Origin of the sequence: Alkalilimnicola ehrlichii, from assembly GCF_003399765.1 — a bacterium.
Taxonomy (GTDB): domain Bacteria; phylum Pseudomonadota; class Gammaproteobacteria; order Nitrococcales; family AK92; genus AK92.
In genome coordinates this window covers 115,344-228,950 of record NZ_NFZV01000004.1, presented here as the reverse complement: position 1 = coordinate 228,950, position 113,607 = coordinate 115,344, and the positions used below count along the sequence as shown (strand labels likewise).

Sequence of the window (113,607 nt, the reverse complement as noted above, 5' to 3'; positions counted from 1 at the left end):
AACGTCTCCGGCCACCGCATGGGCACCGCCGAGGTGGAAAGCGCTTTGGTGCTGCACGAGAAAGTCGCCGAAGCGGCCGTGGTCGGCTTCCCGCACGATATCAAAGGCCAGGGCATCTATGCGTATGTCACCTTAATGAACGGCACGGAACCGAGCGAGGACTTACGTAAAGAACTGGAAGCCCTAGTGCGTAAGGAAATCGGCCCGATCGCCAAACCCGATGCCATTCAGTGGGCGCCGGGGCTGCCGAAAACCCGCTCGGGCAAGATCATGCGCCGGATTCTGCGCAAGATCGCCTGCAACGAGCTAGACAGCCTAGGCGATACCAGCACCCTGGCCGATCCGACAGTCGTCGATCAGCTGATCGATAATCGGGTAAGCCTGTAATCTTCCGGGGGAAGGCTACGCCTTCCCCCTTTCGGCTTAGCAAGCTTTAAGTGAATTCCAGACTTCCGCCAGCGCATTCTGCCGCTAAATTCGTTATGCTCGCCAGTGGTAGCAACCACTCCCCGCAGAGCGATGAGCGAGCATACTTTTATACCCCACCCCTGGCTAACCAATCCGCATGCGCAAACGATTTATCCAGCATTGTTGCGCCGCCGGCCTCGGCTCGCATTGCGCGAACAACCGCTCGAATTACCTGACGGCGATGTACTTCGTTTAGTGTGGGGGCCAATGACAAACGGCCCATTGGTGATTATTCTGCACGGCCTTGGGGGGCAGGCGTCGTCAAGCTATGTTCTGGGGCTGATGCGAACGCTATACGATGAGCACGGGCTTGGCAGCGTCGTGATGCAATATCGAGGGGCAGGCGGCTGGCGTAATCGGCTGGATCGATTTTACCACGCCGCCGATGTCGACGATCTCGACCAAACGGTACGTGCCATACGTCGCTGGTTTCCGGAACGCCCACTGGCGCTCGCCGGCTATTCGCTGGGTGCGAATATCGTGCTGAATTGGTTGGGAGACATGGGGGCTCAGGCGCCGATTCAAGTGGCCGCGGTCGCCTCCCCGCCGTTTGATCTCCACGCCTGCGCCGAGCATATCGACAAAGGCTTTGCGCGGATTTATCAATGGGATCTGCTACGTAATCTAAAGCGCATGGTGCGGCGGAAGTTCGGCACACACCCCGCACCACCGACCGATCTCCGCCTTTTGCGCCAAATTCGTACACTCTACCAATTCGATGATCTTCTAACGGCGCCGTTGCATGGATTCGGGACGGCTGCCGCTTACTACCGCCAAGCCAGCTGCGGTCAGCGCCTTAGCGGCATCGAACGGCCAACGCTGATTGTGCACGCAGAAGACGACCCCTTTATTCCAGCCACCAGCATTCCCGAACCGGCCAAACTCCGTTCCGCCGTGGCGTTAGAACTCTCTCCCCGCGGTGGCCATGTCGGCTTTGTCGCGCCTGCGAAAGCCGGCGGGCTACGCTGGCTAGAGCGGCGGATGGCCCGTTTCATCGCGTTAGCGCAGCATTGAGCAATTATTGCGCCCTTCTCTTCCCGGCTCGCGCAAAGACCAAGGCAATTATGCCGGGTGTCTCTAACGGTAAAAGATAAGCACCGTGACGAAGAAGAAACCGCCATGCAGTAAAGGCCAGTACAGAAGCTTCGGGATTAAGTTGTCCTTATAGTGGAAAAAACGGCTGTAGTGCGGCCCGGCGAGCATGAAGGCGTTAATAGCAATGGCTACGATTGCAAAATAGGTGATGAAGTAGAAATACTCGATATACATAATCTGTTCCGCCACATAACGGCGCCGTATATCGATGTGAGCTAAGAGAATAATAAAGAAGATGGCAGCAGCCGTACCCAACACACGCGATGTCGTAAACCCATATAACGAAGCCTGCTCCTGACGCCGGGTATCGATCATCAGCATGGCAAACAGCATGATGGCGGCAACGAATAACGGCACTTGATTAGAAATAAAGGCATCGGTTAGATTTCGTCGCACTACGATGTTATACGTCAGCTCTGGAAAATCGCCGTCCTTAGCGATCTCGGAAATCCCAAAGCTCACCCGATAATCGAAAAACCGATAGGCAAAAAAGCTACGGAATACTTGCCAACCGGGCAGAGCAAATCCCGCTTCGAGCCCAGGCAAGGCAGTGGGGTGCAATAAGCTGTAATCACCCAGCGCGGGCACAAGCACGACGCCACGCTCCATATCCGGATGCCACACGCGCAGTTGCAGGTTCCGTACATCGATAGGAAATCGCGTGTAATCCGTCGGCTGGTGCAAAGTGGTCTTAAAAAACCAGCCAATCACCTCGTCATTACCGTCGCGGAAACGAAATAAGGGCCGTAGCACATCTTTATCCGGCACCGCGTCAGGAAAAAACAACGCCCGCTCTAAGTCATCGTGTTCGGGGCTTTCATAACGTTGCCAGATAATTCCGCTCACAACGAAATCGTGCGGAGTTTCGAAACGGATAGCTTCAATGTAAACGCCGGTCGGCACCAGGAGCGGCTCTCCGATGGAATGCTCCTCCAACTGCCGCCGGTAATCCGCTAAGTAGTTTTCCATCGCCGTACTGTCCACCAGCATGACAGAATCCGGAGGGTCTCGTCCGACCTCGACAAACTCCACCGACCAAATTCGCACAATACCGATCAGAAACACCAACGCGATCCCGACACTACTCCCCCAGAGTACACGTTGCGAATATAGCCGGTAGCTGGCCAGCGCCACCAACACTGCACATAGCCCAAGCACCAAGCCAATAGTCACGACAATCTGCGATCGTTTGTGATGAGTGAGATTGAGCGGCACCTCGTCGTAGACCGCCACTACGGCAAGCGACCATTGGGGGACAGGAATAGGGCTGAAGAAAATCCAGGCATCCTGCCCAGTCAGTTCGTTGCTATAAGCAATGGCGCCACTGCGCAGATCCGTCGCCCGTTCGGCTAGCCTACGCAATTGCGGATCGCGCAATTGCGTAGCCAACGCTTGCAGAGTCAGACCCTGGCGGACGTAGGAACGCTGCGGATGCGATACAAACTGTCCGTCCGAGGAGATGACGAACGCATACCCCGTAGGGCCAAGATCCAGCGCCGTGACTAATTCCCGCACATCCTCTAACGAGTAATCCACGCATACGGTTCCATCATGCACTCCATCTACCGCCGGCGCGCTGCCCGGCAGTTGAAACGGCGCGCAATAGCCCGACACCATGGTTTGACTAGCTTCGCCAAAGAACGGATTAATCCATCCCGCGGAACGTATTCCTGCTCGGAACCAGTCAGCATCGGTGTAGTCGTAAAAGTCTTCTATCTGTATCAGCCGATGCCGATCGTCTCGCTTCACCCAGTACGGCGCATATAATTGCCCCGACAGCGGCTCTGCCTCGGGACTGAAGGCGACCACCACCCCGAACAGATAAGGATTTTGCTCCACCACCTCGGCTAAACGGGCTTCAAGCTGATCCAGGGGCACTTCCCCAAGCGATAAATCTAAAGCCAGGTCATCAGCGATGGCCGACAAGCGGACTAAGTCCTCGTCGAGCTGCTCCGCCGCAACGGCGGCTTGAGCCTGAAACCGTTCAAACCAGCTCTCCGTCGCTAAAACACGGGTGCGGTAATCGGCCCAGGCAAAGAGAGCCGCTGCCACGAATGCCGTCAACGCGCAGCATGTCGCTAGTGCAAAGACAAGCCTGGGAAACCCTGAGGGAGGTCGCATGTTCGACGCCGCCGGACAGTAGAACGAGAGTACTCCGCTACTCGAACGGTCAGGTGATCAGCTATTCTGACACTTATTGGTTACGTCAAAGCACGCTTTCAATGGGCGCGACCGGAGGCGCAAGGGGGTGGCGCTCTGGTCTTATAATGCTACGCATTACCCATGAGCAACAAACGCATGATGGTGCGTGCCTCGCCGATGGCTTGTCGGTAGCTTCCAGTAGCTTCGTCAAACATAAGGGATTTATTAATGCGGGTTAAAATCTCCGCGAAGCGCTCCGTTGGCAACGGCAAAGAAAGCTCGCCCTTAACCACCTGCGATTCCAGGTGCTCGCGTGTAATCTCAACCACTCGTTTATGCAAGACGCTGGAAGAGCTACCAAGCAATTTCAGGGCATATTCCGGATCGCGCCGCAGGAAACGCTGCATCGGCTCGGCAGCGAGCACCTCCATCATTGCTCGCTGATGAACTTCAACCACATGCTCCGCCCCTTGCTGCGTACTCTCCGCAATAGCCTTACGAAAAATCGGCTCGTAAAGCGACCAGAGAATCTCCTGAACCAGTAAATCCTTACTCCCCACCCAGCGAAACAAGGTGGCTCGGCCGATGTCCAGATCTTTGGCCAATTCAACCAGATTAAGCTTCTCACCTTTTAGCCAACGCGAACGTGCTAAGCGGAAAGCATCCAGGGGCGTTGCCCGCTCGTTATCCGATTCGGCCAAAGCGCGAGCAAGGCGAGTTTGTTGCGAAGCCATGCGATTCTTCTCCCGTTCGGCACTTAGTCCATTGCATAAAAGCCGCTTCCAGACAAGCACTTGGCAACAACCTAACGGCGCCCCAATTTACAAGAAAGAAGCTTGTTTAAAAGAGCGCTGAACGATGTGTATGTGAACGAAAAACGCCAAAAACTTGACATAAATACTGAATCATACTACCCATCCTTGGGTAAGGATAGGTTGTTCTTAGATTCTTGAATTACGAAAACAATTATATACCGATTGACAGCAGCCCTATAGGTAAACCCGCCACGCCGACCGGTAATACGGTTGGATGCCGCCTTGTTGCGGTAACGAGCGAATGACATCGCGTCATACGCGCAAAGATGGCATAGAGGAGAGAACCTAGAATGGTCAGGAAGACAAACCTTAGGGCATGGCTGCTTGCCTTGGCATGGGCGGTTACCGGCGGTGCCGCCCAAGCAATGAACCCGGGCAACGAAACGTCGGGGACAACAAGCACGGGTTTTCCCAAAAGTAATGACTTTGCCGCAGTCGGCCCGTTTGCGACCACGCTGGTCAGCGAAGGCCCAGACTGCGAAATCTATCGACCGGAGACTTTGGGCAAACAAGGCTTACGACACCCGGTCATCCTATGGGGCAACGGAACCGGCGCGAGCCCATCCACCTACGAAGGGTTGCTCGATCATTTAGCCAGTCACGGGTTTGTGGTCGCTGCCGCCCAAACCTCCAACGCCGGCACCGGCCAGGAAATGATCGCTTGCCTTGATTATCTCGCTCGTCAGAACGAAGCCGACTGGGGGAGTTATACCTACTTGTTAGATATCGAACGTATCGCCACGGTTGGGCATTCGCAAGGCGGAGGCGGTGCCATCATGGCAGGTACCGACGAACGAGTCCTAACGACAATATCGATTCAACCCTATATCCGAGGGCTCAGCCATATTGAGAATGCGCAAACCGCGCAGAACGGCCCCATGCTGCTTTTCTCCGGCAGCAGCGACATCATCGCCAGTCCGACAAAGAATCAACGCCCGCTATACGACAGCGCTAATGTGCCGGTTTTCTGGGCAACCTTGCGCGGTGCCGGCCACTTCGAGCCGACAGGCGATGCAGCGGGTTTTCGTGGCCCGCTAACCGCGTGGCTGCGCTATTATTTAATGGATGACCAGATGGCGCGCCATGTATTCAAAGGCAATAACTGCGGCCTGTGCCAGGAAACTACCTGGGCGGTCGACCGTAGAAATTTTGATTAAGCACATAAGAAAGCACTGACAACAGCCGTGAAAATATCGTCAACCGCTCCCCATTCGCCTTTGGAGCTGTCGCGTTACGAACACGTACGCAACCGGCTCCAAACGCTTTCCGAGGTTACGACAGCGCGGTATGGGTTAGCTATATTAAGCGGCTGCCTAATCTTTCTCCCGTACGCCGAGCCGCGATTATTCGTCACCGGCTGGATCGCTTTCGTGCCGCTGTTGTTAGCGATTCGAAATCGCGGACTTGGCGAAAGTTGGTTACTCGGTTTGGTTGCCGGCGCTGTGGCTTGGCTCGGTGCCACCTCTTGGATGGCCGAGTTTTTGACCATCTTTAAAGCGTACGAAGCCCCTCGAAATTATCTTACCGCATCGCTTTATTGGCTGTATGCCGGCAACAGTTTTGCCTTGGTCGCCTTGGCATTGTGCTGGCTACAACGACATTCGCGACTACCGTTAGTTGTTCTTTTTCCGCTCGTCTTCGTCGCGGTGTTCAACCTCTACCCCATGCTGTTTCACTCGCGGCTAGGAGAAGCGCAAAGCCATTTCCTGATAGCTTTGCAAGCCGTCGAATTGACGGGCGTCTACGGCCTCGACTTTTTCCTTGCCATGACGAGCGCCCTACTTTTTGTGGCGTTGGTGGGTCCCAGCGGAGCTCATGAGAAAGCCTGGAACATTACCGGCGTTGCCTTGCTCGGCCTCTGGTTCGGGTACGGGCTTTATCATGTGCAGGCTTGGGATAACAAAATCGCCGGTTGGGAAGCCCGGCAAGTGGGCATTGTACAGCCTAACGACCGCGTCAGCCTTGACATTCCTAACCCCGCGCCGGGTTATAGCCGCGCATACCCACCGGAGATGGCAGCCACCGAAGCGCTAGCGGCACAAGGCGCCGAGTTGGTTGTATGGCCGGAATCCCGCTACAAGGGTTATTTCGCCCAGCGTAATGTCCGCGCGAACTACGAAGCGCTGGTTGCCGACATGGGAATATCCTTGTTGTTTCACGATCTGGAATGGGAGCGAGATGCCCAAGGCAGGAGAAAAAGCTATAACACGGTGGTACACCTTGGGCCAGACGGCCATTTGGAAGGCACTTATCGTAAGATAAAACGGGTTCCGTTCGGCGAGTACACACCCGTGGTCAGTGAGATTCCGTTCATTCGCCGCTGGGCCGAAAACTATTTCGGCGATTTCCTACGCGAAATTACTCCCGGCACCGACCACGCCACCTTCGATGCCGCGGGTATGCGCGTAGTATCGAGAATCTGTTACGAAACGGCCTATCCGCGCTTTGTTGCCGAAGGTATCGGCGCCGATGCGGCCGGTAAAATCCTCGTTTTCCACTCACTGGACGGCTGGTTCGGCGAAACCAACCAGCCGTTTATGCACCTTTACTCTTCCGTACTTCGGGCGGTGGAAAACCGCGTACCGATGGTTCATGCGATCAACAACGGACCCTCTGCCGTTGTGCTACCCAACGGTCGCATTAGCCATCAGTCGGCAGCGTTTATCGACGATACCTTTGTTGTCGCGCTCCCTTACGCTCCCGACGCTGGCGGCAGCCTTTTCAGCCGGTTTCCGAACGTATTTTTGTACACGGTCTACACTATCTTTTTCGCACTCGCTGCACACGCCCTGTGGCGGAGAAAGCAGGGCCGAAACGGCAAGCAATGAGCGGCAGCGCGTTGGTTTTTCTCGGCATCCTATGAAGGTATCCGCGAGCTAACGCCCATCTCTTCGGCCAACACAGGCAGCCGAGCGGCGAGGAAATCGATAAAGTGTCTAACGGCCGGCACCAGCCCCCGCCGATAAGGGTAGACAGCATGCAGTTGCCCGGTCGGGAGGCTCCAATCCGGTAACACATTCGCCAATCGCTTACCCGCAAGGTATTCGTGACAGACGAAACCAGGCAACGCCGTAATCCCCACCCCTTCCGCAGCGGCATCCCGTAGCACCCACATATCGTCGGTGGTCAATCGCGGCTGGTGAGAAATCGTCAGCGACTCGCCATCCCGCCCCTGTAGCTCCCAAATATGCCGCCCTTCGGTAAAACGTAACGACAGACTGGGAAACATGGACAGGTCAACCGGATGACGGGGCTCTCCGTAACGCACCAATAGCTCGGGACTAGCGACCAAAATAAGCCGGCTGATTCCGAAACGGCGCATTACTAAGGAAGAATCTTCAAGACTTGAGCGGACCCTGATAGCAACGTCGACACCATCGGCAATCAAATCCACCCGCCGACTGCTGGCCTCCAGATCGATCCGTACCTTCGGATAACGAGCGAGGAACTCCGGTACGGCCCTGGCCAGCAAGGTTTGCGACACCGATAAGGGCGCGGTAACCCGCACCAAGCCACTGGGTTCGCCCTGAATACGCTGTACGGCTTCACTCGCCGCCTCCGCAGCCGCTAGCACCTCCTGGCAATGCCGCAGATATTCTCGCCCGATATCGGTTAGGGTCAAACGGCGCGTCGTGCGATGCAGCAAACGCACTCCCAACCCCTCCTCCAAGCGACTGATTCGCCGACTCAGCGTCGACTTCGGCATCCCTACCGCATAAGCCGCCGCGGTGAAACTGCCATGCTCGGCCACTTGGGCAAAGTAGTACATGTCATTGAGGTTTTGCATGCCTTAATCGTTCCATTTTCGGAACAATAAATCCAGCCTTAGCCAACTAGTTAAATACCCAATACAAATATACGCTTTCAACTGTTGCTCAGTTGTCTTAACCAACCCAACCCGGTAGGAACCAACCATGAAAGCGTTACATATCGATTCCAGCATATTGGGCGAGCAATCCGCTTCTCGCCGCCTTTCGGCCGATATTATTGCTCATTTGCGCAAGACCGACCCGTCTCTGGACGTTACCTATCGCGATTTAGCCGCCGAACCGCCCGCTCATCTGGAAATCGCCTACCTCGGTACAGCCGATGCCGCTTCCGGGGAACACACTAAAGAAGCGGCTTTCACCGAGCAGCTATTGCAGGAGTTTTTGCAAGCCGACCTACTCGTCATCGGCGCACCGATGTACAACTTAGGCATACCCAGCGTGCTGAAAGCGTGGTTCGACCGCATTATGCAAGCTGGAAAAACATTCCGTTATACGGAAACCGGCCCGCAGGGTTTGGCTGGCGACAAACGTGTACTGATCGCTTCGACACGCGGCGGCATCTATTCGGTAGGCGCGGCTGCCGAACTCGACTTTCAGGAAGCGTATTTACGAGCCGCCTTCGGTTTTATCGGTATCGACGATGTAACATTCATTCGCGCCGAGGGCCTAGCAATGGGCGAGGAGGCTCACACGGCCGCTATGACGCAAGCGCAGAAGGAACTACAGGGCGTGGTTATTTCCCTTGCCGCTTGACCTGCAAGCCATGGAGGTCACCGTTGCAAGGCAATCAGAATCACTCTGATCGCCTCTTCGCTGACCTCCTCCATATCGGCCCGGTCCAGGTAAATTCCGTCGAGCAGTAACCGACACACGCCGTGTAAGGTTGCCCAACTTGCTTGCGCAACGCGCAGGGGACGCTCAGCAGACACCCCCGCGCGTTGTAGCAACTCTTCAATACGCGCTACATAACGGCGAAAGCTTCGATAAGCCACTGTCCGCAGCGCTTCGTTCGGCTGCCCTTGTTTCCATAGCGTACGACCGAACATCAGTTCATACCGCTCCGGATCGTCGGTAGCAAAGGCTAGATAAGCCCTGACGAATCGACGCAATCCTGCCTCTAACTCAGGCCCGGGAGCCAAACAGGCTCCATCCACCAATTTTTCCAGCTCTAAGAAACCTTCGCTCGCCACGGCACATAGGAGGTCGTGCTTGTCGCGGAAGTGGTGATAAAGCGCGCTACGCGAGACACCTACTTGCTGTGCCAGTCGTCGCAGCGACAGTCCTTCGACACCTTCGGCAGCCAATAGATGGCGCGTCTCGCTAAGCAAGGTCGGGCGCAAATTACCATGGTGATAACGTTGACCGGTCATCAAGATCGACCTCCTAATATTGACGCCGTCAAGATACCGCTCTATCTTGACACTGTCTAGATAAAAAGCTGCTGTGCAGATAGGAGAATTCGTCCATGGCCGAACCCGCCGCCCCAACTTACCCTCACCTTTTGGCCCCGCTCGATTTGGGCTTTACCCGGCTTAATAATCGAGTCGTCATGGGTTCCATGCATACGGGATTGGAAGATCGCCTCTGGCATCGAAAGAAACTTGCGGCTTACTTCGCCGAACGCGCTCGCGGCGGTGTCGGCCTGATCATTACCGGCGGCTTCAATCCTAACGTTAGGGGTTGGCTGTATCCGTTTTCGGGAACCATGCGCCACCATAAAGATGCGTTGAGTCATCGCGTTATCACCCGCGAGGTCCATAAAGCGGGAGGGAAAATCTGCCTACAGCTGTTACATGCCGGACGCTATGCTTATCACCCTTTCTCGCGCTCGGCATCCGCCATCAAAGCGCCCATCAATCCTTTCAAACCTAAGGCGATGACGACCCGAGAGGTGGAGAAAACCGTTCGGGATTTCGCCCGCGCGGCGCGCTTTGCGCAAAAGGCCGGCTACGATGGCGTTGAAATCATGGGTAGCGAAGGCTACCTGATTAATCAATTTACCGCGCCACGAACCAACAAACGTAAAGATCAATACGGCGGCAGCCCCGAGAACCGGCGCCGCTTTCCGGTCGAGATCGTGCAAGCAATGCGGGAAGCCTGTGGCGAGAACTTCCTCATCGTCTACCGTTTATCGATGATCGATCTGGTCCCTGACGGCGCAACCCAGGAAGAGATCGTCGCCCTAGCGCAAGCCTTGGAACGGGCCGGCGTCAACCTCCTCAATACCGGCATCGGCTGGCACGAGGCGCGCGTCCCGACTATCGTCACGTCGGTTCCACGGGCGGCTTTTGTCGATGCGACCGCGCAGGTCAAACGCGCGGTTTCCATTCCTGTAATCGCCTCCAACCGTATCAACACGCCGGAAGTTGCCGAGGATATTCTCGCTAGCGGGAAAGCGGACCTTGTGTCGATGGCTCGCCCCATGCTGGCCGACCCCGAGTTCGTCAAGAAAGCTGCCGAAGGCCGCAGCGACGAAATCAACACCTGCATCGCCTGCAACCAAGCCTGTCTCGATCATACCTTCGAGATGAAGCGCGCCTCCTGCCTGGTTAATCCGCAGGCTTGTCATGAGACGGAACTCGTTTACCTAAAGACGGATAAACCGAAAAAGGTTGCCGTGGTCGGTGCCGGACCGGCGGGCCTGTCAGCAGCAACGGTGGCTGCCGGTCGCGGTCATCGGGTGACGTTGTTCGAAGCATCCGAACGCATTGGCGGCCAGTTCAATATGGCCGCACGCATTCCCGGCAAGGAAGATTTCTTTGAAACCTTGCGCTATTTCCGCCGTCGGCTGGATGTCACCGGAGTAACGCTACGCCTTAACTACCGAGCAACTGCTCAGGATCTGGACGATTTCGACGAGGTGATCATCGCCACCGGCGTTGCGCCCCGGACTCCGGCCATTCCAGGCATTGAGCATCCGATGGTCATCAGCTATCCGGACTTATTACTCGGACGCGCTCAAGCGGGGGCCAGGGTTGCCGTTATCGGCGCCGGCGGTATCGGTTTCGACGTTGCGGAGTATTTAGTGCACGGAGAACCACCGGCGGAACGGGCACCGCAACCGCTCGCACAATGGCTGCAGGAATGGGGCGTCGACCTCGCTAATCAAGCGCCTGGGGGCCTTACCGAACCGGCACCGGAGGCACCGGCACGCCAGGTTTATCTGGTACAACGCAAAACCACTCCCCTTGGTAAAGGGCTCAACAAGACATCGGGCTGGGTCCACCGAGCGACGTTAAAAATGAAAAACGTCGAGATGATCCCCGGCTGCCTGTACGAACGTATCGACGACGACGGTCTGCGCATCAATGTCGGCGGCGAGAGTCGTTTGCTGGAAGTCGATAACGTCATCATCTGCGCAGGCCAAGAGTCCGTCCGGACGCTGTACGATCAACAGGCGCAGCACAAGCACGGCTATCACATTATCGGGGGAGCCGATGTCGCCGCCGAGCTCGACGCCAAGCGGGCGATCCGTCAGGGAGCGGAAATAGCCGCGAAGCTATAACACTACGCGATAGTAACCCGTTTGCGGCCCTGCGACTTGGACAGGTAGAGGGCCGCACCGGCTTTATGAATCAAAGCGGTGTCGTCGGTAAGATCCCCATCGGCCGAGCGCAGTTTGCTAACGATCCTCGGGCATTTTCGCTAGCAAGCGCATAACGATCCCCGCCCCGTCAGGCTCCGTACCAGCTCGTATTCCTTGCGTAAACGCGCCTGAGCATCGGCACCGCCGCGCAAGACTTTAAGAATAACCGGCTGTCCGTCGCTCTCGCGACGCGCTCGGTAAACACGAGCGGTATTGCCTTCGTACATCGCGCCCGCACTTTGGTAACCGGTTAGAAATATATTCCCTTGACCGATCTGCAAGCTGATCGCCATTATGCGGGCCCTTAGCCGCTATAGAGAATCGAAGAACAGAGTCGGTGCCATACCCGCTCCTCACTTTAACGCCGAAGCTTAAGGTCGGCGAGAAGGGAATGCCTCTACTTCCATAAGCATCAGACCTCTCTCATTAAGGTTTCGGCCATCATGCCGATCGCTGAAGCAACGGCGGCAAGACCGACACACATTAAAATTAGACTTTACTAATACTTAGTCGTTATAGTTTGGGCCTTATAACTCTTGCCCATGATTTATAATGATAATGAGCAGCTGACGCATATGCCCCTCAACGCAACCGAAACGACCGACGATTTCTCCCGTATATTCAAAGACCTGATCGCATGGATGGAAAGCGGCCAGCTTGTTCTGCCAGGCGTTCCGGAAGTCGCGCAGAAGGTTCGAGCCGTTGCTTCCGACACCGACGCCGGCCCCAAAGAACTCGCCAACGTTATTAATATCGATCCACCGCTGGCGGCACATATTATTAAGGTCAGCAATAGCGTCTCTTACCGGGGAGGCACGGTAAACAGAAGCATACAAGGTGCCGTAACGCGTTTAGGCTTTCGGCTCACGGCCACTTTGGCGACAAGCTTTTCGATCCTGCAAATTATGGGATCGGCTTCCGGCGACCACGCCAGAATTCGCGATCTGTATGCCCACAGCCTTGCCGTCGCCGAACGCACCTATGCGATTGCCCGTCGGCACAAACACCTTAACGCGGAAGATGCTTTACTCGCCGGGCTGGTGCACGATTTAGGGGTGCTGGTTATTTCGCAGTATTTACGTCATCAAGATCGCTTCAACAACGAGCAACAAAACGAAGCCATTATTCAGGCACTGCATCCGCAGGCAGGCGCCACTTTATTACGTCGTTGGGAATTTCCAGAGCAGCTAATCGAAGCGATAGAAGTACATGAAGACTGGGAGCGTGGGGAGGCATCCACAAAGCCTGATTATACGGATTTGATCATCGTCGCAAACTACGACGTGTACCGAGGAACGCCGAAGCTAGCCGGTATAACCCAACCCCCCTTGGCCTTTACGCGTTTGGGGCTTCAGGCCGGTCGGCCGTTAGTTCAGCAAGATAATTTGGGGGATGACATGGATGCGGCGAGACGACTGCTTAGCGCATGAGATGACAGCAATGCCGGTCAGTGCTTATTGACACCGTCGACCCAAAACTCGTCGACGGACTCCTGATAAAAGCACAATAGATTAGCAATACGCGCAACCTCCAGTTGCGGGCAGGGATAATACCAAACGATATCCTCGTAAACGCGCCCCCGCACTTCTACGTGATAATAATGTGCCTGCCCCTTGTAGGGGCAGTGGGTGACGGTTTCGCTAGGAATTAAACGGTCGGCCCACACATCTAGTCGCGGCAGGTAATAGCGCGGGAGCAGCCCCGTTTCCAGCAACATAAACGGTCTTCGACTCGCTGCTAACTCTTCTCCGGCGATGGCTATACGGATATCCCTGGCACTGGCGAGAATATCGATGCGGGTGTAAGGGTCGCGGGGATGCACATACACCTGCTCTTCTTCTTCAAACCACGTATGCAGCGCCCCCCACTCGAAGGCTAACCAACCTCGCAACACGCCTACCGCCGATGTGGGCTGGGTTAAACTCCACGCTGCACGGGGAACCATCTGCTCGGTAGTCGACAAATTCCAAAGCTCTCCCGCGCCTTTTCTCGGACAGGTAAACTGCTCGCCGCTGCGCTTGAGCAAGTCCATGCGAATATCGTCCTGCGGAAAGTAATAAACAGGGACCTTCCCGACTTCACGCACCAAAACTGCCTGCTGACTATCGACTATAACCTCTCCGGCAAGCAAGCCGCGTATACGCTTAGGCATCGGCACACACTGCGGCATATCCGGCTCGTAAGCCAAACTCAAGGGAGACAAACTGCCATAGCCTTCAACTTTCAACCGTACTCTCTCCAGAGGTTCATGTCGGCAATAGACGCAAGAACCAGTCTCGCGTTCGCTCAGCGACGTTTTCCAGAGCACCCGGCTCGGGGAACAGATGCGTGGCTCCCGGAACAATGATCAATTCGTGCTCGACCCGCAACGAATCGGCAGCTGTCCGATTCAGTTCGATCACAACACCGTCAAGCCCTCCCACAAGCAGCAGACAAGGCGCTCGAACTCGAAACAAATCGTCGCCGGCCAGTTCCGGCCGGCCGCCGCGGGAGACCACCGCTTTCACAACGCCCGGCCTCTGCGCCGCCGCCTTAAGCGCTGCCGCGGCGCCGGTACTTGCGCCGAACAAGCCCACTCCTAGCCCGCCGATGGTAGGGTTTGCTTGCAGCCAGTCGACCGCCGCGGTTAGGCGCTGACCTAATAGGTCGATATCAAAACGTAACTCTGCCGTATAGGCGTCGATACGCTCCTCATCGCCGGTTAGCAAATCAAACAGTAAAGTGCCCAAGCCCGCTGCCTGTAGCGATCGGGCAACGAAGCGGTTACGCTCGCTAAACCGGCTACTGCCACTACCATGGGCAAACACGACTAAGCCCAGGGCGCTATTCGGCACCGTAAGGTCGCCGGCAAGGGATACCTCCCCCGTAGGGATCTGAACAGCCTCTGTCGTCGTTTCAGCTGGCATCGTACACCTCGTCGCCGGCGATGCCGCTTAGCCCGGATGACTTACACTCCGAACGGATAGGTCTCCGGCATGTCGCCTCGCTCCCACTCGGAGGTTCGATCCAAGGGCTCCAGAGCGCGGGTATGGTCAAAATGGAACACCGCGTCAAACTGCTCGCCCAAGCGGCTTTCGAAGTAATGGCTGAGCCGCTCGGTCTCGGGCCGGTAAATGACACCTATAGCTCGTTCCAACAACGGCTCCGTTAGCAACCCATCGGCACTTTGCCCCCGCAGAGGAAGATAGAAGCGTTCCGGCTCCAATTCGTGAAAAATGCGCTCAACGCTACCTTCCAACCCGGGGCGTACCCGACGCCGCCAAGCCGGCCCATCCCAATCGTGTGCTGCGGTAACGGTGCCGCTGTAGGTCGTAAAGCCGACCAACACCGTATCGCCTCCCCGCCGCTGCCGCATCAGCTGCCCTAAGTTGTGCTCGCCGCGCCGCGACATAGCCGTCGCCCGAGCATCGCCTACATGAGAGTTATGCTCCCACACGACAATTCGCGCTTGCTGGCCATGGCGCGACAAATGCTCGGCTAAGGCTTCCAGCGTTTCCGCCATATGTTGATCGCGCAAATTCCAAGTATTATCCCAGCCGGTGAACATTGCCCTGTAATAGGCTTCGGCGTTGCGAACCAAGTGGGCATTCCGCTCGGCTTGAAACTGCTCGTCCTCCGCTTCCATACCGTCGTGCCGAAGATAGATGTGGGCCTTCTGCCGCAACCTTTCCAGTTGCTCGACGGCCTCCTCCCGACAAGAAGGCCTCCGTCCACGGCGGACTTCATGCCCATAGTACTGCGGCTCTCCGGTGGCGCTTTCCAGACAAGCGTAACGAGCTTTTGCCGCCTTCGCCTCTTCCGGATCCATCTTTTCCAAGTAGGCCAATACCCACTCTACCGAGCGGTACAGGCTGTACATATCCAGCCCGTAAAACCCAACGCGATCCCGAGCAGCACGCGAACGATTAACTGCTCTTAACGTTTCGACAAATTCGCGAACCTCCGTGTTACGCCACATCCACAGCGGAAACCGCCCGAAGTCGTCCAAAGCGGCATCGGCGTCGGCGTCGGCATCTTCGCCTCGCACGTAGCGGTTGACGCGATAAGCATCCGGCCAATCCGCTTCTACGGCCACAGCCGTGAAACCTTTCTCGTTAATCAAGCGCTCCGTGATCGCTGCCCGGGCCGCATAGAAATCCCTAGTACCATGAGTCGCTTCGCCCAACAACACGAAACGAGCATCGCCGACCAGCTCCATAAGGCCGTCGTAATCGTTGCGGTGCCCTGTTAGCGGTTGCGCCAATCGCCTGAGCTTAGCTTGCTGCGCGGCACCGTAGCGTAAGGACGCAGAGGGACTATCCATCGCGCATTCCCTCCCGACGATCGTCTACCGAGCCTGGGGGCCTGGGCTGCGGTAAGTCATGCCATGCATGGCTCAATATCGACCGCACTTCTTCGTCGGTCGTTTGAGAAAAGTCCTCATACCACGCTCCCACCCCGTAAAACGGGGCCGGCGACGATAAGCAAACTACATCGTCCGCATCTTCGCGCAGCCTTAAGACCGTATCCGGCGGCGCAACTGGGACTGCAACGGTAATCTTGGCCGGCCAATGCTGACGTAACGCTTTAACCGCGGCACGCATCGTCGCGCCCGTTGCAACACCGTCATCGACCACCAACAGATGGCGCCCGGCTAGGGTCGGCAAAGGTCTCTCGCCGCGATAAGCCTTCTCCCTTCGCTTAAGTTCGCGTTCTTCCGCGAGCAGCGCAGCATCGATATAATCAGCTGTAATCCCCAACCCCTTAATCAAGTCCTCGTTCAGCACCAGCGCACCGCCGGTTGCCACAGCGCCCATCGCCAGCTCTTCCTGCCCAGGCACGCCAAGCTTGCGCACAATCAGCAGGTCCAGCTCCGCGTTTAAGGCATTCGCCACCTCGGCTGCAACCGGCACGCCACCGCGCGGCAAGCCGAGTACCAACAGGCGCTCGTCGCCTTCATACCGGCCTAAGACATCAGCCAACTGGCGACCTGCTTCGACACGATTAGAAAAACGCATGATAAAGCGCTCCTGCAAGCGCAAAGGTTAGAAAACGCGTGAGGTATGAACCTTAGCTGGGAGCAAAGCTGGGGGATTCAAGAGAGGGAGTATTAACGCCGCCGATCATTGGCCGCGTATATATCCTAAAAGATCGTAAACCAAAGCACCGAAAAAAAGGGCCCATCTGGGCCCTTCTTCGCTCAAGCCTTGAAATTAGCTATCGGCTTCTTCCACGGCCTTAATACTTAGACGGATGCGACCTTGCCGGTCAACCTCAAGCACCTTGACCTTAACGATCTCGCCTTCGCTGAGAGCATCGCTAACGTTCTCAACCCGCTGATCGGAAATCTGCGAGATGTGAACCAAGCCGTCGCGACCAGGCAAGATGTTGACGAAAGCACCGAAGTCCATGAGTTTCTGGACTCGGCCTTGATACACCTTGCCAACCTCGACGTCTGCGGTCAGCAGCTCGATACGACGCTTAGCATCTTCGCCGGCCGCTTTATCGACCGAGGCAATAGTCACCACACCGTCGTCGTTAATATCGATACTGGTGCCGGTTTCTTCCGTCAACGCCCGAATGGTTGCCCCGCCTTTACCGATCACGTCACGGATCTTCTCAGGATCGATCCGGATGGTGATCAGGCGCGGTGCGTACTCGGACATTTCGGTACGCGGCGTCTGGATGGCTTCGTTCATCTTCTGCAGAATATGCAGCCGACCAGCCTTCGCCTGTTCCAGCGCTTGCTCCATGATCTCCCGGGTAATACCCTGGATCTTGATATCCATCTGCAGCGCACTGATACCCGTTTCGGTGCCAGCCACTTTGAAGTCCATGTCGCCAAGATGGTCTTCGTCGCCAAGGATATCGGATAAGACAGCGAACTTATCGCCGTCTTTGATCAGACCCATCGCAATACCGGCAACCGGGGCTTTAATCGGCACGCCGGCGTCCATGAGGGACAAGCTCGTGCCGCACACGCTGGCCATCGAGCTAGAGCCGTTGGACTCGGTGATCTCCGAAACCACACGAATCACGTACGGGCACTCTTCCGGGCTCGGCATAACAGCTTGTACGCCGCGTTTGGCTAAGCGACCATGACCGATTTCCCGTCGCTTCGGCGCCAGCATGAAGCTGATTTCACCGACACAGTACGGCGGGAAGTTGTAGTGCAGCATAAAGTTTTCTTTACGCTCGCCTTCGATCGCATCGATGATCTGCGCATCGCGCCCCGTACCCAGCGTGGTAACAACCAAGGCCTGGGTTTCGCCACGGGTGAAAATGGCAGAGCCATGCGTACGCGGCAACGTGCCAACTTCGATATCGATATAGCGAACGGTTTGATTGTCGCGCCCATCGATACGCGGCTCGCCGGCCAAGATCCGGCCACGGACGATCTCTTTCTCCAAGCTCTTGAACGCGTTATTAACGTCCTTCAGGCTCGGGCCTTCCGATTCGTCCTCGCCGACCAGCTTCTCTACCACCGCATCGCGGATCTCGCCGACCTTCTCCTGCCGCGCTTGCTTCTCGGCAATCGAATACGCCTCGCGAAGTGCTGCTTCGGCTTCGGCGGCGACTTGCTGGGCAAGCGTCTCGTCTTTGGCCGGCGCAACCCATTCCCACGCCGGCTTGCCCGCTTCGGCTTTCAGCTCGTCGATCGCGTCGATGGCAGCCTGCATTTGCTCGTGCCCATACAGTACGGCGCCAAGCATGATCTCCTCGGACAGCAGGTTCGCTTCCGACTCCACCATGAGAACCGCATCGCGGGTACCGGCCACGACCAGGTCGAGATCCGAATCGCTAAGCGCACTGAAGCTCGGATTCAGAAGATACTGGCCGTCTTTGTAGCCTACCCGCGCTGCACCGATGGGACCATTGAACGGCAAGCCGGAAACAGCCAGAGCGGCGGACGCACCGATCAACGCCGGAATATCGGGGTCGACTTCCGGGTTCATCGAAATGACGGTGGCAATCACTTGCACTTCGTCGCTGAAGCCCTCGGCGAACAGCGGACGCAAGGGCCGGTCGATGAGACGCGAAGTCAGGGTTTCCTTTTCGGTAGGGCGCCCTTCACGCTTGAAAAAGCCACCGGGAATTTTACCGGCGGCGTAAGTGCGCTCCTGATAATTGACCGTCAACGGCAGGAAATCCTTCGGCTCGGCGGACTTTTTACCGACCGCCGTCACCAGGACTACCGTGTCCGACATATTGACCAGCACCGCGCCCGTCGCCTGACGCGCTACCGCTCCAGTCTCTAGCGTTACGGTGTGCTCACCGTACTGAAATGTTTTTTTGCTTACCGGATTCACAAGCCTTCAACCGTTAGATGCGGACAGAATTAAATATCTAGGCGTTACTTCCGCAGACCAAGACGCTCGATCAGCGTCTGATAACGCTCACGGTCTTTGCGTTTGAGGTAATCAAGCAACTTGCGGCGCTGGCTAACCAAACGCAGCAGACCACGACGAGAGTGATGGTCCTGCTTGTGGGTACCGAAATGGCCGGTCAAATGCTCAATGCGTGCGGTCAGCAGCGCTACCTGAACCTCCGGGGAGCCGGTATCGCCTTCGGCGCGCTGATAATTCTTAACAATCTCACCTTTCTGTTCGGCGGACAGAGACATCGAAAACTCCTACAAAAACCGTGAACTTAGAAGCCTGTTGGGCTTACATATCCTGCAAGTCCAACAGGCTCCCGACTCGAAAGACGCATATTGTAGCCCCGGGCTGTTGCCCAAACAAGCTAAGTTAATATGCGAACAACAAATTTACGCCTGGGCTAAAAGCCGTTTCGGCGCCACCCGGCCATCGTCAAGGATAGCACCCATACCGACAAATACATCTTGAGGGCCGTAAATTCGTACCGATCCCTCGCCGGGGGCCTTCGGCACCCATACCGGCTGCCCTTGTCGCAGATAATAAGCAGAATCTGAGTCCAATTGGACGGCAGGCCAATGGGCTAACCCTGCATCGATGGGCAACAAGGCATTATCCAAGGCGTCAAGCCCTTGTTCGGCAAGCGCTTCTAACGCATCCAGCGTTATCATCGGCTGCCCGGCAAATGGCCCCAACGCAGTGCGGCGCAGCTGGCTAACGTGAGCTCCACAGCCGAGTGCTGCACCCAAATCTTCGCATAAGCTGCGAACATAAGTGCCTTTTGAACAGTGGACGTCAAGCTCTAGCTCGCTATTGCCAAGGCGCACCAGCACTAACTCGTGGATCAGGACGCGACGCGCCTTCCGCTCCACTTCTACACCCTGGCGGGCCAAGCGGTAAAGCCGCTCGCCTTGGTGTTTCAAAGCGGAATACATAGGCGGAATCTGTTCGATTTCGCCACGGAAACGCGCTAAAGCGGTCTCCACCACCGTCTCGGTCAACTCCGGCACCGGCAGGCGCTCTAATACATCGCCTTCCTGATCGCCAGTGGTTGTGGTTTCCCCGAGCTTGCAGGTAAAGCGATAGCGCTTATCCGCATCCAGCAAAAAACCTGAGATTTTGGTTGCTTCGCCAAAGCATAACGGTAGAAGTCCTGTGGCAAGCGGGTCCAAACTACCCGTATGCCCGGCCTTCTGCGCTTTGAATAAGCGTTTAACTTTCTGCAATGCTCGATTGGAGGTCAAACCCTCAGGTTTATCGAGCAAAAGAATTCCATTGACCGGCCGTTTTGACGAAGCCGCCATATACTTAAAACCTATCGCACTACGAGGTAGGCCGGGGCCCGCCCTCATTTATCCTGGTTAGACTCGTCCTCGCCCGCAGCGTCGCTACTGCGTTCGCCAACAGCCTGATCGATCAGCGCCGACAGCCGTGCGCCGCGCTCGAATGACTCGTCGTATACGAACTTCAGCGCCGGTACGGTACGCAACCGTAGGCGCTGACCGAGCAGCTTGCGCAAAAAACTGCTCGCATGATTCAACGCTTCCGCAAGCTCGACGCCTTCCTCGCGATTGCCGCCAAGGGGCGTGACATAGACTTTTGCATGCGCCAGATCGCGTGTTACGTCTACGCCCGAAACGGTCACCATGCCGACCCTCGGGTCGCGCACTTCGTCGCGAATCAACTCGGCGAGTTCGCGCTGTATCTGGTCTCCCACCCGCCGCGTTCTGGGAAAATCCTTAGGCATAGTCTCAATCTCCTCGATTCCCACATTAATAGCGTGGGTTGCCTATCTCGCAACCCACGCCGGCGGCCAGCTTGATCTCGCCTTACAGTTCGCGCCGGATCTCGACTCGCTCGTAACATTCGATCTGGTCGCCGACCCGAACGTCGTTGTAGTTCTTCACGCCGATACCGCATTCGGTACCGGACTGAACCTCATTGACATCGTCCTTGAAGCGCCGCAAAGATTCCAACTCGCCTTCATAGATAACGACGTTATCGCGCAGTACGCGAATCGGGTTACTACGTTTAACGACGCCTTCGACAATCAGGCAGCCGGCAACAGCGCCGAGCTTGGACGATTTAAAGACATCGCGAACTTGGGCCAGACCGATAATCTCTTCCCGAATCTCCGGCTCCAACATGCCGCTAATGGCATTCTTGAGCTGGTCAATCGCATCGTAAATAACACTGTAATAATGCAAGTCGACGCCGGACTCCTGAACCGCTCGCCGCGCTGCGCCATCGGCACGTACGTTAAAGCCGATCAGCAACGCGTTGGAGGCTAGCGCCAGGTTCACGTCCGACTCGTTGATAGCACCGACACCGCCAGCCACGATGTTAACGCGCACTTCGTCGCTAGAGAGATCGACCAGCGCCTGCTGTAGCGCCTCCGCGCTACCTTGTACGTCCGCTTTCACCACCAAGTTAACGGTATTAACCTGATCTTCCTGCATCTGCGAGAAGAGGTTTTCCATCTTCGCCGCTTTCTGCTGCGCCAGACGGGTATCGCGGTGTTTGCTCGAACGGTACTCCGCGACCTCGCGGGCTTTACGCTCGTCCTTGACGACCATCACGTCCTCGCCCGCGTTCGGCAACCCAGACAAACCAAGTACCACAACCGGAATCGAGGGGCCGGCTTTATCCACACGTTTGCCGTTCTCGTCGATTAATGCGCGAACACGGCCGTACTCCTTACCGGAGAGGACGACATCGCCGCGTTTCAAGATGCCGTTCTGCACCAGTACGGTGGCGACCGGGCCACGTCCCTTATCGAGGCTGGACTCAAGCACCACGCCGGTTGCCTGACAATCTTCCACCGCCGTCAGTTCCATCAGCTCGGCCTGCAAGCTGATCGCCTCTAACAGTTCTTCGATGCCCATACCCGTTTTCGCCGATACCGGCACAAACTGGACATCGCCGCCCCAATCCTCGGAAATAACCTCGTGCTGGGATAGCTCCTGTTTAACGCGATCAGGATCGGCATCCGGCTTATCCATCTTATTGATGGCGACAACGATCGGCACTTCCGCCGCACGAGCATGCTTAATCGCTTCGGCCGTTTGCGGCATCACGCCATCGTCGGCACTGACGACCAGCACCACGATATCGGTAAGCTTCGCACCGCGGGCGCGCATGGCTGTAAAGGCTTCGTGGCCCGGGGTATCCAAGAAGGTAATCACCCCGCCGTCGGTTTCGACATGATAGGCGCCGATATGCTGAGTAATACCGCCAGCCTCGCCGGAGGCGACTTTGGTGCGGCGAATGTAGTCCAGCAACGACGTTTTACCATGATCAACGTGCCCCATGATCGTTACCACAGGCGCACGCGCAACGCGCTCGCCATCCGGCGTATCGACCGAGCTGAGCACTTCCTCTTCGACCGCGCTTTCGCTGAGCAATTTCGGCTTGTGGCCTAATTCTTCGACCAACAGCGCCGCCGTCTCCTGGTCCAAGCTTTGGTTGATCGTTGCCATAACGCCTTGCTTCATCATTTCCTTGATCAGCAATGCAGCTTTAATGCTCATTTTCTGAGCCAACTCGCCGACGGTGATGGTCTCGGGAATCGGAACTTCTCGCACCATGGGCGCCGTCGGGCGCTCGAATCCATGCTGGATTTGCCGGCCGGCGTCGCTTCCGGCAGCAACGCGTTTACCGCCGCGACGACCGCTCTTGCCGGGAGCAACGCTCAGCGACTGCCTACCCTTCTTACCCTTAGCAGTTTTGCGAGCCACGCGCGCTTCAGCCTCGCGCTCTCGCTTGGCCTCTTGCTCTGCCCGCTTACGCTCTTTCTCTTCCTCGCGACGGCGCGCTTCGCGCACCTCCGGCGAAGGCCCTGCATCTTTCACCGGCGTTTCCTCGACCTCTTCCGCCGCACTGACCTTTGCCTCTTGCTCCGCCTTCGGAGCAATTTCGGCGGCGGCAGCCCGAGTCTGCTCTTCTTCCTTCCGCCTCGCTTCTTCCTCTGCCCGCTGACGCGCTTCTTCTGCCTCACGCTTCGCTTCAGCCTCAGCTTCCTGCCGAGCCCGCTCTTCTTCCTCTGCCTTGCGGCGAGCCTCTTCTTCCGCCGCTTTACGCGCAGCTTCTTCCGCCAGTGCTTGGATCAAGAGTTCAGCCTCACGTTTTGTTTCTTCGGCTTCCACAACCGTCCGTTTAACATAGGTACGTTTTTTGCGCACCTCGACGTTCACGGTCCGGGTTTGACGCGGCCCACGGGTGCCGGTACCGCCAGAAGGCAATTTAAGCTGGCTATGGCTCTTGCGTTTAAGCGTAATCTTCTTGGGGCCCGGGACTTCCTCGCCCTCGGCGTTCCCGTGTGCGTCACGCAAATGGGCCAGCAAGGCCGCCTTGTCCTCGTCGGACACAGCCGCATCGGCCTCCCGACTAGCCAAGCCCGCCTCACCCATTTGATGCAGCAGACGATCCACCGGGATTCCGACCGCAGTTGCGAGTTCTCGTACAGTAATATCCGCCATATTCTCTCTCCCCGGGCCCCTGTGCAAACCGGTTATCTACCTCTTCAGACAACCATCGTGCGGGCTCCGTCAATCTCTATTGGGCATGCAGCAGCGAGTGTGTCAGGCGCCATCACGCCTGTCCTTCCTGATCGCTAAACCAGGGCTCTCGCGCTTTCATAATCAAGGCCGCGGCGCGCTCCTCGTCCATGTCGTCAAACTCCATGAGCTCATCGACAGACTGCTCCGCCAAGTCCTCCATGGTACGAATGCCGCGCTTCGCCATCGCTTTCGCCAAGGCCTCGTCCATGCCTTCCATTTCGAGCAAATCCTGAGCAGGCCCCTGCCCTTCTTGCCCTTCGCCCCGAGCTTCGGCGCGCGACACCAAAATCGCACGCGCGCGAGAACGAAGCTCCTCGACCATATCCTCGTCGAACTCCTCGACTTCAAGCAGTTCCGAGGTCGGCACATAGGCCACTTCTTCCAAGCTGGAAAAGCCTTCTTGGACGAGAATGGCCGAAACCTCCTCGTCGACGTCCAGCTCCCGCATAAACATTTGCTGCAACTCGCCTGCTTCCGCCTCACTTTTAGCTTCGGCTTCCGCAGCCGTCATGACGTTCAGCTCCCATCCCGTCAATTCGCTCGCTAACCTGACGTTCTGCCCGCCACGACCGATCGCTTGGGACAGTTGCTCTTCGGCGACCGCGATATCCATGCTGTTGTTATCTTCGTCAACAACAATGGATTCCACCTCTGCCGGTGCCATCGCATTAATCACGAACTGAGCGGGGTTATCGTTCCAAAGGATAATATCGATCCGCTCTCCCGAAAGTTCGTTGGACACAGCCTGAACCCGCGAGCCGCGCATCCCGACGCAAGCGCCGACCGGATCGATCCGCGGGTCGTTCGCCCGCACCGATATCTTAGCGCGAGCCCCTGGGTCGCGGGCACTGCCCAAGATATCGATAAGCTCCTGGCCGACTTCCGGAACTTCCAGCTTGAACAATTCAATCAAAAACTCCGGTGCCGTACGGCTCACAAATAGCTGGGGGCCTCGCGGCTCGGAGCGAACCTCTTTCAAATACCCTCGCAGACGATCCCCCGCCCGCACCGCTTCGCGGGGAATCATTTCTTCCCGCGGAATGAATGCTTCGGCATTATCGCCTAAATCCAGAAACACATTACCTCGTCGACCCGTTTAACGACGCCGGTAATCAAGGTGCCGACTTGGTCCGCAAAAGCATCGACAACTTTGCGCCGTTCCGCTTCGCGTACTTTTTGCACGATGACCTGTTTTGCGGTCTGTGCGGCGATACGACCGAAACCGATGGACTCCATCGGCTCTTCGATAATGCCGCCGACTTCGACCGAAGCATCGCGTTCGCGTGCCTGCTCAAGGGTTAACTGTTGCTCCGGCGCCTCGATCTCGTCCTCGTCGGCAACCACATGCCAACGGCGAAAAGTGGATGACTCACCGGTTTTCCGGTCTACGGCCACGCGTACATCCAGCTCGCCTCCGTGACGCTTCTTAGTCGCGGAAGCTAGAGCCGCTTCGATGGCTTCGAAGATTACGTCCCTGGCGACGCCCTTTTCATTGGAAATCGCCTCTACAACCAGCAGGATTTCTTTGCTCATATTCCCGGCTCCAGTCGAGCAGCCTTACACCTCAAGCTCCAGATTCGCTTTGTCGATCTGGCTCAAGGGCAGGCTGATCTCCACCCCATTTTCTTCGACAACCACGCAATCCCCGTTCAGGCCGCGCAGCACCCCCGCGAACCTGCGCCGACCTTCTAGCGACCCATGCACGCGGATTTTCACTTTCTCGCCGGCAAACCGATCGTAATCGCTTGCCTTGAATATCGGTCGGTCCAACCCTGGCGAAGACACCTCCAGCGTATACTGGCCACTGATCGGGTCTTCCACATCAAGTACGCCGCTGACCTGCCGACTTACTTTTTCGCAGTCATCCAGCGTGACCCCGTTTGGGCTGTCCAAATAAATACGAACCAGTGCGTTCTTGGGGTTGGCCTGGTATTCGATACCGACCAATTCATACCCCATACCGCTTACCACTGGCTCCAACAATTCGGTTAACTCTGAACTACGCGACATACCAAGCTACACAAACAAAAAATGGGCCAGAGGCCCATCCACACAAAAGAACAGACAGCCGCTTACGGTGAAAGTTTCCTCGCGGCTACAAAAAAAGGCCGCTAACGGCCTTTTCTCAAAGTAGCTGGTAGCGGGGGCAGGATTTGAACCTGCGACCTTCGGGTTATGAGCCCGACGAGCTGCCAGACTGCTCCACCCCGCAACTGATGCGACGCATTCTACGTATTTTAGTGCTTACATGCAAGGCCGGCGCCCAATCTGGAACTCAAGGATTAGGGGGTCACCGGCGCTTTCTCAAGTGTCTACGCAAATCGTGGCGATAAATAAAACCGGGTAGTGCGAACACGACGAACAGGCAAAGTGTCGTGACGTAGAACTCCCAATCTTGCGGTTGTATCTGACCGGTCAATTGATACTCCAAACCACGGCCAATCAACCCTACAAGAACATAGAGCACAGCCCATTCCAACAGTCGTATCCACTCCCGCTTGCCGTGCGCCGGCGGACGGAGCACGAAGAAAACGCGCTCCGTCAACCATGGGAGGTTGGCCGCCACAAAGGCGACCAGAAACAGCAATAGGATTCCGGCACCAACACTCATAGCCCGAACGCGGCCCTCGATACAGCAATCAAGGTTCCAGGGAAAATACCCAGCGCGAGTATCGCCAGACCGTTTGCGGCCAATACCGCTTTGAAACCAGCCGAAGCTTCAATCTCAGGGCTTTGCTCCGCCGGTTTCTCAAAGTAGGCCAATTTGACGATGCGCAAGTAATAGAAGGCACCGACTACCGCTGCAATCACCGCTAAGATAGCCAACCAGATCAGGCCAGCATCGACGACGGATTGCACCACTACCCACTTGGCATAGAAGCCGACGGTTCCCGGAATACCGGTCAGGGAAATCATCAGCAGCAACAGTACAAAGGCAAACAACCCGCTACGCTCGTTCAGACCTTTGATGTCGTCCAACGTATCCGCTTCAAAGCCTTTGCGGCTAAGCAGCATGATGATGCCGAAGGTAGCCGCAACGGTTAACGCATACGTGATCGCATAGAAACTCGCAGCCGCCATGCCTGCATCGGAACCGGTGTAAGCCGCGCCGATGAAACCCAAGAAAATAAAACCGATATGGTTAAATGCCGAGTAACCGAACAGACGCTTAATGTTGGTCTGCACCAGCGCCAAGATATTACCGGCCGCGAACGACAGCACGGCAAGAATAATCAACATTCCCCGCCAATGCTCGGATAGCGGCCCTAAGCCTTCGTAAATGAGGCGGATAAACAAGCCAACCGCGGCAACCTTCGAGGCCGTTGCAATGTACTGGCTGATAACCGTCGGCGCGCCTGATAGACGTCCGGCACCCACATGTGAAACGGCACCGCACCAAACTTGAACGCGACTCCAACCAGCACGAATACCAGACCGAACACGAACAACACACTATCGGGATTCGCATCCGCAGCCGCAGCGATTTCCGCGATGTCTAGGCTGCCCGATGCGCCATAGAGCATAGACATGCCGTACAACAGCACACCGGAGGCCAACGCACCGAGCACGAAGTACTTCATGGCCGCCTCGCTAGAGCGCAACGACTCCCGGTTCATAGCCACCAGTGCGTACATGCACAGCGACATCAGCTCCAATCCCACATAAAGCGAGATCAGGTTGTGTGCCGAGATCATTACCATCATCCCGAGCACACCTAACAACCCTAAGACATAAAACTCGCCCTTCAGGATATCTCGCTCATGCAGATACTGGCGGGAATAGGCGAAGGCCAGAAACACCAAGCCCAAGACGCCGACTTTCAGTAAGACGCCAATAGAATCGGCGACGTAAGAACCATTAAAGGTAAGCTCTCGAATGCCCCACTGCGTCCCGATTGTCAGGGCAATTGCCCCAAATCGCGATCTGCGTTAACCAAAACGTTGGCCGACGCTGCGGATCACGAGTGAAAAGATCGACGACGAGGATTATGCACGCCGCACTCAACACCCATATTTCCGGCAGGGCAAGGCTCAGATCTGGCATCTCGAAAGGCACCGGCGAAGCTGGGCTCAGATCTGGCATCTCTAAGGTCATAGGAGTTCCTCGAACTTCATTCCCATCGTCACGACCCGTTACGCAAAGTACGGATCGTACGTCAGTTAACGTGCAACCATCACCTGCTCAAGCAGGTTCGCCAAGGTCGGTTCCATCACCTCAATCAACGGCGCTGGCCACAGACCAAGCGCCAGCACGGCTATGGCTAGAATTCCCAGTATCAACTTCTCGCGGATAGTGACGTCCTCTAAGGCCGCCACTTTGTCGTTAGCAACTTCGCCGTAAACCACCCGCTTGATCAACCAGAGGCTATAGGCAGCCCCAAGGACCAAGGTCATTCCGGCCAAGAACGCGTACCAGAAGTTGGCTTGGAAAGCCGCCAAGATCACCATGAATTCGCCGACGAATCCCGACGTGCCCGGCAAACCAGCGTTGGCCATCGCGAACAGAACAAAAAACGCAGCAAAAACAGGCATCTTATTCGCAACCCCGCCGTAGTCGCTTATACGGCGAGAATGCATGCGGTCGTAAAGAACGCCTACGCAGAGGAACATCGCGGCGGAAATGAAACCGTGCGAGATCATCTGCACCATCCCGCCTTCCAACGCCAGCAACGCAGCACCATTGGAGCCGCCCGTTTGCGCAGCGATGGGGAAGATAAGGAAGAAACCGAGCGTTACAAAGCCCATATGCGCAATCGACGAATACGCGATGAGCTTTTTCATATCCTCTTGCACCATGGCCACCAGGCCGATGTAAACCACAGCAACCAGCGACAGCGCGATAACCAACCAGGCCAGGCTCATGCTAGCTTCAGGCGTAATCGGTAGGGCAAAGCGCAAGAAGCCGTATCCGCCGATCTTGAGCATAATGGCAGCAAGAATGACCGAACCGCCCGTAGGCGCCTCGACGTGCGCATCCGGCAACCAGGTATGAACGGGCCACATCGGCACTTTGACGGCAAACGCCAGCAAGAAGGCCAAGAACACCCAGATTTGCGCCGCAAACGGCAAGGCGAGCTGGTGCATTTCTAGAATGTCGAAGCTTTCGGCCTGGAACTGGAGGTAAATCAACGCTACCAACATCAGTACCGAGCCGAGGAAGGTATATAGGAAGAACTTAACCGTAGCATAGATACGGTTCGGCCCGCCCCAGATGCCGATAACCAAGAACATCGGCACCAGCATGGCTTCCCAGAAGACATAGAACAGGATAGCGTCCAGCGCACTGAAAACGCCGATCATGATCCCTTCCATGATGAGGAAAGCGGCTAGATACTGCGCCGGCTTGTACTGAATAACCCGCCAACTCGCCAGCACGACCAAGATCGTGCTGAACGCGGTGAGGATAATCAACGGCATGCTGATGCCGTCAACACCGAGGTAATACTCGACGCCGAGTGCCGGTACCCAGTCTACCCGCTCGACGAACTGCATCGCAGCAGTTTCAGTGCTAAAGCCCGCAAAGAGCGGCAAGCTCAGCAAGAACACTAACACTGACACAAGCAGTGCCAAGTAGCGCGCACGCTCCGGCTGCTTACCACCGACGGCGAGAACCAGCACACCACCGGCTATCGGCAGCCAAATCAGCAGGCTCAACAAGGGCCAGGCATCAAACATCCGTCAATTCCTTACCAGCGAAACAAGTTAGCACCAGGCAGCACGCGGCCGCCGGCCTCAATGAAACAAAAACGCTTACGAGACAACTCTCATCACGAACCAAGTCAGTAGCCCCAGCAGGCCGATGATCATGACGAAAGCATAGTGGTACAGGTAACCGGTTTGACCGTGCCGTAACACGCTCGCCAGACGACCGATGGTACGTGCAGTGCCGTTCACCAGTATGCCGTCGATCAACTTGACGTCACCGACTTTCCAGAAAAAACGTCCCAAAGCACGGCCGCCGGCAGCGAAAACGTTGAGATACAGCTCGTCAAAGCCATACTTTTTCACCAAGATCCGGTAACCGAGATTCAAACGCTGCTTGAATACAGCCGGCAGGTCAGGACGTTTTATGTACAGGAACCACGCGGCCAAGGTGCCCAGCGCCGCGACGTACACCGCCGGATAGGTGAAGGCGTTGACGACGAAGCCTAACGGCCCGGTAAATCCTTCGCCGATGTAAGCCAGCACATCATGCTGTTCCGCAACCGTAATCGCCGGCCCAAACCCTTCGCCGAACAGCAGCGGCCCGATAGTCAGATAGCCAATGACTACGGAAGGAATCGCTAGCAAAATCAGCGGTATCGTCACCACCTTCGGGCTTTCGTGCAGATGCGAGCGCGTATGCTCGTCCATCCGTTCTTTGCCGTGGAAAACCAAGAAGAACAGACGGAAACTATACAAAGCGGTGACGAACACACCGAGGAGCACAGCCAGATACGCATACCCCGAGCCGAAGCGGTCGGAATAGTAGGCTGCTTCGATAATGGCGTCCTTCGAGAAGAAGCCGGAGAAGAACGGCGCGCCGATCAACGCCAACGTACCCAATAGCATGGTCCAGTAGGTAACCGGCATGTATTTCTTCAAACCGCCCATCTTGCGCATATCCTGCTCGTGGTGCATGGCGATGATGACCGAGCCGGCACCCAGAAACAGCAGCGCTTTAAAGAAGGCGTGCGTCATGAGATGGAATACGCCCGCTGCATAAGCGGACACACCCAAAGCGACGAACATGTAACCCAACTGCGACAACGTCGAGTAGGCAACCACGCGTTTAATATCGTTCTGTACCAAGCCCACCAAGCCCAGGAACAAGGCGCCTGTGGCGCCGATGATCAGCACGAAGCTCAAGGCAGTGGTCGTCAGTTCGTACATCGGCGACATGCGAGCGACCATAAAGATGCCAGCGGTCACCATGGTGGCAGCGTGAATAAGCGCAGAAATCGGCGTCGGGCCTTCCATCGAGTCGGGCAGCCAAACATGTAACGGAACCTGCGCCGATTTACCCATTGCACCGATAAACAACAAGATGCAAGTAACGGTCATTACCGACCAAGCGACGCCTGGGAAGATTTCCATCGTCTGGTCGGGATTAGCTTCTGCCGCGGCAAAGACTTCAAGGTAATCGACACTGCCAAAGTAAAATAGGACCGCGCCGATACCGAGCAAGAATCCGAAATCGCCGACGCGGTTGACCAGGAAGGCCTTGAAGTTCGCAAAATCGCCGTTGGACGTTTGAACCAGAAGCCGATGAGGAGGTAGGACACAAGCCCGACCAACTCCCAGCCGACGAACAACTGCATAAAGTTGTTCGCCATCACCAATAACAACATGGAGAAGGTGAACAGCGAGATGTAGCTGAAAAACCGCTGGTAGCCGGGATCGTCTTTCATATAGCCGATGGCGTACACGTGCACCATCAACGATACGCTGGTCACCACCACCAACATAATGGCGGTCAGACGGTCAATGAGGAAACCGACCTCAAAGTTGATGCCGCCGGCCAGCATCCAGGTATAAACGGTAGCGTTATAGACCTCTCCGCCGTCGAAGAACTGATCTTTAACCACCCAAAGCGAAAGCGCTAGCGAAACCGCGACACCTAAAATGGTCACGCTATGAGCGCCGGCACGCCCGATCAACTTTCCGAAAAGCCGGCTAGAATGGCGCCGACGAGTGGCGCAAGCAATAGTATGAGATAGACGTTTTCCATGCTGCTCAGCCCTTCATGCTACTCACGTCGGCGACGTCGATGCTGCCTCGGTTACGGAACAACACCACAAGGATGGCCAAACCAATCGCCGATTCGGCCGCGGCAACCGTAAGAATGAAGAACACGAACACCTGCCCGGCAATGTCGTTCAGGTAATACGAAAAGCCGATAAAGTTGATATTGACCGAAAGCAGAATCAGCTCGATCGACATCAGCAGCACGATGGCATTCTTCCGGTTAAGGAAGATACCGGCCACTCCCAAGCTGAACAGGAGCGCCCCCAGGTACAAATAATCGGACAGTTCAATCATTTAAAAGTCCCGCTTGGAAAGTCTGGCGTTGGTTTACCGCTCGCGCTTTTCAGCCGGCATCGAGATCACTTTCAGACGCTCGTCCTTACGAACCCGAACCTGCTTACCGACATCCTGTCGTTTCGTACCGGGCCGTTTGTGCAGCGTCAACATGATTGCAGCGATGATCGCGACCAAAAGCACGACCGCCGCCAATTCGAACGGATAGACATAGACGGTGTACAACACCTGCCCAATCATCTTGATGTTGTTAACGTCCGGGTCGGCCACTACCGCACCGGCCTCAGGCGTTATCTGTGCAGCACCGATAACGAGCAACATCTGCACAACCATAACCACGCCGATCGCAGCGCCCAGAGGCAAATAACGGGCGAAGCCCTGCCGCATAATGTCCGTGTTGATATCGAGCATCATCAACACGAACAGGAACAACACCATGACTGCCCCGACATATACGAGCACTAGCGCGATTCCGAGGAATTCGGCGCCGCCCAACAACCAGATGGCGGCGGCGCTGAAGAACGAGAGCACGAGGAACATAGCCGCGTGCACTGGGTTCTTAACGCTGATGACCATGACGGCGGAAAATAGCAAGATCGCCGCGAAGACATAAAAGATAATCTGTAGCATGGCTCGTATAGCCCCTCTCGCCTGACCGGGTCCTTGCCCCGAGATCTGCGCTTATCGGTACGGTGCGTCGGCTGCGCGATCGGCCGCCAGCTGCTGTTCGTATTTCTCGCCCATCGCGAGCAATTGATCCTTATGAATCACATTCTCGCCCCGGCGCTCCATGTGGTATTCGAAAACGCGCGTCTCGACAATAGAGTCGACCGGGCAGGATTCTTCGCAGAAACCGCAATAAATGCACTTAAACAGATCGATGTCGTAACGCGTGGTCCGGCGCGTGCCGTCCTCACGTTCATGCGACTCGATCGTGATCGCCAAAGCCGGACAAACGGCCTCGCACAGTTTACACGCGATGCACCGTTCTTCCCCGTTGGGATACCGGCGCAGAGCGTGTAATCCCCGAAAACGCGGCGATTGCGGCGCCGTCTCCTCGGGATAACGAACGGTCACTTTCCGACGAAACATATGCCGGCCGGTGAGCGACAACCCTTTGAGCAGTTCGACCAGCAGGAAGCTATTTACGAAATCACGTACTGCACGCATGACCACACCTCGGTCAGTACCAGGGGCCGAACCCGGTAATATGGAACACGGCGACCACGACCAGCCATACCACGGTCACAGGAATAAGAACCTTCCAACCCAGCCGCATGATCTGGTCGTAGCGATAACGCGGGAACGTGCCGCGGAACCAGACGTAGCAGAAAAGGAAGAATGCCGTCTTGAGCAGGAACCAAACGATGCCTGGCACCCAATCGAACATCGGCCCGAGAACCGGAATACCGGTAAACGGCGAATACCAACCGCCGAAGAACATGATGGTCGCCAGCGCGGAGATCAGAATCATGTTCATGTATTCGGCTAAGAAGAACAACGCGAACGCTGAACCCGAGTACTCGACGTGGAAACCGGCCACAATTTCCGATTCGCCCTCGGCGACGTCGAACGGCGCCCGGTTGGTCTCCGCAACACCAGAGATCCAGTAAACGACGAACAACGGTAGCAACGGCAGCCAGTACCAGTTCCAGAACGCGCCGGCTTGGGCATTGACGATGTCGCTAAGATTCAAGCTACCCGCGGTCATTAGCACCCCGACGAGCGCAAACCCCATGGCGATTTCGTAAGAGATCACCTGGGCCCCGCTACGCATGGTGCTCAACAAGGCGTACTTTGAGTTCGAGGCCCACCCGGCGAGGATAATGCCGTACACGCCCAGTGAGGTCATCGCCAAGATGTACAACAAGCCGGCGTTAATGTCCGCCAAGACCCAACCGTCGGCGAACGGAATCACCGCCCATGCCGCGAGCGCCGGCATCAAGGCCAGCATCGGCGCAACCACGAACAAGAATTTGTTCGCGCTCGCCGGCACCGTCACTTCTTTAAGCAACAACTTAAAGACGTCGGCAAACGGCTGCAGCAAACCGAACGGGCCAACCGTGTTGCACCCGTGTCGGTCTTGAATCCAACCTAATATCCGACGCTCGGCGTAGGTCATGTATGCCACCGCGATGATCAGCGGCCCGATAATGGCCCCAATCTTCGCGACGATCCAGAGAAGTTCAGTCAGTTCCGCCATTTACATTCTGCTTCCCGTTAGGATGAACGCCGGCCTTATCAGGCAGCCTCAACCGTCACTTCCCCCTGCATGGGGCCCAGGACGCCGGTTTCTTCTAATGCTGCCGGAATCCAGACACAATCAGCCGGAATCGAGTCGTCGATAACGGCTGGTAACTCAAGGCTGGCACCGTCTTGCCGGACCCGCACTTGCTGCCCTTCCCGAACGCCGACCGCCGCCGCCGTCGCCGCGGCGAGATATACGGCAGCCGCCGGTGTATGCACTGTCGCCTGTAAAGCGGACGCACGCCGCACCAGCATATCGGTGCGGTATATCGGCACGTCGCCTAAACGCACTAAACCCTGTGCCTGGAACGCGTTGACAACCGGCTCCCAAGCGGGCGCTGCCGGCACTGCCGCCTCGCCGACCGCCGAGCGGATTTCGTCAAGCACCTGGTCGGCACCTTGATAGTCGAACCCATCCAGGTCGAAGAGATTTCCGAGAACGCGCAGAACACGCCAGCCAGGCCGTGCTTCGCCGACCGGTGCCGCAACCCCGCCGGCACTTTGCCAACGCCCTTCGAGGTTGACGTAGGTACCCGCCGTTTCGCTGAAGGCGGATATCGGTAGAATCACGTCTGCGTAATCGGCCATATCCGGCGTTGCATACGGACTCATAACCGCTACAAATTCGGCTTCAGCCAGAGCTTTACGCGCCGCAGAAGGATTCCAAGCGTCGAACTCCGGCTCTACGTTAAACAGCAAATATCCCTTACGCGGCTCCTCGAACATCCGCCGGGCATCGAGCCCGACCTGGTCCGATTTGCGCGCTCCCACGCCACGATGCGGCTGAGCGCCGGCCAGGCAGGCACCGACACTGTTTGCCGCCTGCGGAAGTTGACCGAAACGGGCATTGCTAAGCCGCGCGATCAGCCCCGCCAAGGCACGTAATGCGGCACCGGCGGGATGGCTTTCGACGAGTGCGCCGGTAAGCACAACCGCTTGCTCCTGCTCTTGCAGTTTGGTGGCGATGTCCTGATGAACCCGACCCGGTTTGACATCGCCCAACAGCTCGGCAAAACCGGCGGGCGCCGGTTCGCCTTTCGCATCGAGCAGCGCTTGGGCAACCGCAGCCAACTCGCGCACCATCGCCTGCGGCGCTACCACGTGGTCGACCGCCAATTCATAGTTGGCTTTGAAGCGACGCGGGTTAACCGTCATCACCGCAGCACCCGCAAGGCTTGCTTTGCGCAGCCGCAGATTAATAATCGGCAACTCCGAGCGCACGTTGCTGCCAATAACCAAAACCGCGCGCTGCGCTTCCAGCTCCTCTACCGACAGCCCCAAATGAGGAAAAGCCGGCGCCTTGGCCTGGTCGCTGAAATCGGCCTGCCGTAGCCGGTGATCGATATTAGCGCTGCCCAAACCGCGCACCAAACGGCTTAGCAGGTAGAGTTCTTCCAGCGTCGACGTCGGGCTAATCAAAGCGCCGAGCTGCCCGCCGCCGTGGGCTTCCACGACTTGCCGCAGACCCTTCGCCGTGACTTCAAGCGCGGTTTCCCATTCGACCTCTTCCCACTCGCCGTTTCGTTTAACGAGCGGCCGCGGCAGGCGGTCTTCGCTGTAGATGCCCTGATAACTGAATCGATCGCGGTCGGAAATCCAGGTTTCGTTAAGCGATTCATTCTCTCTCGGCGCAACCCGCTTAACTTTCCCCCGCACATGATGCAGATTGATGTTAGAACCAACCGAATCGTGGGGTGCGATCGCCGCATGGCTGAGCATTTCCCAAGCACGCGCGGAGAACCGATACGGCTTTGAAGTCAGTGCGCCAACCGGGCAGAGATCGATCACGTTTCCGGATAGCTCCGACCGCACACCTGCTTCCACGTAGGTGGAAATCACCGTGTGCTCGCCGCGCCCGATACCGCCAAGCTCGCGTTGCCCTGCTACTTCGTCGAGAAAACGCACGCAGCGGGTGCAATGGATGCAACGGGTCATCTCGGTCGCCACTAAGGGCCCGAGATTCTCGTCCTCGACCACCCGCTTCCGCTCGGTGAAACGCGATACACCGCGGCCATAGCCTAAAGCCACGTCCTGCAGCTCGCATTCGCCGCCTTGATCGCAAATTGGGCAATCTAACGGGTGGTTAATTAGCAGGAATTCCATCACGCCCTTCTGCGCTGCTAGAGCACGTTCGGACTTAGTAAATACCCGCATACCGTCGGCAACCGGGGTTGCGCATGCCGGCAAAGGCTTCGGCGCCCGCTCCACCTCTACCAGACACATCCGGCAGTTAGCCGCTACCGAAAGCTTCTTGTGGTAGCAAAAACGCGGTACGTGAACATTGGCGGCGTCGGTGGCTTCGATCAGCATGGCGCCCTTGCGCACTTCCATGCTGACTCCGTCGACCTCGATGGTGACGAGGTCGGGGTTTTTCTGCTCTTGATCTACCTTTGCGTTCATGCGGCAGCCCCCTGGGCATCACCCACCATGGAGCGCTTATGCTCCACGTAATACTTGAATTCGTGGAAGTAATGCTTGAGAAAACTTTGCACTGGCCAGGCGGCAGCTTCGCCAAAGGCACAGATAGTATGCCCGGCGATCTGCCCTGCCGCAGACTCCAGCAATTCGAGGTCTTCCGGACGGCCTTGGCCATCGACCAAGCGGCGCAGTACGCGGTACATCCAGCCGGTGCCCTCGCGACAAGGCGTACACTGACCGCAGGACTCCGCATAGTAGAAGCGCGAAATCCGCATCAAAGCCTTCACCATGTCGGTCGTCTCATCCATTACGATCACCCCACCGGAACCTAACGCGGAACCTGCCTGGGCAAGGCTGTCGTAATCCATGGTGAGATCCATCATGACCTCGGCGGGCACGACCGGCATGGACGAGCCGCCCGGAATCACAGCTTTTAGTTTCCGGCCGTGCCATACGCCGCCGGCCATCTCCAGCAAGTCTTTAAAAGGGGTTCCGAGCGAAATCTCAAAGTTTCCTGGTTTGCTGACATGGCCAGAGACGCAGAAAAGCTTCACTCCCCCGTTATTCGGCTTCCCAAGCTCAAGGAACCAATCGGCGCCTTTACGCAGAATCGTCGGCACCGACGATAACGACTCGGTGTTGTTAATCGTCGTCGGGCGACCGTAGAGGCCGAATTGGGCCGGAAACGGCGGCTTGTACCGCGGCTGGCCTTTCTTGCCTTCTAACGATTCCAGCAAGGCGCTTTCTTCGCCGCAGATATAGGCGCCGGCGCCAATATGGCTATAAATGTCCATATCGACCCCGGAACCGAGGATATTCTTGCCCAGCAAACCGGCCTCGTAGGCTTCGCGCAACGCCTGCTCGAAACGCTCGAAAGGTTCGTGGTGAAACTCGCCGCGCATATAGTTGTAGCCGACGGTTGCGCCTATGGTATAGCCGGCAATAGCCATGCCTTCGACTAAGGCATGCGGGTTAAAGCGCAGGATATCGCGATCCTTGCAGGTTCCCGGTTCCGATTCGTCGGAGTTACAGACGATGTATTTCTGGCCCGGTGCGGTTCGTGGCATGAAGCTCCACTTCATACCGGTGGAGAAGCCGGCACCACCGCGCCCCCGCAGCGCCGCCCTTTTCAAGGTATCGAGGATGTCCTCCGGCGGCGTTTTTTCGTTCAGCACCTTACGCCAAGACTCGTATCCTCCGGTTTTGAGGTAGTTCTCAAGCGTCCAGGGCTCATCGAATTGCAGGGTCTGGAAGCAGACCTCGTTCGCCATGGCTTACTCCAAATTATCCAGGATCTCATCCACCTTTTCCGGCGTGAGATCGGTGTAGTAATGACCATCGACCACCATCATCGGTGCGCCGGTGCAGGCTGCAAGGCATTCCTCTTCGATCTTGAGAGTTATGCGCTGGTCCGGGGTGGTCTCGCCGAGCTTAATTCCCAGTTTTTGCTCGCAGTGCTTAACGATTTCATCCGCGCCGCGCAGCATACAGGAAATGTTGGTGCACAAATTGACCTTGTGACGACCAACCGGTTTCAGGTCGAACATCGAGTAGAAGTTCGCAACCTCGTATACCGAAACTTGCGGCAGCTCTAGGTACTCGGCGACGGCATTCATCAACGCTTCCGTTAGGTAACCGCCGTTAGCATCTTGAACCGCATGCAGGGCTGGAATTACCGCCGAGCGCTTACGGTCGGCCGGATACTTGGTCAACCAGTGGTCTATCTCGGCCCGTACTTCAGGCGTGAGGTATTTTTCCGACAGGCGTTCCGGGTTCAACGGTCAATCTCTCCGAATACGATGTCCTGAGTACCGATGATCGTGACGACGTCGGCCAGCATGTGGCCACGCGCCATCTCGTCCATCGCTGCAAGGTGGGCAAACCCCGGCGCACGGAGTTTTAGCCGGTAAGGCTTATTCGCGCCATCGGAGATAATGTAGGCGCCGAACTCTCCTTTCGGAGCCTCTACGGCGGCGTACGCTTCGCCCTCAGGCACGGAGTAACCTTCCGTGAAAAGCTTAAAGTGGTGGATCAAGGACTCCATATCGTCCTTCATCTCTTCCCGGCTAGGCGGCACAATCTTGTGGTCGTCAATCATGACCGGGCCCGGTTGGCACGTAGCCAATCCACGCATTGCTTAATAATCCGGGTCGATTGGCGCATCTCTTCCACGCGCACCAGGTAACGGTCGTAACAATCGCCGTTGGTCCCTACCGGGATATCGAATTCGACCTGGTCGTAAACTTCGTACGGCTGTTTTTTCCGTAAGTCCCACTGGATACCCGACCCGCGCAGCATCGGTCCGCTAAAACCAAGTTGCAGGGCTCGTTCCGGGCTTACGATCGCCACGTCCACCAAACGCTGCTTCCAAATACGATTATCGGTCAGCAACGTCTCAAACTCGTCCACCACCCCGGGGAAACGCTCGGTAAACGCTTCGATGTAATCCAACAAGGACCCCTGACGGTCGGCGTTAAGCCGCTCAAGGTCTTTCTCCTTGCGGTATTTCGAGGGCTGGAACTGCGGCATCCGTTCCGGCAAATCCCGGTACACGCCGCCAGGGCGATAATAGGTCGCGTGCATACGAGCACCGGACACTGCCTCGTAACAGTCCATCAGCGTTTCACGCTCACGGAAGCAGTAGAGCAGCATACTCAAGGCACGACGTCGAGACCATGAGCACCCAGCCACATTAGGTGGTTAAGCAGGCGGGTGATTTCGTCGAACATCACCCGAATATACTGAGCGCGTACCGGCGGCTCGATACCAAGCAGCTTTTCGATCGCATTCACATAAGCATGCTCGTTACACATCATCGACACGTAATCGAGCCGATCCATGTAACCGATGCTTTGATTGAACGGCTTGGTTTCCGCCAACTTCTCGGTGGCGCGGTGCAACAGGCCTACGTGCGGGTCGGCACGAACGACGGTTTCGCCTTCCATTTCCAAAACCAAGCGTAAAACGCCGTGCGCCGCCGGGTGCTGCGGCCCGAAGTTAATGGTATAGCTGCGAAACTCAGCCATCGGTGCGCTCCTCGTTGACGCGGCTAGCGTAGCGATTATCGGCACGAACGACGCGCGGCACGAGCACCCGCGGCTCGATAGTGACCGGTTGATATACGACTCGGCCTTTCTCTTCGTCGTAGCGCACTTCGACGTTGCCGATCAGCGGGAAATCTTTGCGGAACGGGTGCCCGACAAAGCCGTAGTCAGTGAGAATTCGGCGTAAGTCCGGATGCCCTTCATAGAGGATTCCGAACAAATCGAACGACTCGCGCTCAAACCAATTGGCTGCGGCCCAAATATCGGTCACGGAGGCGACGACCGGGAAATTATCGTCTTCCGCATAAACCCGAACCCGAAGCCGCTCGTTATGCGCGATAGACAACAAATGGTACACCGAAGCGAAGCGACGCCCCGTGTTCGACTTAACCTCGTGCAGGCCATAAACGCCCGTTAAACCCAAGCGGCCAGTCGAGTAGCCGTCGACACCGCGGCTAAACCCAGAGCCCGAAGCCTGTTCGGTGACCCACTCATCTTGACCATAGGCGGCGTAATCGACGCCTGCCACATCGATCAACTGCTCGAAACGCAGGCTCTCGTGATCCCGCAGGGTCAGCATCGCCTCGTACAAATCGGCGGCTTTCAGCTCCAGCGTCAGCTCGCCGCCTGGCCCGGCACGCAAAGCAACCACTCGGTCGCCCAAGGCCGACGAAAGACGCTCGCTGAGATTGCTTGTGCTTTCTCCCATAACCCCTCTCCGTCAGCGGGCGATCGTATTGGTACGCCGAATTTTGTTCTGTAGCTGGATAATGCCGTATATCAGCGCTTCCGCCGTGGGCGGACAGCCCGGAACATAAATATCGACCGGCACAATCCGATCACAGCCTCGTACGACCGAATAAGAATAGTGGTAGTAGCCGCCACCGTTAGCGCAGGAGCCCATGGAGATAACCCATTTCGGATCGGTCATCTGCTCATATACGCGACGAAGCGCTGGCGCCATTTTATTAACCAAGGTTCCGGCGACAATCATCACGTCCGATTGTCGCGGGCTGGGACGATAGATAATGCCCAGCCGATCCGTATCGTATCGTGGCGCGGCGGAGTGCATCATCTCGACTGCACAACAAGCCAACCCGAAGGTGACCGGCCACAGCGAACCCGTCCGCGCCCAGTTGATCAGCTTATCGGCGCTGGTCGTAACGATACCTTCTTTCAGGACACCTTCTATTCCCATTCCAGCGCTCCCTTTTTCCACTCATAAAGGAAACCTAGGAGAAGAATCGCCAAGAATATTCCCATGGCGGCAAAACCGAACAGGCCAATATCGTCAAGAACAATGGCCCATGGGAACAAAAAAGCGATTTCCAGGTCGAAGATGATGAAGAGGATGGCGACCAGGTAGTACCGCACATCAAACTTCATGCGCGAGTCTTCAAAGGCCTCAAAACCGCACTCGTAAGCGGCAAGCTTACCTTCGGACGGCTTTCGAGGACCGAGCACGTAACCAACCGCAAGTAAAGCGGTACCGATTACCAACCCGATAACGATGAAGACAAGAATCGGTAGATAATTCTCGAGCATCCGGCGTTAGCCTCGTAGCTTGTCAGCCCGTGGACTGGTGAAGAACCGCCCGGCAGCGGTCGGGGCGCAGTGTAGGCTAACAGCAACGAAGCTGTCAACTAGGCGTGAAGGGGAAAAATCAAGGAAAACAATTAGATAGAAACGAGAGAACCTCGCCTCCAGACCCCCACCTTAAAGTGGTGCCGATGGCCGGACTCGAACCGGCACGGCTTTCGCCACCGCCCCCTCAAGACGGCGTGTCTACCAGTTCCACCACATCGGCATGTCGTAGCATGGTAGGGGTCTTTGTCTCTTTGCGACAGGGCGACATTCTATCAATGTTGCAGCCCCGCAGCAAATATTATGACTTAATTTTCTTCCGGTGGCGGCGCCGGCATATCGGCCGGCAAATCCTCTTCCGGCATCGCTGGGGCAGCCGGCATTTCAACCGCGTCCTGCCGCTGCGGATCTTCGCCGACAACAATGCCACCGGGCCCCGCCAACTGACCGCCCGCAAGAATCGCCAGGATCATGCTGGTAACGAAAAAGCCCGCGCCTAAATAGGCTGTCACGCGACCGAGAAAGGAGCCGGAACCGGCGGAACCGAAAACCGTACCGGAAGCACCGCTACCAAACGCCGCCCCCATGTCGGCCCCCTTCCCATGCTGCAGCAACACCAACACAACTAACGCCGCTGCAATAATAATATGAACAACCAAAAACGCGTTAAACATCGATTCCTCTCTACGCCGGCATTCCTTTCGTCAACCAGCTTTCACTTCACTCGCCTGCCGGCAAATACTTAAAAACTCTTCTGCTTTAAGCGAAGCACCACCAATCAAACCGCCATCGATATCCGCCTTGGCCAAAAGCCCGGCTGCATTAGCGGCTTTCATGCTGCCGCCGTACAGAATCCGCAATTGCTCGGCCACCTCGGAATCACGCTCTGCCACAACATGGCGGATAAAAGCGTGTACCGCTTGCGCCTGCTCGGGCGTCGCAGTCTTACCGGTGCCAATGGCCCAGACCGGTTCGTACGCAACGACCGCCTTCTGAAAGGCGGCAACCCCAACGTGCGCAAGCACGACCTCAAGCTGCTCTCGGATAACCGACTCGGTCTCTTCCCGCTCCCGTTGCTGCAAGGTCTCGCCTACGCATAAGATGGGGGTTAACCCATGTCGCTGGGCGGCAGCAAACTTGGCGGCGATCTGACGGTCTGTTTCCGCGTAGTACTCGCGCCGCTCGGAATGACCAACTATGGCATATCGGCAGCCGAAATCCAGCAACATGGCACCGGATACTTCACCCGTATAAGCCCCTTCATCGTGCTCACTGAGTGTCTGCGAACCGACCTGCAACGTCGACCCGCCGACAAGCTCGGCGACAAGCGGCAATAGTACAAAACTCGGGCATAGCACCGCTTCGACACGGTCGAGCGCGCTAACGCCTTCGCGCAGCGCGGTAACCAACTCCCCGGCAAACGCCCGGGAGCCGTTCATTTTCCAATTTCCAGCGACCAGAGGTTGACGCATAACTACAAACCAGGTCTCAAAAATCCGGCGGGAAGCTTAACGTCGCTAGTGACATAAATCAATTCACCTCGACGGCTTGAGAGGAGGATGCTTTCGTTACCGCATCCGCCAACTGTTCGGCGAGCGCAACGACCTGCTCGCTATCCGCACCTTCCACCATGACACGCACAACCGGCTCGGTCCCGGACGGGCGTAAAAGAACTCGGCCGGCGTCACCCAAAGTGGTCTCCACATCCGCAACCGCTTCCTGAATCATGGGCGAGGCGTGCACATCGGAGCCGCGCGCTATCGGCACATTGACCATATGCTGCGGTAACTTCGTCATGCCTTGCTTCAACTCGTGCAACGGGCGCCCCGTCTCGGCCATCACTTCTAAAACCTGCAATGCGGAAACAACGCCATCGCCCGTGGTCGTGCGATCAAGGCAGATAATGTGCCCGGAGGACTCACCACCAATGAGCCCCCCACTATCGCGCAGCATTTCCATGACGTACCGATCGCCGACTTTCGCACGCTTAAACCCGACGCCCATCCCGGCTAACGCTTGCTCTAAGCCCAGATTGCTCATCAAAGTGCCAACCACCGGCCCTGCCAGCAAACCGCGCTCATGGCGACTACGGGCGATAATATAGAGAATTTCGTCGCCGTCCAGCACTTCGCCGCGCTCATCGACCATCAGCACGCGATCGCCGTCGCCATCCAGGGCAATTCCGACGTGTGCATTAGTCTCCCGTACACGCTGTTGCAGATTCGCCGTATGCATCGAACCGCAGTCCACATTGATGTTAACACCGTCGGGCTCGGCCCCAGTGCGCACGACATCTGCACCCAACTCATCGAATACCGCCGGCGCCACCTGATAGGCTGCACCGTTAGCGCAGTCGACAACAATCTTTAGCCCATTCAGCTCGACGCTGAGGTCGACGGCCCGTTTACAGAACTCGATATAACGGCCAGGCGCATCGACAAGCCGGGAAACGCGACCAAGCTCCGCGGACTCCACGGTCTGCAATGGCTTATCAAGCTCACGCTCTATGGCGAGCTCCGTTTCGTCGTCGAGCTTTTCGCCTTGGCCGGAGAAAAACTTAATCCCGTTATCGTAGTGCGGATTGTGGGAAGCGCTAATGACAATACCCGCGCAGGCGTGAAGCGTCCGGGTCAAATAGGCGATAGCCGGCGTCGGCATCGGGCCAAGCAGTACAATATCGACACCGGCGGCGGACAGCCCCGCTTCAAGGGCCGATTCGAACATATAACCGGATACCCGCGTATCCTTACCGATCAAAACCTTGTGACCGCCCTGCCCCGCAAAAACGCGGCCCGCAGCCCAACCCAATTTAAGTATACAATCGGCGGTAATCGGGTACTCCCCAACTTTTCCGCGAATACCATCAGTACCGAACAAGCGCTTTTCCATCACTTATCCCAATGTCTTGGTGAATGGCCAGCAGGCTGCTAAGTCGAGAAAGGCATTGTCGCGTACGACAAATCGCCTTTGTTTATTGTTATGTATGCGACACAACCGCAACAAGACGATAGAAACTAATAAAACTACCCTAAAGTAGCGAAGGCATCCGTCACAGTAATGGCCTCTACCGTTGCTTGTACGTCGTGCGCTCTAATGATTCGAGCACCCTGCCACGCGGCTATTACAGCGGCGGCCAGACTTCCAGGTAACCGCCGATCAACCGGCTGATTGAGAAGCCGTCCAAAAATCGACTTCCGCGACATACCTACCAATACCGGCAAGCCTGTATCGATAATCCGGTTTAGCTCACGTAGCAGGCGGCAATTGTGCTCGACAGTCTTACCAAAACCGAAACCCGGGTCCAAAACGATTTGCTCGCGAGCAATCCCCGCCGCTAAACAAGCATCGACCCGATCTAGTAAAAACCGGCGAACCTCGGTTACGACGTCGCCGTAGCGAGGCGCTTGCTGCATCGTCCTTGGAGTCCCGATCATGTGCATCAAGCATACCGGCACACCCAGCCCCGCAACTGTCTCCAGCGCGCCAGGCGCGCGCAAGGCCATGACATCGTTGACCATACCCGCACCAGCGGCGATCGCCGCCTGCATAACTTCAGGCTTACTGGTATCTACAGAGATGGGAACCGGCAAAGCAGGAGCCAAGGCCTCCACTACCGGTACGACACGGCGCAATTCTTCTTCTACAGATACCGGCGGCGCTCCTGGACGAGTCGACTCCCCACCGATATCGATGATGGCAGCCCCCGCCTCTACCAACGCATAGGCCTGGGCAAGCGCTGCCTCGGGATTAAAGAAGTCACCCCCGTCCGAGAAGGAGTCGGGGGTGACATTCAAAATACCCATGACACGCGGTGCCGAGAGATCAAGCCGCTTACCGTCGCCGCAACGGAGCACAGGCCCCGCTGCGGCCTCTGGAATAGCGCATTCCATGCCAGCGAGCTTAATGGTCGCTGGCAGGATCGCCGATTTTTCCGCCGGCTTGGCCACCCTTGTCGGACTCTACGTTACCGACTGGGCCTTGACCCTGCGGCGAGTTTGGCCCCGTCCAATCGCGGGGCGGCCGCGGCGGCTTACCGGCCATGATGTCGTCGATTTGCTCATGATCGATGGTTTCGTACTTGATCAGAGCGTCCGCCATCGCATGCAGTTTATCCATGTGCTCGGTGAGTATCTCTTTTGCACGGTTGTAATTGGTATCGATGATAGCCCGCACCTCTTGATCGATCAGATGCGCGGTTTCATCCGAAACCTGCTTGTGCTGAGTGACCGAGTGGCCGAGGAACACTTCTCCTTCGTCCTCACCGTAAGCTAGAGGCCCAAGCCGCTCAGATAAACCCCACTTGGTGGCCATGTTGCGCGCAATTTCGGTAGCCCGCTGGATATCGTTAGACGCACCCGTGGTTACCCGCTCCGAGCCGAAGATCATTTCTTCAGCCAAGCGACCACCGAAGAGGCTGGCGATTGAGCTGTTCAGCCGTTGCTTGGTGTAGCTGTAACGATCTTCCTCAGGTAGAAACATCGTGACACCCAAGGCTCGGCCACGCGGAATAATCGTGACTTTATGCACCGGGTCATGGTCAGGCGAGCATAAACCGACAATAGCATGCCCAGCCTCGTGATAGGCCGTCAGCTTTTTCTCGTCCTCGCTCATGACCATGGAGCGGCGTTCCGCCCCCATCATGATTTTGTCTTTCGCGCGTTCGAAATCGTCTTGATCGACCAAGCGCTTGTTGGCTCTAGCCGCGAACAACGCAGCCTCGTTCACCAAGTTGGCGAGGTCGGCACCGGAGAAGCCTGGGCAACCGCGAGCAATGACCCGCGCGTCGACATGATCGGCCAGCGGAACTTTGCGCATGTGCACTTTCAAAATCTGCTCCCGGCCACGCACATCGGGCAAGGGGACAACGACCTGACGGTCGAAGCGTCCAGGCCGCAACAGCGCCGGGTCCAAGACATCCGGACGGTTAGTCGCGGCAATAACGATAACGCCTTCGCTACCTTCGAAGCCGTCCATCTCGACCAGCAGCTGGTTGAGCGTCTGCTCGCGCTCGTCATGGCCACCGCCCAAACCGGCGCCGCGCTGACGTCCGACCGCGTCGATCTCGTCAATAAAAATAATGCATGGCGCGTGTTTTTTGGCCTGCTGGAACATATCGCGCACTCGCGACGCACCGACACCGACAAACATTTCAACGAAGTCCGAACCGGAAATGCTGAAGAAGGGCACTTTCGCTTCGCCGGCAATAGCCTTAGCGAGTAGCGTTTTACCGGTACCCGGCGACCCGACCATCAACACACCGCGGGGAATTTTACCGCCAAGCCGTTGGAACTTAGATGGATCGCGCAGGAACTCTACCAGCTCGACCACATCCTCCTTGGCTTCCTCGACGCCTGCCACATCGGCAAAGGTCACCCGCACCTGATCATCGGACATCATGCGGGCGCGGCTCTTACCGAAGGACATTGCGCCGCGGCCACCGCCGCCCTGCATCTGCCGCATGAAGAATATCCATACCGCGATCAACAGGAGGAACGGCGTCCAGGAAATAAGAATATGCAGGAATAAGCTCCGCCCCGGCGGCTCCTCGGCCTCAATCCGCACATTGTTATCGAGCAGGGTTCCGATCAACGCTTGATTGTCGGTCTCCGGGCTAAACGTACGGAAGCGTTCGCCACCGGCGGTGGTCCCAGTGATTACTTGACCCTGCATGGTTACATCGCGCACCTGCCCCTGCTGCACTTCATGCAGAAAATCAGAGTAAGCCACATCTCCGGCAGCTACAGTCCGATCCTGGAAGTTGCTGAACACGGACATGAGAACGATGGCGATGATGACCCACAGGATCAGATTCTTGGCCATGTCGTTCAAGGATGGACACCTCGATCAGTTGTCTTCGCGCCCTGCGGCATAACGAAGGTGAACGGTTCTACCAAAACAGTACTACAGCTTCCGCCGACGGGCCAATAGGTAAACCTCGCGGCTACGAGGCCGAGAAGCCTTCGGCTTACGGGAGACGACTTGCTGAAACTCCCGCCGGAGGGTCCGCAGGTAGGCGTCGAAGCCCTCGCCCTGAAAAACTTTTACCAGGAAATCTCCACCTGGCTTTAACACTTGACATGCAAAGTCCAGCGCAAGTTCCGCGAGATACATAGCCCGGGGTTGATCGATAGCGGCCTGCCCAGTGATATTGGGCGCCATATCCGACAGCACAAGATCGACCTCTGCCCCCGCCAGCGCTTCGTTTAAAGCGGTCAACGCCGCCTCTTCGGTGAAGTCGGCTTGCAAGCAAACGACTCCCGACAACGGCTCCATCGGCAGTATATCCAGCGCGACAACACGGCCTTTTTTACCGACCATCTGTTGCGCGAGTTGCGACCAACCACCCGGCGCCGCTCCCAAATCGACAACATTCATGCCCGGTCGGATAAGCCGGTCGCGCGCCTGAATTTCCTCTAACTTAAACACAGCCCGAGAGCGGTAGCCAGCCTCCTGCGCCTTTTTGACGTAAATATCGTCAAAATGTTCACGCAGCCAGCGATGACTGCTCTTACTTCGGGCCATGGGACGACTCCTCGCCATGCTCGGCGCGTTCGCGCTCAACACGCATGACCCGATGGGCCCGCCAGACAATTCGTAGGGTGCCAACGCTCGCTACGACAGCTAAAATCGCCGTATCCAGGCTACGCGAGGTATCTAAACCCGCCAGTAACAGGAAGGCGCCGATACAGACGACAAGCCAAAAACCGAACTCCAGTTTAACGGGGTTCAAAGGACTTGGCGCTATTTTTAAGGTAATGGCGCGTGCTACACTGCGCCGCTTTGACATATCGCTCATTTTCCAGGGCCAAAATGCTGAAACTCACCGAGCAACAGAAACGCCATTTGCGCCGCCTTGGGCATCAACTGAAACCGGTGGTTCGCACCGGCAATGCCGGGCTAAGTGAAGCCGTCATGAACGAAATCGAGGCGGCACTCGAACATCACGAATTGATCAAAGTAAAGCTGGTCGCCGACGACCGGGAGCAACGCAAGCAGTTCAGCGAACGAATCTGCCAAACTACTCAAGCCGTTATCGTACAGGCAATCGGCCAAATTGTCCTACTGTACCGACCCAATCCCGAACGGAAAGGCAAACAAATCGCTTTGCCGTAACGGGACCGCCGCACACAGACAGGGCGGGCGGCACCTTAAGTCGCCGCTCGCCCCCATCCGCTAGCGGGGCGCGACCCAAAGGCTACCAACGCCAGGCCAAGCATGCTCACAGCCAGATAAATCAACTGTGCAATGCCGTGCAAGCGCATAAACGCCTCGCCGCTCTCCTCGGCCATTAGCTGCCGTATGCCGAACTCTCCCGCCGCGATACCGACCAACATTGCGGCAACAACCCATGCTCGCCAATTACCAAGGCGCGGCTCACGCAACAACTGAAGCAGCAGAAGAACGGCACCGCAAAACAGGCTAAGATAAGCCACTGCGGTGAACATCTCGCCTGCAAGCGCCCCCGCCTGCGCCGTTTCGAGATTGGCAAACAGCACAGGCGCGACCACATAGCCGACGCACCACAGCGCACCGACCCACAGAGTCAGCAGGATGCGCTCACCGACAGCGGTCGACTTATCGAGCATGCTCACAGCCTACCGATAGCGGACTCCGACGATTTCGTACTCGCGGATCCCGCCAGGGGCCTGCACTTGTGCGATATCGCCCTCTTCCTTCCCAATTAAAGCGCGAGCAATCGGGGAGCTTACGGAGATCAAGCCCTGCTTAATATCCGCCTCGTCGTCGCCGACAATCTGGTAGGTCACCTCTTTGCCCGTCTCCTCGTCGATCAAGTCGACCGTCGCACCGAATACGACTTTGCCCTCCGTGGACAACGTCGTCGGGTCGATAATCTGGGCATTGGAGAGCTTTCCTTCGATCTCAGCAATGCGCCCTTCGATAAAGCTCTGTTGCTCGCGGGCGGCATGATATTCGGCATTTTCCTTAAGGTCGCCGTGCGCGCGGGCTTCCGCGATCGCCTCGATGACCCGAGGCCGCTCCACCGTCTTCAAGCGAGCTAATTCTTCCTTGAGTTTCTCTGCACCTTTAACGGTCAGCGGTACCTTACTCATGCAATCACCTCTTTATGCAAGTCCTGCAGCCGGCTCACCTCGTTAGCCTCTAAGAAATCAAGCGCCAGGCAAGTCGCTCTAGCGGCGGCTATGGTTGTGGTATAGCTTACCTTATGGTGCAAAGCCTCACGGCGGATCGAGAACGAATCGGAAATCGCCTGTTTGCCTTCCGTCGTATTGATAATCATATCGATCTCGTCGTTCTTAATCGCATCGACGATATGCGGTCGCCCTTCGGTGACCTTATTGATCACAGAGCAATCTACGCCCGCAGCCTGTAAGGCAGAAGCGGTACCACGAGTAGCTATAATGCTGAACCCACGGTTAACCAACGATTTGGCTAGCTCCAAGACAGCGTCTTTGTCGGCGTCTCGAACACTAATGAACACCCGGCCGGTGCGCGGTAGCTCTACGCCCGCTCCTTGCTGAGCTTTGAGATAGGCCTCGGCAAAGCTTCGGCCAATACCCATAACTTCGCCTGTAGACTTCATCTCCGGCCCCAAAATGGGGTCGACGCCGGGGAACTTGATAAACGGGAATACAGCTTCTTTCACGGAATAGTATTTGGGAATGACTTCTCCCTTAACCCCTTGCTCGGCGAGGCTCTGCCCGACCATGCAGCGGGCCGCGATTTTCGCCAACGGCAAGCCGACCGCTTTCGATACGAACGGTACGGTACGCGATGCACGCGGGTTAACCTCCAGGAGGAAAACCTGCTGTCCCTTAATGGCATATTGGATATTCATCAAGCCGACCACACCCAACGCTTTCGCTAGCTGGCGAGTCTGCTCACGCAACCGATCCTGAATATCCGGTGCGAGCGTGTACGGCGGTAAAGAACAAGCCGAGTCACCGGAGTGTACGCCAGCCTGCTCGATATGCTCCATAATGCCGCCGATCAGGACATCGCGACCGTCGCAGATCGCATCGACATCGACTTCAACCGCGTCGTCCAAGAAGCGATCCAACAGCACAGGCGATTCGTTAGACACCCGCACCGCTTCTCGCATATACCGCAGCAGGTCCTCTTCCTGATAGACGATTTCCATCGCCCGCCCGCCCAAAACGTAAGACGGCCGCACCACCAGCGGGTAGCCAATCTCTGCCGCCAACTCCAAGGCCTGATCGACAGCTCGCGCCGTTCGGTTCGGCGGCTGTTGCAGCCCGAGGCTTTCGATTAAGCCCTGGAAGCGCTCGCGATCCTCGGCCAGATCGATAGAATCCGGCGTTGTACCGACAATAGGCGCACCCGCCGCTTCGAGATCGCGCGCAAGCTTCAGCGGCGTTTGCCCGCCATATTGCACGATCACGCCTTTCGGCTTCTCCAGGTCGATGATTTCCAGCACATCTTCCTGAGTCAAAGGCTCAAAGTAGAGGCGATCGGAGGTGTCGTAGTCGGTCGAGACTGTTTCCGGGTTACAGTTGATCATGATGGTTTCATAACCATCCTCGCGCATTGCAAGCGCCGCATGGACACAGCAATAGTCGAACTCGATACCTTGCCCGATACGGTTAGGCCCACCGCCTAAGACAATAATTTTGTCCCGCGAACTCGGCTCGGATTCGCACTCCTCCTCGTAGGTGGAGTACATATAGGCCGTGGTAGCCGCAAATTCGGCGGCACAGGAGTCAACCCGCTTATAGACCGGGCGCACGCCAAGCCGGTGCCGCAGCGAACGCACCTCGGCTTCGGTTCGATCGGTCAGCTTCGCCAAACGGGCATCGGAGAAACCTTTTCGCTTCAGCTCGAACAGCGCATCTTTATCCTCTAAAGATAGCTCGCCACTCTGCAAGGCTTTCTCGTACTGAACCAGCTCTTCGAGCTGTGCGAGGAACCATGGGTCGATTGCGGTAAGCTCATAGACCGCATCGACGCTCAAGCCGGCGCGAAACGCATCGGCAACATACAAGACGCGCTCCGGCTTAGGCGTCCGCAGCTCTTGTTGAAACGCTTCTTTCAGATCATCGCGCGCCAGGTCGATCCGCTCATCTAAGCCATCCAGACCGTTTTCAAGCCCGCGCAATGCCTTTTGGAACGATTCCTGGAAAGTTCGACCGATGGCCATAACCTCGCCAACCGACTTCATCTGCGTCGTGAGCGTTGCCTGGGCCTGAGGGAACTTTTCGAAGGTAAAGCGCGGAATCTTGGTGACCACATAGTCGATGGTCGGCTCGAACGAAGCCGGCGTAGCACCGTCGGTAATCTCGTTCTTGAGCTCGTCCAGGGTATAGCCGACCGCCAACTTCGCAGCGACCTTGGCAATCGGGAAGCCCGTTGCTTTGGACGCCAACGCCGACGAACGGGAAACACGGGGGTTCATTTCAATCACGATCATGCGCCCGTTCTCGGGATTGATCGCAAATTGAACGTTCGAGCCACCGGTTTCGACACCGATCTCGCGCAGCACCGCCAGCGAAGCGTCCCGCATCAGCTGGTATTCTTTATCCGTCAGCGTCTGCGCCGGCGCGACGGTAATGGAGTCGCCGGTGTGCACTCCCATGGGGTCCAGGTTCTCGATAGAGCAGACGATGATGCAGTTGTCGTTCTTATCCCGAACAACCTCCATCTCGTACTCTTTCCAGCCCAGCACCGACTCTTCCAGCAACAGTTCGTTGGTTGGCGAGAGATCCAAGCCACGCTCGACGATTTCGACGAACTCTTCCCGGTTGTAGGCAATCCCGCCACCGCTGCCGCCCATGGTGAAGGAAGGCCGAATGATCGTCGGGAAACCGATACGTTTCTGAGCTTCTAACGCCTCTTCCATAGAATGGGCGATTTCCGCGCTAGGCGTATCCAAACCGATTTTGGTCATCGCTTGTTTGAAGCGTTCCCGATCTTCGGCTTTGTCGATAGCGTCTTGCGTGGCGCCGATCATCTCGACGTCGAACTCTTTTAAAACACCATGCCGATCTAAGTCCAGGGCGCAGTTCAACGCGGTCTGCCCACCCATGGTAGGCAGCACGGCATTCGGGCGTTCCTTCTCGATGATTTTGGCGACTGCCTTCCAATTGATCGGCTCGATATATACAACATCGGCCGTCTCAGGGTCGGTCATGATGGTAGCCGGGTTCGAGTTCACCAGGATAACCCGGTAGCCTTCTTCGCGCAGGGCTTTGCAAGCCTGAGCGCCAGAATAGTCGAACTCGGCCGCCTGCCCGATCACGATCGGGCCGGCGCCAATAATCAAAATGCTCTTGATGTCGGTTCTCTTGGGCATCGTCTCTATCGTCAACCGGAAGCGTGAATGAGGTGCGTCTACCTTACTGACGGTGCTTTGCCATCATCTCGATAAAGCGCGTGAACAACGGCGCCACGTCGTTGGGCCCGGGACTTGCCTCGGGATGCCCCTGAAAACTGAAGGCCGGCTTATCCGTCCGTTCAATACCTTGCAGCGAACCGTCGAACAAGGAACGATGCGTCGCCCGAACATTTTTCGGGAGCGATTCCTCGTCGATGGCGAAGCCGTGGTTTTGGCTGGAAATAATCACCTTGCGGGTATCAAGATCCAATACCGGGTGATTAGCCCCGTGATGGCCAAATTTCATCTTGGTGCTCTTCGCCCCGCTGGCCAACCCTAACAATTGGTGTCCTAGGCAAATACCGAACAGCGGCACCCCCTGCTCCACCAACTCTTGAATCGCCGCGATCGCATAGTCGCAGGGCTCAGGATCGCCCGGCCCGTTCGAGACCAGCACGCCGTCAGGTTTAAGCGCTAATACATCCGCCGCCGGCAATTTCGCCGGCACTACGGTCACTTGGCAGTTGTGGTCGCACAAGCGGCGCAGGATATCTCGCTTAACGCCATAGTCATATACCACCACGTGGTAGGGAGAGCCTTGATAGGCTTTATCCGGCGCCGGCTCAAAACCATGGTCGAGCTTCCAACTGGGAGTCCGCCACACGTACGTGTCGGCACAGGTAACCGTTTGCGCCAGATCCATTCCCTTCAAGCCCGGAAATTCGCGAGCCGCAGCCAACGCCTTTTGCTCGTCGATGCCCCCGGCCATGATGCAGCCGTTCTGCGCACCTTTCTCACGCAGCAACCGCGTCAGCTTACGCGTATCGATGCCGGCAATCGCCACAACCGCATTTTCCCGTAAATAATCGGGTAGCGATTGCGCAGCACGCCAGCTGCTCATACGCGGCGGCACGTCGCGCACCACAAGGCCACTGAGCATAACTCTTTTCGACTCGGCATCGACGGGGTTAACGCCAACATTGCCGATATGGGGATACGTCAGCGTTACCAGCTGACCACTGTAGGAAGGATCGGTGCAGATTTCCTGATAACCGGTCATCGCTGTATTAAAACAAACCTCACCGGTCGTCATGCCTTCCACGCCGATGGACTCTCCACGAAACAGAGTGCCATCCTCAAGCGCAAGAATAGCGGGCGTTTTCAAGAGACCCTCCTGCTACTGCGCGCGCAAAAACGGGAGGGATCAATCGATACCCTCCCGTTTTGCGCGCAGGTGTTCTTAAAGTGAAATCATTTGCTGGCGTAATTTTAATTGTTCCCGGTATTGCTGTCCATCCTTATGCCGGATTCGCCTTGCATCGGTGGCACCATCGGTCAGGCTCGACTACAATGAGCACCCTCGTCGGTATGGCCCGCAAGCCCTACTCATCCGCATTATCCGCCAACGCGCCCACGACGGCGTTGCGCACCTTGAGGCGTGGACCCCGCCTTGCCGTAGATGTGCATAAGCTTGCCGGCCCCGTGCGTTTAGGCGCGATCAAGTACTCGCATCTGCCAGGAGACAACAACCGGCACACCATGAAGGCACTCTCACTCAAACGACTCACCAAGCACTACGGCGACAAGGTACAAGCCCTGAACGGCATCGATCTTGAGGTGGAAGAAGGAGAGTTTTTCGGCCTTCTCGGCCCGAACGGCGCCGGCAAATCAACCGCGATCGGCATTATCAGCTCGTTGGTAACCAAAACCAGCGGCACTGCCCAGGTGTTTGGCTACGACATCGATCAAGAGCCTTGGCAAGCGAAATCGCTGCTTGGTTTGGTACCGCAGGAATTCAATTTCAATAATTTCGAGACGGTCGAACAAATCGTCCTCAATCAAGCAGGCTATTACGGCATCCCGCGCAAGGAAGCCAGACAAAGGGCGGAGCGACACCTTAAAGCCTTAGATCTGTGGAACAAGCGCCACGCTATCTCGCGTACGCTATCTGGCGGCATGAAACGACGGCTGATGATCGCCCGCGCGTTAATCCACGACCCCAAACTGCTCATTCTCGACGAACCCACGGCCGGCGTCGATATAGAGCTACGACGCTCTCTGTGGCAGTTCTTGCGAACGATCAACGAGCAAGGCACGACGATCATTCTGACAACCCACTATCTTGAAGAAGCAGAAACGCTCTGCAAAAACATTGCCATCATCGACCAAGGTCGCATTATCGAGCACACCGACGTCAAAACCCTGCTCAAAAAGCTCAACACGCAAAGCTTCATTTTAGACGTTAACGGCGAGTTAGAACATTTGCGCATACCAAAAGGGTATAAGGTGCAGCGATTAGACGCCGGCACGCTTGAGGCGGAGATTACCGCCCAGCAGAATCTTACCGCTTTATTTGCCGAACTGGCCGATCAGGGTATCGAAGTTATTAGCATGAAGAATAAAGCGAACCGTCTTGAGGAACTCTTCTTGCACATGCTTCATAAGGCCAACCAGGAAACGCCTGCTCCCGGGCACAACCAAGCGAGCCTCAAATGATCCCTTCGCGCGCGCAACAACATTTGATCGCACTCGGCACGATCGCTTACAAGGAAACCCACCGCTACCTGCGCATCTGGCCACAGACCCTATTGCCTCCAGCGGTCACCATGACCCTTTACTTCATCATATTCGGCAACCTAATCGGTCCCCGCATCGGAACGATGGACGGATACGCTTATATCGACTTCATCGTTCCCGGCATCATCATGATGTCCGTGATAACCAATTCCTACACCAACGTCGCTTCGTCATTTTTAGCGCAAAATTTCAGCGTCACATTGAAGAAATGCTGGTTTCTCCGACGCCGAATTACATCATTCTGCTGGGCTACCTGATCGGAGGCATTGGTCGCGGGCTACTGGTCGGCCTTGTCGTCACGCTGATCTCCGTTGCCTTCACCCGCCTCCCCATCCACAACATTGCCATCACCGTGTCCGTAGTTTTCTTAACCGCCACCCTCTGCGCTATGGGCGGCTTCATCAACGCAATCTATGGCCGGAAGTTCGACGACATAGCGATTGTGCCAACATTTGTCTTAACCCCACTGACCTATCTCGGCGGCGTATTTTACTCCATCGCCTTACTCCCGCCCGTCTGGCAACACGTTTCGCAACTTAACCCCATTCTGTATACGGTTAATGCGTTTCGCTATGGCATTTTGGGAGCTTCGGATATCAACATTGCTACCGCCTACATCATCCTACTACTGTTTATTGCAATGCTAGGCTGGGTGTGCCTACATCTATTGAGCAAAGGGACCGGCCTTCGGCAATAAAAAACCGCGCTAAGCGCGTTTTTATTGCAACGAGAATCACTCAAATTAATCGACGCGCAGATCTTCCAAGGAGCGTCCAGAGGCTTCCCACTCTTTTACCCAAGACGGCTTCCGCCCGCGACCAGACCATGTTTTATCCGCATCTTCCGGGTGCCGATAACGAACAGCCCCTTTAATCGCCCCCGGCTTTACGCCCGGCGAAGCAGACAACAACTCATTCAGGCTGAACCCGTAACGCTCAGCGACGTGCTTCAGCTCTTTTTGCGCCTCTTTAACTTCCTGCTTACGGCGCTTCTTCAATTCGCGGTCGATCTCCTTCCGAAGCTCGCGCAACTCCTGAGAGTTGTAGTTAGCAAGGTTCATCAGCGCTCCTTATCATTTGTTACGGCTAGGCTCAGCATAAAAAAAACGCCCTACTACCGAGACATCTTCTAATGGCAAAAAGTTCATTTCTCAAGACCTCGGAGTAGCCGGAGAGTTCCATTTCGCCGATCATCCTGATAGCGTGGCTTCATGCAAAGAGAACTCCTCATCCCTATCGGGATCGCTCCCGCTGGAGAATTCTATTTTCTATTATGGCCTTATTGCAAGGCAAACAATTATTGCTTTCCCGACCTAAGCCTTCTGCTTTACGGGAAAGAAACCGGTTGAAGCAGTCATTAATTTCCTTACTCAGCTGAGGTCAAAAGAGCATCTTCGGTTAAGACCTGCATAACTGGCAGAAAGAAGAAGGCACGCTTGGAGAGAAAATACGAAACCGACCTTTGGGTGAACCTAGGGCGTTAGCGCCATTGCCGACCGCCTATTCGCACACCGCGTAGGGCCGATCTCGGGCGTTTTTGTGGCGAATAGTTCTGCGCCGACGGGCAGACCCGGTATAGTGTCCGACCTCGGCTAACGGCGGCGGCAATCGGCCCAAAGCCGATTCACAGCCGATTGTCGAAAGCCAAAAGCTACCCAAGGTAAAGCACCGTTCGTACTCTCTCAGCAAGGAGCGATTCATGGACTCGCTACAGCCCAATCTTTCCGCCACCCCCGCCGTACTTACGGTTGAATTGGATATGCGCGCGGTTGCTGCAGGCGCTCGCCCACCCGCGCCTCTCTCGCCGAATAAAGCGGAAAAGATGGCACATGCTATTGCCGCAGACCTGGAAAAATCCTGGGCTCGGAACTCCGCCAACACGGCATGATTATGCCGGGCGCCTTGTACGATTTAACCGAACTGTTGCAGCCTGGGCTCCCCTTTATCGAAACCTTACTCGAACTGTATCGCGGCAGTCTGCCGCAAACAGGCTTTGTGCCACAGATCGTCGCCATCGGCAGCGAGACGGAACAGTTTCCGGTGCAAGCTCTCGCCCCCCTACGCCGGCCCGGCTCCGGTCCATTGCTTGCCATCCCGCTGTTGTTTGTCGGCCAGGCATCGGCCATCGACAAACTGCAGGAGCAGTTGGAGTCAGTGCTGCTAGAGAAAGGCCAAGCACAGTTGGAAACGGAGAACTGTCTGCGTCAGGACTGGGGCCTACAGCCGGTCAACCTCTCCTATGTAACGGTCAACGACCTTTGTGCACTGCTGAAAATACAACTGGAGAACGCCGAACTGGGGAAACTTTGGCAGCTCCTCGAATCGGCTCTTTACCGACCAAATGAGCGAACGCGCGTTGAACTGGATACTGGGAATATTTTCTTTCTGGAAGGCAATCAGGCTTACTCCCCCTATTACACATTCGACGAATGGCAGGCCCTACATCCCAACCTAAGCGACCCCACCGCCGGCTATAGCGAATGGACGAAACAGCAAAGAACATACTTTGCCGGTCTTGGCGCACATGGTATCGAGGTGCACCCGGTGGCGGGCACGCCGTCGCTTGCGGGGTTATGCGAGAATAAAGGCTTGGATAAGGCGAAAAGGCAGGCACTCAGCAATCCGGGCTTGTTACGCGAACCCGACCACGACCCGGACAATTTAGAAGACGCCAGCATCATATTATTGACCGAACACGCTTTAAACGAGCTGGGGCCGGTGGCTTATACCGCTCTGGTACAAGCCGCCGATGGCACCGTTTTACATCTTGGCAATGAATATCCTCTTCAACCGTCAGGTATCGCCATGATTCGAGATTATTGGGGGGCCAAGCGGAGCGCCTAGGCGTGGAGTTGCATCTTGCTCGACCCGGCAAACTCACCGTCTCGGAAGACAAAGCGCACTTAGTGCCGGACTTAGATACCGTTGGCGGCCCGCATTAACCTGGGCCGAAATAGAATGAAACGCAAGCTGCCTCGCGGAACTGTGCCGCGGGGCAACTTCCGATAATGGCGTAAGAGTCACCTTTTATTACGGGTAAACCAACTGTTTAACCCACTCGCCATCGATAATTTGATACCGTATCCGGTCATGTAAGCGCCCAGGGCGTGCACTCCAGAATTCAAACAAGGTCGGTACGATTCGGTAACCGGACCAATGCGGCGGCCGCGGCACCGATTCGCCGCTGAACTTCTCTTCGTAGCCCGCCACCCGCTGCTCGAGTTCGTCCCGGCTCAGTAACGGTTCCGACTGTTTAGATGCCCACGCTCCCAGCTGACTCAGGCGTGGCCGGGTGACCCAGTAGGCATCGGCCTCCGCCGGCTCCAGATCGTCCACGGCCCCTTCGACCAATACCTGCTCCCACAACGGCTGCCAAAAAAGCACAGTGCAGCCTTTGGGTTTTCCGCCAACTGCTGGCCTTTTCGGCTTAATCGATTGGTATAAAATACGAAGCCGCCTTGGTTGACCTCTTTTAACAACACCGTGCGCGCACTTGGTTGACCGTTATTACCGCAGGTCGCCAGGGTTACGGCGGTAGGCTCGCGAAGATCGGAGTTACACGCCAATTCGTAAAGATTCCTAAAACGGTTTAAGGCCTCTTCATAAAGCGCCATAAGTTAGCCTGCACTCCTTTCCAGTCTTACCGCCAGTCGATGAAAAAGGCACTTTAGCAGAAAAAGCGATCTCATTGCGGTTGCGTGAAGCAACGAGCCTAGCACGCTCTTGCAAGGCTTTTTCTATCGCTTGCCAGAGGCTATCGAGAATAACTCAGACGACGCCAAATTTATCGCTTTTTTGACGAAGCAAACGGTCATTCTTGCCGCTCCCCTTCCACCGGCGTTACTTTCAGGCGCAAACCTTCCCGCTCTAATACGCGTACGCGCTGCCCTTTTTGCACTGCTCTGTCGCTGCTCGCGTTCCAGGTTTCGCCTCGAATTACCACGCGACCGCGGCCGTCGAAATCCTCAGCGGCTGTGCCTTCCAGTCCTCGGATACCTTCGCCGCCGGAAACCACAGGCCGACCAAAAGCACGTATCACCATGGTAGCTATGCCGAGAAAGACGATTAAACTGACGATCGAGAACCCGGCCACCAAGGCCATCGATAACTCGAAACCTTCCACATCGCTATCGAAAAGAATGACAGAACCGACCGCAAAGGAGATTAAACCGCCAATACCAAGCGCGCCGAAACTCGGAACGAACGCCTCTGCCAACATCAGCGCCACTCCAAGCAACATCAATGCCAAACCGGCGTAGTTAATAGGCAGGACATGGAAAGCAAACAACGCTAATACCAGCGAAATCGCGCCGATAATACCCGGAATCAGCGAACCAGGGTTCGCCAACTCGAAGATTAGCCCGTAGATACCGATGAGCATCAGCACGTAGGCAACATTTGGATCGGTAATAATGGACAGGAAGGTAGAGCGCCAATCGTGCTCGAAGAGCTCGACCTCGGCTCCCTCGGTCGCGAGCGTAACCGTTCCCGTGGCGACCTTGACCTCGATGCCGTCCATATCTTGCAGCAAAGCCTCAAGGCTCTCCGGCATAAAGTCGATCACATTGTTCTCAAGAGCGCTGCTTGCCGATAGGCTACGCCCCTCTCGCACGGCTAACTCTGCCCACTCCGCATTTCGGCCCCGCAACTCAGCGAGAGACTGCAGATATGCCACCGCGTCCTCGACCATTTTGCGCTCCATCGCCGAACCGCTGGCAGGCTCTCCATCCTCCTCTTCCAAGGCATCGTCCGGCGCACCGGGCATACCGCCCACTTGCACCGGCGTTGCAGCGCCTAGATTAGTGCCCGGCGCCATGGCGGCTACATGCGAGGCATAAAGAATATAAGTACCGGCACTCGCTGCCCGGGAACCGCTAGGCGCAACATAAGTCACCACCGGCACGTCCGACTCCAGTATCGCTCGGATAAACCCCCGCATCGAGGTATCGAGCCCTCCTGGCGTGTCCATCTGCAAAATGACAGCGGCCGCCCCCTCGGCTTCGGCCTTGGCCATTCCTCGTTCGAAATAATCCAGTAGCGCGGGGCCGATCACACCGTCTATCTCCAACACCACAACCTTGTTAGGCTGCGACTGCGCTACGCCGGAAGCACACAGCAAGAGCATCAAGACGAGAAATAGGCGTTGCATAAAACACCCCGCATTATCTAGTCATAGGAGGAGTACCGCGCCGGGACTGGGCCAAGCATATCTTCACTAGGGCTGTTGAGCTTGGTTTCGCGCCCAGACGACTCGCCGCGACAAACCGAGACCAACTAACCCTAAAAACTAGCATATAAGAAAAACGGGGCCTCTAATACTCCGCCTCGTGCGCGAAGCGAGGCGGAGTATTAGAGGCCCCGTTCTATTAAATAGGTATCAGACTCAGCCTCGCAAGGCCACGACGACTTTCTCTTTAATGTCGTCGACGCTGCCCACACCTTCGATCGTCGAGTAACAAGGTGCCGCTTCGCCGCCCTGAGCGGCCCAGGAGGAGTAATACTCGACCAGCGGCTTGGTTTGCTCATGATAGACTTGTAGACGTTTACGGACCGTCTCTTCCTGATCGTCATCGCGCTGGACTAAAGGCTCGCCGGTCACATCGTCTAGGCCGTCCTGTTTCGGCGGGTTGTAAACGACATGGTAAACGCGGCCTGAATCCGGATGAACGCGACGCCCGCTCATACGCTTAACGATTTCTTCGTCATCGACCTGCAACTCCACCACATGGTCGATACGGATACCTTCGCTCTTCAAGGCGTCAGCTTGAGCGATAGTGCGCGGAAAGCCGTCAAACAGGAAGCCGTTGGCGCAGTCGGGTTGGGCAATACGTTCCTTCACCAACCCGATAATGATATCGTCGGAGACCAAACCGCCGGCATCCATGACCTTCTTTGCTGCCACGCCCAAAGGAGTACCTTGCTTGACCGCTGCCCGCAGCATATCGCCGGTCGAGATTTGCGGGATCGAGAACGTCTCGCAGATGAATGCGGCTTGAGTGCCTTTGCCCGCGCCGGGCGGCCCTAATAGAATGACTCGCATGGATCAAACCTCTGCTGTTTTATTTTAAAATGGGTACTAAATCTTTTCTCAGCCGCACCAATAGGCGGCTTCTCAACCGGCAGACGAATCGTGAAAGACCATCGCATAAAGCTCGACAGTTTCAACAAAATAGCGGACACGCCCCTTAATCGGTCGACCGCGCTACGCTCTGCAACGCTCTTTAGCCGACAGGATTCATCGTGTCTTGGAAGCACAGGCGTGAGGACGCGCTTTATCGCCCTCGTGCTCGGGGTTTTGTTCGCGCTGAGCGTACCACCGGCCCTGGCCAACTGCAACGCAGCGCCTCAACCCGGCATTAATTGGTTAGGGTGCGATAAGCAGGAAGCGGACTTACAAAACGCGAACTTAGAACGCGCTTTACTTAACCGCACGAGCTTTCAAGGCGCCAACCTCCGCGGCGCCAACCTCCAGCGTGCAGACTTTGGCAATGCTCGCCTCAACGGCGCAACGCTAGACGAAACCAACCTTCAGGGTACCCGTTTCGTAGCGGCAAACCTCAGCGAGGTTTCTATACAAGAAGCGGACGCAAGAGGGATCCGGCTGGACCGGGCCACCTTGACTAACGCCAACTTAAGTAACAGCCGGCTGGACGAGGCGCGCTTTTACGCTAGCAACGCTCTGAATGCGAAATTGCGAAATAGTACGCTTGCCGAAGCCGTCTTCACCCAAGCCGATTTCCGCGACAGCGACTTTAGCAAAGCAACCTTGCGACGAATCGACGCGCGGCGCGCCCAAATGGAGGGAGCGAACTTCGCCGGTGCCGACTTGAGCGATGCGGATCTACAGAATGCCCGTTTAACCAATGCCGACTTCTCGGGTGCAAATTTACGGGGGGCCGACCTCCGCTCTGCCGACATCAGCGGCGCTGATTTTACGGACGCCGAACTCAGCAATGCTATATGGACCGATCGCCGCCGGTGCCGACGCGGCTCGGTAGGAAGCTGCGACTAATCCAGGCCACACCAGGAATCCGAAGAGCAGGGCCGTAGAGGAAGCCGTTAGCCAGCGCCGAGACGAAAAGAGAAGGTTTGTGTCTCAGCCGGGCTGCCATCCGGGTGATAGCTTCGCTCGCTAAATTGCAGTTCGCCATCGGCGCGCAGGAGAATAACCGTCGAGCAACGCGTGCCGTAGGTCTGATCGACGATAAACATCGGCGCCAGTAAACGCTCCCACTCTAATGCGATGCCCGTGTTGGGCAACGCCTCATCCGGAGGTATATGACGATCGGCCAACAGCTCGAATAGCTTCTCGGCATTAAGGTCCACGGCCTGGGCAATATACGCCTCTAACAAGGCCTTGCCACGCGCCACCTTCGGCCATGGCGTCTCTAACAAGTGGTTGCTTAAGCCGTATAGACCGTAACCTAAAGCATGGTCGACATGATCGTGATTATTATAGGAATGAAGGCCGTCGTTGACATGGCCGAAGACCAAGTTGAAGCCGTTATAACGGGCCTCGGCAGCGCGCAAGCTTGCGGCAAAGTCCACCGCGGCGCCTGTATCTAGCAACGCCTCAACAACGAGCTGGCCCCGCGAGGCGCGCTGCGGGTCGTTATTTTGCGGGTCGCGGAAATTGGTCAGCGCGGCAAAACGCCCGGTACGGCTAACGCCAAGCCACGTACCGCCGGCTTTTAAGTCTCGCCCCGCCAAAATACCTTCCGGCCACCAAGCCGCCGGCGCTGTCGGCCTGGCGTGAAATTCATCCCGATTAGCCGCTACGACGAGCGGGTAATCGGGATGCACACCCTGCGCAAACAAAAGCAGGCACACTAAGATTCAATCCTCTGCCAATCGATAAACACCCAAATTGCCGCCGCTGGTTAAGACGTAAATTCGACCATTAACGACCAGAGGCGCTTCGGCAATAGCTTGACGTCCAACCCGAACCCGGTCCTGCAGAGAGCCATCACGCACCGACAACCAATTAAGGTAACCGGCACTATCCCCCACCAGCAAATAGTCGCCATAAACCGTCGGGGGCGACAGATTTACCTGGCTTAGGTCTTCCTGCCGCCAGATCGCACCGCCGCTGAAACGATCGAACGCCCAAATCCTACTTCTATCGTCCACGGAAAAAACCCGCTCAGGGTCGGCAGCCGCACCCAAATAAGTAGAAAACTCACGCGTCCAGCCAACTCGCCCGGTATACAAACCCACGGAGGCAATACGCCCTTGATAGGCACCAACGTAAACATCGCCTCGATAAACCACCGGATCGCCTTTTATATCGACCATCCGCTCAAGTTCCGTGCGGCCTCGGGGTGCGGCAATTTCTGCCTCCCAAGCCACGCTACCGTCATTCAGCTGCAAAGCCACCAGGCTACCGCCATCCTGGCCGACCAGCACAAGATCCCGCGCGATTATCGGGCTGCTGGTACCCCGTAACGTCAATACCGGCGGCGTACGATCATGCATCCAAAGGCGCGACCGTTGCGTGCATCAAGCCCATAAACCCGGCCGTCGACGCTACGCACAACGACAACCGAATCCGCTACGGCCGGAACGGCGAGCACCTCGCTCCCGACACGGGAGCGCCACAACTCGGTGCCGTCGCGCCGATCAAGCGCGTATACCCGACCGTCGCGAGTTCCGACAACCAGTAAACGAGCCCCTACACCCGGTCCGGCACTGACATGGCTACTGACCTCGGCTCTCCACAAGCGTTCGCCGTCTTCGTTGGCAAACGCCAACACGCGACCACGCCCATCGACGGCATAGACAACATCGTCGCGGACGGCCGGGACCAAACGGTAATTATCCGCCGCGTCGATACCTCGCATGCGGGCGGTCCACACCGTCTCTATCGGTAACTGTTCGGCAAACGCGGTGGACGATGGCGGATCGCCGCGCCCCGGGGTTGCGCAACCGACGATCAAACCCGTTAATAACAAGACCAGAAATAGTCTCATCACGAGAGAGGCTCCGAGGGTTCGACACCCATATCGACCAATTTCAACTCGATCAAACTACGCCGCTGACCGTCAATATCGGCCGCGCTTAAGGCCGACCGGTAGGCACGCTCTGCGGCTGCGCTTTCGCCTTGGGCGAGATAAATATCGCCTCGCAGCTCCTGGTACTGAGACCGGAACCCGCCTTCGCTTCCCGTCCGCAGAGCATCGAGAGCGGCTTGATATTCGCCAGCCCCTAGCAATAGCCGTCCTAAGCGTAAGCGAGCGATGTGCCTGAGATTATCGCTATCGCCGTGCTGCACGACCCAACGCAAATGCTGCTCTGCCGCCTCGTAGTCGCCCCGTTCGGCAAGAAACTGAGCCAACCAGAACGACGTTAGCGTCGCATAGGTAGTATTCCCGTACTGATCAACAATAGCCTCGCCCCGAGCAACAACGGTTTGCGAGTCGGCATCGGCCTGGACTTGCTCTAGAAATACCAAATATTCATTGGAGGCTTCCCGCGCCACATTCTCTCGGTGGGTATCCCAGAACTGCCAACCGACGACCCCGCCGACAGCAAGAATAACGCCAGCGACCACCGCCTTCCCGTTCTCTCGCCACCAGCGCTTTATCGCCTCGATTTGTTCCTCGTCAGAACCGTAACTCACCGCTCTTCCCTCTTAATCCGTTATGAATACGAACCGCCACCGAAAACCCGCTCTTTTAGAAGAGTGGACAACTCGGCTTGCGGCAAGGTCCGCTGCTCGCCGGTACCGCGTAAATCCTTTACCGTCACGGTGCCTTCGGCGACCTCGGCCTCGGCTAACACTAACGCAAACTGCGCGCCGCTGCGATCAGCCCGCTTGAATTGGCTTTTGATACTACCGCCGCCGCTGTTAACCACCAAGCGCAATTCGGGAATTGCATCGCGCAAACGTTCGGCAAGACGATGGGCGGCAACCGTCTGCCCCAACTCGACCAGATAGGCATGCGGTGCCTCGGCGACGCTAGTTAGGTCGCGTTCTTCCAGCAACGCGACCAGACGCTCTAAACCCATGGCGAAACCGATGGCTGGCGTGTCTCGACCGCCGACTTGCTCGACTAAACTATCGTAGCGTCCGCCGGCAAGCACAGTACCCTGCGCTCCGAGGCGATCGCTCACCCATTCGAAAACGGTCCGAGAATAATAGTCCAAGCCCCGAACCAAACGCGAGTTAACGGTATAGGACATACCCGCGGCATCCAAGATCTCCCGTACGCCGTCTAAATGCGCCTTCGATGCCTCGTCCAAATGCTCTAATAGCTTTGGCGCACCCTCGATCAGGGCCTGCATGTCTGGATTTTTACTGTCCAGAATGCGCAACGGGTTCGTTTCCAAGCGTCGGCGACTGTCTTCGTCCAACGTGTCGTAGTGCTCGCGAAAATAGGCCACCAACAGGTCGCGATACGCCTTCCGACATTCGTTACTGCCAAGGGAGTTGAGTTGCAGCTCGACATCGTCCAAACCGAGACGCCGCAACAAGCGAGCCGTCATCAAAATCATCTCGGCATCGATATCAGGCCCCGCTTGTCCATAGGCCTCCGCCCCGATTTGGTGAAATTGCCGTAAGCGCCCCTTCTGCGGCCGCTCGTAGCGGAACATCGGCCCCATATACCAAATTCGAGGCTGCTGGTTGTGCAACAAACCATGCTGAATACCGGCACGAACACAGCCGGCGGTACCTTCCGGGCGCAACGTCACGCTCTCACCGTTTCGATCCTCGAAGGTATACATCTCCTTCTCGACGATGTCGGTCACTTCGCCGATTGAGCGGGCGAACAACTCCGTGCGCTCCAGGATTGGCAAACGGATTTCCTGATACCCGTAGCCGGCAAGCACTGCCCGCACGGTCTCTTCGAGATGGCGCCATATCGGCGTTTGTTGGGGCAGGACATCGGCAAACCCCCGGATACTCTGTATCGCCTTGGCCAAAGTACCTCCGGCTAAAACTTTTGCTGTTATTGGCGACCACCGCGAGCAACCCGCCCCTGTTGCAAGGGCCCGGATTGCTCGCGATGCGAAACTATGACTTTAGTCGACGTCGAGCGTCAAACGAGCGACGCGGCCGCGCCGATGCGGTGTCAAATCCACCGGCTCGCCGTCGAGTTCGACGGCCACGACATCGGCATTACCGATGACCATAGAAAACGGCGGTTCGGCTTCGAATTCCCTTGTCGTCGGGCCTTGTACCACACCCAACACTAACGGGTTATTCTCGCCATCGCGCACATCTACCCACGACTCGCCCGCAAAGCGTAGCGTTAACCGTGCTTCCGTCGTCTCCGGCACCGGTTCTGGCTCGGGAGTCGGAGCCGGCAGTTCCACTTCCGGCACTACCGGCGGCTCAAGCTGAGGCGGCTCTTCAGCCGGCTCCGGCTCGGGGTCGCTTACCTCAGGCGGCTCCCGCTCCTGCACCGGTTCGCCCTCGGGGCCTGCCTCCTCGATAATGGGAGGCGGGCTTTCTTCCGGCTGACCGCCAAGTCGTATGTCATCCCAATCGCGCACGGCCCATAGCGCGACGGCCACCGCACCTACCAGTACGGCTATCCACAACAACCCCCGCCGAGAACTGCCCTCGCCCTTAGGTGTGCGGGGGGCGTTGGCTTAGCTTGCTGCGGCTTACGTTTCTTTTGCACAGCGTCGAATTCAGGTTCTGGCGCATGTATGCGCTCGAACGCGGCAAGCACATCCGCTTCCGGCACCTCTACCAGCTTCGCATAGGCCTTGAGGTAGCCTTTAGAAAAGGTCGCCGGCGGCAACTCATCGTAACGGTCGCCTTCCAACGCCTGCACGACCGCCACCCGAAGATGTAACGCATCGGCTACCGCATGCAAACTAAGCTGCTTGCCTTCGCGGGCCTCGCGCAATAAGCGGCCTGGGCCTTCGGCGCCCGACTCAGGCGGCAGCGGGGTTTCGTCAGTCATGACGCTCCATCTCCAACAGCTTACGTGCCTCTGTGCTGTCGGGGAACCTGGATCGCAGCGATAACGAATAGCTTGCGACCGCATCCTCGTCCCCGAGGGCTCGTTCGATGTTAATGCCCAACCAGAGCGTTTCCGCCGTCTGCGGCGCTACATCCAGGTAACGTTGATAGAACCCTCTGGCGGACATGGCGTGTCCGCCTTCCAAACGCAGCTCGGCCACTCGCAATAAAGCGGGGGCAAAGCGCGGGTTAGCCTCCAGGGCCTTAAGAAAAGACGCTTCGGCCTCCTCCGGCCTGTCGTCGCGTATCAAGCAAAGACCGAGGTTGGTATACGGCACTTCCGGCGTGCGGTACAAGGGGTTTTCCACCGCCCGCAGAAAATGCCGTTCGGCCTGAGAAATATTGCCTTGGGCACACAGAAAGCGCCCGTAATTGTTCAGGATACTGGAATCCTCCGGCGCCAATTGCACCGCGCGACGGTAATGGCGACGAGCATCGTTGTGCTCGTTTAAGCGATCGTAGAGCAAAGCCAGCGTCGCATGTGCATCGGCATAGCGGGCATCCTGCGCGACGGCGCGCTGGAGCTTTTCCTTCGCCTGCTCCAGCTCGCCTTGCCGCATGTACTCGACACCCAATTGCGTATTGATTCGGGAGGCCCGTTGGTCGGCGCTTTGCGGTCGATCGGTACCGCTCGTTGCACAGCCGGAGACGAGAAGCGCAAACGCTAAAGGCATTACAACCGCAAGAATGCGCGTCATGTTCGCTCTGCCTGTACCTGTTGTTCCGTTCGCAGGCGGCGCTTAGCCCGTTCCTGCACCTTACCAACCAACTGTCCGCACGCCCCGTCGATATCGTCGCCGCGCGTACGACGAGTGGTAGTCGTGTAACCGGCTGCCTGCAAAATCCGCGCAAAGCGTAATATCCGCTCGTCGCTGGAGCGTTTAAAACCCGCGCCAGGAAAAGGATTAAACGGGATCAAGTTAATTTTGGAAGGAATGCCTTCCAATAACTTAGCCAATTCCTTGGCATGCTCGTCGCGGTCATTAACCCCGTCGAGCATCACGTACTCCCAGGTAATCTTGCGATGCGGCTTACCGGCGATATAGTTGCGGCACGCAGGCAGCAACTCCGCGATCGGAAACTTCCGATTAAGCGGCACGATCCTCTCGCGCAACTCGTCGTTTGGCGCATGCAACGACACCGCGAGGCTGATATCCGTCGCCTCAGCCAAACGATACAGGGCCGGGACTACGCCGGACGTGCTCAAGGTCACACGCCGCTTGGACAAACCGTAAGCTTCGTCGTCGACCATCAAATTGGCCGCAGCAACAACGTTGTTGAAGTTCAACAACGGCTCGCCCATACCCATAAAGACGACATTGGTTACCGGCCGATCCCGCTCTTCGTCCGCTAAGGCCTGCACCGCAAACCAAACTTGGCCGATAATTTCGGCTACCGACAAATTGCGGTTAAAACCTTGCTGAGCCGTCGAACAAAACTTGCAGTCGAGCGCGCAGCCGACTTGGGAAGAAATGCACAAGGTGCCTCGGTTCGGCTCGGGAATGTACACCGTCTCAATGGCGTTGCCACCGTCGAGCGACAGCAGCCACTTGCGCGTGCCGTCAACCGATTGCTGATCGAAGACGGCTTTGGGCAAACGTATCTCCGCCACCTCGGCAAGTTTGGCTCGTAGCACCTTGCTAAGGTCGGTCATTGCGCAAATCGGTGACGCGGCGCTGATGAATCCACTTCAGCACCTGAGACACACGAAAGGGTTTTTCGCCGAGTTCGGCGAAAAACCCTGCCATGGCATGACGGTCAAAGTCGAGCAGATTGACCTTCTTCATCGTCGGCCGTTGCTCGACAGCCCCGTTGGACTTAGCTTCTGGAACAGATGTCATCAGCTTTAAAGAAGTATTCGATTTCCTGTTTAGCCGTTTCCGGCGCATCGGAGCCGTGTACGGCATTAGCGTCAATGCTTTCGGCATAGTCGTGACGCAACGTGCCGGCGGCCGCTTCTTTCGGGTTGGTAGCGCCCATAATTTCGCGATTCTTACGAATAGCGTCTTCGCCTTCGAGGACCTGCACCATAACCGGGCCGGAAATCATAAAGCCGACCAGATCGTTGAAGAACGGGCGTTCCTTGTGAACAGCATAAAAGCCTTCGGCATCTTCGCGGCTCAATTGAGCCATCCGAGCGGCGACGATCTTCAGGCCGGCCTTCTCGAAACGGCTGTAGATTTCCCCGATGACATCCTTGGCCACAGCATCCGGTTTAATGATGGAAAGCGTACGTTCAACAGCCATTCCGAAACTCCTGATTTGTCGATATTAAGGGGTGATTCATCTTCTACGGAAACCCGCATCGTGAAGCGGGCGGATAAGGCGCGCTAGTGTACTCTTTGTCACCGATATGGGCAATTTACCGCTGGCGCATCGGCAAAGGGCTGTGCTGCCGTTGGTAAAGCCGCCTTACCAAGGCGCCGACCTTCGGCAGCGCCCGCCTTGCCGACAAGGCCCGGAAATAACCTAGCGCTTCCTTAAACCGAGAAGCTCTCCCCGCAACCACAGGAGGCCGTCACGTTCGGATTACGAAACTCAAAGCGCTGGTTTAAGCCTTCACGGATGTAATCGATTTCCATCCCTTCGAGAAACGGCAGACTTTTTTTGTCGACCACCAGTTTCACGCCGTGCTGTTCGTAAACGTTATCTTCGGGATCTACCGCATCGGCGTAATCCACGGTATAGGCAAAGCCCGAGCAACCGCTGGTTTTCACGCCCAAACGCAAACCGATAGCGTTTTCTTTTTTCGCCATGGTCTTGCGAATATGGTTCGCTGCCGCATCCGTGATCTGTATCGCCATCTCACACCTCCCAAAAGCAGCCGTTCAATCGTTCTGCCAAGCTTGTAGCGCCGCTTTCAAAGCGTCTTCAGCCACTAAAGCAACACCGGTTTTAAGCGGCGGCAAAGCCAATTGCCGAGCCACCTCCAAACCAGTCAGCGCGGCGGCCTCGGCCAATTCTCGCCCCGGCAACCACGCCGCCAACCAAGAGCCGCACGCAACCGTCGCCGGACAACCGAAAGCCTCAAAGGACGCCGCTTCGATCGTCGAGCCTTGGATCTGCAACCGTAGCTCTAGCACCGCACCGGTCGCCAGCCGGCCGGCGCGCCCGGATACGACATTATCGCCCGTCAGCACGGCGTCCGCGCCACACGGATTGCGATAATGCTGCTCTACTTGCGGACTAATAAGGCTCATCGCATTCTCCCCTATTAGCCGGCTCTGTCATACAGTGTAGCGAGGGCTTCGCCATTACGATAGGCCCGCCAGATCGGAGAGAAGCGACGTAGCCGCTCGACACCGGCCCGAACGATTTCGACCGCGTCGTCGACGTCTTGTTCCGTACTAAAACGGCCAAAACTAAAGCGCAAGCTGCTGTGAGCCAATTGATCGGGCACTCCCATAGCGCGCAATACATGGGACGGCGCGGCACTTGCCGAGGTGCAGGCCGAACCGGAGGCCACCGCCAAGCCTTGCAGCTCCGCCGCTAAAGCCTCGCCGTGCACGCCGGCAAAAGCAAGATTAATGATATGAGGAGCACAGGCATCCTCGGCACCGTTGCGAAAAACGCCGTCCAACTCGACAAGCCTGTGCCATAAGCGCTGCTTCAGCGCCGCAGTACGGCGGTTATCGGCTTCGGCTTCCTCTGCCGCCAAACGATAGGCCTCCCCCATCCCCACCACTTGATGCGTTGGGACAGTGCCTGGACGAAGCCGCCCTTCCTGATCGCCCCCATGCAGCAGCGCCTGCAACCGTACGCGCGGGCGCGCTCTGACATACAGAGCACCAACCCCCTTAGGTCCATAGAGTTTATGGGCCGACAGCGAGAGCAGATCGACCGGCCATTGCTGCATGTCTAGGGTCAGACGCCCCGCGCTTTGCACGGCATCCACATGCAACAAGCTGCCGTTAGCTTTCACGATAGGCGCTAGGCGCTCGATATCCTGAACGACGCCGGTTTCGTTATTCGCATGCATGATAGAAACCAGAACGGTGTCTTCGCGTAATGTTTTTGCAACTGCTCGACGGTGACGCGACCTTCGGCACCGGTTTCCAGAAACTCGATGTCGAAACCTTCCGCCTCCAAAGCGATACAGGCCTCCAAGACCGACTTATGCTCGGTGCGCACAGTGACGATATGCCGCCCGCGGCGCTGCTTGTAGAACCGGGCTGCGCCTTTAATCGCCAAATTATTGGATTCGGTAGCGCAGGAAGTCCAAACGATCTCGGCGGGGTCGGCCTTGATCAGGGCGGCCACATGCGCGCGCGCGCGCTCCACCAGCGCTGCTGCTTGCAGCCCCGGCTCATGCTGACTCGCAGGATTGGCAAACGCACCGGAGCGTTGCAGGCACATTGCCATTGCCTCGGCTACCCGTGGGTCAAGCGGGGTCGTCGCCGCATAGTCCAGATACACTGTATCCGACGCCATGTCCTACCCCCTGTCCGCGCCTTTCCGGGAGCCGTCACCGTTTTTCGTACCCGGCTCGATTTCGCAGCCTTCTATATCGGGCAAATCCAACTCGCTGAGATCAACGCCTAAACCTTTCATTGCCCGACACATCTCCTCCATCCGTCGATCGGTAACATGAATATGATCAAGAATGGCGTTAATGGCTTTTGCGATTGGGTCCGACATTTGCTGGGTTGCCCCATAAGCGTCGAAACCAATCCGCCGCGCAACGGCCTCGCGTTGCTCGTTTCGCTCCGCATGCCTCACGCCCGCAACTCGGGCCGGGATACCGACCATCGTCGCCGCCGGCGGCACATCTTTGACAACGACGGCATTTGAACCAATACGGCTGCCGCTACCTATATTCAGCGGACCGAGAATTTTTGCCCCGGCACCGACGACCACGTCATTGCCTAAGGTCGGATGTCGTTTACCGGCTTCCCAGGTTGTTCCCCCTAAGGTGACCCCGTGGTAGAGCGTGCAATCGTCGCCGATCTCCGCCGTCTCGCCGATAACGACCCCCATCCCGTGATCGATGAAAAAGCGCCGCCCGATCGTCGCGCCAGGATGGATTTCGATACCGGTAAACCAACGGGTCAGCAATGACAGAAAGCGCGCTAGCCACCGTAGGCGACGACGCCATAACCAATGATTCGCCCGATGCATCAATAACGCATGCAACCCCGGATAGCACGTCAGCACTTCGAAGGCGTTTCGGGCTGCCGGATCCCGCTCCATGACACAGCGGATGTCTTCTCGCAAACCTTTAAACATGAACGTCCTCAACCGTCGCGAAGAAAAGCTCGGGGTTACCGCTGAAAAGGCAACCGCTAAGCGGAGCCGATTGCGTCCGCAAAACCGGACAGGGTACCCAAGAGCTTGGGTCGAATATTTATAAGGGGGATTCAACATTCGACACAGGAGCCGTCCTCGACGCACGAGCCTTACGCACAGCGTTCTGGCGCGTCAGCCCGAAGACGGCTCCTATCTACAGAGCAGACGGTGGCGAGCAATGGCGGTTGTATAGGTCATCATGCCCTTATAATAGCCTTTTGGCGAACCTATGAGTACACCTTACTTCCAGCCCCGCTCTATATAGCTTAAAAAGCCCCGGAGGATATTAATCTCTTTCGTATCCGGCCGCGCTCGGTTGAACAAACGCCGCAGGCGCCGCATTAGAAATTCTTCGTTACGCACATCGGCAAACCCGATGTCGCGAGAAACCCGCTCCAAATGCTGATACAGACCTTCTAAGTGTTCCGCAGGCGCCGGAGCGCCCACGCCCTGCCGCAGGTTGCCACTCTCGCCAAGAGCGGCCATACGCAGCTCATAAGCCACGACCTGCACCGCTGCGGCAACGTTGAGCGAGCTGTAATCGGGGTTTGCCGGGATATGGACAAGATAATGGCAGCGATCCAACTCGTCGTTGGTAAGGCCTGAGTGTTCGCGGCCGAATAATAAAGCCACCCGATGCTGCCCTGCTTCCGCCACTGCTTTTTCGCCGCACTCTCGCATACCTAGCACCGGCGACGACAAACGCCGCGGCCGCGCGCTCAACCCTACCACCAAGCCGATATCCGCCAACGCGGCATCCAGATCCGGGTACACCTGCGCATCCGCCAACACATCGCCGGCATTCGCCGCGTTAGCCTGCGCTTGGGGGCTCGGAAACTGCTGGGGGTCGACCAGACGCAAGCGCGTCAGCCCCATGGTTTTCATCGCCCGCGCTGCGGAGCCGATATTCCCCGGGTGGGTTGTACCGACCATAACCATGCATATATTGTCTAAACTCATGTACTCGCGTATCCACTATCTCGCTTATGCATTTATGACCCGTCACGCTTTGCCGCTCGGCGGCACATGCCCGCGCGCCGCTCCGTCTTCTCAAGCCGAAGCCTACAGACGCCGCGAACGTCTTAAAATAAGGTGTGACGGGGCACCAATTTTATTGGTATCCTTGCGCCCGTCCACCAACCTGTTAAGTTGAATCCCACGCATGCATCCGATGGTAAATATCGCCGTGCGCGCCGCACGCAGCGCCGGCAACATCATGGTCCGCTATCTCGACCGGCTCGATAATATTAATATCGAGTCGAAAGGACGTAACGATTTCGTCAGCGATGTCGATCGCATGGCGGAACAGGAAATCATTCAAACGCTTCGTAAGGCCTATCCTAACCACGCCATCATCGGCGAGGAAACGGGCAGCCATGCCGGGCAGGACGACTATGAGTGGATCATCGACCCACTCGATGGCACGACCAATTACCTGCACGGCTTCCCCCAGTTTGCGATTTCGATTGCGTTGCGACACCGTAACCGCCTAGAAGCGGGCGTTATCTACGATCCGCTCCGGCAGGAACTGTTCACCGCTCACCGTGGTGGCGGCGCGCAGCTGGACGGAAGGCGAATCCGGGTGAGCGCTCGACGCGATCTTCACGGCGCCTTGATCGGCACCGGCTTCCCTTTCAAGGCGCAGCGTCATTTCGACGCCTACCTGGACATGTTCCGGGCCGTCAGCCAGCAAGCGGCCGACCTACGTCGTGCCGGCGCCGCCGCGCTCGATCTGGCCTATGTCGCAGCCGGGCGTCTGGACGGATTCTGGGAAATCGGCTTACAGCCCTGGGACATGGCTGCCGGCGCACTCCTTATCAAAGAAGCCGGCGGCATCGTCGGCGACTTTAAAGGCGGGGAAGATTACTTGCGTAGCGGCAATATTGTCTGTGGCAGCCCGAAAGTATTCAAAGGGCTATTGCAGGCAGTCAATGCCAACGCAACTCCAGAACTGCTTAAGTAAGTCCAGACGAAAACCGAGGCCGCTAGCAATCGGCCTCGGTTTTTGGGCTCGCCGCGTTTCAGCCTCAGGTTTCGACAAACTCCCCCCATTGGGGTGTAATATCTGCCCGGTCATATACGAACCATCCGCAGAAGCCAGAAAAACATAGGCCGGAGCACATTCGGCCGGTTGTCCCGCCCGTCCCATCGGGGTATTGCCGCCGAACTGTTCGACTTTGTCTTTGGGAAAGGTCGCCGGAATCAGCGGCGTCCAAATCGGCCCCGGCGCCACACCGTTAACGCGAATCCCCTTGTCTGCAACCGCTTTCGCTAACGAGCGCGTAAAAGCCACAATCGCGCCCTTCGTGGCCGAGTAGTCAATCAAGTGGCTGCTACCCCGATAGGCTGTGATCGATGTCGTGTTCACAATCGCACCTCCCCCCCCGAGATGGGGCAATGCTGCCTTGGCGAGGGCAAAATAGGCGAAAAAATTGGTTTTAAAGGTGCGTTCGACCTGCTCGAACGAGATATCGGTAAACTCGGTTTGCTCATGCTGTTCAGCCGCATTATTCACTAATACATCTAAACGACCATAATGCTTAACCGCCTGCGCAACCGCTTCGGCGCAGAATTCGGGGTCGCCGACATCTCCGGCAAGCAGTTCGCACCGACGCCCTTCGGACAACACTAACCGTTGGGTCTCCCGAGCATCCTCATGTTCGCCTAAATAAACTAATAACGAGTCGGCACCTTCGCGCGCAAAATGCAGTGCGACAGCGCGCCCGATACCGCTATCGCCGCCGGTTATCAATGCCACTTTATCTTTGAGTTTATCGCTGCCGATGTAGTCTTCCCGGATAAAGATGGGCTCGGGCCACATGTCGTGCTCTCGCCCAGGCTGCTGAGGTTGGTGCTGCGGCGGACGACGCCGTTGTTGCTCCTGATAATGCTGCATCTCACACCTCCCGTCGAAGGAGACGACCTTGCATCTCCCCTTATGCTCACTCTCTGAATCCAAGGTTGGGCCGTTGGGAGAGAAAAGCGAATCGAAACGGTAGATAGGGAAAAGCAGACAACTCAAATAATCGTACACAAGAAAGATTGGAAGATGACGATATACTGTAGAGGTAAGCGGAAAACCGACAGCTTCTTTTTCGAAAAGCGGGCTAAGCCATAGAGCACTAGCCAATTAGCGCACTCCGCAATACTGATCAACCCTGTCTAGGGGCTAGGCATGTGCAACTGTCGCCACCATATCAAGAGCCGGTGGTCAAATAACAAGTACCGATAGACGATGGTTTTGGGGGAACAATGTCTTCATTCGACCTAAGCGTCCTATTACCGCAAACCCTAGGGGCGGCGGCGGTTAGCATCGCTTTGGCTTTGGCGGCGCTATACGCTGCCCGGCATCCGGTCCATAACGCCATACTAAGCATTTGCCAGCTCCTACACCGCACGCTTCGGCTGGCGGCTAAGGCCATCGTACTTAGCGAACAACGGCTAAGCGTACGCAACCGGCAGGTTATCGTACGCAAGGCGAAAGAGCTGCGGGAGCGGAGCATCGAACGCGAGTTCTCGCGGGTGAATCGAGCGATTAGCCGCGACCTCAGCGCCTACCCAACCCTCCATCGCCGGTTATCCGAACAGATTCAACGTGTCGACGACGATTATCAACGTTCGGCCGAAGTGCCCCCAATGCCGCCGGCCTGGCTAGACGCCATTTCCGCCGTTGCACAAATCCCGGCCAACAACGATCCGGCAGTGGCGCGTATTCTTGAAGATATCCACGGCACGCTGGAAAGCACCAGCCAAGACGCACTGAACGAATACCGCGCAGCGAGCTACCGGCGCCACCGAGGGTTACGTCGCATGCTGCCATATTGGCGACGTTTGTCAAAAACCCTCGATAACGTAGAGCACACCGTCAAGTCCCTGGAGCAGCGGGCCGAAAACATCGACGCCCAGATGGATGCCTACGACAAGCTGCGTTCGGAGAACCTCGAAACCAGCCGAGCACTCACAGCGTCGGCCTTTAGCCAGTTCTTCACAACCGGCGCTATTCTCGCTATCGCCGCTCTCGCGGGTTTGGTCAACTACCACCTGCTCGCGCCTGGCATGAGCCTGCTGATGGACGGTAGCGTCGGCAACACCCCGATGGCTAATCTCACCGCCGGCTTCCTCACGCTGTTACAGGTAGGAATGGGACTGGTCATGCTGGAGAGTTTGCGGGTAACCCGCATGCTACCGCTGATCGGTGGCTTGGACGATCTGCCGCGCCATCGGCTCGTCACCGCAGCCGCAGCCATGCTGCTCGCCCTTATCGTGTGGGAGGCCAGCCTGGTGTTCAGTCAGGCCGGGCTAGTCGACGGCGAAGGACATTGGGCGGTGTCTATGGGAATGTTGGTACTAGGCACCATTTTGCCGCTGGTACTCGCCTTTGTCGCCATACCGTTAGAAGGATTTATCAACTCCGGGCGCACGGTACTCGGCGCGTTAGCGGCCACTTTGCTGCGACTGCTAGCAGCGAGTCTGCGCATCGTAGGAAACCTGATTACCGGCCTCGGCCAAGTCTTAATCCGGGTTTACGACCTGATCATCTTCCTCCCTTTGTGGCTGGAGTCGGCATTACGTCGCAACGAAAAGTCATCGGCAAGCAAACGCTCAGACGACGATTTGGCTCTAGCTGATGATGAGACGGCGCCCGCCGCAGACGAAAAGGAGCAAACAAACAGCGGCTAAAAGCAATATTGCCGCCGTAGGCGGGCTTTCCAGCCCGCCTATTGGCGGCTAACCGCTCGATTGCTGAAACAACAAAGGCTCCAGACCCGCTAGCATGTCGACAAAGTCCATAAAACTATTGGGCTTGACGATGTAGCCAATCGAGCCTAACTCAGCCGCTCGCTGTCGGTCCCGGTAGTAGTCGGAGGTACTGACCACAACGACCGGAACATCGGCTAATCGCGGTTGCCGTTTACACCATGCTAGTAAATCGTGCCCCGAGGCATCGGTTAAGTTGAGATCGAGCAGGATAAGGTCGTAGCGCCTGCGCTGCGTCTGAGCGCGGGTCAGGATCGACCTCGCCTCGGCCGCCGTTCGCGCTACCGTCAAGCGCACCCGTAAACCGCTTTCTTCAAACGCAATCCTAGTCAGCTGGACATCCCCAGGGTTGTCCTCAACCAGAAAAACGTCTGCCGTGTCTTCCTTACTCATTTCATTCCGCTAGCATAGCGCCGCCACACTGCTCACTCGGGAAACATACGACCTTGCTCATCGGCGCCGTATCGCCACGATAACCAACGCAGAACGTCTTCCCGGCGTAAGAAGCCTATTAACCGTCCGTGTTCGATAACCGGCAATTGATTAACGGCACGGCTACTCAGTAATGTCAAAGCCTCCGCTGCATCCGTATCCGGCCCCACCCCAGTCAGCCTCTCTAGCGGGGTCATAACGTCGGTGACCGATAACCGTGGCCAATCCGCACGCGATGTCCGACGAATGTCGTCCAAACACACTAAACCGCGCAAACGCCCCTTGTCGGTAATCGGAAACGCTCGCTGATCCGTATGCATGAGGTGCTCATCGATTAGGCGCTGCAAATTCGTTTCCACCGGAACTGTATGCACCTCCGTCTGCATGATCCGCGAGACTGGAACCCCCGCTAACGATTCCCGCACCACCATCTGCCGATAACTCGTCAACGCCGCGTTATTCAGAAACCATCCGATAAGGGTCAACCATAAGCCACCGACTAAACCAGTACCGAAAATAGGTACTTGTATACCTAAAATCATGGCGATACCTGCCGCAATCAGCAGCCAGGCAAACATTTGGCCAACCATCGAGGCGGCGCGAGTCGCCTGATGCAAACTTCCTGTCGCCCCCCACAACAACGCTCGGAGCACCCGGCCGCCGTCCAAGGGAAAACCCGGCACCAGGTTGAAAATGGCAAGGATGATATTGATCGGGCCTAGCCAGAGAAGAAGCGTCGCAAGAGGGCCCAGTTGAGCCAGTCCTGCTTGCGGCTGGTTGGGGTCGATCGCCGTCGCACCAAGCAGGGCTGCGGCAAATAAACAGACAAAGCCGATCGCAAAGCTCATCAGCGGACCCGCAATCGCCATCCAAAACTCGGCCCTCCAGGTTCGGGGCTCGTCCTCCATGTGCGCCATGCCACCGAATATGAACAAGGTGATACGCTTTATACTCATGCCGTATTGCCTTCCGACCAGCGCATGAGACAACTCATGTAGGAGTACAGAGCCAAGAAACAGCACTGCCGCAGCCAGTGCCGTCGCCCATGACACCAACGGCCCCCAATCCGGATGCCAAACAGGAAACAAAGCAACCGCCAAGCTAAAACTGATCAGTAAAAATATAATCAGTAAGCTCCAATCGAGCATCACCTCGATACCGGCAATACGTCCTAACCTGATTCCTCGACCCATATTTACTCCCACACCGCGCCATACCGCCCGAGGCCCCAAGCTGTTTCTATACGGATAGCAACCTTGCCCCAGGCGATGCCGCGCCAGCCTAACACCCCACCCGCTGCCAAGTCATACACCCGCGCTCCCTACGGTTCGTAAGCACCGCCACGGTGTTATGCAAGGCGTACTCGCCTTTCCGAATGCGCAGTTGTCAACCCGACCACAACGAACTACCTTTCCTGTAAGACATATCTGAAAACAAGTTCGGAGAACAGCCCTAGGCACGCTCGGCTCAGGGGTGGTCAAATAGACCCCGCCAAAACATACAGGGAGGAATTTGTATGGCGAGTAATGGACAGACAAGCGACGACAACAGCAGGGAGGGCTCCCGGGTTAAAGCGCCACTGCCAAGCCACGCAGAGGCTCTCTTATCCTATACCAACCAACTCATCGACCTATTGAGTGGAGATAACGATCAATCGAATTCTTCGCCCCCAAAAGACCGGGTAGCCCCGCCACCCCGGATAAATAATTGTCGCGCCTATCGTTAACAAACGCGCAAAAGAACGGAGTCATTGTTATACACGCTCTCGAAGGCCTCTGCTTTTCCTAAGCGCACTCCGAATACTTTGCTGTCAGAGACAACATTTCGCCGAATCATCTACCCGATGAGGCTGAAGACTGCATTGCCGCCAGAAGAGGCCTACCAAGCGGCATCCAAGCCGCTTGGCTGCAAACGTTAATCTCTTATGCCGCCGACTCCAGGCTCAGCACGCTTTGACTTTCTCTGGGGTCGGCAACCTCATGCAGATACAACGGCCGTTGCCGCAACCCCGGCACGCCGAAATCGTAACGGCGAATAGTACCTGCGTGCAAAAATGCCGCACCATCGGCGAAGCGGTTAGCCGGTTCATTCAGGGCATGAATGTGGGTCAGAATCTGACGCAACCCCAAACGCCGCGCTTGTTCATACATGGCAAACTCAAAATTAACCGCTACGCTACGCCGCTTCGCAGGACTTGTGAACTTGAACAAGTTTTCGACTCTCCCGGTTCCTGGCTCCAACGGCGGGTACATGCCTGACCAATTAGGCAAGCGAGCGATTAAGGCATTATCCTCAGGGAGTAAAAGCCATTGGATGCATACCGGCTCCCCGTTATCCAGCCAAATATAAGCTCGCCGCAACCCATGTCGCCAGAAGCGAATTCCGGAAATAAGCTGGTTATGGGCGCTATCCGGATGATTTTCAAGTTGTTCGATAATGTCGTCGGTCACCGGCGTCAATGTGACGTGGGCAGGAGCCGGGGGCACTTTATCCAGATCCGCAACGTAACGATTCCACATTTCGTACCGAACCCGCCCCGACTTCGTTGAGGCCAGGGAATCCAGACTACTCCCCAACACCCGCGCCAACCCGACACGCCAACGATAATGCCCTCGATTAGTGCACACCCAATACGATGGTTTCGGCCTCATATACGCTCCACGCCCTGGGGTTAACAAAATGGCAGACGAGGGCTGTCGCCTATAAGGCGTATAGAATCGGGTCAATCGCCGCGCCGTGCCCTTAGTCTGCGCCGAGAGCCTTATAGAGTAACGACTCACTTAAAGCTGCTGATGTCTAATAGGGGTGGGGCTGACAGATATTACGTTCAAGTAAAATAGTAATGCCGGCAGCGGCAAAGCACTGCCGGCATTAGGACGGTGGACCGGAATTACTGAGCCAGGAATTCCAATAGTTGCTCATCTTCGAGCAAACGCGTCAACACCTGGTTCAAAGCGCCATTGATAACACGCTCGCTAACCGCTGCCGAGTCTAACGGCCGCCGCTCGCCTTGACGCGCGCGATACTGGCTACGATAACGGCTGCCAGGCTTAGCCGCCTCGTTAACGGCGACGACCTCCAGCGCTGCCTCCGCCAACATATGGCGATCTTCCATGCGGCGTTCCAACGTCAGAAGCCTCACCTCAACGCCGAGGCGACCTAATTCGTTCCGTGCTTGAGGTTGAAACCCTTTTGCTTGAAAGCCTTGATCGAGCCCCGCTAATAGCGCCTGGGCCACGTCATCCTCGGTAAAGATAATAGCGTCACTGTCGTCAGCCTCCCGCGGAGTTCCGAAATCGGCACGCTCGCGCATGTCCCGGACCACAAGCCCGACGCTTCGCCCCTGGCCCACGCTACTTGCAGAGACCTCCGGCTCGGGCTGAATTGAGATTTGATGCGATTGGGTAGCACAAGCGCCCAACAGGCTGGCAACGCAAAGAACAGCAAACAAACGCAAAGCAATAGGCATACATAAGCTCCATCACGGTGGGCTGCCACGCCAGCAGCATTTTAGCTCGCCGGCGGCAGCCGTTTATGGGACAACACCGTGATGGTATACCAGAAGAAGCGCCTAAAGCGCGTCGTTTCAACCGCCCATGTCGCTACTGCCACTGCCCCCGCAGCAGGGGCTTGACCGGATGGCGAGATTTAACCATACGCAAATCTCTAACAATATCCGCCGTCTGCAATTGCTCGGACGCGGTCTCCAAATCCGCTTCCTGCTCGGCACGGGCACCAATATGAGCGCCTATCAGAACGATCTCCGCACCTTCATAATTCAACATTTCCGGAACCGCTGCGGCAAACCGCCGGCCTGCGAACTGCGCCTTAACCACTTTGGGAAAATCAGCCTCCTTGTCACGCCCTCGACCGCTACGGCTACGCTCAGGATTCTTAACGGAGATAACAAAGCTGGCATCCGGCGCTAAGTTAAATGCCTGCTGAGGCTCCCCGGGCTTTTCCGGCAGTTCTAAGGCATACACAAATCGCGTCTCGCGATCGCTGCCTACCAAGGCATAAACGCCCTCCGCCGCCGGCCGCGCGGCTGGCTGCTGACGCCTGCCGCGGGTTTTCGTCTGGTAATGGCTTTCTCGCAAAGCTTGCTCGATGGCTACCGGCGAGTCGGATACCTGCTCCACAAATCCCCAGTTACGTTCATGTTGACCGACATCCGGTAAGCGCTTACGGCCGATTGTCAACAAGCGATATAGGCGGCGCCCTTGGGGTTTCATGACCACATGAAAGCGCTCGACATCGTCAAGGCCGTGTACTTCGTCGTGCTCGACTTTCGGTTGATACAAGAAATACACGTTCCCTTGCTCTAGCACCTCCGTACCGCGGTTTTTCCGTGCCATAGCGGACCTCCATGTCAGCCTTCATCAGGCAACTTATGCTACCGTCTCCAACCAATGAAAAATCTCCGGCCATAGCGTGCGATGCGCATTTGGCCCCACCAGCACACCGACATGCTGTAAGAGCACGCCACGATCGCCAGTATATTTCAGCATTTTCTTACTATGGCTAGAGATGGCCTCCTGCAACGGGCGAACCGCCTGTTCGGGAACAACCCGGCTGCGTGGATCCACTACCGTCAACAGCGGTGCGGTAATCGTCTGCGGAGAAGCAAGCTTGCCATCCAAATAAAGCTTACCGGTCATGAAAGCATTATCGCGGTATAAACGCTCGACGGTTTCTTCAAACAGCCGACGTGTCAGCGGCGTTTCGTCAAGCGTCCAGCGCTGCACTCGGCGATAACGACGCAAAGCCTCGGCATCGCCCGCACATTGCAAACGGTCATACCATCGCTCGAAAACAAAGGCCCCAGGCGCCGAAGCGATGCTCGCGATATTCAGCAACGAGCCCGGTACAGTCGCGATATCTCCTGCCCAGTCGCCGACATGGGGCGCACGGGCCAGAGCCTGGCTGAACGCCCCGCCGGCAAAATTCACTGGCGCCTCCAACAACGCCAAGGCATCCAGCGCCTGCGGTTGCACACTCGCGAATAAGGCCGCCAATGTTCCTCCCAGAGAGTGACCGGCAAGAAATACCCGCTTTGGCGCGCAATCTTTATCGATAGCGGCTCGACAAGCCATCAAGAGACGGTCGCCGTAGACGGCTAAACCGTCATCGCGAGCAGCTGAACCTGGGGCCTGCCAATCGATTAAATAGGTGCGAAACCCCGCGGCTAATGCATGCTGAACAACGCTCACCTCCGGTTCCAAATCCCAGATATAGGACTTCTTAATCGGGGCCGGAATGAGTAACAGCGCCTTATCGTTAGTCTCCGCCGGAGGCGGATCGTAAGCGTGTAATCGCAACAACGGCTCCTCATACACAATTCGCGCCGTACTCCGCTGCGGACCCAGCCCGGCCAGCTCATACCATTCGCCCCACCAGCGTCGCTGTCGGTCCACCCGCTCAAGTAAACCGAGATTCATCAATGGCTTTCCTCGCGCCGTTGTCTAGGAATACGGTTGGTTTCCGCTCGGCGTAAAGCCTCTAGCTCGTCAAGCAGTTCGAGCGCCAATGCAACGCCTGGCAAGTTCACACCTAAGTCTTCCCCCAACCGAACCGCGACTTGTACGCGGCGCAAATGCTCGCCATGAAAATGCCACTCCTCCGGCCCCGCGCCTTCGGGAGCGACAACACCTTCATCGACCAAGGAAACAACGTACTCAGCGCTCACATCGCAGCACTGACACACTTCGCCTAAACTAAAGTGCACCGTCTCATTCAAGACGACACCCGAGAGCGTTAATTGTCGCGATGCCATGTTACACCCCCAAATTAGAACGCGGGTTCATAGGCAGCTCGTCGGCCATACGCTCATACAACGCTTTCGCCGCCGGCGAATCCGCCTGCGGTGTCACCATGCGCAATTCGATAAATTGGTCGCCTGACGGCTGCCCCGGTAAGCCCCTCCCCTTCAGACGCAGTTTCCGCCCTGTTTGGGAGTTCGGTGGAATACGAAGATCGACTTTTCCGCCCAGGGTTGGCACGGTCACCGTTGCTCCCAACGCTGCCTCCCAGGGCGTTACCGGTAAATCCAGATAAACGTCGCGGCCATCGACGCGGAAATACGGATGGGGCCGAAACGCGACTTCCAGATATAGATCGCCCGCAGGCGCACCTCCGATACCCGGGCTGCCTTGTCCGGCCAAACGAATACGCTGCCCCGCTTTAATGCCGGCCGGGATGCGAACGTTCAAGGTGCGCGGTCTGACAACAGGTTGCCCGCTAGCATCCAGCTCGGTGGATTTCAAGGTGATACTGCGACTTGCGCCGTTGAAAGCATCCTCTAAATCGACGCTGATCCGCACCACCTGATCTTCGCCCTTCATTGCAAACCCACCGCCACGCCGCCGGCGATGCCCACCGCCAAACAACGTTTCGAAGAAATCGCTAAAGTCGCCGGTTTGCGTATAGTCGCCTCCGGCAAAGTCGAAATCCTGCTCCCAGTTGGGTGGCGGGCGGAAATCCTGACCGGCTTTCCAATCACTCCCAAACCGATCGTAAGCCTTGCGCTTTTCCGGATCCTTAAGCACCTCGTAAGCCTCGCCAAGCGCCTTAAAGCGCTGCTCGGCATCCGGCTCCTTGCTGACGTCAGGGTGGTATTTCCGGGCCAAACGACGGTAGGCCCGTTTGATCTCGTCCTGGGAGGCGTCCCGCGGCACCCCAAGCGTCTGGTAATAATCCTTGAACTCCATGCTCGACACCTGCTCAGCATCTACTGCGTGATCCGCTGTCAACCGGTTGCGGTAGCTAAAATGCGGGCTCCTGCAAGCGAGCCGAAAAGCGCTGGAAAAGGCGTGGCTACGGCGCGCAAAACGCCTTTGTAGAAATGGCGCCGGCTTACCGGATCGGCAAGCCGGCCGGGGCAAATCAAACCCTGCGCCCCCTTCTGGCGGGCCTCAGATCCCACAGAACTCCCGCAATAAATCAGTGTTTTCTTAAGGCTCGCTGGCAAGCCCGACGAACAGGCAAACCTAAGCCCGAAAAAGTACTAGTTGGCGGTCCGGGTCACGAAAGGAAAAACTTCGGTGTAGCCCATGATATCGGTGATAAGTAACACTAAGAAGACGATCAGCGCCGCACCGATAATACCGTTACCGCCCGCCGGCAACGCTTCTAACTGCGCCACCAGCAGGTCAACTTCCTCAGCGGTTAGCGCCTGCACCCGTTCCGCAGCAAATGCCGGATCAACGCCCATTTTCTCCAACTGTTCGCGAACGTCTTCCCGCGCCAACAAGTCTTCCAGCTTCGCCCTCTGTTCGACTTGCCGCTCGGCAGCCAACACCTCGCCGGTACCGATCAAGGAGGCCTGCGCGCCGGATACTAAAATTGTGGCCGCCAGCAAAAACGCTACCATCAGTACGGTCGAATTCTTCAGATACACGGTAAGCCTCCTAATCGACGAAACTCCTAAGCAACGTAAGTTACTCATAAAAACGGATACAAGCATAGTCGGCCAATACGCGCCGCACAGCGGCAGGCATGATGCGGTCGTCGCCTATAGCTCAACGGGCTTTAATTCGTATCCGGCCTGCCGGAGCAGCGCAATCAGGCCGGATTCGCCAGGCAGATGCCCTGCTCCGACGACGACGAACAGGCTGTCGTTTGCTTCCAACAACTGCTCGATTCTCTGTGTCATTCGCTTATTGCGCTCGGTGATTAGGCGTTGTTCCAGGTCGGCGAATTCCGGCGGAAAGCTATCGTTGAGCAAGGTCTGCAATCCTTCCAGATCGCCCTCGCGCCATGTGCGGCCTAGCTCCGCCACAAACTCCTCGCCGTTTTCTTCCAACTGATCAAGCGTTTGCTGCAAAAAGACCTGTTCCGTCTCCGAATCCAGCTCCGCCAAGATACCTAGCTGCTCTTCCACCGTTTCCAGCTCAATAACCGGCTTCGTATCGCGTGCAGCCATTAAAAAGTGGTAATCGATCCCGTGGTCCATCGTAAAGCCGACCTGCTCAAAGAAAGCGGTACTTAAGGTCAGGCTCGCAAGCCAAGGCCGGTATCGGTTCATCACCGACAGTGGTAGGCCAAGCTCTTCCGATACGGCAACTACTCGGCGCCATGTATCTTGGTCGAGGCTCTCCTCAAGGCTTTCCCCGGGCGGGAACATCCCCCACTGCTGCAATAGGGTGAACATCTCGGCAGGATCGACCTGGCTGATATCGACCTCAACGACCAAGGCATTAGCGCCCTGAAACGCTTGCGTAATCTCGCCTGGCAACGGATGGAACCCGGCAGGGGCGACATGGATAGAGCCCAGTAAATAGGAATCCTGACCGCCAGGACCGACGATCCGCCAAAACACCCCGTCTTCGGCCAAAACGCGACAGGGCAGACTGAGCAGCAATAGAAGAAACAACAACCACAAGCCGCTGCCGCGAATACCTCGAGTTTGCATACCTATTTCCCTCGCGTTCGAGCATTATAAAATTTTTGCCGCAGAAGATGGATAAACGCTTTCCTACAGGTCGCTAAGAACTTAAGGCCAGAATAAGAGCGTGCAGCGGGGAAAGGCCATATTTTCCTTCATCGTATGGTTTTGCCTTCGTACTCAAGCTTCGTAACACCGCTGTCATACGCCGGTGTTTCCGCCATTCGATCTTATCGCACTCACCAAAGCGCTCTATGATTCGCTTTTTTGTTCTTCTCAAAAACACTGTAGGCTTATGTTGCTCTCGCAGACTGCCCCCATCTCGAAACAGGAAGCTTGCACACAACAGATAAGACGCTGTTTAGCGGCTATCGAGAACGCAAAAGGAATACGCTATGACCTTACTCATCTCTTGGTTGATTTTGTCTTTCGCGGTCTGGCTGACGGCCGCGATACTGCCGGGTTTTCACGTCCGCGGTTTCGGGAGCGCGATCCTGGTCGCGGCTCTGTTCGGCATTCTCAATTTCTTACTCGGGTGGTTACTGTTCGCGCTTTTCACGGTCGCCACACTCGGCTTGGCTTGGCTGCTGGCCTTCATAACCCGCTGGATCATTAACGCCATACTACTCATGCTCACTGCCAGCTTGACCGATCATTTAAAGATAGACAGCTTTGGTTGGGCGCTTGGCGGTGCACTGATGATGTCGGCCATCGGTACCTTCGGTCAGTGGCTACTAATAGGAGGAAGCTAATCGCTTCGGACCCGTGGAGGCTCGAGGGTGGCCCCTGGCGGCGTTACTTTGTCAGCTTCTACTGGGGGAGAAGCCGCAGTAAACCAAGTCCGGCCTATGCGGTCTAATATACAGTAAGCAGCCACAGGCGAGCGCGGGGGAGAGCTGGATCAAGGAGACAAAAATGAACAACGCATACGCCCGGCAACTCCTATTCGTACTCCTTTTGGCGACCGTGGGAACGGCTCAGGCATCAAGTTTCCGCTGCGACGGTAGAATCGTCTCCACGGGCGACCGAAAGTACGATGTCACCGCCGCCTGCGGCGAACCCGATCATGTGGAGCGGCTTCGCACGACCTATGTCTACGGCACCATTCCGGTAGAGGAAGAAGAAGTCTGGTATTACAACTTCGGGCCTCGCCAGTTCGTGCGGGTATTGCGGTTTCGAGGCAGCCGTCTTGAGTCGATTCGCAATGCAGGCTACGGCTTTCGTCCGGAACAAGTCGACGGAGAATGCCGCCCACAAGATCTGCAGCGGGGGATGAGCAAACTAGAGCTGCTCGCCCGGTGCGGTCGCCCGGATGCGGAGGAAACACGCCACCACATACACCATAGGCAACGACAGGAAGACATTCCGCCTACCGTCCGGGTAGAACCCATCGAAGAATGGATTTACGGCTTCGGCCCCGGGCAATTCGACCGCGAAGTCACAATTAGAGGTGGAGAAATCGTTCGGGTCGAACGGGGACGACGAGGACGCTAAAGAAGGTACCTATCCCACACCCTATCGGTAAAGCGCCTCTCGCCAAGAGCCGGGAGAAAAAGCATGGAGTACTAGTCGGTCCGCTGGTAACCGCCTAAGGTTTCGATCTGACGACGCACGTCGTCCATTAAGCGTTTTATCTCCGTAGTAGCGTATTCGGCACTATCGATAGGCTTGCCGATAGCGATATCGACCCGTTCGCCGAATGAGAAACGGGTCGTTTTCGGTGGCAAGACCCGATCTGCACCTCGAATACCAATGGGCAAAATCACAGCGCCGGTATCGAGTGCAACCCGAAACGGGCCTTTCTTAAACGGTAGCAGCGCGCCTTCCCGCGACCGAGTGCCTTCGGGGGCTGCCCATAAGATAATGCCGGAGGCCATCTTCGCCTTGGCAGCTTCCAGGTCTTTCACCGCTTGTTCGAAGTTCACTCGGTCGATAGAAATAAACTCGCCGGCCCGCATCCCCTGCCCCCAGATCGGGACCTTAAAAAGCTCCTTTTTCGCGAGCATGCGAATGCTACCCGGCAAGGCCACAAAAGTGATTGGGATATCGTACAGGCTGCGGTGGTTACACATGACCACGTAACGCTTCCCCGGTTCGAACGCGAAACCATGCGGGTTCGCTACGCGACAATCGACCCCGACATATTTCAGCAGACGCGACGACCACCAACGCAGGCGCCGATCCCCTACCTCGCGCCGAAACCGCCCCGTATAAACCTCGAACAGCGTCCGTACCGAAATCCACAAGGTAATACCCAGGCTCTTTGCAATCACCCAGAATGAGGCAAGACGGGACAGCTTTTTCATCGACTAACCTAATATTCTGTTACGGCAGGTTCTGTTAGCTGAGCCGAATAATACATGAAGGACTGCAACAACAAGTTGCCGTACCGCAAGCTTCGTATCTTGGCCTAAACGATGGCCCGCAGCCGCCGTGCAGGCCAAACGCTATTACGGACGTTGAGGCAAGCGTCCTAACGGGTCGGCCTTGTAGAGCTCGTTACCGTCGATCACGATCGTCCAAACGCCATCGTTTTCCTGTGGGCCACGATCAATAGCGAACTCGGAACCGAAGAAAAGGAAACCGGCCTCGATGCTCGTCTCGGTGAAGGTTTTAATCGGCGCGGACAAGGAGCGTTGCACGGAGCCGCGTTTGCTTTCGTATTCTAAGCGACCGCCTTCGGTAATCAGAATCGATGTATCGTGATTTCTCCACAAACCGACGTATTCCATTTTCTCCGGCGGCAAATCGTTACTACACCCAACGAGTAGCACGGCGGCCGCGACCAGAACAGCACCCATCACCCATATTTTCATAACAACCCCCATAACTTACTTGATCGGGGCTGCCCAATTTGGGCGGCGCCGATCGGAACATCTATCTACTTATTAGAAATTCGGAAACTAGAGCACCGACGCGGTGCATCGTAACCCTATATCAGAGACAGCGGATTTTCAAAGCGAAGTTTTTGCGCAAAGCAGCAGCCAGAAAGCGCGGGAGCTTGTATCGGCTCACACTTCCTGGCCGTGTCGTGTTTTATCGATAATCTGAGAATTTACCGTGGCCAGCACGGTAGGCACGAGTTACCCGGCCGTTTGGACGGTCCTTGCGTTAGCAACCGGCTCATTACCTCGCTACTTCATTGAGTGCAAGCCGATTTTGTTGCCTTCCGTATCCGTTATTAATGCCGCAAAGCCGTAAGGACCTAGCGGATACTTATCTTTGTCGATGCGCCCACCGTTGGAGGGCACCCGGGCCAGCTCGATAGCGCAATCGGCGGACATGAAGTAGACCACCGCGCCGCCGCTCCCCGGCACGAGCAAGGGCGTTTTGACCAGCGCTCCGGAAGCGCCGTTGCCTTTATCCATCTGGCCCGGAAAGACACACATCGACTCATCTGGGTCCGGGCTATTCAAGGCTTCCAAACGTATATCGAACACACGCTCGTAAAATGCTTTGGCGCGCTCCATATCGCGAACGGGAATCTCAAACCATCCAACAGGCTTAACGGCCATCGTTTTCTCCTTTGCTAAGGGTGCCACCTGCCTAATAGTCGATACCGATCGCTCCCCGTCGACAACGATAGGCGTCAACGCGCACCGTTGGCGCAAGCAGTTGCAAAAGTGCGGGAGAGAGTGGTGAGAAGACGGGGAAGGAAGGCCTTTCCAAAGCACCAGGAAAGGCCCTATCAGCTTACTTTTGAATGATACTTTGACCGGCTTTGACCACATCGTCCGCTTTCTCGGGCCGGGCCGGTATTGCGATACCCCGTTGCGCAGCCGGACGCTCGCCGATACGTTCCACCCACGCTTGCAAGTGCGGCAGGTCGTCAATCTCAACACCGGACCAGCTATGGGTACGCACCCAAGCCCAATTCGCCATATCGGCAATACTGTAATCTTCAACCAGATACGCTCGATCGGCCAGGTGATCGTTCAACACCGTGAACAGCCGTTTGACCTCGTTTTGATAGCGATCGATAGCCGGCTGAATCTTCTCCGGAAAGTAGCGGTAAAAAACGTTTGCCTGCCCCATCATCGGGCCGATGCCGCCCATCTGAAACATGACCCACTGGATCACCTGCGAGCGCCGTTTAGCATCCTGAGGTAAAAACTGGCCGGTTTTTCGGCCAGATACAAAAGAATCGCTCCCGACTCGAAGACGGCGAAGTCGTCGGCATCGTGATCGACGATGGCCGGTATCCGGCCATTGGGGCAAATTTTAAGAAACTCGGGTTTTTCTGGTCGCCCGCCATTAGATTCAGGGCTACCACATCGTAATCGAGCCCCATCTCCTCCAATGCGATACTGGCCTTATGGCCGTTCGGGGTCGGGGCACTGTATAGCGTGATCATTCAGTCACCTCTTAGCTGTAACGTGAACGGCATCAACCTGCGGAGTCACGCTTTCGCGCTCGGACGACTATTCACCGCCTCGTACCAGCGGGCAAGATGCTCCTGCTCCGGTTGAATCCGCACGTTATTGACTTTACTGAAGTCTAACGCGCAAAGTGCCGTAATATCGGCTACCGTAAACTTTTCGCCCGCAACATACGTATTCTCGGCGAAGTGTCGATTGAGGTAGTGGAAAAACTTTTCCACGTCTTCCCGATTCCGCTCCCCCCATTCCGGAAAAGTCTTGCGAATGGCGGAGAAGTAACCGCTCGTGTGCTGGAAGCACATCCCGGTCGGCAGCATGAAGTAAAACTCCATCTGTCGCTGCCACATCTCGATTTGAGCTTTCTCCAGCGGCGTTTCCCCCATCAGCGGCGGATCGGGCTGCAACTCTTCGAAGTAGCGACAAATAGCCATGGTCTCGGAGATACATGTGCCGTCATCCAACTCCAGCACCGGCACTTTGCGCATCGGATTTTTGGCCTTGAACGCCTCGCTCATATGCTCGCCCTTCGCGAGATCGACTTCTACCGTTTCCACGGCGATGCCCTTCTCCGCCAGAAAGATACGTACCCGGCGCGGGTTCGGGGCGATTTTCATTTCATAGAGTTTCATGAGGGTTCCTCGTTTTTATCTTGAGGTGTAATGCGAGCATTTACCTAACCGATCATTCTGGAATATAATTTTTTCTAACTAATCGGTCAACAAAGGAAATATACGAGGCTACCATGGGACGCAAGCTGGAGTTCGACCCCGACGAAAAGCTGAAGGCCGCCATGCGCCTGTTCTGGGCAAAAGGCTACGCCGGCACCAGCCTGCAAGACTTGGTCGAGCAATTGGAGATCAACCGCTTTAGCCTCTACAACACGTTCGGCGATAAACGGCAATTATTTGTCACGGCCCTGGAGCGCTATAGCGATCAGATTATCGGCCGTTTGATAGAACCCCTGCTGGAACCGAATGCCGGGCTGGATGCGTTGGATCGTTATCTGGAACAGTTGCAGCGTGGTTTGAACAGCTCGGCAGGCGATTTTGGCTGTTTAGTTCAAACGATCGGCCTTGAAGCGGCCAACGGCCACGCCGAACTCAAGGAATTGGCCGTCCAGCGTCTACAGCAGCTGGGCGAGCTGTTGCGGCAAACACTGCTACGCGCTCGCGAACAGGGCCTGCTGGCCGAGCATATAGACCCCACCGCGGCAGCGGACATGTTGCTAGCCCAGGTACAAGGGGCTATTTTTCTGCGCCGCGCCACGGGCAATAGCGATCAATCCGACCGCAGCCTGGGAATGCTCCGCCAACAATTGAGAACCTGGCGAACGGATATCGACCAGGTTTAGCGCGCCTCGACAACGGCAATGTAAATGGCCACCTGCTCAGGCCCGAGATAGCACTCGAAATCGCTGCTATAGCGACGCTTATAGGGCGCGTCGCCATCGAAGTACGCCCACACGCGGCTCCAGGTATCGATAATTGCCTCAGGCAGCTTGCCTTTTCCTGCAAACACCAGGTAAAGCCCCGATTCGACCTCTGCTGTCTGGTAATCATCGGAATGACGATTGGGCACCGCGACGCCAGCGGTTACCGTATAAGCGCCGTGCAGATCCGACTCGTACTGGGAATAAACGCCATAAACCGGCGAGTCGGGCTTTCGGTCGGGGATCTTCTCCACCACGTTACCCGCATAGAAGCGCTCCCACAAACCGGGTAAACGTGCCGTCTCCGGTTGGCTTTCGTCGGCATTGGTCGTGCGGACGGAAATGCCCGCAACCTGGAAAGCGGACACTTCTTTCAATGTCGGTGGCATAGAATCTTCCCATTCCTTAGTTTGGCTTCTCGGCGTAGAAGCGTAAACGAACATGATCGGCAACCCAACACCCTTGGCCATCCAACCCGCGCGCCTGGGCAGCAGCAATCCGCTCCGGCCTGCTATCCGATGGCCGTGACGTTACACCCCAACGTCACGATCTTCGCGGTTAAAACGCCATCGCCACCACCTAAAGCCAGCGCTCCAGGGAGCGCACTCTGGGCCCGTACCAGGTCGGCGCTGAAAGATTACTTCAAGCCTTTTAGCGGAGGACACCGACATCGTTACCTAAAGGCAGACTCCAAATAACGGGTTGGGGCGACACGATGCTTCGTATACGGGTTGGCGGCGGGCGGAAAAGTCGCAATAAACTTTTTACGCAAACAACGATTGGCTCACCGATATCAATGAGCGCTATCGGTGCGAGCAGGATGCAACAAAGGGGGGAAACAAACCGGCTTGAAGACGCTGCGCCGGCATTCAGGCCACGATAGAGGAAACCTGTGCGGTGTTGGGAGTACGTCGATGAAAGTCGCGGTTTATAGCACTAAGCCTTACGACCAAGCGTTTTTGCAGCGGGCCAATAAAACCCACAGGCACGCGCTTAGTTATTTCGACGTTCGCTTAATCAGCGCTACCGCCCCACTCGCTCGGGGGCACCAAGCCGTATGCGCTTTTGTGAATGACGACCTCGGTCGCGACACGCTGGAGGTGCTGAGCGATGAGGGAGTTCGAATAGTGGCCCTACGGGCTGCCGGCTTCAACAACGTGGATTTAGCGGCAGCGGCCGAGCAAGATATGACCGTCGCACGAGTACCGTCGTATTCGCCCCATGCAGTCGCCGAACACGCCTTGGCATTGATACTAACCCTAAACCGCAAGTTGTACCGAGCCTATAACCGCGTTCGAGAAGGCAATTTCTCGCTGGACGGTTTGCTTGGTTTCGATCTCTGCGGCAAAACGGTAGGCGTGATCGGTACGGGGAAAATCGGTACGGTGTTTGCCCGCATCATGGCGGGACTAGGTTGCCGCGTCTTAGCTTACGATCCAGCGCCCAACCCGGACGTCGATAAGCTGGCGAGCTATGTTCCGCTGGAGGAGCTATTCCTTGCTTCCGACATCGTCTCGCTCCACTGCCCGTTAACGCCCGACACCTACCACGTGATTAATGACGATGCTCTCGCTCGGATGAAACGCGGCGTCATGCTAATTAACACCAGTCGAGGACGAGTTGTCGATACGCAAGCCATCATACGAGGCTTAAAGCAGGGAAAAATCGGGTATCTCGGACTCGACGTTTACGAAGAAGAAGCCGATTTATTCTTTGAGGATTTATCCTGCCGGATGATTCAAGACGATGTTTTCTCCCGGCTGTTGACCTTCCCCAACGTCGTCATCACCGGGCATCAGGGTTTTTTCACCAAAGAGGCACTAAGCGCGATCGCCGAGGTTACACTTAGCAACATCACCGAGTTCGAAGCCGGTCGCGGGCCTTTGCATGAGGTTACTCAAAATCAAGCCAACCCCACCGCTACTTGCGCTCCCAGTGCTCTACCGGGCCTTCTACCCGATAGAATAAGGGGTGACATTCCGGCACCTTAACATCTATCCAACGAGCGTAAGCGGTGGAGCTACGAACGTTCAACTTCCGTCTCAGATGGCTCCATTCGTACTCGATCTGCCCCGTCGTTGCCGCGATTAGAGCAACCTGCTGCCGGCAAACGATCTTGTCCTCTCGAAAGGCATAGCCACGCGATAACGCTTCCGTATGAACCCCCGTTAAATACGTGCCGATCGCAGCCAGCGGTGTCGCGTGCTCGCGAAAGCGCCATAGCTGCGGGTGATTGCGATACCCCTTCGTCAACTCTTGCAACACCGCTTGCGCGAGCAGCGCTTCCCGCCACAACGCGACTAACCCCTTAGCGTCCAGATAACGAGGGTGAAGCGTCCACAATCGCACCGATTGCTCCTAACTAAAACGCCCGGAAGGTAATCATAACCTCCCGGGCGGGAACTTAGTTGTTTAAACGATGTGCAAAGGGTATCACCCAAACATCCAGCTTTCAGGATCTGCAATCGGCTGCCGCTGATTTAACAAGGACAGTCCTTTCGCGCAACGGACGATCGTCCATATCAACCAGAACAGGTAAACCAGAACGCCGATCAAAATGAACGACAGGATAAAACCCAACACCAGCAAACCTAAGCCGATCCAAAACGTACGAATTTGGAACGTGTAGTGCGTCTGCAACCAAGCCGATGCCTCGGAACGATTAACATACGCCAGAATCAAACCGATCAACGCTGTGATGCCGGTAAGAAAGCCGACCAAATACAGCACATAGACGACCATCGGCATGGTCGTGTTTTCGGCCGGAGTCTGCGGAGCAGTAGTATCTTCAGACATAAACCCCCCCGGGGTGTAACACTATCAGTAACGCATTTGCCATAGACTGCCCACAGGAGACAGCACAACAGCCGTTGACGAACGGCTCACCAATATTAGGCCGTGCTAATGTTGATGGTCAAATACTCACCATTAAGGTCAACGAACCCTCATCCTATAAACTTGGCCTTCGCTCCTGATACTGCCGCTCAAAAAGCTCCTGCGCCTCAATCGTCCGCTTAGCGGCTGGATTCACCCGTAACCGCTCATAAGGGATCGGGTCGCCGGTATCGACACAATAGCCGTAACTTCCGGTCCGCATACGCATCAAGGCCTCTTCGATGCCGTTCAGCTCTCGAACATGCCGATCTAACGAGGCATAGTTCAAGTCCACCAATAAATCGGCGACCGACTCCTCTTCGGCATCGTGAACCTGCCCAGCCAAGTCCGCATACAGTTCGCCATCCTGCTTCAACAACTCTGTGCGGATTTCTTCCCGTAGCTCCTGATAGCGCTCTTCCAGCGCGTCCCACAGAATCGCCAACTGCTGCTGATTCAGATGCGAAGCCATAACACCTCCGCTGCGTCGTCGATAAGAACGCTATGCCGCTCCCGACAGCAAAACGGCACCTCCTAATTTAATAATCAGGACACTTAGCTCTATTCACAAACTTCGCCCACCAAAGTCGTCCATGGCAAAAAACAAAACCCGGGGGCCGTTCCCGCAAACAGTGCGGCAACTATCACGCCATCCAAGCCGGTAGCTAGGTAAGATGCGCCTTTATCCGTGGACTCGATAAGGTAGGGAAGACCGTGATTCGAACGTTTGACGATGTACTCGCGACGAGCTTACGCACCCGTAAGCCGCAACGGCTCTTGCTGCTTTTCGTCAAAGCCGCACCCAGCGCTCCGCTCGCCCAGTACGACCTCGCCGGAGCGCAGCTAGAGCCTGTCCTAGCTCTGAACAAAGTTGTCAGTGGAAGCTTGCGATTTCCAGACCTGGTCGAAGAAGCGGATCGGCAACGACGCGATTGGGACTTCGTCCTCATCGCCGCCGTCTCTAAGCGAGACGGCGGCCTGCCGAGTTCGCAAGAGGCGCACCAGCATCTGCAAGAGCGCGCAGAACAGGCTTTGGCTAGCGGCGACTTTTCCCGCTTTCTGGTATTTGATCGCCAGGAGCAGCCGTTGTGGCCCGCACCCGAGCGCCAACTGCATTAGAGTAGGCGCAATCAGTCGCGCAGACGCAGTTGTGGAAAGTTACGTCTCCGGCTCTAACACCTCGGCTAAGGCGTCGTCGATTGTTTCCAACCAAACAAAACGTAGGTGCTCTCTAGCGGCCGCCGGAATATCTTCCCAGTCCCGCTTATTGCGGGCCGGCAACATGACGGTGCGTACGCCGGCGCGGGCGGCGGCAACCACTTTTTCCTTAATACCGCCCACCGGCAGCACCAACCCGCGAAGGCTGATTTCTCCGGTCATCGCGGTATCGGAACGCACTTTCCGTTCGGTAAACAATGAGCTAAGGGCCGTGAACATCGCGACACCGGCGCTTGGACCGTCCTTAGGTATAGCGCCCGCCGGGACGTGAATGTGGATATCGCTGTCTTTTAAGACATCGTGACTCATCCCTAACGTATCCGCACGAGCCTTGATCAAGCTCAGCGCCGCTTGTGCACTTTCTTTCATTACGTCGCCGAGCTGGCCGGTCAAAATAAGCCGACCATTACCCGGTGCCCGGCTGGCCTCGATGAACAGAATATCGCCACCCACCGGAGTCCAAGCTAACCCCGTCGCCACCCCAGGTACGCTGGTGCGCATCGCCACTTCATTCTCATAGCGGGGCGCACCCAGGATCTCGCGCACATCCGCCGGGGCAATGTCGGCCGACGCGATCGCTCCTTCTGCGATTCGCACCGCCACATTGCGGCAAACAGCACCGATTTCCCGCTCAAGGTTTCGTGCCCCGGCCTCGCGCGTATAATCGCGGACGATGCTGTGCAGCGCTTCATCGCTAAACCGGCACTGTTCAGGCTGTAAGCCATTGGCCTCTAACTGCCGCTGCACCAAGTACCGGCGAGCGATCTGTACTTTTTCGTCTTCGGTATAGCCCGTTAACTCGATAACTTCCATTCGATCCCGTAGCGGCCCTGGGATGGCATCCAATACGTTCGCCGTCGCAATAAAAACCACTCGACTAAGGTCGAAAGGAACGCCTAAGTAGTTGTCCCGGAAGCTGTTGTTCTGCTCCGGGTCGAGCACCTCCAGCAGCGCCGCCGACGGATCCCCTTGAATTCCGGCACCGAGCTTATCCATTTCGTCGAGCATAAACACAGGGTTGCGCGTCCCGACCTTACGCAACCCCTGGACGATGTTACCTGGCAAGGCCCCGATGTAGGTGCGACGATGGCCCCGTATTTCGGCCTCATCATGGACACCGCCTAGGCTCGCCCGCACAAACTCCAATCCCATAGCACGGGCAATGCTCCGCCCCAGGGAGGTTTTACCGACACCGGGCGGCCCAACGAAGCAGAGGATAGGGCTACGCCCTTGCGGATTAAGCTTACGGACAGCCAAATACTCAACGATACGACGTTTGATCTTATCTAAACCGTAATGATCCTCGTCGAGAACCTCGCGTGCCCGGGCAATATCGATGCTTTCTTCGCTCAGACGCGCCCAAGGTAACGCCAGCAACCAATCCAGGTAGTTCCGGCTCATGGAGTACTCGCTGGACGCCTCTGGCATGCGTTCCAAACGCTTCAGCTCCTTGCGCGCCTCATCCTCGACCTCGCGTGGCATCTCCAGCTTGGCAATCGCTTGGCTCAATTCTTCTATCTCAACCTGCTTCCCGTCCGCTTCGCCAAGCTCTTGTTGGATCGTGCGCAGCTGCTCGCGCAGCAGGTATTCTCGTTGCCGCTCGTCAACGCTTTCTTGCGTACGCTCGGAGATTTCCTTCGATAGCCGCATCACCTCCAGACGCTGGCTCAGCAGCTCTAGCACTCGGTCGAGTCGATCTTGCAGGTTGAGCGTCGCCAGCACTTCCTGTTTCTGCTCGGGACTGATATCCATAAAGCCGGCAACCAGATCCGCTAGTTGTGCCGCCGAACGGATATTCTCAATTGCTCCCACCAGCTCCGGCGGAGCTTGCGGGAGCAGCTGCAAAGATTCATGAGCCCGTTGCTTAAGATGATGCAGACGTGCCTGGATTCCGCTGGACTCTTCGGATGCTTCCTCCGGCAGCGATTCGATCCGGGCCACCATAAAGGGGTAGCCATCAAGAAACTCCCGCACTCGGAAACGCTGCTCGCCCTGGCAAATCAAATGGTGGGTACCATCCGGCGCAGTCACGTAACGCAGGATGGCCGCGGAACAGCCCACCTCGTGCATATGCTCCGCACCCGGAGCCTCCATCTCGGCCTCGCGTTGCATCAAAACGCCGATAGGCCGCTCGTTGCGGGCAGCCTCTTGCGCTGCGGCAATCGAAGGGCCGCGCCCTAAAGCAAGCGGTAGAATGAGGCCGGGAAAAAGAACGGTACCGCGCACCGGGACGATAATGAGCGCATCTTCCGGCAGCGCCGCTACAGTAGCGTGGATATCGTTGGCTTCAGGGTGTCCCTTGTCATTCGCCATGAAGGGTAAAACTCCTACGGCAAAACTAATAATTCCCGTGGTGTTGCTATACCTTGCGTAGACTCAACACCAGGCAACCGTCGGCAAGCTGCTGATCCTCTAAAACATAGCGGCCGCGCGGAAGCTCGATTCGGCGCTCGAAACGACCAAAGGGGATCTCTAAGCGATGAATAGCGGCATGCCGCAAGCTCTTCGGCAAGGAGCGGGCACCGACCACCACCAACGTTCCCGCATCAATAACGATTTCGATGTGCTCTGCAGCCACCCCAGGCAGGGCCATAACGATGACGACTTGGGCATCCGTCTCGTAAACATCGACAGGAGGCTCCCATGCCGCCGACGGCGCGGGGCCGAGCTGAAACAAGCTGCGCTGCATACGCTCTGCCCGCTCAAGGATCTCGCAGGCTTCCGTCCACATCCAAATTCGCGGATCACGTGAGGACATAACTTCCTTCGCACTCAGTCAGAAGAAAACACTGAATAACACTTCGCGCAACCGGCTGCCACCGGCATGTCGGCCTCGGTTGCCAAGGAGTTATGCAGTGTTTCCTTGCTGGGCAGCGAAAAAGCTAAAGCGGCATTACGCGTACCGCTCGGCTCGGCAGCCGTTGCGGGAACACGACGCCTGCCTAATAAAAGTATCGCCAAAACCCATGAGGGACAAGATATCGCCCGGCGCGCTGACAGTGATGAATGACGGATTGATCGGACAGCACTCGGCACCCATCACGGCAATGAGTCTAACAGGCTGTTGGAAAATCGTTCTCAACGGCCTGTGAGGCAGACAAGACAGGGAGTGACAGACATGGCAATCAGGCTTTTAGAGCGGCCGCAACGGCAAGCTTATTTTGAGCGGGTTTCCCGGCATCTCGGTGCCACCCGAGTCGGGGTCGAGATCGATGGGCTCGACATAGGTGCCCAACGGGAGTTCGACGACCTAAATTTAACGGGACTAACCTATGACCCGAGGTCCGATGAAGTAGAGATATTCACTGACGACATCGACCATCACATTGCCCACCCGCGCGAGGTTTACGTTGATGACGGTGCCGATGGCCTACACAGTGTGGAAATCGTCGACGGCGAAGGTCACAAACAAATCATCCGCCTGAAATCGCCGCTCGCGCTCCCGCGCGACGCCAGCCCAGGGCCGATTTAGCACGTCACGTTTCGACTCTCGGCCGGATCGAGAAGGCACACCGCCCGCCCCCGCGCCGTGAACGCGCGGGGCGCCTAGCAAGCGCGACATAAAGCCTTCCGATTAAAGGGTTAGGCAAAAACCAGGCTCATCGCGTTTTAGCCGGAAGGTGCTTATGAGGTTTTTACCTAGTCGCCGTTGCCGGCAGTGATGCATAGCGCCCTGTTTCGCCCCCGCCTTCCAAATAATCCGCGCGAAGCGCACTACCGCTAACCACCCACAACAGAAAAACCAAAAATGGGCAGAAAGCCGGTTTCAGCTCGCGACACCGCATAACGCTTCCTCATTAGTGCCGTCATTCTGGTAGGGTATATTCCTCACGGTTTTGGCGCCCAACAGGAAACTCTGGGGTAGCTGGCGCTTCCTCTTGGGCATGGGTATTCATGGGAGGTTTAACATGAGCCGACATTTCGAAAACGCGCCCGGACTCTGCGAAGAAGCGGACCCGTCCACCCAGGACTTCGTATTCAACCAAACCATGCTGCGCATCAAAGACCCCCAACGCTCGCTGGATTTCTATACGCGAGTATTAGGCATGCGTCTGATTCGGAAGCTGGACTTTCCAGAGATGGAGTTCAGCCTCTACTTTCTCGGGATGGTGGACGAGAAAGCGGCCGCCGACGTGCCAAGCAACGATCCGCAACGGACCACCTGGGTGTTCCGACAACAAGCCATGTTGGAACTAACCCATAATTGGGGAACGGAAAAAGACCCGGATTTTGCCTATCACAACGGCAACGATCAGCCCCAAGGATTTGGCCACATCGGTTTCTCGGTACCGGACGTGTACGCGGCCTGCGCACGCTTTGAGAGCCTAGGCGTCGAATTCGTCAAGCGCCCCGACGACGGCAAAATGAAAGGCTTAGCGTTCATCAAAGATCCGGACGGATACTGGATCGAAATTCTCCAAGCCAACATGATGGAAAGCCAGGGCCAAGGTTAAACCGATGCGGGCGCGCAGCCGACGCCGACGCGCGCCCTCTTCCTGCGGACCGTTAGGCATCGCTTGCGACGCCACCGCTCAATCCGTTGGACTATCGGTTCCGTTTATTAGATTAAGGAGTTTGCTATGGGCATGCTCGTCGACGGTGTTTGGCATGACAAATGGTACGACACCAAAAGCACTGGCGGCCGCTTCGTCAGACCCGATACGGCTTTCCATAACGAAATCAGCCCCGACCCCAACGCCGAATTTCCCGCCGAGCCGGACCGGTATCATCTCTATGTCTCGCTAGCGTGCCCTTGGGCCCACCGGACATTAATCATGCGCCGCCTAAAGGGACTGGAGGATATTATCGACGTTTCCGTCGTGCATCCCTATATGGGCCATCAGGGCTGGAGTTTCGACGATAACTATCCCGGTGCCACGGGCGACCTCATCAACCATTGCATGCACATGCACGAGTTGTACACGAAGGCCCGGCCCGACTATACCGGGCGGGTAACGGTACCGGTGCTATGGGACAAGCGGCAAAGCACTATCGTTAACAACGAATCGGCGGAAATCGTCCGCATACTCAATAGCGGGTTTGACCGATACGCAAAGAACAATGCCGATTTCTACCCGAGCGCCTTGCGAAACGATATCGACGAGATCAACGCATTCGTCTACGACCGTATTAATAACGGTGTCTACAAAGCCGGTTTCGCGACAGCCCAGGAGGCGTATGAAAATGCGGTTAACGCGCTCTTCGAAGGTCTGGACGAGATCGAATCTCGGCTGGCGCGACAGCGCTACCTTGTAGGCAATCGGCTGACGGAAGCCGACTGGCGGCTATTCACTACCTTGGTCCGCTTCGACGCCGTCTACGTTGGCCATTTTAAGTGCAATCTCAAGCGGATTTGCGACTATCCGAACATCTGGGGCTATACGAAAGAGCTGTATCAGATGCCGGGAATCGCGGAGACGGTCGCCTTAGATCATATCAAGCATCATTACTATGCCAGCCACCCGATGATCAACCCGACCGGGATTATACCCGCCGGCCCTAGGATAGACTTTACAGCACCTCATGGAAGGGGAGCGTAGCGAACGCACTTTGGCGAGCGAATTCAAATGCACCGACGGATTTGCTCGCCACGCTTTACTTTTTTCGCCACACCGTTATCGCCTAGCGTGCGGCGCCGGCCTACCTTGCCGAGTTGCCGCTTGCGGCGTCTGCGATAATCGCAATGCATCAAGCATTTGCTGAGGGTCGAAAGCACGATGCTGCCGTAACCGCTCGCTTCCGTCGACATCAAGCAATATCGCGGTAAACTCCTCTCGATGTGCACCGAAATCGCGGCGAAAAGCGGCGGCATCCGCCCGCTCGGCCCGCTCCCCCTCTAGCTGCACCGCCCCCGAGGAGAAAACCGTCACCAGCCGGATATCCCATTCATCCAATTCGTTACGAGCGCGCCGCAACCATTCTCGCGCCTCCACGTAGGCAGGGTGAGTATTCGCCGGTGCGAAAATTAACAACAGGCGGTTCAAGCCTTGATACTGTTCTACCTCAGCTGGCCGTTTGCTCATAAACCCTCTCCCTGACCGCATTTGCAATGCACGTATAACGAACACGCCCTGGTCGGCAACAGTTCCGCTTCCGCAAACGGTAGTCGGCGGCCGCCACCTATCCGCTTTCCACCGAAAACCCCGTTATAAACACATTAGTCTTAGCCGAATGGCAAAAAACAATCCCTTCTTATTCGGATAGGGCGAGGTAGCGATTGCCTCACACCTTGTACCGAACGGAACGACGCCCAATAAATGGAGAAGCCACAGCCGAGAGAAACGCCGACAACACGGCGCTCGACTGTGACTACAGCTAGGTTCATCTATGACAGCGGCAGGACGCGGTTGGGCACCTTAGCAAAGGCCACCTCAACTACCGATTGCCCCCTTCCCCTCCGCAGCCACCACCCTACCCCCACCCCCAATTGTTGCGGAGGGGCTTTTATCTATTCGTAATGGCGGGCCGGCAAACCGCTAGGCTTGCCCCATCGCCCCTCCATCCCAACATCGAATGTGCAATGCCTTAAACCTGCAAGTGCAGAGGTGCGTCATGACAACACACCTAGAGCCGGAAAAAGGTCGCTGGTATCACGACCTCAACGCTAAACGCGACTTTCAAGTGGTATGGCTCGACGACGAGGGAACCTTAGTCGAAGCCCAGTTTACCGACGGGCATAAGGAACAGTTTCCCTTAGCTGCGTGGCTCGATCTCAATCTAGAGCCAACGGAATCGCCGGAAGAGAGCGGCCTTAAAGGCGATACTTACCGAGTCGGCAGCGACTGGGGAGACAGGCTACCGCCGGACGCCCAAAACTACTAAGCCTGCGACGTAGGCTTGGAAAAGCTAGGGGTGGCAAAGCAAGAAGGCTCTTTCCAGCGAGGCTTTGGCAGGCGTTTTGTTCAAGTAAAGGCTTAGCGAGTTCTTAGCGATACACGGTTCGCCACCAGCGCTTGCTGCCCCGAAGCGCATTGCGCCACTTCATCGCGTAGCCAACTTAAAAACGCGGTAATCTTCGGTACCGTCTCTGCCCCTGGCGGGTAAACGACGTAATAATCGCCACCACTGTCCAGAACGGTATCGAACAGTCGCACTAAACGACCCGACTGCAAATCTTCGCCGGTAAGCGCGATATGCCCCAGGGCGACGCCGCGAGCCGCGATCGTCTCCTGCATAACCAGATGGTAGTCGCTGAAGTGAATGCCACGGTGGCCTTCCATACCCTCAACGCCCGCAGCTTCGAACCAATCCTGCCAACTGCTGTGAAAGCCCGCCAAAACGGCCGTTTCATTATGCAGCAACGTATGGTGCTTAAGATCTTCCGGTGACTTTAAGGGCTGCGGACCTTCCAACAGACGAGGCGAACAGACAGGCGTCATACCATCCTGTAGCAGCAACTCGGAGGTAAAACCCTTATACCGCCCCCGACCGTAGCGAATAGCCAAATCCAGGTTACCCGCGGAGAAGTCGGGCGGGCGCGCGGATGTTGCGATGCGTACGTCTAAGTCCTGATGCTGACTAGCAAAACTCCATACCCTAGGGGCCAACCACATGGATGCAAACCCGGGGGTCGCGCTCACGTTCAAGATACCGCTCTCATCGGCCCCCTTTACCTCCTCCGTCGCAGTCTCCAACCGATCCAGCACTTCTGTAAGCCTTGGCATATAAGCGCGCCCCGCAGCCGTGAGCACTAAGCCGCGCGGTAAACGCTGAAACAGCTTCAGCCCCAGCCATTCTTCAAGCCCCTTAACTTGTTGGCTGACCGCTGCCGGCGTCACATGCAGCTCTTCGCCGGCCCGGCTAAAGCTCTGATGTCGAGCAGCCGCTTCAAACGCGCGGATGCCATTTAAAGGAGGTAATGTACGCATACACCCAAGAGTAAAATTTTCTATCCCTTAGCGCAAGAATTTACCGTTTGTCGATATAAGACCAAAAGCGTAGAGTACGTCTGCAAGCAAGGGTAAAGCGCTCTCCAGCCTCACAAACAAGTCTGGAGAGACAAAGTTCAGCTTTACGCTGGGCCGTTCAATCCTCTGCGCATGTGGAATTTTCTTCAGGTACTTACCTGACTCTCCCCGGCAGTTTATATTGTTTCGGGCGACCTCTTACGAGGTCGCCCTTTTTGTTTGTACTCTCCGCTATAGAGGCTTTGCTAGCCGAGAGATCCGACCGCTGTCGATCAGCTCCCATAACGCCTCGCCCAAACGCTCGCTTACTTTGGCCACTGCACGCCAGTAACGGATACGCTCGTCGTCGGTAAAGCGGTAAAAATCCTTACGGTCGGGAATCTTGCCATAGGGTAACTGCTGCACGAACTCCGCGGAAGGCGCGATCAGAACCATCGAGCGCAGGTTGCTCCCCACCGCCCGCCGCCAGCGAAGCGACTTATCGAACCACCCCGGCACCAAGTAAGGGTAGAAATGCGGATACAGCACCAAACCACCTGCGGTGGGAAAATCGATATCGAAGTGATAGTCGATAATCCCGCCGTCGCGATAGGTGCCCAGCGCGCCCCCGGCAATATCTCGAACCCCGGCCAAGACTAACGGGATCGAACCGGAAGCCAACAGCGCAGGCCGCAGATTCTCTTCGGTTAATGCAACATGCTGGGTTGGCAGATCGCTTAAGGCGGAGAACGGCGAACCCTCGCCAGCCGAGTGAAATACGACCCGTTGCAAACCCCAGCACAAAGCTTTACGCGATATCACATTACCCAGCGCGCGCAACCCAAACCCCAGCATCTGCGACCACATAGGGTCGCGCGCCATTAACCCGGAACAGTGGGTAGTCACGATGTGCGTGCGAATCCAAGGGTGAGCGAGGATATCGGACACCCCGGATGGATCCAGCACATGGTCAAGAATCGAGGTCGCCTCGGCTGTTACTGCCGTCGGCGGGGGCTTTTTCGCATACCGTTGCTCGATATAAGCATGCTCTAGCCGCTCGATGGCGGCCAGAGGGTCCGTCTGTGCCGGACATGCGAAGCGCCAACTCCCAGCGGACGAACCAATCAGATGCAGCGGCTTTTGGCGACCGTGGAAGAACTGGCCCCAGAGCATCTGATCGATACCCCGGAGGATAAGCCATTTGGGGCCGCCGGAGGCTCCCGGCATCACCTCGACACGATCGCGCTGCAAACCTTCGTCACGCAGAATAGCTAAAGCGTCGACACCGGCTCGAACGGTTAGGATAGGCTCTGCCGACATAAAACTCTTTCACCGTATACTAATAAAGCGACGGCAAGCCTAGCAGAGTGCCCGGAACAGCGCGAGAAAGATGCAGCGGTGGGCGGGGCGCCGATAACCAAAAAGCCCGCCAGGCGTTCCTAACGGGCTTTGCAATCAGAAAAGAAAGCGTAATTTAACGGCGCGGGAATGCCGCCCGCAGCTCATCAACCGGTAATCGACGCCCTTCGCACTGTAGCGCAGCGGCCGTAAACTTGAGCCGGTCGAACGCTTCGTTGAACTTCGCAACCCGTTCGGCCGTTGGCTCACCGATGGTCGGCTCAAGCGTTGAATCCAAGGCCAACATCATGCCTTCCGTCAAACAGCACCAAGCAGTCCGCGAACCACTCGGCCCATGATCGGCAAACTCAAAGGGGAAATGCGCGCGGTAACCGATACTGCTACAGTCGATCAATCCGGCCTCGCATGGCGCGATGTCTAACCGGGTTTTGCAACGTTCCCAAGCGGCATCTCGCGACCAACAGTTCGGCTGACTGTCGTCGACTAATACCGTCCCCGGCGCGATGCGATCAATATCGATGATATTCCAGGAACTAATCGCGCTGATCAGGTAATCGCAGTTGTAGCAAGCGCTATCAGGCTTGATTTCACCGTCCTTAGTGCTTGTCTCGATGCTAATGTCGATATCGGCAATGTTGCGAAACTCCGCGGCTAATTTTTCCAAATGCGCCACGCGATTAGGACGGTCCACCAGGACTATCGATTTCGGCACCTCTTTCTGCTGCAAGACGAGCCGCACAAAACCGGAGCCGACGCTGCCCAGACCCAGCACCACCATGCGCCCCCGATTCGGCTCCAACTCAAGCTCCTGACAAGCACGAGCATACGTCCGGTAGACCGATACGGTCGTCGAGGAATGCCCAGTGGTAATCGTCAAGCCAAGCTCGTCGGCAACGCCTTGTAAGCGACGACCGTAGCCGGTGAGAGAAGCCGTCAGGCCGCCGAGACACACATAACGTGCGCCTGTTCGCCGCAAAGCCGGTAAGGCTTCCATAGCCAACATCTCCCGGCACCAGCGCCGAGTATCCGGGTTGATCATGTCCTCTGCTAAACAGGTGGCGAACAAAAGGCCTACGTTGAGTCGTGGCGTTTCGATCACCTCGCCCATCATTGGACGCAGATGGCGCAACAACGCACGCCGATAATCGGTCGTAAAATGACCGCTCCAGGGGAATAAACGAACGAGATCGGTATCGTCTCGTGGGTGGGTTAGCAACACCACGTCCAGCCCGTGGGTATCGCGATCGCGATTCCATTCCTCTAGACAGGTAATCCCTGTCCATGCCTGCTTCACCGCTGTATCCATTGTTATATCCTTGCTGTTCCGTCCAGCAAGGCGAGCCGGTACCGGCTCATTCTCCATGAACGGCACCATCCGTGGCCCGCCTTACTCCAATCATGTCCCGACCAGAGTCGGCCCCTCTTACTTCCTATAGAACGGCTGAAGAACCCTCCGGATTGTCCGGCCCCCCACTCTGCCCCAATACAGGAAGCATGACCCTAAGCCATACAAAAATACTAATCTGAAAAGCTTGCTGATTAAAAGCTTAATGAGCGAAAAAATTTGACTTATTGAAATTAATCTTTTAAGACAATGATTTAGAACTATCTAATGCATTATATTAGCAAATTAGCTATTACTTATTATATAGGTAGAAAAAAGGCACGGCCTCTCAAAACGAGAGGCTTCGGCGAGCATATACGCTTTAAGCCCTTGCACAGCGCCGGCAACACAACAGAGGGACGGCAACTAAGCCATGCCTCTGACGGTTCACCGACTAAGGTAGCGGATACCCTCGTCCATGCCTTCAAGCGTCAGCGGGTACATACGGTCCGCCATCAGCTCGCGGGTAATTTTGATCGAGGGCGTGTGCGACCAATACCGTTCAGGCTCGGGATTAAGCCAAATGGCCTTCGGATAGGTATCCAAAATCCTCTGCAACCAAGTGGCGCCCGCCTCTTCGTTATGATGCTCGACGCTTGCGCCCGGATACAGAATCTCATACGGGCTCATCGTCGCATCGCCGACGACGATAACTTTGTAGTCGCTACCGTAGGTATTTAAGACGTCAAGGGTGGGGGTGACCTCATCGTAACGCCGGCGAGCATCCTTCCAGACACCTTCATAAATGAAATTATGAAAGTAGAAATACTCCATATGCTTAAACTCGGCGCGGGCTGCCGAAAACAACTCTTCGCAGACCCGGATATGATCGTCCATAGAGCCGCCGACGTCGAAGAACAGCAGCACCTTCACCGCATTATGCCGCTCCGGCACCATCTTCAAATCGAGATGACCGGCATTCCGGGCCGTCGAGCGGATGGTGTCGTCCATATCCAACACCTCTTGCGCGCCCTCTCGCGCAAAACGCCGCAAACGCCGTAACGCCACTTTGATATTCCGGGTTCCTAGCTCTCGGGTGCTGTCTAGGTTACGAAACTCACGCTTATCCCATACCTTAACCGCGCGTCGGTGGCGCGATCCTTCCTGCCCGATACGAATGCCTTCCGGATTGTAACCGTACGCACCAAACGGCGAGGTACCCGCAGTGCCGATCCATTTATTGCCGCCCTGATGGCGTTCCTTTTGCTCTTCAAGTCGCTTACGGAGCGTCTCCATAAGCTTGTCCCAGCCGCCCAGGGATTCGATTTTCGCTTTTTCTTCCTCGGACAGTAAGCGCTCTGCTTGCCGCCGCAACCATTCTTCGGGGATGGTCGCAGAAATGCCTTCCTTCGGATTGCCGCCGAAGACGGTCTCGATACCACTGAAATAGTCGCCGAATATCTGATCGAAACGGTCGAACAACGTCTCGTCCTTGACCAGAATACCGCGAGCAAGGTAGTAGAAGTCATCCACGCTACAAACAGCCAAGCGCTTCTGCAGCGCCTCCATCAGCGTGAGGAACTCCGTTAAGCTAACCTTTAATCCGCCCTTACGCAGCGCGAAGAAAAACTCTATCAGCATGCGCTATCCAACTCTTAGGATCCGCTTTTGCGGCGGGCCATGAACATCACACGCTCAAACAAGGTGACATCCTGCTCGTTCTTCAACAACGCACCGTAAAGCGGCGGCAACATTTTCCGTTGCGTGCTCTCACGCAGCGTTTCGGCCGTAACGTCTTCCGCCATCAACAGTTTTAACCAGTCGAGCAGTTCGGAAGTCGACGGTTTCTTCTTCAACCCTGGCACCTCGCGCAGATCGAAGAACAACTCCAAGGCTTCTGCCAGCAACTCTTTCTTCAAGCCCGGATAATGGACGTCGACGATCTGCGCCATGGTGTCCTTTTCCGGGAAACGGATGTAATGGAAGAAACAGCGACGCAAGAAAGCATCAGGCAACTCCTTCTCATTGTTGCTAGTGATGATAATCACCGGCTTGTGCTTCGCCTGCACGACTTGCTGCGTCTCATAGACATAGAATTCCATGCGATCGATTTCGCGCAACAAATCGTTAGGGAACTCGATATCGGCCTTGTCGATCTCGTCGATCAGCAGCACCGGCCGCTCTTCCGCTTCGAAACAACGCCACAGCGGACCGCGGACAATATAGTTAGCGATATCGTAAACCCGCTCGTCGCCTAACTGCGAATCGCGCAAACGCGAGACGGCATCGTACTCGTACAAGCCCTGTTGCGCTTTCGTGGTCGACTTCACATGCCACTCAAAAAGGGCATTCCCAGCCCTTTCGCCACTTCCTCGGCCAGCATGGTCTTACCCGTACCGGGTTCGCCTTTAATCAACAAAGGCCGATTCAACGTCGCAGCCGCATTTACCGCTGTGGTCAAGTCGTCAGTGGCGACATAGGTGGAACTACCCTGGAATCGCATGGTTTCTTCCTGCTCGTCACTCGTTTGGAGAGATATAAAAGAAAACGGGATGTGACGGCGGCGGCGCTCTTTATGCAGCGCCGTAAGCCATTATTGGCCCGAGGTTTTTAATACCGGGCATACGGCTTTGCCGTTCATCGACTGCCAGCACGATACCATACTTAGTAGACGGACCAGTAGTCAATGACACATCTGTCATAATTCCAGATACGCCCGCTCCGCTCGCGTCAAGCAGTCGCGTGAACCCTAGGGCCGACAGCGATACCCTCGGTCGCGGCTGATCGCTGCTCCTGCGTATCGCCGCCGCCCCTCTGCCGCCGAGGATCGGCAAACAGCTCGCAAGCAAGCTGAGCGCGTCGTTCGGCACACTCGGGGATGACGGCCAAGGACTCGACCCGCTCTAGTCGGGGCCTTAATCCGAAACCATTTGCAAGCTGAATGCTCAGGCCGGGGCGCGCATTCAACTCCAGAATAAGCGGGCCGTGATGACGATCCAGCACGATATCCACGCCCAAATACCCAAGCCCCGCCAGGTCATAACAGCGAGCCGCCAAGGTCAGCAACTCATCCCAATGGGGAATTTCCAGGCCGGCCACCGGGTGACCGGTATCAGGATGCTCGGCAACGACTTCCTCCATCCAGACACCGCGAATCGTCTGGCCGCTGGCAATATCGACGCCAACCCCTACCGCACCTTGGTGGAGGTTAGCCTTGCCGTCGGATTGCAAGGTCGGCAAACGCACCATTGCCATCACCGGAACACCTTGAAAAACAACCGTACGGATGTCAGGCACCCCCCGATAGGTCAAAGGCTCGAACAAGGGATCAAACACGACCCGTTGCTCGATAATCGCTTGATCCGGTTGGCCGCCCAGACTGTGCATGCCGCTGAGAATATTGGAAATATGGTGAGCCAGGTCGTCCAACTGGACCAAGGCGCCGTTAGCACGCCGGTAGCGGCCGTTGGTTCGCCCCGTAATGACCACAATGCCGTTACCGCCGCTACCATGCGCCGGCTTTATGACAAACTCCTGATGCGGCTCTAACAACTTGGCCAAGCGACCAATCTGATGTTCGATCTCAATCACGCCGTACAGCTCCGGAACGGCTATACCGGCATCCGTAGCGAGTTTTTTGGTCCGCAGTTTATCGTCAACTAACGGATAGCAACGGCGCGAGTTGTACCTAGCTATGTAATCGCCGTTGCGGGCGTTCATACCGACCACGCCCATTTCACGCAAACGTCGCAATACCTTAAGCATCAGTCCGCACTCCTTAGCATGGCACGGAAACGCCAAAGCTCGGTTAAGCGGTAACCCGAGTAACGTCCCAGCAGCAAGGTCATCGCCAACAACACCAAGATCAACTCAGGGAAGACGAACACCAAGTAAGCGACCTGCTCGTTGGTCATGACCAAATAGCCGGCGATAGCGACCAGCAAGCTGCCGACCCCCTGCTGCAACGCCTCTTTGGCTCCCTGCTCCTCCCAGACCAGCGACATTCTCTCGATGGTCATCGCAAGAATCACCATCGGGAACAAGGCAATTGACACACCGTGCACCAAACCTAGCTTATGGCTAACCAGGCTAGTACCCGCCATTAGCAGGATGACGACGATCAACACCGCCGACAGCCTGGGCACAAGAAGCAGCTTTAGCGTCTCTAAGTAAAACCGAATCGCCAACCCCAAACCGACCAGCAGAATGAAGTAGAACACGCCCCATAGCAGTGCCGTCTCCCGAAACGCCAACGCGATCAGGATCGGCATAAAGGTACCGAAGGTCTTAATGCCGACGATGTTCCGCAGCAAGACGACGAGAAACGCCCCAATCGGTACCAATAACAGGACGCGGTACATGTTCTGGGTACTGACAGGCAGGCTAAAGAGCGAAAACTCCAGCACCCGAGAGTCCAATAAGCGGGCTCGCTCCTCCGCAACGCCCAGGACTTCTCGAATGCTTTTCATCGTCGAAAAGCTAATTTCCGCCTGGCTACCGCCAACGACTTCAGCCAGCGGATCGTCGCCGACCCGCCAAACCAACGCGTTCGGCGGATAACCTGGGCGACCGGTCTGAGGATCGAAAGGCAGCCACTCCCGCTCGTTATGCACTTCCAGCCACGGCTCCAACGTACCTTGTCGCATCCCGTCTTGTAGGCGCAGAATATAAACGGTACGACTGGGAATACGGGCACCGGCGAGGATGCGCTGTATCCGGCGTACCCGGTGCACATCGTCGCGAATACCCTCGCGCAGGACTCTAATATCCTTATCCGGATTAGCTGCGTTAAACCGTACGAGGAATTGGCGCGTAAAGGTAGAGATGTCCGCAGACTGGGCACGGACGCCATCGAGTACCGACATAACGGCGGACCGATACGGTTCGGAATAATTCGGCACCTGCGGATAGGCCGGTATTGGCTCACTCCTCGGCAGCGACATACTGGTCGCCTCCGCCAACTGAATCCGGTAATACAACACCTGGCGCCCATTGGCACGGCGCACCGACCAACGCGCCTCGCGATTATCGCCGGCGAAGTCCGTCGCCAAGCCGTAGCTTCCTGAAACAAAATTCTCGCCTAGAACGGTGAACCCCGGCGGTTGATTAGGCAGATAGAATTGAACTTGCGCCGGACCGCCGTCGGCATGAAAGCCAATCCGCGCTTCAACCGTCCAAACCTCTGCCTCGGTAATCGGCTGTAACGGCAAACCAAGTGCCGTCACCTTGTAATAACACAAGCCAAGCCCGGCAGCAGCCAGAACAAATGCCAATAAGCGCAGGTGCAAATCTTTCACGCGCTACGATCTCAAATAGAAAAAAGGGAACCGAGGATCGGCGGGTTATGCATCCTCGGGCTCAGATTCCGTTCTGGAGTCGCCTTCGGGTTCTTCTTCGTATTCCTCCTGATCCTGGCAGGAACCTGTCGTGAGATGCCTATCACGCGAGTCGATAAGCGCCACATCGCCTAGAAAGCGACGACCGAGCAAAACCGGATAGATGAAGTTACTGCGATCGGTGAGCGAAAACTGCGCCTCGTGAGACTGGCCGGCAAGACAGAATGCCAAGCGCACCACCGGCCGGCGCTGGCTGTCGGCTCCGTGCCGTTTAATCAACACATCCCGATACAGAGGCTTCTCAAGCAATTTCGAGCGGGAGCCGTCGCCGTTATGAACGGTAAACCGCACCCACTCCTCACCATCCTTCTTAAATCGTTCGATATTCGTCGCATGCAACGACGAGGTCAGCGCACCGCTATCAAGTTTAGCCTCCATGTTGAAGCCTGGCGGCTCGATCACGACATCCTCGACCCAGCCCATCACCTTTCGCTCACTCTCCGCCAGAGCGGACGAAAACGGCAACAGTAAAAGTACGAGAAGCATATTACGGCGCACTAAAGACATAGGTGTTTAACCCCTCCATCACCCACAACCCAATCGCCACGGATTAGCCGCCCATTGTAGAGGGGCCACATCAGAGGCCACAACTGTCGTCAATCAGCGACATAAGCGAGAAAGGGTCAAAAAACGGGCTTTTTGGCACTCTCAACAAAGAAGATCAACAAACCGCACAGAAAGTTCCACAGGAGGTAGGTAAAACAACAAGCATTCATGCGAACAGGTCAGCCGACTTACCGGTCCGACGCCGCCCGCATTAATTAAAGGAAACGCTCTTTTTCTTTCAAGATGCGTTATTCAGGAAAAGAGCGTAATTTAATAAAATTGTCACGTGCGTAAAGGGTGGCACGGTGACGTGCCACCCTTTACCACACCGTTTCACCGCTCACGCTAGAACCGCCGGTGTCGAATCGAAGGCCGCTCCCGCGCTTCATTTACCCGTAACGTCCGTCCGCCTAGCTCCATTCCGTTAATGGCATGGATAGCGCTTTCGGCCGCAGCGTCCTCCATACCGACAAAGCCGAAACCACGCGGACGTCCGGTTTCTCGGTCGTTGATTAGTTTTACGGTGTGTACAGCACCGTGCGCGGAAAAGAGATCTCTTACTTCGTCTTCAGTGACACTGAAAGGAAGATTACCGACGTAAATCGACTTCACCACTGCGCTACTCCTTTTGGCAGTTACAAGGGCCGCTCAACCCATAGCATCCATGTCGTAAAACGGCCAAGCCGAACCTGCACCCGCGTGCGCAAGCAAGGGCTGCTGCCCGCGACTCAACCGGTGAGCGAAGCTTTAATATCCATTTTTCGGCGCCGAATTACAACCGTCAAAGTGCAAAAATTTCTGTTCAATTTATAGGCAATGCCGACTCTTGAAGAAGAGCCATGAGGCCTTATGTTATGACACTTATTGGCCGGTCTATAGCGCCCGTTACAATAGCTCACTGATCTAATTTGCCATTCTCGGGTGGGAATTTAACCATCCTAAGTTATTTGTAATATGGACACCGAGCAACGGCATCTACCTTTTGTAAAATTCTGCAAACATGCGTTAAACTTCACACACTAACGCCCCCTACCGTGCCTACCGGGTTTATGCCGGCAGGCGTGCTTGAGTAGCGGAGCGGAACTGCCCCCGCTCTTGTCCCGTACGCCGCGGGGCAAGAGCGGGGTGAGGCGCTCGCGCTCAACGCTTTCGTAACGAGCGATCCAATGACCGCTTCGGCGACCGCATCCAAGGGCCGCTACTCGTCTGCATCCCGCCCGCGCGCAACTCGCTCGCTTGCTTAGACAGGGGCCACTGAGCTTTACCCCCAGCTCGGAACGAGTCGTACCACCGACGCTGGCGCATAGGCAGACGAGCATTGAGGCGCTGTGGCCAGCGGCGGCGTGCTCCCATCTTATGGCGAACGACCTGT

The 113,607-nt window shown here is 56.5% G+C and carries 111 protein-coding genes, 2 tRNA genes and 9 pseudogenes (1 of these 122 cut by a window edge); 24 read left to right on the top strand and 98 right to left on the bottom strand.

What is annotated here, in order from left to right; translation table 11 throughout:
* Together CAI21_RS06105 and CAI21_RS06100 are read left to right on the top strand one after the other, a co-directional pair.
* The coding region (locus CAI21_RS06105; protein WP_404840854.1) for an AMP-binding enzyme at positions 1–387 on the top strand (387 nt) is incomplete at its 5' end.
* Between the two features lie 132 nt (positions 388–519).
* Positions 520–1,482 carry a hydrolase gene (locus CAI21_RS06100; protein ID WP_116301464.1) on the top strand — a complete coding sequence of 321 codons (963 nt, stop codon included), beginning with the start codon at positions 520–522 and terminating at the stop codon, positions 1,480–1,482.
* A 63-nt stretch (positions 1,483–1,545) separates the two neighbouring features.
* On the opposite strand, the gene CAI21_RS06095 is transcribed toward CAI21_RS06100, so the two are convergent.
* Both CAI21_RS06095 and CAI21_RS06090 read right to left on the bottom strand, forming a co-directional pair.
* The gene (locus tag CAI21_RS06095; RefSeq protein WP_181919285.1) at positions 1,546–3,615 is read right to left on the bottom strand and encodes a PDC sensor domain-containing protein; all 2,070 of its coding nucleotides are present in this window, start codon (positions 3,613–3,615) and stop codon (positions 1,546–1,548) included.
* Positions 3,616–3,833: 218 nt separating this feature from the next.
* Positions 3,834–4,439, bottom strand: coding sequence for a QsdR family transcriptional regulator (locus CAI21_RS06090; RefSeq protein ID WP_116301462.1), 606 nt, complete (start codon positions 4,437–4,439; stop codon positions 3,834–3,836).
* Between the two features lie 371 nt (positions 4,440–4,810).
* Between CAI21_RS06090 and CAI21_RS06085 the strand changes: the two genes are divergently transcribed.
* Both CAI21_RS06085 and lnt read left to right on the top strand, forming a co-directional pair.
* On the top strand, positions 4,811–5,677 hold the full coding sequence (locus tag CAI21_RS06085; protein ID WP_220347777.1) for an alpha/beta hydrolase family protein: 867 nt from the start codon (positions 4,811–4,813) through the stop codon (positions 5,675–5,677).
* A 27-nt stretch (positions 5,678–5,704) separates the two neighbouring features.
* Positions 5,705–7,348, top strand: a complete 1,644-nt coding sequence (gene lnt / locus CAI21_RS06080; RefSeq protein WP_147305040.1) for an apolipoprotein N-acyltransferase — start codon at positions 5,705–5,707, stop codon at positions 7,346–7,348.
* A gap of 29 nt (positions 7,349–7,377) precedes the next feature.
* Here the strand turns inward: lnt and CAI21_RS06075 are convergent, their stop codons facing one another.
* A complete protein-coding gene (locus CAI21_RS06075) occupies positions 7,378–8,307 on the bottom strand; it encodes a LysR family transcriptional regulator (RefSeq protein ID WP_116301460.1) in 930 nt (309 codons plus the stop codon).
* 127 nt (positions 8,308–8,434) lie between these two features.
* On the opposite strand from CAI21_RS06075, the gene CAI21_RS06070 reads away from it, so the two are divergent.
* Positions 8,435–9,043, top strand: a complete 609-nt coding sequence (locus tag CAI21_RS06070; RefSeq protein WP_116301459.1) for an FMN-dependent NADH-azoreductase — start codon at positions 8,435–8,437, stop codon at positions 9,041–9,043.
* Between the two features lie 17 nt (positions 9,044–9,060).
* Here the strand turns inward: CAI21_RS06070 and CAI21_RS06065 are convergent, their stop codons facing one another.
* Entirely contained in the window at positions 9,061–9,660 is a 600-nt protein-coding gene (locus CAI21_RS06065; protein ID WP_116301458.1) for a TetR/AcrR family transcriptional regulator, read from the bottom strand.
* Positions 9,661–9,755: 95 nt separating this feature from the next.
* Here CAI21_RS06065 and CAI21_RS06060 point away from each other — a divergent pair, with 95 nt between their 5' ends.
* Positions 9,756–11,795: an NADPH-dependent 2,4-dienoyl-CoA reductase gene (locus CAI21_RS06060; protein WP_116301457.1), complete on the top strand. Its 2,040-nt coding sequence runs from the start codon at positions 9,756–9,758 to the stop codon at positions 11,793–11,795.
* Between the two features lie 140 nt (positions 11,796–11,935).
* On the opposite strand, the gene CAI21_RS06055 is transcribed toward CAI21_RS06060, so the two are convergent.
* The gene (locus CAI21_RS06055) at positions 11,936–12,169 is read right to left on the bottom strand and encodes a hypothetical protein (protein WP_116301456.1); all 234 of its coding nucleotides are present in this window, start codon (positions 12,167–12,169) and stop codon (positions 11,936–11,938) included.
* Between the two features lie 282 nt (positions 12,170–12,451).
* On the opposite strand from CAI21_RS06055, the gene CAI21_RS06050 reads away from it, so the two are divergent.
* Positions 12,452–13,306, top strand: coding sequence for an HDOD domain-containing protein (locus CAI21_RS06050; RefSeq protein WP_181919284.1), 855 nt, complete (start codon positions 12,452–12,454; stop codon positions 13,304–13,306).
* A gap of 17 nt (positions 13,307–13,323) precedes the next feature.
* Here the strand turns inward: CAI21_RS06050 and CAI21_RS06045 are convergent, their stop codons facing one another.
* The 35 genes and pseudogenes from CAI21_RS06045 to CAI21_RS05875 all read right to left on the bottom strand — a co-directional run bounded on the left by CAI21_RS06045 (position 13,324) and on the right by CAI21_RS05875 (position 47,891).
* Positions 13,324–14,103, bottom strand: a complete 780-nt coding sequence (locus CAI21_RS06045) for a DUF427 domain-containing protein (protein ID WP_116301454.1) — start codon at positions 14,101–14,103, stop codon at positions 13,324–13,326.
* Between the two features lie 19 nt (positions 14,104–14,122).
* Positions 14,123–14,782, bottom strand: a complete 660-nt coding sequence (locus CAI21_RS06040) for a dienelactone hydrolase family protein (RefSeq protein ID WP_116301453.1) — start codon at positions 14,780–14,782, stop codon at positions 14,123–14,125.
* Between the two features lie 41 nt (positions 14,783–14,823).
* Entirely contained in the window at positions 14,824–16,179 is a 1,356-nt protein-coding gene (locus tag CAI21_RS06035) for an erythromycin esterase family protein (protein ID WP_116301452.1), read from the bottom strand.
* Entirely contained in the window at positions 16,172–16,873 is a 702-nt protein-coding gene (locus CAI21_RS06030) for a phosphoribosyltransferase (protein WP_116301451.1), read from the bottom strand. Before CAI21_RS06030 ends, CAI21_RS06035 begins: the two co-directional genes overlap by 8 nt.
* A gap of 195 nt (positions 16,874–17,068) precedes the next feature.
* Positions 17,069–19,165 (bottom strand): polyribonucleotide nucleotidyltransferase, encoded by a 2,097-nt coding sequence (gene pnp / locus CAI21_RS06025; RefSeq protein ID WP_116301450.1) that lies wholly within the window; start codon positions 19,163–19,165, stop codon positions 17,069–17,071.
* Positions 19,166–19,209: 44 nt separating this feature from the next.
* Entirely contained in the window at positions 19,210–19,479 is a 270-nt protein-coding gene (rpsO, locus tag CAI21_RS06020) for a 30S ribosomal protein S15 (RefSeq protein WP_116301449.1), read from the bottom strand.
* A gap of 144 nt (positions 19,480–19,623) precedes the next feature.
* On the bottom strand, positions 19,624–20,535 hold the full coding sequence (truB, locus tag CAI21_RS06015) for a tRNA pseudouridine(55) synthase TruB (RefSeq protein ID WP_116301478.1): 912 nt from the start codon (positions 20,533–20,535) through the stop codon (positions 19,624–19,626).
* 44 nt (positions 20,536–20,579) lie between these two features.
* Positions 20,580–20,978, bottom strand: a complete 399-nt coding sequence (gene rbfA, locus CAI21_RS06010) for a 30S ribosome-binding factor RbfA (protein WP_116301448.1) — start codon at positions 20,976–20,978, stop codon at positions 20,580–20,582.
* Between the two features lie 82 nt (positions 20,979–21,060).
* Positions 21,061–23,709: a translation initiation factor IF-2 gene (infB, locus tag CAI21_RS06005; RefSeq protein ID WP_116301447.1), complete on the bottom strand. Its 2,649-nt coding sequence runs from the start codon at positions 23,707–23,709 to the stop codon at positions 21,061–21,063.
* Positions 23,710–23,821: 112 nt separating this feature from the next.
* Positions 23,822–25,323: pseudogene (gene nusA, locus CAI21_RS06000) on the bottom strand (transcription termination factor NusA).
* A 24-nt stretch (positions 25,324–25,347) separates the two neighbouring features.
* Entirely contained in the window at positions 25,348–25,800 is a 453-nt protein-coding gene (gene rimP / locus CAI21_RS05995) for a ribosome maturation factor RimP (protein WP_116301446.1), read from the bottom strand.
* Between the two features lie 125 nt (positions 25,801–25,925).
* A tRNA-Met gene (locus CAI21_RS05990) sits at positions 25,926–26,002 on the bottom strand.
* A gap of 78 nt (positions 26,003–26,080) precedes the next feature.
* The gene (locus CAI21_RS05985; RefSeq protein ID WP_116301445.1) at positions 26,081–26,401 is read right to left on the bottom strand and encodes a DUF2818 family protein; all 321 of its coding nucleotides are present in this window, start codon (positions 26,399–26,401) and stop codon (positions 26,081–26,083) included.
* Positions 26,398–27,846 (bottom strand): annotated as a pseudogene (nuoN, locus tag CAI21_RS05980) (NADH-quinone oxidoreductase subunit NuoN). Before nuoN ends, CAI21_RS05985 begins: the two are co-directional and overlap by 4 nt.
* A gap of 104 nt (positions 27,847–27,950) precedes the next feature.
* Positions 27,951–29,465, bottom strand: a complete 1,515-nt coding sequence (locus tag CAI21_RS05975) for an NADH-quinone oxidoreductase subunit M (RefSeq protein ID WP_116301444.1) — start codon at positions 29,463–29,465, stop codon at positions 27,951–27,953.
* 75 nt (positions 29,466–29,540) lie between these two features.
* Positions 29,541–31,500, bottom strand: a pseudogene (gene nuoL, locus CAI21_RS05970) (NADH-quinone oxidoreductase subunit L).
* A 5-nt stretch (positions 31,501–31,505) separates the two neighbouring features.
* Entirely contained in the window at positions 31,506–31,811 is a 306-nt protein-coding gene (gene nuoK, locus CAI21_RS05965; RefSeq protein WP_116301443.1) for an NADH-quinone oxidoreductase subunit NuoK, read from the bottom strand.
* 33 nt (positions 31,812–31,844) lie between these two features.
* Positions 31,845–32,441, bottom strand: a complete 597-nt coding sequence (locus tag CAI21_RS05960) for an NADH-quinone oxidoreductase subunit J (protein WP_116301442.1) — start codon at positions 32,439–32,441, stop codon at positions 31,845–31,847.
* 51 nt (positions 32,442–32,492) lie between these two features.
* Positions 32,493–32,981 carry an NADH-quinone oxidoreductase subunit NuoI gene (gene nuoI / locus CAI21_RS05955; RefSeq protein WP_116301441.1) on the bottom strand — a complete coding sequence of 163 codons (489 nt, stop codon included), beginning with the start codon at positions 32,979–32,981 and terminating at the stop codon, positions 32,493–32,495.
* Positions 32,982–32,994: 13 nt separating this feature from the next.
* A complete protein-coding gene (nuoH, locus tag CAI21_RS05950; protein ID WP_116301440.1) occupies positions 32,995–34,014 on the bottom strand; it encodes an NADH-quinone oxidoreductase subunit NuoH in 1,020 nt (339 codons plus the stop codon).
* Between the two features lie 38 nt (positions 34,015–34,052).
* The gene (nuoG, locus tag CAI21_RS05945; RefSeq protein ID WP_116301439.1) at positions 34,053–36,458 is read right to left on the bottom strand and encodes an NADH-quinone oxidoreductase subunit NuoG; all 2,406 of its coding nucleotides are present in this window, start codon (positions 36,456–36,458) and stop codon (positions 34,053–34,055) included.
* A complete protein-coding gene (gene nuoF / locus CAI21_RS05940; protein WP_116301438.1) occupies positions 36,455–37,747 on the bottom strand; it encodes an NADH-quinone oxidoreductase subunit NuoF in 1,293 nt (430 codons plus the stop codon). Before nuoF ends, nuoG begins: the two co-directional genes overlap by 4 nt.
* A gap of 3 nt (positions 37,748–37,750) precedes the next feature.
* Positions 37,751–38,254, bottom strand: coding sequence for an NADH-quinone oxidoreductase subunit NuoE (gene nuoE / locus CAI21_RS05935; RefSeq protein WP_116301437.1), 504 nt, complete (start codon positions 38,252–38,254; stop codon positions 37,751–37,753).
* Positions 38,251–39,502 (bottom strand): annotated as a pseudogene (locus CAI21_RS05930) (NADH-quinone oxidoreductase subunit D). The gene nuoE and the pseudogene CAI21_RS05930 overlap by 4 nt, the downstream one beginning before the upstream one ends.
* Complete coding sequence (locus CAI21_RS05925) at positions 39,495–40,229, bottom strand: NADH-quinone oxidoreductase subunit C (protein ID WP_116301436.1); 735 nt, start codon at positions 40,227–40,229, stop codon at positions 39,495–39,497. Before CAI21_RS05925 ends, CAI21_RS05930 begins: the two are co-directional and overlap by 8 nt.
* 12 nt (positions 40,230–40,241) lie before the next feature.
* Entirely contained in the window at positions 40,242–40,718 is a 477-nt protein-coding gene (locus tag CAI21_RS05920; RefSeq protein WP_116301435.1) for a NuoB/complex I 20 kDa subunit family protein, read from the bottom strand.
* On the bottom strand, positions 40,709–41,065 hold the full coding sequence (locus CAI21_RS05915) for an NADH-quinone oxidoreductase subunit A (RefSeq protein ID WP_116301434.1): 357 nt from the start codon (positions 41,063–41,065) through the stop codon (positions 40,709–40,711). The genes CAI21_RS05920 and CAI21_RS05915 overlap by 10 nt, the downstream gene beginning before the upstream one ends.
* Before the next feature lie 177 nt (positions 41,066–41,242).
* Positions 41,243–41,327: transfer RNA gene (locus CAI21_RS05910), tRNA-Leu, on the bottom strand.
* 85 nt (positions 41,328–41,412) lie between these two features.
* Complete coding sequence (gene secG / locus CAI21_RS05905) at positions 41,413–41,778, bottom strand: preprotein translocase subunit SecG (protein WP_116301433.1); 366 nt, start codon at positions 41,776–41,778, stop codon at positions 41,413–41,415.
* A gap of 30 nt (positions 41,779–41,808) precedes the next feature.
* Positions 41,809–42,576 (bottom strand): triose-phosphate isomerase, encoded by a 768-nt coding sequence (gene tpiA / locus CAI21_RS05900; RefSeq protein WP_116301432.1) that lies wholly within the window; start codon positions 42,574–42,576, stop codon positions 41,809–41,811.
* Positions 42,577–42,634: 58 nt separating this feature from the next.
* Positions 42,635–43,993 carry a phosphoglucosamine mutase gene (gene glmM, locus CAI21_RS05895; protein WP_116301431.1) on the bottom strand — a complete coding sequence of 453 codons (1,359 nt, stop codon included), beginning with the start codon at positions 43,991–43,993 and terminating at the stop codon, positions 42,635–42,637.
* Positions 43,994–44,127: 134 nt separating this feature from the next.
* On the bottom strand, positions 44,128–44,994 hold the full coding sequence (gene folP / locus CAI21_RS05890; RefSeq protein ID WP_116301477.1) for a dihydropteroate synthase: 867 nt from the start codon (positions 44,992–44,994) through the stop codon (positions 44,128–44,130).
* 10 nt (positions 44,995–45,004) lie between these two features.
* Entirely contained in the window at positions 45,005–46,924 is a 1,920-nt protein-coding gene (ftsH, locus tag CAI21_RS05885; RefSeq protein WP_116301430.1) for an ATP-dependent zinc metalloprotease FtsH, read from the bottom strand.
* An 81-nt stretch (positions 46,925–47,005) separates the two neighbouring features.
* On the bottom strand, positions 47,006–47,626 hold the full coding sequence (rlmE, locus tag CAI21_RS05880) for a 23S rRNA (uridine(2552)-2'-O)-methyltransferase RlmE (RefSeq protein WP_116301429.1): 621 nt from the start codon (positions 47,624–47,626) through the stop codon (positions 47,006–47,008).
* Positions 47,613–47,891, bottom strand: a complete 279-nt coding sequence (locus CAI21_RS05875; protein WP_147305039.1) for a hypothetical protein — start codon at positions 47,889–47,891, stop codon at positions 47,613–47,615. The genes rlmE and CAI21_RS05875 overlap by 14 nt, the downstream gene beginning before the upstream one ends.
* Positions 47,892–47,914: 23 nt before the next feature.
* Between CAI21_RS05875 and yhbY the strand changes: the two genes are divergently transcribed.
* Positions 47,915–48,217 (top strand): ribosome assembly RNA-binding protein YhbY, encoded by a 303-nt coding sequence (gene yhbY, locus CAI21_RS05870; RefSeq protein WP_404840853.1) that lies wholly within the window; start codon positions 47,915–47,917, stop codon positions 48,215–48,217.
* Positions 48,218–48,252: 35 nt separating this feature from the next.
* Here yhbY and CAI21_RS05865 read toward each other — a convergent pair whose 3' ends face one another.
* From CAI21_RS05865 to carA, 4 genes are read right to left on the bottom strand one after another with little or no spacing between them, the layout of a single operon-like run.
* Positions 48,253–48,690, bottom strand: coding sequence for a DUF4149 domain-containing protein (locus CAI21_RS05865; RefSeq protein ID WP_116301427.1), 438 nt, complete (start codon positions 48,688–48,690; stop codon positions 48,253–48,255).
* 9 nt (positions 48,691–48,699) lie between these two features.
* A complete protein-coding gene (gene greA, locus CAI21_RS05860; protein ID WP_116301426.1) occupies positions 48,700–49,176 on the bottom strand; it encodes a transcription elongation factor GreA in 477 nt (158 codons plus the stop codon).
* On the bottom strand, positions 49,173–52,394 hold the full coding sequence (gene carB / locus CAI21_RS05855; protein ID WP_116301425.1) for a carbamoyl-phosphate synthase large subunit: 3,222 nt from the start codon (positions 52,392–52,394) through the stop codon (positions 49,173–49,175). The genes greA and carB overlap by 4 nt, the downstream gene beginning before the upstream one ends.
* A 43-nt stretch (positions 52,395–52,437) precedes the next feature.
* Positions 52,438–53,580: a glutamine-hydrolyzing carbamoyl-phosphate synthase small subunit gene (carA, locus tag CAI21_RS05850; RefSeq protein ID WP_116301424.1), complete on the bottom strand. Its 1,143-nt coding sequence runs from the start codon at positions 53,578–53,580 to the stop codon at positions 52,438–52,440.
* A 374-nt stretch (positions 53,581–53,954) separates the two neighbouring features.
* Here carA and CAI21_RS05845 point away from each other — a divergent pair, with 374 nt between their 5' ends.
* Positions 53,955–54,911, top strand: a complete 957-nt coding sequence (locus tag CAI21_RS05845; protein ID WP_116301475.1) for an ABC transporter ATP-binding protein — start codon at positions 53,955–53,957, stop codon at positions 54,909–54,911.
* Positions 54,908–55,689, top strand: a pseudogene (locus CAI21_RS05840) (ABC transporter permease). The gene CAI21_RS05845 and the pseudogene CAI21_RS05840 overlap by 4 nt, the downstream one beginning before the upstream one ends.
* 45 nt (positions 55,690–55,734) lie before the next feature.
* Here CAI21_RS05840 and CAI21_RS05835 read toward each other — a convergent pair.
* Complete coding sequence (locus CAI21_RS05835; RefSeq protein WP_116301423.1) at positions 55,735–56,052, bottom strand: H-NS histone family protein; 318 nt, start codon at positions 56,050–56,052, stop codon at positions 55,735–55,737.
* Positions 56,053–56,690: 638 nt separating this feature from the next.
* Here CAI21_RS05835 and CAI21_RS23090 point away from each other — a divergent pair.
* Together CAI21_RS23090 and CAI21_RS05825 are read left to right on the top strand one after the other, a co-directional pair.
* Complete coding sequence (locus CAI21_RS23090) at positions 56,691–56,879, top strand: hypothetical protein (RefSeq protein WP_116301422.1); 189 nt, start codon at positions 56,691–56,693, stop codon at positions 56,877–56,879.
* Positions 56,880–56,881: 2 nt separating this feature from the next.
* Positions 56,882–57,835: a hypothetical protein gene (locus tag CAI21_RS05825; RefSeq protein WP_116301421.1), complete on the top strand. Its 954-nt coding sequence runs from the start codon at positions 56,882–56,884 to the stop codon at positions 57,833–57,835.
* Positions 57,836–58,021: 186 nt separating this feature from the next.
* On the opposite strand, the gene CAI21_RS24650 is transcribed toward CAI21_RS05825, so the two are convergent.
* The 4 genes from CAI21_RS24650 to adk form a co-directional block, all read right to left on the bottom strand.
* Positions 58,022–58,375 (bottom strand): pyridoxine/pyridoxamine 5'-phosphate oxidase, encoded by a 354-nt coding sequence (locus CAI21_RS24650; RefSeq protein ID WP_258868017.1) that lies wholly within the window; start codon positions 58,373–58,375, stop codon positions 58,022–58,024.
* Complete coding sequence (locus tag CAI21_RS24645) at positions 58,270–58,605, bottom strand: pyridoxamine 5'-phosphate oxidase family protein (protein ID WP_258868016.1); 336 nt, start codon at positions 58,603–58,605, stop codon at positions 58,270–58,272. The genes CAI21_RS24650 and CAI21_RS24645 overlap by 106 nt, the downstream gene beginning before the upstream one ends.
* Before the next feature lie 197 nt (positions 58,606–58,802).
* Complete coding sequence (locus CAI21_RS05815) at positions 58,803–60,140, bottom strand: NfeD family protein (protein WP_116301420.1); 1,338 nt, start codon at positions 60,138–60,140, stop codon at positions 58,803–58,805.
* A gap of 234 nt (positions 60,141–60,374) precedes the next feature.
* Positions 60,375–61,031, bottom strand: coding sequence for an adenylate kinase (gene adk / locus CAI21_RS05810; RefSeq protein ID WP_116301419.1), 657 nt, complete (start codon positions 61,029–61,031; stop codon positions 60,375–60,377).
* A gap of 219 nt (positions 61,032–61,250) precedes the next feature.
* Between adk and CAI21_RS05805 the strand changes: the two genes are divergently transcribed.
* Positions 61,251–62,003 carry a pentapeptide repeat-containing protein gene (locus CAI21_RS05805; RefSeq protein WP_181919283.1) on the top strand — a complete coding sequence of 251 codons (753 nt, stop codon included), beginning with the start codon at positions 61,251–61,253 and terminating at the stop codon, positions 62,001–62,003.
* Positions 62,004–62,050: 47 nt separating this feature from the next.
* Here the strand turns inward: CAI21_RS05805 and CAI21_RS05800 are convergent, their stop codons facing one another.
* The 14 genes and pseudogenes from CAI21_RS05800 to CAI21_RS05730 form a co-directional block, all read right to left on the bottom strand.
* Entirely contained in the window at positions 62,051–62,821 is a 771-nt protein-coding gene (locus CAI21_RS05800) for an NRDE family protein (RefSeq protein WP_116301417.1), read from the bottom strand.
* A gap of 9 nt (positions 62,822–62,830) precedes the next feature.
* Positions 62,831–63,844 (bottom strand): annotated as a pseudogene (locus CAI21_RS05790) (outer membrane protein assembly factor BamB family protein); the annotation flags it as partial.
* A 115-nt stretch (positions 63,845–63,959) separates the two neighbouring features.
* Complete coding sequence (locus CAI21_RS05785) at positions 63,960–64,610, bottom strand: YfgM family protein (RefSeq protein ID WP_116301414.1); 651 nt, start codon at positions 64,608–64,610, stop codon at positions 63,960–63,962.
* Between the two features lie 20 nt (positions 64,611–64,630).
* Complete coding sequence (hisS, locus tag CAI21_RS05780) at positions 64,631–65,914, bottom strand: histidine--tRNA ligase (protein ID WP_116301413.1); 1,284 nt, start codon at positions 65,912–65,914, stop codon at positions 64,631–64,633.
* A 99-nt stretch (positions 65,915–66,013) separates the two neighbouring features.
* Entirely contained in the window at positions 66,014–66,535 is a 522-nt protein-coding gene (locus CAI21_RS05775; RefSeq protein ID WP_116301412.1) for a DUF4115 domain-containing protein, read from the bottom strand.
* On the bottom strand, positions 66,526–66,906 hold the full coding sequence (locus tag CAI21_RS05770; RefSeq protein ID WP_181919282.1) for a helix-turn-helix domain-containing protein: 381 nt from the start codon (positions 66,904–66,906) through the stop codon (positions 66,526–66,528). Before CAI21_RS05770 ends, CAI21_RS05775 begins: the two co-directional genes overlap by 10 nt.
* On the bottom strand, positions 66,899–67,663 hold the full coding sequence (gene pilW / locus CAI21_RS05765; protein WP_116301410.1) for a type IV pilus biogenesis/stability protein PilW: 765 nt from the start codon (positions 67,661–67,663) through the stop codon (positions 66,899–66,901). Before pilW ends, CAI21_RS05770 begins: the two co-directional genes overlap by 8 nt.
* Positions 67,660–68,752 (bottom strand): annotated as a pseudogene (rlmN, locus tag CAI21_RS05760) (dual-specificity RNA methyltransferase RlmN). Before rlmN ends, pilW begins: the two are co-directional and overlap by 4 nt.
* 31 nt (positions 68,753–68,783) lie before the next feature.
* Positions 68,784–69,212 carry a nucleoside-diphosphate kinase gene (ndk, locus tag CAI21_RS05755; RefSeq protein WP_116301409.1) on the bottom strand — a complete coding sequence of 143 codons (429 nt, stop codon included), beginning with the start codon at positions 69,210–69,212 and terminating at the stop codon, positions 68,784–68,786.
* 233 nt (positions 69,213–69,445) lie between these two features.
* A complete protein-coding gene (locus tag CAI21_RS05750; protein ID WP_116301408.1) occupies positions 69,446–69,769 on the bottom strand; it encodes a HesB/IscA family protein in 324 nt (107 codons plus the stop codon).
* A 24-nt stretch (positions 69,770–69,793) separates the two neighbouring features.
* Positions 69,794–70,165 carry an iron-sulfur cluster assembly scaffold protein gene (locus tag CAI21_RS05745; protein WP_116301407.1) on the bottom strand — a complete coding sequence of 124 codons (372 nt, stop codon included), beginning with the start codon at positions 70,163–70,165 and terminating at the stop codon, positions 69,794–69,796.
* Between the two features lie 14 nt (positions 70,166–70,179).
* Positions 70,180–71,396, bottom strand: a pseudogene (locus CAI21_RS05740) (aminotransferase class V-fold PLP-dependent enzyme).
* Between the two features lie 3 nt (positions 71,397–71,399).
* Positions 71,400–72,191, bottom strand: coding sequence for a serine O-acetyltransferase (gene cysE, locus CAI21_RS05735; protein ID WP_116301406.1), 792 nt, complete (start codon positions 72,189–72,191; stop codon positions 71,400–71,402).
* 300 nt (positions 72,192–72,491) lie between these two features.
* On the bottom strand, positions 72,492–73,211 hold the full coding sequence (locus tag CAI21_RS05730; RefSeq protein ID WP_116301405.1) for an RNA methyltransferase: 720 nt from the start codon (positions 73,209–73,211) through the stop codon (positions 72,492–72,494).
* A 202-nt stretch (positions 73,212–73,413) separates the two neighbouring features.
* Between CAI21_RS05730 and suhB the strand changes: the two genes are divergently transcribed.
* Complete coding sequence (gene suhB / locus CAI21_RS05725; RefSeq protein WP_116301404.1) at positions 73,414–74,214, top strand: inositol-1-monophosphatase; 801 nt, start codon at positions 73,414–73,416, stop codon at positions 74,212–74,214.
* Here suhB and CAI21_RS05720 read toward each other — a convergent pair.
* Complete coding sequence (locus tag CAI21_RS05720; RefSeq protein ID WP_116301403.1) at positions 74,167–75,147, bottom strand: SDR family oxidoreductase; 981 nt, start codon at positions 75,145–75,147, stop codon at positions 74,167–74,169. The genes suhB and CAI21_RS05720 overlap by 48 nt on opposite strands.
* A 356-nt stretch (positions 75,148–75,503) precedes the next feature.
* Here CAI21_RS05720 and CAI21_RS05715 point away from each other — a divergent pair, with 356 nt between their 5' ends.
* Positions 75,504–76,931 carry a hypothetical protein gene (locus tag CAI21_RS05715; protein ID WP_116301402.1) on the top strand — a complete coding sequence of 476 codons (1,428 nt, stop codon included), beginning with the start codon at positions 75,504–75,506 and terminating at the stop codon, positions 76,929–76,931.
* A gap of 48 nt (positions 76,932–76,979) precedes the next feature.
* On the opposite strand, the gene CAI21_RS05710 is transcribed toward CAI21_RS05715, so the two are convergent.
* The 10 genes from CAI21_RS05710 to CAI21_RS05665 all read right to left on the bottom strand — a co-directional run bounded on the left by CAI21_RS05710 (position 76,980) and on the right by CAI21_RS05665 (position 85,851).
* Entirely contained in the window at positions 76,980–77,402 is a 423-nt protein-coding gene (locus tag CAI21_RS05710) for a response regulator (protein ID WP_116301401.1), read from the bottom strand.
* Between the two features lie 32 nt (positions 77,403–77,434).
* Complete coding sequence (locus CAI21_RS05705) at positions 77,435–78,634, bottom strand: site-2 protease family protein (protein WP_116301400.1); 1,200 nt, start codon at positions 78,632–78,634, stop codon at positions 77,435–77,437.
* 729 nt (positions 78,635–79,363) lie between these two features.
* On the bottom strand, positions 79,364–80,092 hold the full coding sequence (locus CAI21_RS05700) for a hypothetical protein (RefSeq protein WP_147305036.1): 729 nt from the start codon (positions 80,090–80,092) through the stop codon (positions 79,364–79,366).
* A gap of 239 nt (positions 80,093–80,331) precedes the next feature.
* Positions 80,332–80,910 (bottom strand): YajG family lipoprotein, encoded by a 579-nt coding sequence (locus CAI21_RS05695; protein WP_116301398.1) that lies wholly within the window; start codon positions 80,908–80,910, stop codon positions 80,332–80,334.
* A 133-nt stretch (positions 80,911–81,043) separates the two neighbouring features.
* Positions 81,044–81,796 (bottom strand): hypothetical protein, encoded by a 753-nt coding sequence (locus tag CAI21_RS05690; protein WP_116301397.1) that lies wholly within the window; start codon positions 81,794–81,796, stop codon positions 81,044–81,046.
* Between the two features lie 33 nt (positions 81,797–81,829).
* Positions 81,830–82,879: an alpha/beta fold hydrolase gene (locus tag CAI21_RS05685; RefSeq protein WP_116301396.1), complete on the bottom strand. Its 1,050-nt coding sequence runs from the start codon at positions 82,877–82,879 to the stop codon at positions 81,830–81,832.
* Entirely contained in the window at positions 82,879–83,214 is a 336-nt protein-coding gene (locus tag CAI21_RS05680) for a chaperone modulator CbpM (protein WP_116301395.1), read from the bottom strand. The genes CAI21_RS05685 and CAI21_RS05680 overlap by 1 nt, the downstream gene beginning before the upstream one ends.
* Before the next feature lies 1 nt (position 83,215).
* Positions 83,216–84,148 carry a DnaJ C-terminal domain-containing protein gene (locus CAI21_RS05675; protein ID WP_116301394.1) on the bottom strand — a complete coding sequence of 311 codons (933 nt, stop codon included), beginning with the start codon at positions 84,146–84,148 and terminating at the stop codon, positions 83,216–83,218.
* A gap of 296 nt (positions 84,149–84,444) precedes the next feature.
* Positions 84,445–84,837 (bottom strand): PA2779 family protein, encoded by a 393-nt coding sequence (locus CAI21_RS05670; protein WP_258868015.1) that lies wholly within the window; start codon positions 84,835–84,837, stop codon positions 84,445–84,447.
* Positions 84,838–84,951: 114 nt separating this feature from the next.
* A complete protein-coding gene (locus CAI21_RS05665) occupies positions 84,952–85,851 on the bottom strand; it encodes a TraB/GumN family protein (protein WP_116301393.1) in 900 nt (299 codons plus the stop codon).
* Between the two features lie 368 nt (positions 85,852–86,219).
* On the opposite strand from CAI21_RS05665, the gene CAI21_RS05660 reads away from it, so the two are divergent.
* Together CAI21_RS05660 and CAI21_RS05655 are read left to right on the top strand one after the other, a co-directional pair.
* Complete coding sequence (locus CAI21_RS05660; RefSeq protein WP_116301392.1) at positions 86,220–86,576, top strand: phage holin family protein; 357 nt, start codon at positions 86,220–86,222, stop codon at positions 86,574–86,576.
* 163 nt (positions 86,577–86,739) lie between these two features.
* Positions 86,740–87,318, top strand: a complete 579-nt coding sequence (locus CAI21_RS05655; protein WP_116301391.1) for a DUF2845 domain-containing protein — start codon at positions 86,740–86,742, stop codon at positions 87,316–87,318.
* Positions 87,319–87,389: 71 nt separating this feature from the next.
* On the opposite strand, the gene CAI21_RS05650 is transcribed toward CAI21_RS05655, so the two are convergent.
* The 6 genes and pseudogenes from CAI21_RS05650 to CAI21_RS05630 form a co-directional block, all read right to left on the bottom strand.
* Positions 87,390–88,130 carry a lysophospholipid acyltransferase family protein gene (locus CAI21_RS05650; protein WP_116301390.1) on the bottom strand — a complete coding sequence of 247 codons (741 nt, stop codon included), beginning with the start codon at positions 88,128–88,130 and terminating at the stop codon, positions 87,390–87,392.
* Positions 88,131–88,274: 144 nt separating this feature from the next.
* Positions 88,275–88,640: a hypothetical protein gene (locus tag CAI21_RS05645; protein WP_116301389.1), complete on the bottom strand. Its 366-nt coding sequence runs from the start codon at positions 88,638–88,640 to the stop codon at positions 88,275–88,277.
* Positions 88,641–88,958: 318 nt separating this feature from the next.
* The gene (locus CAI21_RS05640) at positions 88,959–89,339 is read right to left on the bottom strand and encodes a VOC family protein (protein WP_116301388.1); all 381 of its coding nucleotides are present in this window, start codon (positions 89,337–89,339) and stop codon (positions 88,959–88,961) included.
* Between the two features lie 178 nt (positions 89,340–89,517).
* Positions 89,518–89,904, bottom strand: coding sequence for a glutathione binding-like protein (locus CAI21_RS24635; RefSeq protein ID WP_258868014.1), 387 nt, complete (start codon positions 89,902–89,904; stop codon positions 89,518–89,520).
* Positions 89,901–90,115, bottom strand: a pseudogene (locus CAI21_RS25810) (glutathione S-transferase N-terminal domain-containing protein). The gene CAI21_RS24635 and the pseudogene CAI21_RS25810 overlap by 4 nt, the downstream one beginning before the upstream one ends.
* A gap of 108 nt (positions 90,116–90,223) precedes the next feature.
* The gene (locus CAI21_RS05630) at positions 90,224–90,832 is read right to left on the bottom strand and encodes a glutathione S-transferase family protein (RefSeq protein WP_116301387.1); all 609 of its coding nucleotides are present in this window, start codon (positions 90,830–90,832) and stop codon (positions 90,224–90,226) included.
* 113 nt (positions 90,833–90,945) lie between these two features.
* On the opposite strand from CAI21_RS05630, the gene CAI21_RS05625 reads away from it, so the two are divergent.
* Positions 90,946–91,554, top strand: a complete 609-nt coding sequence (locus tag CAI21_RS05625; protein ID WP_116301386.1) for a TetR/AcrR family transcriptional regulator — start codon at positions 90,946–90,948, stop codon at positions 91,552–91,554.
* Here CAI21_RS05625 and CAI21_RS05620 read toward each other — a convergent pair.
* Positions 91,551–92,021 (bottom strand): GyrI-like domain-containing protein, encoded by a 471-nt coding sequence (locus CAI21_RS05620; protein ID WP_116301385.1) that lies wholly within the window; start codon positions 92,019–92,021, stop codon positions 91,551–91,553. The genes CAI21_RS05625 and CAI21_RS05620 overlap by 4 nt on opposite strands.
* Positions 92,022–92,546: 525 nt before the next feature.
* On the opposite strand from CAI21_RS05620, the gene CAI21_RS05615 reads away from it, so the two are divergent.
* Complete coding sequence (locus CAI21_RS05615; RefSeq protein ID WP_116301384.1) at positions 92,547–93,623, top strand: 2-hydroxyacid dehydrogenase; 1,077 nt, start codon at positions 92,547–92,549, stop codon at positions 93,621–93,623.
* Here CAI21_RS05615 and CAI21_RS05610 read toward each other — a convergent pair.
* From CAI21_RS05610 to CAI21_RS05600, 3 genes are all read right to left on the bottom strand, one after another.
* Positions 93,553–93,981, bottom strand: a complete 429-nt coding sequence (locus CAI21_RS05610; protein WP_116301383.1) for a pyrimidine dimer DNA glycosylase/endonuclease V — start codon at positions 93,979–93,981, stop codon at positions 93,553–93,555. The two genes, CAI21_RS05615 and CAI21_RS05610, sit on opposite strands and share 71 nt — an antisense overlap.
* Before the next feature lie 84 nt (positions 93,982–94,065).
* Positions 94,066–94,428, bottom strand: a complete 363-nt coding sequence (locus CAI21_RS05605; protein ID WP_116301382.1) for a DUF4870 family protein — start codon at positions 94,426–94,428, stop codon at positions 94,066–94,068.
* Positions 94,429–94,582: 154 nt separating this feature from the next.
* The gene (locus CAI21_RS05600; RefSeq protein ID WP_116301381.1) at positions 94,583–94,978 is read right to left on the bottom strand and encodes a TraR/DksA family transcriptional regulator; all 396 of its coding nucleotides are present in this window, start codon (positions 94,976–94,978) and stop codon (positions 94,583–94,585) included.
* Between the two features lie 242 nt (positions 94,979–95,220).
* Here CAI21_RS05600 and CAI21_RS05595 point away from each other — a divergent pair, with 242 nt between their 5' ends.
* Positions 95,221–95,625 (top strand): hypothetical protein, encoded by a 405-nt coding sequence (locus tag CAI21_RS05595; protein WP_116301380.1) that lies wholly within the window; start codon positions 95,221–95,223, stop codon positions 95,623–95,625.
* Between the two features lie 39 nt (positions 95,626–95,664).
* Here the strand turns inward: CAI21_RS05595 and lon are convergent, their stop codons facing one another.
* Together lon and CAI21_RS05585 are read right to left on the bottom strand one after the other, a co-directional pair.
* Positions 95,665–98,037 (bottom strand): endopeptidase La, encoded by a 2,373-nt coding sequence (gene lon, locus CAI21_RS05590; RefSeq protein WP_116301379.1) that lies wholly within the window; start codon positions 98,035–98,037, stop codon positions 95,665–95,667.
* Positions 98,038–98,083: 46 nt separating this feature from the next.
* Entirely contained in the window at positions 98,084–98,482 is a 399-nt protein-coding gene (locus CAI21_RS05585; RefSeq protein ID WP_116301378.1) for an Hsp20/alpha crystallin family protein, read from the bottom strand.
* 360 nt (positions 98,483–98,842) lie between these two features.
* Between CAI21_RS05585 and CAI21_RS05575 the strand changes: the two genes are divergently transcribed.
* The 3 genes from CAI21_RS05575 to CAI21_RS05565 all read left to right on the top strand — a co-directional run bounded on the left by CAI21_RS05575 (position 98,843) and on the right by CAI21_RS05565 (position 101,264).
* Positions 98,843–99,196, top strand: a complete 354-nt coding sequence (locus CAI21_RS05575) for a DUF5335 family protein (protein WP_116301376.1) — start codon at positions 98,843–98,845, stop codon at positions 99,194–99,196.
* A gap of 436 nt (positions 99,197–99,632) precedes the next feature.
* Entirely contained in the window at positions 99,633–100,178 is a 546-nt protein-coding gene (gene gloA, locus CAI21_RS05570) for a lactoylglutathione lyase (protein ID WP_116301375.1), read from the top strand.
* Positions 100,179–100,304: 126 nt separating this feature from the next.
* Positions 100,305–101,264 carry a glutathione S-transferase family protein gene (locus CAI21_RS05565; RefSeq protein ID WP_116301374.1) on the top strand — a complete coding sequence of 320 codons (960 nt, stop codon included), beginning with the start codon at positions 100,305–100,307 and terminating at the stop codon, positions 101,262–101,264.
* A gap of 75 nt (positions 101,265–101,339) precedes the next feature.
* Here the strand turns inward: CAI21_RS05565 and CAI21_RS05560 are convergent, their stop codons facing one another.
* On the bottom strand, positions 101,340–101,747 hold the full coding sequence (locus CAI21_RS05560; RefSeq protein WP_181919280.1) for a DUF4174 domain-containing protein: 408 nt from the start codon (positions 101,745–101,747) through the stop codon (positions 101,340–101,342).
* 529 nt (positions 101,748–102,276) lie between these two features.
* Here CAI21_RS05560 and CAI21_RS05555 point away from each other — a divergent pair.
* Positions 102,277–102,546 carry a DUF6763 family protein gene (locus CAI21_RS05555; RefSeq protein ID WP_116301372.1) on the top strand — a complete coding sequence of 90 codons (270 nt, stop codon included), beginning with the start codon at positions 102,277–102,279 and terminating at the stop codon, positions 102,544–102,546.
* 92 nt (positions 102,547–102,638) lie between these two features.
* Here the strand turns inward: CAI21_RS05555 and gcvA are convergent, their stop codons facing one another.
* The 11 genes from gcvA to CAI21_RS05505 form a co-directional block, all read right to left on the bottom strand.
* On the bottom strand, positions 102,639–103,592 hold the full coding sequence (gene gcvA, locus CAI21_RS05550; protein ID WP_116301371.1) for a transcriptional regulator GcvA: 954 nt from the start codon (positions 103,590–103,592) through the stop codon (positions 102,639–102,641).
* A 270-nt stretch (positions 103,593–103,862) separates the two neighbouring features.
* Positions 103,863–104,930 (bottom strand): patatin-like phospholipase family protein, encoded by a 1,068-nt coding sequence (locus tag CAI21_RS05545; RefSeq protein ID WP_116301370.1) that lies wholly within the window; start codon positions 104,928–104,930, stop codon positions 103,863–103,865.
* Positions 104,931–105,084: 154 nt separating this feature from the next.
* A complete protein-coding gene (locus CAI21_RS05540; RefSeq protein ID WP_147305035.1) occupies positions 105,085–106,275 on the bottom strand; it encodes a hypothetical protein in 1,191 nt (396 codons plus the stop codon).
* Positions 106,276–106,740: 465 nt separating this feature from the next.
* Positions 106,741–107,934, bottom strand: a complete 1,194-nt coding sequence (locus CAI21_RS05535) for a vWA domain-containing protein (RefSeq protein WP_116301368.1) — start codon at positions 107,932–107,934, stop codon at positions 106,741–106,743.
* 14 nt (positions 107,935–107,948) lie between these two features.
* A complete protein-coding gene (locus CAI21_RS05530) occupies positions 107,949–108,623 on the bottom strand; it encodes an AAA family ATPase (RefSeq protein ID WP_472974024.1) in 675 nt (224 codons plus the stop codon).
* Positions 108,620–108,796, bottom strand: coding sequence for an AAA family ATPase (locus tag CAI21_RS26230; RefSeq protein WP_472974023.1), 177 nt, complete (start codon positions 108,794–108,796; stop codon positions 108,620–108,622). The genes CAI21_RS05530 and CAI21_RS26230 overlap by 4 nt, the downstream gene beginning before the upstream one ends.
* Before the next feature lie 227 nt (positions 108,797–109,023).
* Entirely contained in the window at positions 109,024–110,058 is a 1,035-nt protein-coding gene (locus tag CAI21_RS05525) for an alpha-L-glutamate ligase-like protein (RefSeq protein ID WP_116301367.1), read from the bottom strand.
* The gene (locus CAI21_RS05520; RefSeq protein ID WP_116301366.1) at positions 110,058–111,590 is read right to left on the bottom strand and encodes an inactive transglutaminase family protein; all 1,533 of its coding nucleotides are present in this window, start codon (positions 111,588–111,590) and stop codon (positions 110,058–110,060) included. Before CAI21_RS05520 ends, CAI21_RS05525 begins: the two co-directional genes overlap by 1 nt.
* A 45-nt stretch (positions 111,591–111,635) precedes the next feature.
* Positions 111,636–112,196 (bottom strand): ATP-dependent zinc protease family protein, encoded by a 561-nt coding sequence (locus tag CAI21_RS05515; RefSeq protein ID WP_116301365.1) that lies wholly within the window; start codon positions 112,194–112,196, stop codon positions 111,636–111,638.
* Between the two features lie 384 nt (positions 112,197–112,580).
* On the bottom strand, positions 112,581–112,847 hold the full coding sequence (locus tag CAI21_RS05510; RefSeq protein ID WP_116301473.1) for an RNA recognition motif domain-containing protein: 267 nt from the start codon (positions 112,845–112,847) through the stop codon (positions 112,581–112,583).
* Positions 112,848–113,375: 528 nt separating this feature from the next.
* Positions 113,376–113,607 carry the 3' portion of an SDR family oxidoreductase gene (locus CAI21_RS05505; RefSeq protein ID WP_116301364.1) on the bottom strand. 1,106 nt of this gene lie beyond the right edge of the window, so only the last 232 of its 1,338 coding nucleotides appear in the window; the start codon falls outside the window, past its right edge; the stop codon is at positions 113,376–113,378.

Coding starts and splice junctions, on each gene's coding strand:
- CAI21_RS06100 (WP_116301464.1), top strand. CDS start 520: ATGAGCGAGCATACTTTTATACCCCACCCCTGGCTAACCAATCCGCAT.
- CAI21_RS06090 (WP_116301462.1), bottom strand. CDS start 4,439: ATGGCTTCGCAACAAACTCGCCTTGCTCGCGCTTTGGCCGAATCGGAT.
- CAI21_RS06085 (WP_220347777.1), top strand. CDS start 4,811: ATGGTCAGGAAGACAAACCTTAGGGCATGGCTGCTTGCCTTGGCATGG.
- CAI21_RS06075 (WP_116301460.1), bottom strand. CDS start 8,307: ATGCAAAACCTCAATGACATGTACTACTTTGCCCAAGTGGCCGAGCAT.
- CAI21_RS06070 (WP_116301459.1), top strand. CDS start 8,435: ATGAAAGCGTTACATATCGATTCCAGCATATTGGGCGAGCAATCCGCT.
- CAI21_RS06065 (WP_116301458.1), bottom strand. CDS start 9,660: ATGACCGGTCAACGTTATCACCATGGTAATTTGCGCCCGACCTTGCTT.
- CAI21_RS06060 (WP_116301457.1), top strand. CDS start 9,756: ATGGCCGAACCCGCCGCCCCAACTTACCCTCACCTTTTGGCCCCGCTC.
- CAI21_RS06055 (WP_116301456.1), bottom strand. CDS start 12,169: ATGGCGATCAGCTTGCAGATCGGTCAAGGGAATATATTTCTAACCGGT.
- CAI21_RS06050 (WP_181919284.1), top strand. CDS start 12,452: ATGCCCCTCAACGCAACCGAAACGACCGACGATTTCTCCCGTATATTC.
- CAI21_RS06040 (WP_116301453.1), bottom strand. CDS start 14,782: ATGCCAGCTGAAACGACGACAGAGGCTGTTCAGATCCCTACGGGGGAG.
- CAI21_RS06035 (WP_116301452.1), bottom strand. CDS start 16,179: ATGGATAGTCCCTCTGCGTCCTTACGCTACGGTGCCGCGCAGCAAGCT.
- CAI21_RS06030 (WP_116301451.1), bottom strand. CDS start 16,873: ATGCGTTTTTCTAATCGTGTCGAAGCAGGTCGCCAGTTGGCTGATGTC.
- rpsO (WP_116301449.1), bottom strand. CDS start 19,479: ATGTCTCTGTCCGCCGAACAGAAAGGTGAGATTGTTAAGAATTATCAG.
- truB (WP_116301478.1), bottom strand. CDS start 20,535: ATGGCGGCTTCGTCAAAACGGCCGGTCAATGGAATTCTTTTGCTCGAT.
- rbfA (WP_116301448.1), bottom strand. CDS start 20,978: ATGCCTAAGGATTTTCCCAGAACGCGGCGGGTGGGAGACCAGATACAG.
- infB (WP_116301447.1), bottom strand. CDS start 23,709: ATGGCGGATATTACTGTACGAGAACTCGCAACTGCGGTCGGAATCCCG.
- rimP (WP_116301446.1), bottom strand. CDS start 25,800: ATGTCGCGTAGTTCAGAGTTAACCGAATTGTTGGAGCCAGTGGTAAGC.
- CAI21_RS05985 (WP_116301445.1), bottom strand. CDS start 26,401: ATGAGTGTTGGTGCCGGAATCCTATTGCTGTTTCTGGTCGCCTTTGTG.
- CAI21_RS05975 (WP_116301444.1), bottom strand. CDS start 29,465: ATGTTTGATGCCTGGCCCTTGTTGAGCCTGCTGATTTGGCTGCCGATA.
- nuoK (WP_116301443.1), bottom strand. CDS start 31,811: ATGATTGAACTGTCCGATTATTTGTACCTGGGGGCGCTCCTGTTCAGC.
- CAI21_RS05960 (WP_116301442.1), bottom strand. CDS start 32,441: ATGCTACAGATTATCTTTTATGTCTTCGCGGCGATCTTGCTATTTTCC.
- nuoI (WP_116301441.1), bottom strand. CDS start 32,981: ATGCGTGCAGTACGTGATTTCGTAAATAGCTTCCTGCTGGTCGAACTG.
- nuoH (WP_116301440.1), bottom strand. CDS start 34,014: ATGGCGGAACTGACTGAACTTCTCTGGATCGTCGCGAAGATTGGGGCC.
- nuoG (WP_116301439.1), bottom strand. CDS start 36,458: ATGAACGCAAAGGTAGATCAAGAGCAGAAAAACCCCGACCTCGTCACC.
- nuoF (WP_116301438.1), bottom strand. CDS start 37,747: ATGGCGAACGAGGTCTGCTTCCAGACCCTGCAATTCGATGAGCCCTGG.
- CAI21_RS05925 (WP_116301436.1), bottom strand. CDS start 40,229: ATGGGAGAAAGCACAAGCAATCTCAGCGAGCGTCTTTCGTCGGCCTTG.
- CAI21_RS05920 (WP_116301435.1), bottom strand. CDS start 40,718: ATGGGAATAGAAGGTGTCCTGAAAGAAGGTATCGTTACGACCAGCGCC.
- CAI21_RS05915 (WP_116301434.1), bottom strand. CDS start 41,065: ATGCTCGAGAATTATCTACCGATTCTTGTCTTCATCGTTATCGGGTTG.
- secG (WP_116301433.1), bottom strand. CDS start 41,778: ATGTTTAACGCGTTTTTGGTTGTTCATATTATTATTGCAGCGGCGTTA.
- tpiA (WP_116301432.1), bottom strand. CDS start 42,576: ATGCGTCAACCTCTGGTCGCTGGAAATTGGAAAATGAACGGCTCCCGG.
- glmM (WP_116301431.1), bottom strand. CDS start 43,993: ATGGAAAAGCGCTTGTTCGGTACTGATGGTATTCGCGGAAAAGTTGGG.
- folP (WP_116301477.1), bottom strand. CDS start 44,994: ATGGAATGCGCTATTCCAGAGGCCGCAGCGGGGCCTGTGCTCCGTTGC.
- ftsH (WP_116301430.1), bottom strand. CDS start 46,924: ATGGCCAAGAATCTGATCCTGTGGGTCATCATCGCCATCGTTCTCATG.
- rlmE (WP_116301429.1), bottom strand. CDS start 47,626: ATGGCCCGAAGTAAGAGCAGTCATCGCTGGCTGCGTGAACATTTTGAC.
- CAI21_RS05875 (WP_147305039.1), bottom strand. CDS start 47,891: ATGTCAAAGCGGCGCAGTGTAGCACGCGCCATTACCTTAAAAATAGCG.
- yhbY (WP_404840853.1), top strand. CDS start 47,915: ATGCTGAAACTCACCGAGCAACAGAAACGCCATTTGCGCCGCCTTGGG.
- CAI21_RS05865 (WP_116301427.1), bottom strand. CDS start 48,690: ATGCTCGATAAGTCGACCGCTGTCGGTGAGCGCATCCTGCTGACTCTG.
- greA (WP_116301426.1), bottom strand. CDS start 49,176: ATGAGTAAGGTACCGCTGACCGTTAAAGGTGCAGAGAAACTCAAGGAA.
- carB (WP_116301425.1), bottom strand. CDS start 52,394: ATGCCCAAGAGAACCGACATCAAGAGCATTTTGATTATTGGCGCCGGC.
- CAI21_RS05845 (WP_116301475.1), top strand. CDS start 53,955: ATGAAGGCACTCTCACTCAAACGACTCACCAAGCACTACGGCGACAAG.
- CAI21_RS05835 (WP_116301423.1), bottom strand. CDS start 56,052: ATGAACCTTGCTAACTACAACTCTCAGGAGTTGCGCGAGCTTCGGAAG.
- CAI21_RS23090 (WP_116301422.1), top strand. CDS start 56,691: ATGGACTCGCTACAGCCCAATCTTTCCGCCACCCCCGCCGTACTTACG.
- CAI21_RS05825 (WP_116301421.1), top strand. CDS start 56,882: ATGCCGGGCGCCTTGTACGATTTAACCGAACTGTTGCAGCCTGGGCTC.
- CAI21_RS24645 (WP_258868016.1), bottom strand. CDS start 58,605: ATGGCGCTTTATGAAGAGGCCTTAAACCGTTTTAGGAATCTTTACGAA.
- CAI21_RS05815 (WP_116301420.1), bottom strand. CDS start 60,140: ATGCAACGCCTATTTCTCGTCTTGATGCTCTTGCTGTGTGCTTCCGGC.
- adk (WP_116301419.1), bottom strand. CDS start 61,031: ATGCGAGTCATTCTATTAGGGCCGCCCGGCGCGGGCAAAGGCACTCAA.
- CAI21_RS05770 (WP_181919282.1), bottom strand. CDS start 66,906: ATGACTGACGAAACCCCGCTGCCGCCTGAGTCGGGCGCCGAAGGCCCA.
- pilW (WP_116301410.1), bottom strand. CDS start 67,663: ATGACGCGCATTCTTGCGGTTGTAATGCCTTTAGCGTTTGCGCTTCTC.
- ndk (WP_116301409.1), bottom strand. CDS start 69,212: ATGGCTGTTGAACGTACGCTTTCCATCATTAAACCGGATGCTGTGGCC.
- CAI21_RS05750 (WP_116301408.1), bottom strand. CDS start 69,769: ATGGCGATACAGATCACGGATGCGGCAGCGAACCATATTCGCAAGACC.
- CAI21_RS05745 (WP_116301407.1), bottom strand. CDS start 70,165: ATGAGCCTTATTAGTCCGCAAGTAGAGCAGCATTATCGCAATCCGTGT.
- cysE (WP_116301406.1), bottom strand. CDS start 72,191: ATGTTTAAAGGTTTGCGAGAAGACATCCGCTGTGTCATGGAGCGGGAT.
- CAI21_RS05730 (WP_116301405.1), bottom strand. CDS start 73,211: ATGAGTTTAGACAATATATGCATGGTTATGGTCGGTACAACCCACCCG.
- suhB (WP_116301404.1), top strand. CDS start 73,414: ATGCATCCGATGGTAAATATCGCCGTGCGCGCCGCACGCAGCGCCGGC.
- CAI21_RS05720 (WP_116301403.1), bottom strand. CDS start 75,147: ATGCAGCATTATCAGGAGCAACAACGGCGTCGTCCGCCGCAGCACCAA.
- CAI21_RS05715 (WP_116301402.1), top strand. CDS start 75,504: ATGTCTTCATTCGACCTAAGCGTCCTATTACCGCAAACCCTAGGGGCG.
- CAI21_RS05710 (WP_116301401.1), bottom strand. CDS start 77,402: ATGAGTAAGGAAGACACGGCAGACGTTTTTCTGGTTGAGGACAACCCT.
- CAI21_RS05705 (WP_116301400.1), bottom strand. CDS start 78,634: ATGGGTCGAGGAATCAGGTTAGGACGTATTGCCGGTATCGAGGTGATG.
- CAI21_RS05700 (WP_147305036.1), bottom strand. CDS start 80,092: ATGAGGCCGAAACCATCGTATTGGGTGTGCACTAATCGAGGGCATTAT.
- CAI21_RS05695 (WP_116301398.1), bottom strand. CDS start 80,910: ATGCCTATTGCTTTGCGTTTGTTTGCTGTTCTTTGCGTTGCCAGCCTG.
- CAI21_RS05690 (WP_116301397.1), bottom strand. CDS start 81,796: ATGGCACGGAAAAACCGCGGTACGGAGGTGCTAGAGCAAGGGAACGTG.
- CAI21_RS05685 (WP_116301396.1), bottom strand. CDS start 82,879: ATGAATCTCGGTTTACTTGAGCGGGTGGACCGACAGCGACGCTGGTGG.
- CAI21_RS05680 (WP_116301395.1), bottom strand. CDS start 83,214: ATGGCATCGCGACAATTAACGCTCTCGGGTGTCGTCTTGAATGAGACG.
- CAI21_RS05675 (WP_116301394.1), bottom strand. CDS start 84,148: ATGGAGTTCAAGGATTATTACCAGACGCTTGGGGTGCCGCGGGACGCC.
- CAI21_RS05665 (WP_116301393.1), bottom strand. CDS start 85,851: ATGCAAACTCGAGGTATTCGCGGCAGCGGCTTGTGGTTGTTGTTTCTT.
- CAI21_RS05660 (WP_116301392.1), top strand. CDS start 86,220: ATGACCTTACTCATCTCTTGGTTGATTTTGTCTTTCGCGGTCTGGCTG.
- CAI21_RS05655 (WP_116301391.1), top strand. CDS start 86,740: ATGAACAACGCATACGCCCGGCAACTCCTATTCGTACTCCTTTTGGCG.
- CAI21_RS05650 (WP_116301390.1), bottom strand. CDS start 88,130: ATGAAAAAGCTGTCCCGTCTTGCCTCATTCTGGGTGATTGCAAAGAGC.
- CAI21_RS05645 (WP_116301389.1), bottom strand. CDS start 88,640: ATGAAAATATGGGTGATGGGTGCTGTTCTGGTCGCGGCCGCCGTGCTA.
- CAI21_RS05640 (WP_116301388.1), bottom strand. CDS start 89,339: ATGGCCGTTAAGCCTGTTGGATGGTTTGAGATTCCCGTTCGCGATATG.
- CAI21_RS05630 (WP_116301387.1), bottom strand. CDS start 90,832: ATGAAACTCTATGAAATGAAAATCGCCCCGAACCCGCGCCGGGTACGT.
- CAI21_RS05625 (WP_116301386.1), top strand. CDS start 90,946: ATGGGACGCAAGCTGGAGTTCGACCCCGACGAAAAGCTGAAGGCCGCC.
- CAI21_RS05620 (WP_116301385.1), bottom strand. CDS start 92,021: ATGCCACCGACATTGAAAGAAGTGTCCGCTTTCCAGGTTGCGGGCATT.
- CAI21_RS05615 (WP_116301384.1), top strand. CDS start 92,547: ATGAAAGTCGCGGTTTATAGCACTAAGCCTTACGACCAAGCGTTTTTG.
- CAI21_RS05605 (WP_116301382.1), bottom strand. CDS start 94,428: ATGTCTGAAGATACTACTGCTCCGCAGACTCCGGCCGAAAACACGACC.
- CAI21_RS05600 (WP_116301381.1), bottom strand. CDS start 94,978: ATGGCTTCGCATCTGAATCAGCAGCAGTTGGCGATTCTGTGGGACGCG.
- lon (WP_116301379.1), bottom strand. CDS start 98,037: ATGGCGAATGACAAGGGACACCCTGAAGCCAACGATATCCACGCTACT.
- CAI21_RS05585 (WP_116301378.1), bottom strand. CDS start 98,482: ATGTCCTCACGTGATCCGCGAATTTGGATGTGGACGGAAGCCTGCGAG.
- CAI21_RS05575 (WP_116301376.1), top strand. CDS start 98,843: ATGGCAATCAGGCTTTTAGAGCGGCCGCAACGGCAAGCTTATTTTGAG.
- gloA (WP_116301375.1), top strand. CDS start 99,633: ATGAGCCGACATTTCGAAAACGCGCCCGGACTCTGCGAAGAAGCGGAC.
- CAI21_RS05565 (WP_116301374.1), top strand. CDS start 100,305: ATGGGCATGCTCGTCGACGGTGTTTGGCATGACAAATGGTACGACACC.
- CAI21_RS05560 (WP_181919280.1), bottom strand. CDS start 101,747: ATGAGCAAACGGCCAGCTGAGGTAGAACAGTATCAAGGCTTGAACCGC.
- CAI21_RS05555 (WP_116301372.1), top strand. CDS start 102,277: ATGACAACACACCTAGAGCCGGAAAAAGGTCGCTGGTATCACGACCTC.
- gcvA (WP_116301371.1), bottom strand. CDS start 103,592: ATGCGTACATTACCTCCTTTAAATGGCATCCGCGCGTTTGAAGCGGCT.
- CAI21_RS05545 (WP_116301370.1), bottom strand. CDS start 104,930: ATGTCGGCAGAGCCTATCCTAACCGTTCGAGCCGGTGTCGACGCTTTA.
- CAI21_RS05540 (WP_147305035.1), bottom strand. CDS start 106,275: ATGGATACAGCGGTGAAGCAGGCATGGACAGGGATTACCTGTCTAGAG.
- CAI21_RS05535 (WP_116301368.1), bottom strand. CDS start 107,934: ATGCTGATAGAGTTTTTCTTCGCGCTGCGTAAGGGCGGATTAAAGGTT.
- CAI21_RS26230 (WP_472974023.1), bottom strand. CDS start 108,796: ATGCGATTCCAGGGTAGTTCCACCTATGTCGCCACTGACGACTTGACC.
- CAI21_RS05525 (WP_116301367.1), bottom strand. CDS start 110,058: ATGCTTAAGGTATTGCGACGTTTGCGTGAAATGGGCGTGGTCGGTATG.
- CAI21_RS05515 (WP_116301365.1), bottom strand. CDS start 112,196: ATGTCTTTAGTGCGCCGTAATATGCTTCTCGTACTTTTACTGTTGCCG.